This window comes from Endozoicomonas sp. ALD068 (genome assembly GCF_049310145.1).
Classification (GTDB): Bacteria; Pseudomonadota; Gammaproteobacteria; order Pseudomonadales; family Endozoicomonadaceae; genus Endozoicomonas_A.
Map to the genome: position 1 here is coordinate 4,146,954 of NZ_JBLYNU010000004.1, position 115,343 is coordinate 4,262,296.

Annotated in this window: 102 protein-coding genes, 3 rRNA genes and 1 other RNA gene (2 of these 106 cut by a window edge); 65 read left to right on the forward strand and 41 right to left on the reverse strand. The window is 47.7% G+C overall.

Going from position 1 to position 115,343, the window contains the following annotated elements; genetic code table 11:
• The 15 genes from ACO6V5_RS14540 to ACO6V5_RS14610 all read left to right on the forward strand — a co-directional run.
• Window positions 1–900, forward strand: partial view of a hypothetical protein gene (locus tag ACO6V5_RS14540; protein WP_422137008.1) — the 3' end only. 1,197 nt of this gene lie to the left of the window's left edge; 900 of the gene's 2,097 nt are visible here — the last part of the coding sequence; its start codon lies off the left edge, out of view; its stop codon occupies window positions 898–900.
• Between the two features lie 52 nt (window positions 901–952).
• Entirely contained in the window at window positions 953–1,255 is a 303-nt protein-coding gene (locus ACO6V5_RS14545) for a hypothetical protein (RefSeq protein WP_422137007.1), read from the forward strand.
• A 214-nt stretch (window positions 1,256–1,469) separates the two neighbouring features.
• A complete protein-coding gene (locus tag ACO6V5_RS14550; RefSeq protein WP_422137006.1) occupies window positions 1,470–3,554 on the forward strand; it encodes a hypothetical protein in 2,085 nt (694 codons plus the stop codon).
• A 187-nt stretch (window positions 3,555–3,741) separates the two neighbouring features.
• Entirely contained in the window at window positions 3,742–5,874 is a 2,133-nt protein-coding gene (locus ACO6V5_RS14555) for a hypothetical protein (RefSeq protein ID WP_422137005.1), read from the forward strand.
• A gap of 208 nt (window positions 5,875–6,082) precedes the next feature.
• On the forward strand, window positions 6,083–8,110 hold the full coding sequence (locus ACO6V5_RS14560) for a hypothetical protein (RefSeq protein ID WP_422492125.1): 2,028 nt from the start codon (window positions 6,083–6,085) through the stop codon (window positions 8,108–8,110).
• Window positions 8,111–8,251: 141 nt separating this feature from the next.
• Window positions 8,252–10,270, forward strand: coding sequence for a hypothetical protein (locus ACO6V5_RS14565; RefSeq protein ID WP_422442176.1), 2,019 nt, complete (start codon window positions 8,252–8,254; stop codon window positions 10,268–10,270).
• A 269-nt stretch (window positions 10,271–10,539) separates the two neighbouring features.
• The gene (locus ACO6V5_RS14570) at window positions 10,540–11,895 is read left to right on the forward strand and encodes a hypothetical protein (protein WP_422411201.1); all 1,356 of its coding nucleotides are present in this window, start codon (window positions 10,540–10,542) and stop codon (window positions 11,893–11,895) included.
• 132 nt (window positions 11,896–12,027) lie between these two features.
• Window positions 12,028–14,316 carry a hypothetical protein gene (locus ACO6V5_RS14575; RefSeq protein WP_422411199.1) on the forward strand — a complete coding sequence of 763 codons (2,289 nt, stop codon included), beginning with the start codon at window positions 12,028–12,030 and terminating at the stop codon, window positions 14,314–14,316.
• 605 nt (window positions 14,317–14,921) lie between these two features.
• The gene (locus tag ACO6V5_RS14580) at window positions 14,922–16,508 is read left to right on the forward strand and encodes a hypothetical protein (protein ID WP_422411197.1); all 1,587 of its coding nucleotides are present in this window, start codon (window positions 14,922–14,924) and stop codon (window positions 16,506–16,508) included.
• A gap of 286 nt (window positions 16,509–16,794) precedes the next feature.
• Window positions 16,795–19,110: a hypothetical protein gene (locus ACO6V5_RS14585; RefSeq protein WP_422411195.1), complete on the forward strand. Its 2,316-nt coding sequence runs from the start codon at window positions 16,795–16,797 to the stop codon at window positions 19,108–19,110.
• 227 nt (window positions 19,111–19,337) lie between these two features.
• Window positions 19,338–20,990, forward strand: a complete 1,653-nt coding sequence (locus ACO6V5_RS14590) for a hypothetical protein (protein ID WP_422411193.1) — start codon at window positions 19,338–19,340, stop codon at window positions 20,988–20,990.
• Window positions 20,991–21,315: 325 nt separating this feature from the next.
• Window positions 21,316–25,473, forward strand: coding sequence for a response regulator (locus ACO6V5_RS14595; RefSeq protein ID WP_422136997.1), 4,158 nt, complete (start codon window positions 21,316–21,318; stop codon window positions 25,471–25,473).
• Entirely contained in the window at window positions 25,470–26,300 is an 831-nt protein-coding gene (locus ACO6V5_RS14600) for a CheR family methyltransferase (protein WP_422139965.1), read from the forward strand. The genes ACO6V5_RS14595 and ACO6V5_RS14600 overlap by 4 nt, the downstream gene beginning before the upstream one ends.
• Complete coding sequence (locus ACO6V5_RS14605; protein WP_422136995.1) at window positions 26,300–26,875, forward strand: chemotaxis protein CheB; 576 nt, start codon at window positions 26,300–26,302, stop codon at window positions 26,873–26,875. Before ACO6V5_RS14600 ends, ACO6V5_RS14605 begins: the two co-directional genes overlap by 1 nt.
• A gap of 19 nt (window positions 26,876–26,894) precedes the next feature.
• Complete coding sequence (locus tag ACO6V5_RS14610) at window positions 26,895–28,259, forward strand: diguanylate cyclase domain-containing protein (protein WP_422136994.1); 1,365 nt, start codon at window positions 26,895–26,897, stop codon at window positions 28,257–28,259.
• 635 nt (window positions 28,260–28,894) lie between these two features.
• Here the strand turns inward: ACO6V5_RS14610 and ACO6V5_RS14615 are convergent.
• From ACO6V5_RS14615 to ACO6V5_RS14625, 3 genes are all read right to left on the reverse strand, one after another.
• Window positions 28,895–30,463 (reverse strand): hypothetical protein, encoded by a 1,569-nt coding sequence (locus ACO6V5_RS14615; RefSeq protein WP_422412329.1) that lies wholly within the window; start codon window positions 30,461–30,463, stop codon window positions 28,895–28,897.
• A 227-nt stretch (window positions 30,464–30,690) separates the two neighbouring features.
• Entirely contained in the window at window positions 30,691–32,904 is a 2,214-nt protein-coding gene (locus ACO6V5_RS14620; RefSeq protein ID WP_422412327.1) for a hypothetical protein, read from the reverse strand.
• Window positions 32,901–33,281, reverse strand: a complete 381-nt coding sequence (locus tag ACO6V5_RS14625) for a hypothetical protein (protein WP_422412325.1) — start codon at window positions 33,279–33,281, stop codon at window positions 32,901–32,903. Before ACO6V5_RS14625 ends, ACO6V5_RS14620 begins: the two co-directional genes overlap by 4 nt.
• A 295-nt stretch (window positions 33,282–33,576) precedes the next feature.
• Between ACO6V5_RS14625 and ACO6V5_RS14630 the strand changes: the two genes are divergently transcribed.
• A complete protein-coding gene (locus ACO6V5_RS14630) occupies window positions 33,577–33,828 on the forward strand; it encodes a hypothetical protein (RefSeq protein WP_422412323.1) in 252 nt (83 codons plus the stop codon).
• Between the two features lie 384 nt (window positions 33,829–34,212).
• Here ACO6V5_RS14630 and ACO6V5_RS14635 read toward each other — a convergent pair whose 3' ends face one another.
• The 5 genes from ACO6V5_RS14635 to livH all read right to left on the reverse strand — a co-directional run bounded on the left by ACO6V5_RS14635 (window position 34,213) and on the right by livH (window position 38,420).
• Window positions 34,213–34,341, reverse strand: coding sequence for a hypothetical protein (locus tag ACO6V5_RS14635; RefSeq protein WP_422442174.1), 129 nt, complete (start codon window positions 34,339–34,341; stop codon window positions 34,213–34,215).
• A gap of 193 nt (window positions 34,342–34,534) precedes the next feature.
• Window positions 34,535–35,254, reverse strand: coding sequence for an ABC transporter ATP-binding protein (locus tag ACO6V5_RS14640; protein WP_422412321.1), 720 nt, complete (start codon window positions 35,252–35,254; stop codon window positions 34,535–34,537).
• A gap of 138 nt (window positions 35,255–35,392) precedes the next feature.
• Entirely contained in the window at window positions 35,393–36,160 is a 768-nt protein-coding gene (livG, locus tag ACO6V5_RS14645; protein WP_422139957.1) for a high-affinity branched-chain amino acid ABC transporter ATP-binding protein LivG, read from the reverse strand.
• A 14-nt stretch (window positions 36,161–36,174) separates the two neighbouring features.
• On the reverse strand, window positions 36,175–37,497 hold the full coding sequence (locus ACO6V5_RS14650; RefSeq protein ID WP_422412318.1) for a high-affinity branched-chain amino acid ABC transporter permease LivM: 1,323 nt from the start codon (window positions 37,495–37,497) through the stop codon (window positions 36,175–36,177).
• Window positions 37,494–38,420 carry a high-affinity branched-chain amino acid ABC transporter permease LivH gene (livH, locus tag ACO6V5_RS14655; protein ID WP_422412316.1) on the reverse strand — a complete coding sequence of 309 codons (927 nt, stop codon included), beginning with the start codon at window positions 38,418–38,420 and terminating at the stop codon, window positions 37,494–37,496. The genes ACO6V5_RS14650 and livH overlap by 4 nt, the downstream gene beginning before the upstream one ends.
• A gap of 419 nt (window positions 38,421–38,839) precedes the next feature.
• Between livH and ACO6V5_RS14660 the strand changes: the two genes are divergently transcribed.
• The 8 genes from ACO6V5_RS14660 (at window position 38,840) to ACO6V5_RS14695 (ending at window position 50,648) form a co-directional block, all read left to right on the forward strand.
• Window positions 38,840–41,074, forward strand: a complete 2,235-nt coding sequence (locus ACO6V5_RS14660; protein WP_422412314.1) for a type I restriction-modification system subunit M — start codon at window positions 38,840–38,842, stop codon at window positions 41,072–41,074.
• The gene (locus tag ACO6V5_RS14665) at window positions 41,071–42,123 is read left to right on the forward strand and encodes a PDDEXK nuclease domain-containing protein (protein ID WP_422412312.1); all 1,053 of its coding nucleotides are present in this window, start codon (window positions 41,071–41,073) and stop codon (window positions 42,121–42,123) included. Before ACO6V5_RS14660 ends, ACO6V5_RS14665 begins: the two co-directional genes overlap by 4 nt.
• The gene (locus ACO6V5_RS14670; protein WP_422412310.1) at window positions 42,123–43,505 is read left to right on the forward strand and encodes a restriction endonuclease subunit S; all 1,383 of its coding nucleotides are present in this window, start codon (window positions 42,123–42,125) and stop codon (window positions 43,503–43,505) included. The genes ACO6V5_RS14665 and ACO6V5_RS14670 overlap by 1 nt, the downstream gene beginning before the upstream one ends.
• Window positions 43,506–43,653: 148 nt before the next feature.
• A complete protein-coding gene (locus ACO6V5_RS14675) occupies window positions 43,654–44,247 on the forward strand; it encodes a nucleotidyltransferase domain-containing protein (RefSeq protein ID WP_422412308.1) in 594 nt (197 codons plus the stop codon).
• Window positions 44,244–44,660 carry a hypothetical protein gene (locus ACO6V5_RS14680; RefSeq protein WP_422412306.1) on the forward strand — a complete coding sequence of 139 codons (417 nt, stop codon included), beginning with the start codon at window positions 44,244–44,246 and terminating at the stop codon, window positions 44,658–44,660. The genes ACO6V5_RS14675 and ACO6V5_RS14680 overlap by 4 nt, the downstream gene beginning before the upstream one ends.
• Window positions 44,661–44,719: 59 nt before the next feature.
• Window positions 44,720–45,679, forward strand: a complete 960-nt coding sequence (locus ACO6V5_RS14685; RefSeq protein ID WP_422412304.1) for a PDDEXK nuclease domain-containing protein — start codon at window positions 44,720–44,722, stop codon at window positions 45,677–45,679.
• A 238-nt stretch (window positions 45,680–45,917) separates the two neighbouring features.
• Window positions 45,918–47,138 (forward strand): RNA-guided endonuclease IscB, encoded by a 1,221-nt coding sequence (gene iscB / locus ACO6V5_RS14690; RefSeq protein WP_422136981.1) that lies wholly within the window; start codon window positions 45,918–45,920, stop codon window positions 47,136–47,138.
• A gap of 207 nt (window positions 47,139–47,345) precedes the next feature.
• Entirely contained in the window at window positions 47,346–50,648 is a 3,303-nt protein-coding gene (locus tag ACO6V5_RS14695) for a type I restriction endonuclease subunit R (RefSeq protein ID WP_422412301.1), read from the forward strand.
• A 64-nt stretch (window positions 50,649–50,712) separates the two neighbouring features.
• Here ACO6V5_RS14695 and ACO6V5_RS14700 read toward each other — a convergent pair whose 3' ends face one another.
• Window positions 50,713–51,000, reverse strand: coding sequence for a hypothetical protein (locus ACO6V5_RS14700; protein WP_422442172.1), 288 nt, complete (start codon window positions 50,998–51,000; stop codon window positions 50,713–50,715).
• Between ACO6V5_RS14700 and ACO6V5_RS14705 the strand changes: the two genes are divergently transcribed.
• Complete coding sequence (locus ACO6V5_RS14705; protein ID WP_422139930.1) at window positions 50,987–51,301, forward strand: hypothetical protein; 315 nt, start codon at window positions 50,987–50,989, stop codon at window positions 51,299–51,301. The genes ACO6V5_RS14700 and ACO6V5_RS14705 overlap by 14 nt on opposite strands.
• 235 nt (window positions 51,302–51,536) lie before the next feature.
• Here the strand turns inward: ACO6V5_RS14705 and ACO6V5_RS14710 are convergent, their stop codons facing one another.
• Window positions 51,537–53,054 (reverse strand): IS1182 family transposase, encoded by a 1,518-nt coding sequence (locus tag ACO6V5_RS14710; RefSeq protein WP_422132798.1) that lies wholly within the window; start codon window positions 53,052–53,054, stop codon window positions 51,537–51,539.
• Window positions 53,055–53,246: 192 nt separating this feature from the next.
• Entirely contained in the window at window positions 53,247–54,764 is a 1,518-nt protein-coding gene (locus ACO6V5_RS14715) for an IS1182 family transposase (RefSeq protein WP_422132798.1), read from the reverse strand.
• A gap of 259 nt (window positions 54,765–55,023) precedes the next feature.
• On the opposite strand from ACO6V5_RS14715, the gene ACO6V5_RS14720 reads away from it, so the two are divergent.
• Window positions 55,024–55,767, forward strand: a complete 744-nt coding sequence (locus tag ACO6V5_RS14720; protein WP_422442170.1) for a PDDEXK nuclease domain-containing protein — start codon at window positions 55,024–55,026, stop codon at window positions 55,765–55,767.
• Here ACO6V5_RS14720 and ACO6V5_RS14725 read toward each other — a convergent pair.
• Window positions 55,746–57,380, reverse strand: coding sequence for an IS1634 family transposase (locus tag ACO6V5_RS14725; RefSeq protein WP_422442168.1), 1,635 nt, complete (start codon window positions 57,378–57,380; stop codon window positions 55,746–55,748). The genes ACO6V5_RS14720 and ACO6V5_RS14725 overlap by 22 nt on opposite strands.
• Before the next feature lie 85 nt (window positions 57,381–57,465).
• Here ACO6V5_RS14725 and ACO6V5_RS14730 point away from each other — a divergent pair, with 85 nt between their 5' ends.
• The gene (locus ACO6V5_RS14730; RefSeq protein ID WP_422413764.1) at window positions 57,466–57,813 is read left to right on the forward strand and encodes a PDDEXK nuclease domain-containing protein; all 348 of its coding nucleotides are present in this window, start codon (window positions 57,466–57,468) and stop codon (window positions 57,811–57,813) included.
• A 109-nt stretch (window positions 57,814–57,922) separates the two neighbouring features.
• On the opposite strand, the gene ACO6V5_RS14735 is transcribed toward ACO6V5_RS14730, so the two are convergent.
• Window positions 57,923–59,050, reverse strand: coding sequence for a branched-chain amino acid ABC transporter substrate-binding protein (locus ACO6V5_RS14735; RefSeq protein WP_422413766.1), 1,128 nt, complete (start codon window positions 59,048–59,050; stop codon window positions 57,923–57,925).
• A gap of 231 nt (window positions 59,051–59,281) precedes the next feature.
• On the opposite strand from ACO6V5_RS14735, the gene ACO6V5_RS14740 reads away from it, so the two are divergent.
• Window positions 59,282–59,404 (forward strand): hypothetical protein, encoded by a 123-nt coding sequence (locus tag ACO6V5_RS14740; RefSeq protein WP_422136975.1) that lies wholly within the window; start codon window positions 59,282–59,284, stop codon window positions 59,402–59,404.
• A 104-nt stretch (window positions 59,405–59,508) separates the two neighbouring features.
• On the opposite strand, the gene rpiA is transcribed toward ACO6V5_RS14740, so the two are convergent.
• On the reverse strand, window positions 59,509–60,180 hold the full coding sequence (gene rpiA / locus ACO6V5_RS14745) for a ribose-5-phosphate isomerase RpiA (RefSeq protein ID WP_422139926.1): 672 nt from the start codon (window positions 60,178–60,180) through the stop codon (window positions 59,509–59,511).
• 188 nt (window positions 60,181–60,368) lie between these two features.
• Here rpiA and ilvA point away from each other — a divergent pair, with 188 nt between their 5' ends.
• Window positions 60,369–61,883, forward strand: a complete 1,515-nt coding sequence (gene ilvA / locus ACO6V5_RS14750; RefSeq protein ID WP_422413768.1) for a threonine ammonia-lyase, biosynthetic — start codon at window positions 60,369–60,371, stop codon at window positions 61,881–61,883.
• A gap of 553 nt (window positions 61,884–62,436) precedes the next feature.
• Window positions 62,437–63,333: a hypothetical protein gene (locus ACO6V5_RS14755; RefSeq protein WP_422413770.1), complete on the forward strand. Its 897-nt coding sequence runs from the start codon at window positions 62,437–62,439 to the stop codon at window positions 63,331–63,333.
• Here ACO6V5_RS14755 and ACO6V5_RS14760 read toward each other — a convergent pair.
• The 9 genes from ACO6V5_RS14760 to ftsY all read right to left on the reverse strand — a co-directional run bounded on the left by ACO6V5_RS14760 (window position 63,330) and on the right by ftsY (window position 75,121).
• Complete coding sequence (locus tag ACO6V5_RS14760; protein ID WP_422413772.1) at window positions 63,330–63,467, reverse strand: hypothetical protein; 138 nt, start codon at window positions 63,465–63,467, stop codon at window positions 63,330–63,332. The genes ACO6V5_RS14755 and ACO6V5_RS14760 overlap by 4 nt on opposite strands.
• Window positions 63,468–64,006: 539 nt before the next feature.
• A 5S ribosomal RNA gene (gene rrf / locus ACO6V5_RS14765) occupies window positions 64,007–64,122 on the reverse strand.
• A gap of 210 nt (window positions 64,123–64,332) precedes the next feature.
• Window positions 64,333–67,815: ribosomal RNA gene (locus ACO6V5_RS14770) — 23S ribosomal RNA — on the reverse strand.
• A 344-nt stretch (window positions 67,816–68,159) separates the two neighbouring features.
• Window positions 68,160–69,716: ribosomal RNA gene (locus ACO6V5_RS14775) — 16S ribosomal RNA — on the reverse strand.
• The 16S, 23S and 5S rRNA genes sit together here, the layout of an rRNA operon.
• A gap of 522 nt (window positions 69,717–70,238) precedes the next feature.
• The gene (locus ACO6V5_RS14780) at window positions 70,239–70,439 is read right to left on the reverse strand and encodes a hypothetical protein (RefSeq protein ID WP_422413810.1); all 201 of its coding nucleotides are present in this window, start codon (window positions 70,437–70,439) and stop codon (window positions 70,239–70,241) included.
• Window positions 70,440–71,026: 587 nt separating this feature from the next.
• Entirely contained in the window at window positions 71,027–71,893 is an 867-nt protein-coding gene (gene rpoH, locus ACO6V5_RS14785) for an RNA polymerase sigma factor RpoH (RefSeq protein ID WP_422139923.1), read from the reverse strand.
• Window positions 71,894–72,081: 188 nt separating this feature from the next.
• Complete coding sequence (ftsX, locus tag ACO6V5_RS14790) at window positions 72,082–73,122, reverse strand: permease-like cell division protein FtsX (protein ID WP_422413808.1); 1,041 nt, start codon at window positions 73,120–73,122, stop codon at window positions 72,082–72,084.
• A 2-nt stretch (window positions 73,123–73,124) separates the two neighbouring features.
• Window positions 73,125–73,793, reverse strand: coding sequence for a cell division ATP-binding protein FtsE (gene ftsE, locus ACO6V5_RS14795; RefSeq protein WP_422136967.1), 669 nt, complete (start codon window positions 73,791–73,793; stop codon window positions 73,125–73,127).
• Between the two features lie 32 nt (window positions 73,794–73,825).
• Window positions 73,826–75,121, reverse strand: coding sequence for a signal recognition particle-docking protein FtsY (ftsY, locus tag ACO6V5_RS14800; RefSeq protein ID WP_422413805.1), 1,296 nt, complete (start codon window positions 75,119–75,121; stop codon window positions 73,826–73,828).
• Window positions 75,122–75,375: 254 nt separating this feature from the next.
• Between ftsY and rsmD the strand changes: the two genes are divergently transcribed.
• The 3 genes from rsmD to ACO6V5_RS14815 all read left to right on the forward strand — a co-directional run bounded on the left by rsmD (window position 75,376) and on the right by ACO6V5_RS14815 (window position 77,533).
• Window positions 75,376–75,972: a 16S rRNA (guanine(966)-N(2))-methyltransferase RsmD gene (gene rsmD, locus ACO6V5_RS14805; RefSeq protein ID WP_422413803.1), complete on the forward strand. Its 597-nt coding sequence runs from the start codon at window positions 75,376–75,378 to the stop codon at window positions 75,970–75,972.
• A gap of 15 nt (window positions 75,973–75,987) precedes the next feature.
• Window positions 75,988–76,170 (forward strand): DUF1289 domain-containing protein, encoded by a 183-nt coding sequence (locus ACO6V5_RS14810; protein WP_422136964.1) that lies wholly within the window; start codon window positions 75,988–75,990, stop codon window positions 76,168–76,170.
• A gap of 268 nt (window positions 76,171–76,438) precedes the next feature.
• Window positions 76,439–77,533 carry a malate dehydrogenase gene (locus tag ACO6V5_RS14815; protein ID WP_422136963.1) on the forward strand — a complete coding sequence of 365 codons (1,095 nt, stop codon included), beginning with the start codon at window positions 76,439–76,441 and terminating at the stop codon, window positions 77,531–77,533.
• 63 nt (window positions 77,534–77,596) lie between these two features.
• On the opposite strand, the gene ACO6V5_RS14820 is transcribed toward ACO6V5_RS14815, so the two are convergent.
• Window positions 77,597–78,256, reverse strand: coding sequence for a TetR/AcrR family transcriptional regulator (locus ACO6V5_RS14820; protein ID WP_422136962.1), 660 nt, complete (start codon window positions 78,254–78,256; stop codon window positions 77,597–77,599).
• A gap of 137 nt (window positions 78,257–78,393) precedes the next feature.
• Here ACO6V5_RS14820 and ACO6V5_RS14825 point away from each other — a divergent pair, with 137 nt between their 5' ends.
• The 3 genes from ACO6V5_RS14825 to ACO6V5_RS14835 all read left to right on the forward strand — a co-directional run bounded on the left by ACO6V5_RS14825 (window position 78,394) and on the right by ACO6V5_RS14835 (window position 81,003).
• Entirely contained in the window at window positions 78,394–79,875 is a 1,482-nt protein-coding gene (locus ACO6V5_RS14825; protein ID WP_422139919.1) for a coniferyl aldehyde dehydrogenase, read from the forward strand.
• 323 nt (window positions 79,876–80,198) lie between these two features.
• Window positions 80,199–80,690: a pantetheine-phosphate adenylyltransferase gene (coaD, locus tag ACO6V5_RS14830; RefSeq protein ID WP_422136960.1), complete on the forward strand. Its 492-nt coding sequence runs from the start codon at window positions 80,199–80,201 to the stop codon at window positions 80,688–80,690.
• Between the two features lie 61 nt (window positions 80,691–80,751).
• Window positions 80,752–81,003 (forward strand): YfhL family 4Fe-4S dicluster ferredoxin, encoded by a 252-nt coding sequence (locus tag ACO6V5_RS14835; RefSeq protein ID WP_317143373.1) that lies wholly within the window; start codon window positions 80,752–80,754, stop codon window positions 81,001–81,003.
• Window positions 81,004–81,057: 54 nt separating this feature from the next.
• On the opposite strand, the gene ACO6V5_RS14840 is transcribed toward ACO6V5_RS14835, so the two are convergent.
• Together ACO6V5_RS14840 and ACO6V5_RS14845 are read right to left on the reverse strand one after the other, a co-directional pair.
• The gene (locus ACO6V5_RS14840; RefSeq protein ID WP_422136959.1) at window positions 81,058–81,909 is read right to left on the reverse strand and encodes a pirin family protein; all 852 of its coding nucleotides are present in this window, start codon (window positions 81,907–81,909) and stop codon (window positions 81,058–81,060) included.
• A 1-nt stretch (window position 81,910) separates the two neighbouring features.
• Entirely contained in the window at window positions 81,911–82,513 is a 603-nt protein-coding gene (locus ACO6V5_RS14845; RefSeq protein ID WP_422136958.1) for an FMN-dependent NADH-azoreductase, read from the reverse strand.
• Between the two features lie 120 nt (window positions 82,514–82,633).
• On the opposite strand from ACO6V5_RS14845, the gene ACO6V5_RS14850 reads away from it, so the two are divergent.
• The gene (locus tag ACO6V5_RS14850) at window positions 82,634–83,530 is read left to right on the forward strand and encodes a LysR family transcriptional regulator (protein WP_422412868.1); all 897 of its coding nucleotides are present in this window, start codon (window positions 82,634–82,636) and stop codon (window positions 83,528–83,530) included.
• 33 nt (window positions 83,531–83,563) lie between these two features.
• Here the strand turns inward: ACO6V5_RS14850 and ACO6V5_RS14855 are convergent, their stop codons facing one another.
• The 6 genes from ACO6V5_RS14855 to ACO6V5_RS14880 all read right to left on the reverse strand — a co-directional run bounded on the left by ACO6V5_RS14855 (window position 83,564) and on the right by ACO6V5_RS14880 (window position 89,298).
• The gene (locus ACO6V5_RS14855; protein ID WP_317143377.1) at window positions 83,564–83,785 is read right to left on the reverse strand and encodes a DUF2835 family protein; all 222 of its coding nucleotides are present in this window, start codon (window positions 83,783–83,785) and stop codon (window positions 83,564–83,566) included.
• Window positions 83,786–83,948: 163 nt separating this feature from the next.
• Window positions 83,949–84,761: a hypothetical protein gene (locus ACO6V5_RS14860; RefSeq protein ID WP_422136956.1), complete on the reverse strand. Its 813-nt coding sequence runs from the start codon at window positions 84,759–84,761 to the stop codon at window positions 83,949–83,951.
• Window positions 84,762–84,914: 153 nt separating this feature from the next.
• On the reverse strand, window positions 84,915–86,048 hold the full coding sequence (locus ACO6V5_RS14865) for a hypothetical protein (RefSeq protein WP_422412871.1): 1,134 nt from the start codon (window positions 86,046–86,048) through the stop codon (window positions 84,915–84,917).
• Between the two features lie 102 nt (window positions 86,049–86,150).
• A complete protein-coding gene (locus ACO6V5_RS14870) occupies window positions 86,151–87,335 on the reverse strand; it encodes an FAD-dependent monooxygenase (protein ID WP_422412873.1) in 1,185 nt (394 codons plus the stop codon).
• A gap of 83 nt (window positions 87,336–87,418) precedes the next feature.
• The gene (gene ubiH, locus ACO6V5_RS14875) at window positions 87,419–88,654 is read right to left on the reverse strand and encodes a 2-octaprenyl-6-methoxyphenyl hydroxylase (protein WP_422412875.1); all 1,236 of its coding nucleotides are present in this window, start codon (window positions 88,652–88,654) and stop codon (window positions 87,419–87,421) included.
• A 65-nt stretch (window positions 88,655–88,719) separates the two neighbouring features.
• Entirely contained in the window at window positions 88,720–89,298 is a 579-nt protein-coding gene (locus ACO6V5_RS14880; protein WP_422412877.1) for a UPF0149 family protein, read from the reverse strand.
• Between the two features lie 225 nt (window positions 89,299–89,523).
• Between ACO6V5_RS14880 and ACO6V5_RS14885 the strand changes: the two genes are divergently transcribed.
• The 6 genes from ACO6V5_RS14885 (at window position 89,524) to ACO6V5_RS14910 (ending at window position 91,639) form a co-directional block, all read left to right on the forward strand.
• A complete protein-coding gene (locus tag ACO6V5_RS14885) occupies window positions 89,524–89,733 on the forward strand; it encodes a TIGR02449 family protein (protein WP_422139915.1) in 210 nt (69 codons plus the stop codon).
• Window positions 89,733–90,032 (forward strand): cell division protein ZapA, encoded by a 300-nt coding sequence (locus ACO6V5_RS14890; protein ID WP_422136950.1) that lies wholly within the window; start codon window positions 89,733–89,735, stop codon window positions 90,030–90,032. Before ACO6V5_RS14885 ends, ACO6V5_RS14890 begins: the two co-directional genes overlap by 1 nt.
• A gap of 125 nt (window positions 90,033–90,157) precedes the next feature.
• Window positions 90,158–90,336, forward strand: a non-coding RNA gene (gene ssrS, locus ACO6V5_RS14895) — 6S RNA.
• A 94-nt stretch (window positions 90,337–90,430) separates the two neighbouring features.
• Window positions 90,431–90,928: a DUF29 domain-containing protein gene (locus tag ACO6V5_RS14900; protein ID WP_317143385.1), complete on the forward strand. Its 498-nt coding sequence runs from the start codon at window positions 90,431–90,433 to the stop codon at window positions 90,926–90,928.
• 18 nt (window positions 90,929–90,946) lie between these two features.
• Window positions 90,947–91,273: an HI0074 family nucleotidyltransferase substrate-binding subunit gene (locus ACO6V5_RS14905; RefSeq protein ID WP_422136949.1), complete on the forward strand. Its 327-nt coding sequence runs from the start codon at window positions 90,947–90,949 to the stop codon at window positions 91,271–91,273.
• A gap of 216 nt (window positions 91,274–91,489) precedes the next feature.
• Window positions 91,490–91,639, forward strand: coding sequence for a hypothetical protein (locus ACO6V5_RS14910; RefSeq protein WP_422442167.1), 150 nt, complete (start codon window positions 91,490–91,492; stop codon window positions 91,637–91,639).
• A gap of 49 nt (window positions 91,640–91,688) precedes the next feature.
• On the opposite strand, the gene ACO6V5_RS14915 is transcribed toward ACO6V5_RS14910, so the two are convergent.
• The 3 genes from ACO6V5_RS14915 to fur all read right to left on the reverse strand — a co-directional run bounded on the left by ACO6V5_RS14915 (window position 91,689) and on the right by fur (window position 93,695).
• A complete protein-coding gene (locus ACO6V5_RS14915; RefSeq protein WP_422412882.1) occupies window positions 91,689–92,465 on the reverse strand; it encodes a hypothetical protein in 777 nt (258 codons plus the stop codon).
• A 273-nt stretch (window positions 92,466–92,738) separates the two neighbouring features.
• Window positions 92,739–93,140: a hypothetical protein gene (locus ACO6V5_RS14920; protein ID WP_422136947.1), complete on the reverse strand. Its 402-nt coding sequence runs from the start codon at window positions 93,138–93,140 to the stop codon at window positions 92,739–92,741.
• Between the two features lie 147 nt (window positions 93,141–93,287).
• Window positions 93,288–93,695: a ferric iron uptake transcriptional regulator gene (gene fur, locus ACO6V5_RS14925; RefSeq protein WP_422137071.1), complete on the reverse strand. Its 408-nt coding sequence runs from the start codon at window positions 93,693–93,695 to the stop codon at window positions 93,288–93,290.
• Window positions 93,696–93,797: 102 nt separating this feature from the next.
• Here fur and ACO6V5_RS14930 point away from each other — a divergent pair, with 102 nt between their 5' ends.
• Window positions 93,798–94,175 carry an outer membrane protein assembly factor BamE gene (locus ACO6V5_RS14930; RefSeq protein ID WP_317143396.1) on the forward strand — a complete coding sequence of 126 codons (378 nt, stop codon included), beginning with the start codon at window positions 93,798–93,800 and terminating at the stop codon, window positions 94,173–94,175.
• A 33-nt stretch (window positions 94,176–94,208) separates the two neighbouring features.
• On the opposite strand, the gene ACO6V5_RS14935 is transcribed toward ACO6V5_RS14930, so the two are convergent.
• From ACO6V5_RS14935 to ACO6V5_RS14945, 3 genes are all read right to left on the reverse strand, one after another.
• On the reverse strand, window positions 94,209–94,556 hold the full coding sequence (locus ACO6V5_RS14935; RefSeq protein WP_422136946.1) for an RnfH family protein: 348 nt from the start codon (window positions 94,554–94,556) through the stop codon (window positions 94,209–94,211).
• Window positions 94,549–94,980: a type II toxin-antitoxin system RatA family toxin gene (locus ACO6V5_RS14940; RefSeq protein WP_422136945.1), complete on the reverse strand. Its 432-nt coding sequence runs from the start codon at window positions 94,978–94,980 to the stop codon at window positions 94,549–94,551. The genes ACO6V5_RS14935 and ACO6V5_RS14940 overlap by 8 nt, the downstream gene beginning before the upstream one ends.
• 169 nt (window positions 94,981–95,149) lie before the next feature.
• Complete coding sequence (locus ACO6V5_RS14945; RefSeq protein ID WP_422139910.1) at window positions 95,150–96,508, reverse strand: sodium-dependent transporter; 1,359 nt, start codon at window positions 96,506–96,508, stop codon at window positions 95,150–95,152.
• A 483-nt stretch (window positions 96,509–96,991) separates the two neighbouring features.
• Between ACO6V5_RS14945 and smpB the strand changes: the two genes are divergently transcribed.
• A complete protein-coding gene (smpB, locus tag ACO6V5_RS14950; protein ID WP_252177135.1) occupies window positions 96,992–97,471 on the forward strand; it encodes an SsrA-binding protein SmpB in 480 nt (159 codons plus the stop codon).
• Window positions 97,472–97,557: 86 nt separating this feature from the next.
• Here smpB and ACO6V5_RS14955 read toward each other — a convergent pair whose 3' ends face one another.
• On the reverse strand, window positions 97,558–98,094 hold the full coding sequence (locus ACO6V5_RS14955) for a hypothetical protein (protein WP_422139909.1): 537 nt from the start codon (window positions 98,092–98,094) through the stop codon (window positions 97,558–97,560).
• A gap of 260 nt (window positions 98,095–98,354) precedes the next feature.
• On the opposite strand from ACO6V5_RS14955, the gene ACO6V5_RS14960 reads away from it, so the two are divergent.
• The 5 genes from ACO6V5_RS14960 (at window position 98,355) to ACO6V5_RS14980 (ending at window position 105,284) form a co-directional block, all read left to right on the forward strand.
• Window positions 98,355–99,548 carry a hypothetical protein gene (locus ACO6V5_RS14960; RefSeq protein WP_422411533.1) on the forward strand — a complete coding sequence of 398 codons (1,194 nt, stop codon included), beginning with the start codon at window positions 98,355–98,357 and terminating at the stop codon, window positions 99,546–99,548.
• A gap of 390 nt (window positions 99,549–99,938) precedes the next feature.
• Window positions 99,939–100,511, forward strand: a complete 573-nt coding sequence (locus tag ACO6V5_RS14965) for a polysaccharide biosynthesis/export family protein (protein ID WP_422136939.1) — start codon at window positions 99,939–99,941, stop codon at window positions 100,509–100,511.
• Window positions 100,512–100,676: 165 nt separating this feature from the next.
• Complete coding sequence (locus ACO6V5_RS14970; protein WP_422411535.1) at window positions 100,677–102,890, forward strand: GumC family protein; 2,214 nt, start codon at window positions 100,677–100,679, stop codon at window positions 102,888–102,890.
• Between the two features lie 884 nt (window positions 102,891–103,774).
• Window positions 103,775–104,947, forward strand: coding sequence for a nucleotide sugar dehydrogenase (locus ACO6V5_RS14975; RefSeq protein WP_422411537.1), 1,173 nt, complete (start codon window positions 103,775–103,777; stop codon window positions 104,945–104,947).
• Window positions 104,948–105,038: 91 nt separating this feature from the next.
• Complete coding sequence (locus ACO6V5_RS14980) at window positions 105,039–105,284, forward strand: hypothetical protein (protein WP_422442164.1); 246 nt, start codon at window positions 105,039–105,041, stop codon at window positions 105,282–105,284.
• Window positions 105,285–105,536: 252 nt separating this feature from the next.
• Here ACO6V5_RS14980 and ACO6V5_RS14985 read toward each other — a convergent pair whose 3' ends face one another.
• The gene (locus ACO6V5_RS14985; protein WP_422411541.1) at window positions 105,537–105,734 is read right to left on the reverse strand and encodes a type II toxin-antitoxin system VapB family antitoxin; all 198 of its coding nucleotides are present in this window, start codon (window positions 105,732–105,734) and stop codon (window positions 105,537–105,539) included.
• Between the two features lie 345 nt (window positions 105,735–106,079).
• Between ACO6V5_RS14985 and ACO6V5_RS14990 the strand changes: the two genes are divergently transcribed.
• The 9 genes from ACO6V5_RS14990 (at window position 106,080) to ACO6V5_RS15030 (ending at window position 110,042) form a co-directional block, all read left to right on the forward strand.
• The gene (locus ACO6V5_RS14990; protein ID WP_422139906.1) at window positions 106,080–106,370 is read left to right on the forward strand and encodes a nucleotidyltransferase family protein; all 291 of its coding nucleotides are present in this window, start codon (window positions 106,080–106,082) and stop codon (window positions 106,368–106,370) included.
• 109 nt (window positions 106,371–106,479) lie between these two features.
• A complete protein-coding gene (locus tag ACO6V5_RS14995; RefSeq protein ID WP_422411544.1) occupies window positions 106,480–106,683 on the forward strand; it encodes a hypothetical protein in 204 nt (67 codons plus the stop codon).
• Window positions 106,684–106,722: 39 nt separating this feature from the next.
• Window positions 106,723–107,139 (forward strand): nucleotidyltransferase substrate binding protein, encoded by a 417-nt coding sequence (locus ACO6V5_RS15000; RefSeq protein ID WP_422136932.1) that lies wholly within the window; start codon window positions 106,723–106,725, stop codon window positions 107,137–107,139.
• On the forward strand, window positions 107,136–107,390 hold the full coding sequence (locus ACO6V5_RS15005; protein ID WP_422136931.1) for a UPF0175 family protein: 255 nt from the start codon (window positions 107,136–107,138) through the stop codon (window positions 107,388–107,390). The genes ACO6V5_RS15000 and ACO6V5_RS15005 overlap by 4 nt, the downstream gene beginning before the upstream one ends.
• A 408-nt stretch (window positions 107,391–107,798) precedes the next feature.
• Window positions 107,799–108,203, forward strand: a complete 405-nt coding sequence (mntA, locus tag ACO6V5_RS15010; protein WP_422411549.1) for a type VII toxin-antitoxin system MntA family adenylyltransferase antitoxin — start codon at window positions 107,799–107,801, stop codon at window positions 108,201–108,203.
• Window positions 108,196–108,618 (forward strand): type VII toxin-antitoxin system HepT family RNase toxin, encoded by a 423-nt coding sequence (gene hepT / locus ACO6V5_RS15015; protein ID WP_422411551.1) that lies wholly within the window; start codon window positions 108,196–108,198, stop codon window positions 108,616–108,618. The genes mntA and hepT overlap by 8 nt, the downstream gene beginning before the upstream one ends.
• 277 nt (window positions 108,619–108,895) lie before the next feature.
• Window positions 108,896–109,327 carry a nucleotidyltransferase substrate binding protein gene (locus ACO6V5_RS15020; RefSeq protein WP_422411553.1) on the forward strand — a complete coding sequence of 144 codons (432 nt, stop codon included), beginning with the start codon at window positions 108,896–108,898 and terminating at the stop codon, window positions 109,325–109,327.
• Entirely contained in the window at window positions 109,324–109,641 is a 318-nt protein-coding gene (locus ACO6V5_RS15025; RefSeq protein WP_422411555.1) for a nucleotidyltransferase domain-containing protein, read from the forward strand. Before ACO6V5_RS15020 ends, ACO6V5_RS15025 begins: the two co-directional genes overlap by 4 nt.
• Window positions 109,642–109,754: 113 nt before the next feature.
• Complete coding sequence (locus ACO6V5_RS15030) at window positions 109,755–110,042, forward strand: addiction module antidote protein (protein ID WP_422411557.1); 288 nt, start codon at window positions 109,755–109,757, stop codon at window positions 110,040–110,042.
• Between the two features lie 239 nt (window positions 110,043–110,281).
• Here the strand turns inward: ACO6V5_RS15030 and ACO6V5_RS15035 are convergent, their stop codons facing one another.
• Window positions 110,282–110,554, reverse strand: coding sequence for a hypothetical protein (locus tag ACO6V5_RS15035; RefSeq protein WP_422411559.1), 273 nt, complete (start codon window positions 110,552–110,554; stop codon window positions 110,282–110,284).
• 373 nt (window positions 110,555–110,927) lie between these two features.
• Between ACO6V5_RS15035 and ACO6V5_RS15040 the strand changes: the two genes are divergently transcribed.
• The 6 genes from ACO6V5_RS15040 to ACO6V5_RS15065 form a co-directional block, all read left to right on the forward strand.
• Window positions 110,928–111,155: a nucleotidyltransferase domain-containing protein gene (locus ACO6V5_RS15040; RefSeq protein ID WP_422136925.1), complete on the forward strand. Its 228-nt coding sequence runs from the start codon at window positions 110,928–110,930 to the stop codon at window positions 111,153–111,155.
• A gap of 318 nt (window positions 111,156–111,473) precedes the next feature.
• A complete protein-coding gene (locus ACO6V5_RS15045) occupies window positions 111,474–111,920 on the forward strand; it encodes a UDP-N-acetylglucosamine--LPS N-acetylglucosamine transferase (RefSeq protein WP_422136924.1) in 447 nt (148 codons plus the stop codon).
• Between the two features lie 12 nt (window positions 111,921–111,932).
• The gene (locus ACO6V5_RS15050; protein ID WP_422136923.1) at window positions 111,933–112,418 is read left to right on the forward strand and encodes a glycosyltransferase; all 486 of its coding nucleotides are present in this window, start codon (window positions 111,933–111,935) and stop codon (window positions 112,416–112,418) included.
• Entirely contained in the window at window positions 112,415–113,224 is an 810-nt protein-coding gene (locus ACO6V5_RS15055; RefSeq protein ID WP_422136922.1) for a hypothetical protein, read from the forward strand. Before ACO6V5_RS15050 ends, ACO6V5_RS15055 begins: the two co-directional genes overlap by 4 nt.
• A 120-nt stretch (window positions 113,225–113,344) precedes the next feature.
• Complete coding sequence (locus tag ACO6V5_RS15060; RefSeq protein WP_422139900.1) at window positions 113,345–114,559, forward strand: glycosyltransferase; 1,215 nt, start codon at window positions 113,345–113,347, stop codon at window positions 114,557–114,559.
• A protein-coding gene (locus ACO6V5_RS15065) for a lipopolysaccharide biosynthesis protein (protein ID WP_422136920.1) crosses the window boundary here: on the forward strand, window positions 114,540–115,343 show its 5' portion. Its footprint extends 660 nt past the window's final position; the window shows 804 of its 1,464 coding nt (coding positions 1–804); its start codon is at window positions 114,540–114,542; the stop codon falls past the right edge of the window. Before ACO6V5_RS15060 ends, ACO6V5_RS15065 begins: the two co-directional genes overlap by 20 nt.

The following is a 115,343-nucleotide window of genomic DNA, read 5'->3' on the forward strand; positions in this document are numbered from 1 at the left end:
TTGAGTCAACGCCAACCTCATCTTACCTCGACAGACACTGAACAGGCCCCTTCAGATCCAAAAAGCAAAGGCCACACCGGACAAAAAGTCTGTGATGTGAACGTGGTCAAGGAGGATGGCCAGCAGAAACCATGCGCGAAGGTCTTCAAGAATGCCAAAACCTTGTCGAATCACAGAAAAAGAGTCCACTCAGGGAAAAAAACCTGCTCGGCAACAATGCTTGGTGCAAATAACCAGCGGCAGCCATGTGGGCTAGTCTGCAAGAACTATCAGTTCCTTTTAGAACACAAAAGAAGAGAGCACAGCGGGCAGCAAATCTGCTACGTAAAAATAGTCGGAGAAGATGGCCAGCCACAGCAATGCAGGAAGGTCTTCAAGAACCCTAATAGCCTGTCGACTCACAAAAGAAGCACCCACAGCGGGCAACGAACCTGTGAGGTAATAGTGACTGGGAAGGATGGCCAGCCAAGGCAATGCGGATTGGTTTGCAGGAGTGCTCATGCCCTGTCGGCTCACAAAAGCGGTTATCACAGCGGACAAAAAACCTGTGACCTGGACATGGTCGGGGAGGATGGCCAACAAAGACTGTGCGGAATGGTCTGCAAAAATGCGAGAACCCTGTACTATCACAAAGCAAAAGACCACAGCGGGCAACAAACCTGTAACCTAAGCTTGGTGGGAAAGGATGGTCAACGGCAGCCATGCGGCAAAATAAGCAGCAATCTCAGATCTCTAACGGTTCACAAAAGAAGATACCACAGAGGGCAACAAACCTGTGAAATAACCATAGTTGGGGAGGATGGAGAGCAGCGACCATGCGGAATGGCTTTCGAAAGCAAAGGTGCCCTGTCGGATCACAAAAGAATACATCTAAAACACAAGCCTTTTGATCTGGATTAGTAATGGCTTCAATGCAGTCCTCTCAGTCAGGAGCAACACCCGGACAAGACTCATGCTCCCATTTTGCAAGAATGCTCGCGTCCTGACGGATCACAAAAGAAGCACCCACAGCGGACAACAAATCTGTGACTTAATCTTGTTGAGAGAGGACGGTCAACAGCAGCCATGCGGCAGAGTCTTCAACAATGCCAGAGCCCTGTTTGATCACAGAAGAAGACCCCACATCAGGAAAAAAATCTGTGACGTGCTCCTGGTCAGAGGGGATGAACAACCGAAGTCATTCGGGACTGTCTGTAAGAACTCCAGAGCCCTGTCGTATCACAAAAAAATATCACTCCCAACAATAAATCCGTGACTTGACTGAAGTTGGGCAGGATGGGGGCAGAGTCCATGGGGGAAAGTCTGCAAGAGTGGTGTTTCCCGTTACAACCTTTGGTTTTTGACAGAGTTTTTCTGACGGAAAGATTTTGACAGATGAACACGTTTATTTTCTTGATCTATTCTTCCTTTCTGAAAAACCATGATGCAAGGATAGGATTATTAATCTCTCACTCCTTGCGGCAACGCTGTTGCTGCTATTGTCGTTGCCCGTCATCAGCCAGACTAGCCCGTGGTCAGGACCTCTCGTTGTCGAGTTTGTACAAGATTCAGGTTCTCCAAATGAGAGCTTTTCTATCGGACAGGTCTGGCATATATTACCAAATGAACCTTCAAATGTTGCCGTCAGAAACCACTATGCAGAACCAGATCTGCCACCCGAAATTAAACGATACAATAACTACAGTTACAGTCTGAAAACAACACTTATTGAGTCGGTTTTCTGGCAGTTGCTTTCTGCCAACGAGCTGCTGGCTGCCTACAAACTGATGCTGACTACTAAAAACACCCCCCTGAGCACCACACCTTATTCATGGATACCCGCAGAGGCGACTATAGCGGCGATCTGGATTATAAAAAACTATTGGCACCCCGATTCACCACTGCTTAACCCGATTGAACTACAGTCGACTTCTATGTTGACACAGTGGGGACAGCCGTTTTCAGCCATGATGACGTTTGGCTCCAGACATGACCTACAAAAATGCCAACCATCAGAATCATCGAGGCAGCATGCCCCGCAAGCCACTAGCCACCCTGCGGGCTATTCGACCCCCCCACTGAATAACAAGTATGGCGGCGATAACGGAGGTCCTGACCAACAGCTGCATACTTTGGATTTTAATTGTTTCGTTTATCCCTGCCTCGGTGTTTGTCGATTGCGACTACCATCCGATAGCAGATGGCCCGCTGAATGGATGATGAATTCCAAAGAGAGTGCAGCAGGCCAAACAGGAGCAATACCAGGACAAAGCTCATGCCCTCATTTAGCTGATGGAAACTGTCTTGGTTGCATAGACTATTCATATTCTGAAGACGCTATACATCCCGAACAAAACTCGCTTTTCTACACGTCAAACTATCTCCCTGACATCCAACTCCCATTCGATTCTGCCCCACTATCAGAGCCACTGCTCCACGACATTAGTGGCAAGCCCGACAATAGCAGCAACTATACAAACGAAGTCGCCTTAATCGGAGTCACCTCAGAGTCAATGGTTGCTGGAGCAATCTGTGCAACCAAGACTCCCGCACCACTCCATGATGATATGGCAGGGAATTTGTCTTCCGGCGCTGACGGTTTTGCAATCATTAGCAGGTCACTCGACCCAAATAATCTTCTCGAAGGAGCCACTGCTTCGGTTACTAACTGGTTCACCCCGTCATTGGCTGAACATTGCCAATACAACCTGTTGAATTACAGAGGCAACATCCGCACCAGGCAGGAAATATGTGACTTGACAGTAATCGGTCAGGATAATATGCCACAGCCATGCGGAAAAGTTTTCACGAATGCTAAATATCTGTCATCTCATAAAAACAGAATCCACAGGGGGCAAAAAATCTGTTATCTGACCGTGGTCGGTAAGAATGGCAAGCAGCGAGCATGTGGGATGGTCTTTAGGAATATTAAAGCCCTGTCGTATCACAAAATAAGCCAACACACCGGAGAACAAACCTGTAGCATGACCGTGGTCAGGGAGGATGGTCAGAAACGACCATGCGGTAAGGTCTGCAGGTCTTATAAATCCCTGTTGGATCACGAAAGAAGAGGGCATAGTCGGCAACAAACCTGTAACACGACCGTAACCGGAGAGGATGGCCAGCCGCAGCCATGCGGAAAGGTTTGCAAGAGCGCTAAAGCTCTTTCCGATCATAAAAGAAGAAAACACACCGGGCAAAAAACTTGTGACTTCAGAGTGGTCAGGGAGGATGGCCAGCTGCAGTCATGCGGGAAGATCCTCAGCAATGCCAGGGCCCTGTCGGATCATAAAAGAAGAAATCACAGCGAGCAAAAAACCTGTGAAACAATAGTGATCGCAGAGGATGGTCAGCCCAGGCCGTGCGGGAAGGTCTGCAAGAGTGCCCTGACCCTGCTTGAACACATAAGAGGATGCCACGCCAAGAAAAAGACCTGTAACTTTATAGTGGTCGCCAAGGATGGCCAGCAACGGCCATGTGGAAAAGTCTACAAAAGTGTTCTTTCCCTGGCAATTCACAAATGTTCACATGGAAAACTCAAGTTTGATGGTCTGGAGGATAGCCCCAATCCTTGATCTGAAACACTCTTTAATGAGGTTTTGCCTCCTAAAACCTTTGGCTTTTGACAGAGTTTTTTTAACAGAAGAACTTCAGCAGAAAAACACGCTTATTTTCTTGATCTATCCTTCGCTTTTTAAACCAGAAGGCAAGGATAGAATTATTAAACATACACTCTTCGCAGCACAGGTGTTGTTGCTTCTGTTGCGGTCTGTCTTCTGTCCGGCCGAACCGTCGACAGAACGTTTTTCTGTTAAGCTTGAACAGAATTCAGGCTCTCCAATACAGAGCTTTTCCAAGTGTGACTGTCATACATTGCCGGGCAGCCTGTCAGGCACGGACTGCAATACCATCTGTACAGGCTCCTTTTCGCTACCCGAGAATAAACGACAAATATTTCTCAGTTTCGAAATAAAATCGACCATTCCCGAGTCGATTTCGTGGCAATGGCTTTATGCCACCCAGCTGCTGGTTGCCTGTGAACTGATCCTGACTGCCAGAGACACCCTAATGATCTCCAAACCATATTTATGCCTGCCTGTAAAATTGGTTGTCGCTATCGGTTGGCTTTTGAAAAGTGACTGGAATCCCGATTCACCATTGTTTAGTCCTATTGTACGACATTGTTCATTTATTCTGACATGGGAGGATCGTCTGTTTGCGGTCATCACTTCAGCACTTGACTCTGGAAAGAACTCAGCACAATACCAGTCATCAGAATCATCCGGCCAAAACACCAGGGAAAAACTCACCTTCACTAAAGGCTATTTCAGCAACCTCCTGTATCCTGACTCTGACAATGGTGACGAGGGCCCTGAACAACACCAACACACGCTGAATTTAAATTGCTACGTCTATCCCTGTAATAACGTTTGCATATTCCGACCATCATTCGATAGTTGCGAGTTATCTGAACAGCCACTGGATTACAGAGGAAGCTCACCTCATCTGGCTAATGGACACTGCCTGGATTACATAGATCTTTGTCATCCGGAGACTGCTGAAGACTCCCGGGAAGACCCGCTTCCTGAAATACTGAATGATTTTTCTGATATACAACCCCTATTCAATTCACACCCAGTATTTGCTGGCAACTCTGTAGACGGGATCACATTAAATGGAATCGCTTCTACAACAAATGCTGCCGAACCATTTAATGATGAATTGCCAATGCCCGGGAATTGGCCTTACACCGCTGACCATTTAATGGACATTAATGGCTCAAGCGATCTATATGATCTTCTCAGAGAGTCCGTTTTTTCCTCAACGCCTGATTATTCAGAAATACCTGGATCAACTACTGAATCATCCCAACCGGATGATGACCAACCTCATCTTTCCCCGGTAGGCGCAATAAATGCCAAAAACGACAGAAGACAACCAACCTGTGACGTAACAACAGTGGGAAAAGATGGCCAGTTGCGGCCATGTGGGGCCATCTTCAAGAATGCTCAATCTCTATCGGCTCACAGATACAGTTACCATACCGGGCAAAAAACCTGCACCAAGATTCTGATCGGAAAAGATGGCCAGTCACGGCCATGTGGGCTCGTCCTCAAGAATGCTCAATCTCTGTCGGCTCACAAAAGCAGTTACCATAGCGGGCAAAAAACCTGCAACGAGATTCTGGTCGCGGAGGATGGCCAGTCGCGCCGATGTGGGGCCGTCTGCAAGAATGCTCAAACCCTGTCGAGACACAAACAAAGAGACCACACCGGACAACAAAGCTGTGACATAAGCGTGTTTGGGAAGGATGGCCAGCTGCGACTCTGCGGGAAGGTCTGCAATAATGTCATTGCCCTGAGGGATCACAAAAGAAGAGCCCACGCCAAAGAATATGCCTGTCGGGCAACAGTGGTTGTGAAGAGTGGCCAGTCGCAGCCATGTGCAAGAGTTTGCAAGAGTCTTCAAGCCATGTCGGCTCACAAAACAAAATACCACAGCGGGCAACAAACCTGTGACGTGACCATGGTTGGGGAGGATGGCCAGCAGCAACCATGCGGAAAAGTCTTCAGTAATACCAGAACCCTTATGAGTCACAATCGAAGAGATCACTGTGAACAACAAATCTGTAACCTGACCGTGGTCGGAAAAAATGGCCTGCAGCAGCCATGCGGGAAGGCCTGTAGGAATGCCAAGGCTATGTCATCTCACAAAAGCAAATACCATACCGGGCGAAAAACCTGTGAAGTGACCGTAGTCGGGGAGGATGGTCAGCCGCAGCCATGCGGGAAGGTCTGCAACACTGCTCAAGCCCTGAACAATCACAAAAGGGTACATCGAAAGCACAAGCCTGTTGATGTTGACCAGGAGGCTGACAGAGGACAGCGCCCGTAGAGAGGATGCTCAAGTCCGACAGGCTCCTGGCAAATAGCTTCATAGACTTCGGCTTCAGTCCATAATCTGACACCCGCACCTTCTCATAAGGTGATCTATCCTTCATCTCTGTAAACCAGAATGCAAGGATAGGATTATTAAACACTCACTCTTAGCGGCACCACTAATACTGCTATTGTCTTTGTCAGTCGCCTTTAAGGCCGAACCATTGACACGACGTTTTATTGTCGAGCTCGAGCAGGATGCTGATTCTCCAAAACAGAACTTTTCTATAAAATGTGACCGTCCTACATTACCGGACAAAGCTTCAGGCACTGCCGACAACAACGGCTGCACAGGTTCCGATTTACCGCCTGATGGCAAACGACACAGACCTTACGTTTACGGGATAAAAACGCCCCTTGTTACATCGATTTTATTGCCTATGCTTTACGCCACTCACCTTCTGGTTGCTTACGAACTGATCCTGACTACCAAAGATGCCCCTCCGGACTCACTCCCCTATTCATGGTTGCCTTTAGACCTGGTTGTCGTTATCAGTTGGCTTTCAGAAAGTTATTGCAGTCCCGATTCACTGCTGTTTAAAGCCATTGAACGACGGGTGGCCTCCATGTCAACAACGGGGGACCACCCGTTTGCAATCATCACTGCGATGTTTGGCTCCAGACGTGCGTCACCACACCATCAGCCATCAGAATCCTCCGCCCAGCAAGTCCCACATGACACTGCGCAACTTACAGGCTCTTTAATCGGCTCTTTGAATTCTGGCTCCGGAGGCGGTGACCGGGACCCTCAACAAAACGTGCACACTCTGGGCTTGAATTGCTACATTTATCCCTGTCATGGCATTTGTCAATTCCGACTCTCATCCGATGTCAGAGAGCCCGCTAAATGTTTGCCGAACTTCGAAGAAAGTTCGACAAGCCTCACAGCAATATCAGGACAAAGCCCATGCTCTCATTTGGCTGATGGCCACTGCCTTGGTTGCAGAGTTCATTTTGACCCGACAAACCCTTCCAGCTCCCAGCAACTCTCGCCGTCAGGAAAATTGAACAATCTCGCTGCCATTCAACTCCAATCTACTTCTGGCCAATTACTTCAGGCTCATGACATTAATGAAACACCTGCAAATATCTGCAACTACAGAGAGTCAACAGTTGCAGGGACCGCCTGCACCAATGACCCTAAAGGGCCAGTCAATGATGATGTGTCAAAGCCAGTGAATGAAATTAAACATTTCCAACGAGCCCTTTCGGGTCACAAACGCAAACACCGCACCAGGCAACGAACCTGTGACGTGACCGTGGTTGGTAGAGATGGGCAGCAAAAGCCATGCGGAAAGGTCTGCAAAAGGGCTCAGGATCTGCCTGAACACAAATGCAAATATCACGACGGACCAAAAACCTGCAACGTGACCGTAGTTTGGCAAAATGGCCAGCCGCAGTCGTGCGGGAGGACCTGCAAGAATAGCAGCGCCCTGTCAACTCATAAAAGCACATTCCACAGCGGGCAACGAACCTGTGGCGTGCCCGAAGTCAGAGAGGACGGCCAGCTGCAGCCATGCGGGAAAGTCTTCAAGAATGCTCAATCTATGTATTCTCACAAAAAAAGCCATCACAGCGAGCCAAAGACTTGTGTCTTCTCCATGGTCAGGGGAGATGGTCAGCAACGGCCATGCGGGAAAGTCTTTAGGAGTGCTCAGTCTCTGGCAACCCATAAAAGCAGAGTCCACAGAGGGGAACAAACCTGCGAGGTGACGGTGGTCACAGAGGATGGTCGGCTACAGCCATGCGGAAAGATCTGTAAAAACCATCTATGTCTGTCATCTCACAAAGACAGAGTCCACGGTGTTATTCGAACCTGTGATGCGACGGTGATCGGTAAGGACGGTCAACAGCGACCATGCGGAACGGTCTGTAAGAATCCCAAAGTCTTGTCACATCACAAAAGAAACTTCCACTCCGGACAGCAAGTCTGTGACGTGATCGTGGTCGGGGAGGATGGTCAACATCAGCCATGCGGAAGAGTCTGCAAGAGTGCTCCCGCCCTATCAATTCACACAAGAAGAAACCACGGCGAGATAAAATTCTGTGATGCGATCGTGGTCGGGCAAAATGGTCAACAGCGGCCGTGCTGGACGATCTGCAAGAGTGCCCTCGCCCTTTCGGATCACAAAAGGATACATCAAAAACGCAAGCCTGTTGATGTCAAACAGAATGACAAGTTCAGTCCCTGATCTGACACTCGCATTTTCAAGAGTTGATCTATTCTTCCTCTCTGTAAAAGACAATGCAAGGATAGAATGGTTAAGCATATATTCTTTTCAGCAGTGTTGTTGCTGATACTTTCGTTATCTGTCACCTGTCAGGAAGAGCCGTTGACACGACGTTTTTTTGTCGAGCCTGGACAGGATTCAGGCTCTCTAAAAAAGAACTTTTCTATAAAACCTGTCATACCTGCATTGCCGGACAACCCATCAGACATTGCCGACAACGACGGCTGTGCGAGGTCCGGCTCATCGCTTGATAACAAACGTCATAAACAAAACAGTTACGAAACAAAAACGCCCCTTGTTGAGTCGATTTCGTGGCAGTTGCTTCGCGCCACTCACCTGCTGTTTGCTTATGAACTAACCCTGACCACCAGAGATGTTACACTTTACTCTACTCCTTATTCATGGCTACCTGTAGAAGTGGCTATCATTGCCGAGTGGCTTTTGAAAAGCTATTGGAACCCCGGTTTTCCGCTGTTTAGCCCAGTTGAACAAAAAGCAGCATCTGTGGGAGCACACCCGTTTGCTACCATCACTGTGATGTTTGGCTCTGATCATAACCAGCAACAATATCAGTCATCAAAGTCATCCGGGCAGCAAGCCCCAAAGCCTCTCCCTCACCCTAAAGCCTCTTTCATCAGCCAACTGAATAATGACTATGGCGGCAACAGAGGCCCTCAACAACATTCACATACCTTGGAATTAAATTGTTACGTCTCTCCCTGTCATGGCGTTTGTCAATTGCAACCATCATCAGATAGCAGAGAACCCGCTGAATGGTCGCCGAATTCCGTAGCAAGCTCATGTCCCCACTTAGTTATTGGACACTGCTTAAATTGTGTAAGTCATTTTGATTTTTTATACACGGCAGATTCACAAGAAAAATTGTTCCTTGGAGCTTCGAATGATCTTTCTGATGTTCAACTTCCTTTTGATTCTGACCGACTATTTGATGACAACTTTATTGACGGGGTCGCCTTAGACGGGGTCGCCTTAGACGGGGTCGCCTTAGACGGGGTCGCCTTAGACGGGGTCGCCCTGGACGGGGTCGCCGATACGACCGGCGCTGCGGGTTCACTCAATGATGATGCACCAGTACTCGCGAGTTTTCCTACTACCACCCATGGTTTTGCGGCCATTCAAAAAGCATCCGATCTACAGCCTCCTATTCAAGAAGACGGTTTTTTTATTACGCTTAAACATTCAGAAACGCAACCAAGATCATCCCAATTGGATCAGAATCTGCCTCGTCTTTCCCGGACGGGGTCAAATCAAGCCACAGCCCACAGCGGACAGAAAGCCTGCAACGCAACAGTCATTGGAAAGGATGGCCAACTCTGGCCATGCGGGAAGGTCTGCAAGAATGCTCAGGCCTTGTCGCTTCACAGAAGAATGCACCACAGCGGGCAAGAAACCTGTAATGCAACAGTGGCCGGAAAGGATAGTCAGCAGCGGCCGTGCGGTAAGATCTGCAAAAATCTTTCATCCCTGTACAATCACAAAAGCAATGCCCACAGCGGACAAAAAACCTGTGCTGCAACAGTGGTTGGTGAGGATGGCCTGCTGCAGCCATGTGGAACAGTATGCAAGAGTACCAAAAGCTTCTCGGATCACAAAAGAAACTTCCACAGTGGTCGAAAAACCTGTGACTTGAAAATAGTCGGGGAAGATGGTCAACCGCGACCATGCGGGACGATCTGCAAAAATTTTTTAACCCTTTCTAATCACAGAAGAGACGTGCACAGCGGACAACAAACCTGTGATGGAATACTGGTCGGGGAGGATGGCCAGCCGCAGCCATGCGGGTTGGTCTGCAAGAATACTCAGATCCTGTCCTATCACAAAAGTTTAATCCACACTGGGCAACAAATCTGTGACGTGACCATAGTCGGGGAAGATGGCCAACAGCAGCCATGCGGGAAGGCCTGTAAGAATGCTCATGCCCTGTCATCTCACAAAAGCAAATACCACACCAGGCCAAAAGCCTTGGGTGAGATAGTGGTCCGGAATAATGACCGGCAGCGGCCACGCGGGAGGGTCCGCCGCCCTGCTGAAACCCTGTCGGACCACAAAAGAAAACATCGAAAACGCAAGCCTGCTGATGCGAACCAGGACGATGACTAAATCAGAATGCAAGATAGAATGATTAAGCACCCATGCTTTATGGCGTCACTTTTGCTGCTGTCGTTACCTGTCGCCTCTGATTGATTCGATGTCGTGGCAATGGTTTTACACCACATACCCGTTGATCGCTTACGAACTGATCCTGACCACTAAAGACACAACAAACACGCTTATGTTCTTGATCTATCCTTCCTCTCTGTATTCAGGAATCCAAGGACAGAATTATTAAAGGCTCACTCTTTGCGGCACCGCTGTTGCTGCTAATTTCGATGTCTTTCGCCTGTCAGGACAAACACTGGACAGGACGCTTTACTGTCGAACCTGAACAAAATTCAGGTTTTCCAAACCAGGGCTTTTCTATGAAGCATAACCTGAACACATTGTCGGGCAAGCCGTATGTCACTACCGACATAAACGACTATTCAGGATCGGATTCGCCGCTCTATAGTTCACGACATATATCGTTTATTTATAAATTAAACAGAAGCATCATTGAGTCAATTTCCTGGCATTTGCTTTGCGCTACTCAGCTGCTGGTTGCTAACGAAGTGACCCTGATTGCCAGAGACGACCCACTAAGCTTAGCCCTTTATTCAAAGTTACCTGCCGAAATAATTGTCACAGTCGGCTGGCTTTTAAATAGCTATTGGAGGGCTGATTCACCGCTCTTTAACCGAATACAACAACCTGATCTGATCGCACAACAGGCGAGTCAGAACCACCTGCCTGCGATTACTGTTATGATGTTAAACTCCGGATATAAACCATCAAACTACCAGCCATCACAATCTTCCAGCCAGCGGCCCCCTCAAGCCACCAGCCAATCAGTAAGCTATTTCTCTCATACCTTACATTCTAACTCAGGCAAAGGTAACGGAGACCCTCAACAACACCGTCATACGCTGAGTTTAAATTGTTTCGTCGATCCTTGTCATGGCGTTTGTCAATTCCGATCACTATCCGATAACAGAGGGTCTGATGAAAGTTTGCAGAATTCCCTGGAGACAGGTCAGGCAGAAGCATCTACCAGACAGAGCTCATGCCCTGATGTACCCTATGAATCCTACTTAGGCTGTATCGGCTATCTTGATCCTGTAAACGACAAAGATTCCCGAAAAAACTCACCTGTAGAAACATCTTGTGATCTTTTTGACATTGAACATCCATACGACTCTGGAAATATGTTTGATATAAAGGCCTATGACATTGATAACGACCCAGCCAACTTCAACTTTATAGACCCAATGAGTGCCGAGGCTGGCTTTAAAGATGACACAGGCGGAACACTCAATGATGACGCATCAATGCTCAGGAATGATTACGCTCCCCGGGAATTAACTTCGACTTGTCAGTCAGCCCTGTTGGATCACAGAAGAAAATACCGAAGGCAAAAAGTCTGTGACATGGCCATAGTCGGAAATGATGGCCAAACCCTGTCGGATCAGAAAATAAAAAAAGACTACTCCAGACAAAAAATCTGTGGCTATACCGTGATCAGGGAGGATGGCCTGGAAGGGCCATGCGAAAAGATCTGCAATAATAGTAAAGCCCTGAGGAAGCACAAAAGAAAGCATCGTAAACGCAAGCTTGATGATCTAAGACAAGTCGATAGCTTCAGTCTTTGATCTGACACCCAAAACTCATAAGGGAAGCACAGATACATACTTATTTCTTGATCTATCCTTCCTCTCTGTAAACCAGAATGCAAGGATAGAATTATTCAACACTTACTCTTTACTGCACTGCTTTTGCTACCGTTGTCTTTGGTCTGTCAGGCCGAGCCATGGACAGTGCGTTTTACTGTCAAATTTGAGCAGAGCAAAGGCTCTCAAAAGCAAAACTTTTTTATAGAGAGTGATCGCCGTACTTTGTCGGGCATCCCGTCAGGCAGCACCGAAATAAACGTCCATGAAGGATCATATTTTTCGCCTGATTATAAACGACATAAACACATCGATTACGAAGTAAAAGCCACTATCATTGAATCGATTTCATGGCAATGGCTCTACGCTTCTAGTCTGCTGATTGCTTATAAACTGATCCTGACTATCAAAGACATGCCCTTAAATTCCAATCCTTATTCATGGTTACCTGTAGAAGTGATTGTCGGCTGGCTGTTAAAAAGCTACTGGAAACCCGATTTACTGCTGTTTAACCCGATTGACCAACAAGCAGCATCTATATTGAGACACGGGGGTCAGCCATTTGCGCCCATCACTACAATGTTTGGCTCCGGACATAAATCGTCACAACACCCGTCATCAGAATCATCCGTCCAACAAGCCCCACAAGCCAATAACATACCTACAGGCTATTCAACTCATCTTCTGTATTCTGACTCTGGCGACGGTAATGATGGCCCTGAACAAAACTCACACACTTTAGGTTTAAATTGTTTCGTCCATCCCTGTCATGGCGTTTGTCAATTCCAACCAGCATCCGATAACAGCTGGCCCGTTGAATGGATGCTTAATTCCGAAGAAAATTCGACAAACTACACAGAAGCAGCACCCGGACAAAGCTCACACCCTCATTTACTGGAAGGACACTGCTTAAATTGCATAAGTCAAAGCCAAACCTTTCAGTCTCAGGCTCATCAGCCTGATGATGAGCCAATGTCCCAGGTGGCACCAGCCACTACCGATGATGTGATTATAATCACCGGGTTACTCAATCTACGTAAAAGTAGTTCTCTCGAAGAAACCTCAACTTCCTCTGCACTCACTCATTTGCCCTCTCCATTGGAGACATCAGAAACACAACAAACAACAGAATCATCTCAATTGAGTCAGAGCCCACCTCGCTTTTCCAAGACAGGCACAGCACAGAGCACAGACCACACTCGGCAACGAAGCTGTGACGTGACCATAGACGAGAAGAATGGCCAACAGCAACCCAGCGGGAAAATCTTCAAGGGCACTCAAGCCTTGTCAGCTCACAAAAGGTTTAGCCATACAGGACAACATACCTGTGACTTAACTGTGGTCGGGGAGAATAACCAGCAGCGACCATGCGGGATTGTCTGCAAAAATGCTCAAGCCCTCACCGATCACAAAAGAAGATACCACACCGGGCAACAAACCTGTGACGTAACCGTAGTCGGGCAGGATGGCCAGAAGCGCCCTTGTGGGGCAGTCTGTAAGAATGCTAAAGCCCTGTCGTCTCACAAAAGCGGCATCCACAGGGTGCAACAAATCTGTCGCACAACAGTGATCAGGAATGGCCAGCCGGAGCCATGCGGGGAGCTCTGCAGGACAGCTAAAGCTCTGGCAGGACACAAGCGCAGATACCACAGCGGGAAAAAAACCTGTGACTTTATAGTGTTAGGGGAGGATGGTCAGCAGCGGCCATGCAAAAAGGTTTACAAAAATGCTCAAACTCTGTTGTATCACAAAGGAAAAGAACACGGCAGGAAAAAAACCTGCGATATGATGGTGTTCACAGAGGATGGTCAGCAGCTGCCATGCAGAAAAGCCTTTGGCAATGCTAAAACGCTGTCGTATCACAAAAGAAAAGAACATACAGGACCACAAACCTGTGACGTGACTGTGGTTGGGGAAGCTGGCCAGCAACTGCCGTGCGGGAAGACCTGCAACAATTTTCAAGCCCTCTTGAATCACAAGAAAGCATGCCACACAGAAAAACTTATCTGTAACTTAACTGTGGCCGGGGAGAATGAGCAGCCGCAGCCATGCGGGAAGGTCTGCAAAAATGCTCAGGCCTTGGTGGATCACAAAAGAAGACACCACACCGGGCGGCAAACCTGTAACGAAACCGTCGTCGGTAAGAATCGCCAGCTACGGCCTTGCGGGCGAGTCTGCAAGAACGCCAGAACCCTGTCAGCTCACAAAACCAGGCTTCACAGACAGCAACGGACCTGTCACTTGACAGTGATTGGGGAGGATGGCAAGCAGCGACCATGCGGAAAGGTTTTCAAGGATGCTCAAGCGCTGTCGGATCACAAAAGAATGCATCGAAAACGCAAACCTGCTGACGGGAACCTGGACAATGAACTCAGTCATCAAGAAGGTAAAGTGAGTAAGTAACCATCTGACTCCAATCTTTTCGTGAAGTTTTGCCCTGTAAAGCCTTTAGTTTCTGACAGAAGTTTTTGAATAGAAAAACACGCGAATTGTCTTGATCTATCCTTCCTCTCTGTAAACCAGAACTCAAGGATAGAATTATTAAACACTTACTCATTACTTCGCTGCTTTTTCTGCCACTTACGTTTTCTGTCGTCTGTCAGGCAGAACCGTGGACAAGATTTTTTACTGTCGATCTTGAACAGAGTACAGGATCTCAAAAGCAAAACTTTTTTATACATCCTGAACCCAATATATCGTCGGGCACCCCGTCAGAAATCACCAAAACAAATGTCTATAAAAGATCAGACTCACCGCCTGACGATAAACAACATAACGCCTGCAATTACGGGGTAAAAACAACCATTATTGAACCGATTTCATGGCAATGGTTCAACGCCGCGAATCTGGTAATTGCTTACGAACTGATCCTGACCATCAAAGACACGCCCTTAAATTCCAATCCTTACTCGTGGCTACCCGCAGAAGTGATTGTCGGCTGGCTTTTAAAAAGCTCTTGGAAACCTGATTTACAGCTGTATAACCCGATTGAACAGCAGGCGACATCCATGTTGAAACAGAGGAATCAACCATTTGCGACCATCACTACAATGTATGGCTCCGCACATAACCCTCGACAATACCCGTCATCAGAAGCAACTGGCCAGCAAGCCCCACAAGCTACTAACAACCCTACAGGCTATTTCACTCATCGTCTGTATTCTGACTCAGGCAACGGTAATGAAGATCCTGAACAAAACTCACACACTTTAGGTTTAAATTGTTTCATTCATCCCTGCCATGGCGTTTGTCGATTCCGACCAGCGTTCCATAGCAGTGAGCCCGCTGAATGCCCCCTGAATTCCGAAAAAAAATCGACAGACCACATAGAAGCAGCACCCGGACAAAGCTCACGCCCTCATTTTTCAAACAGTCACTGCTTGAGTTGCAAAAGTGATTTTGATTCTTTAAAGGCTACAGATTCGAGACAAATCCCGCCTGTCGATACATTGAATGATCTCTCTCCTAGTCAGTACCAACAGGCTTCCTGCCAACCCTTTCAGCCTGATGAAGCGGGAATGCCTGAGAATTTACCTGCCACCTCTGCTGACATGATTATAATCGACGGGTTACTCAATCTACGTAAGCAGCCTCCTCTCGAAGATGCCAGAAACTCACTGACCATCAACAATTCTTCCACTCCAATAGGGACTTCAGAAATACAACAAACAACAGGATCATCCCAACCGGGTCAGAACCTGCCTCTCTCCCGTACAGCCACGAAGCAGACCTCAGACCGCAGCGGGCAACAAACGTGTGGCTTAACCACCATTGGGCAGGATGGCCAACCGCAGCTTTGTGGTTCAGTCTGCAAGAATGCCAGAGCCCTGTCGTCTCACAAAAGTGGCATCCACAGGGTGCAACAAACCTGTCACTTAACAGTGCTCGGGGAGGATGGTCAGCAGCGATCATGCGGGAAGATCTGCACAAACGCCCAAGCCCTGTCAGCTCACAAAAGAAAAAGCCACACCGGAGAACAATTCTGTGACGTAACCATGGTCGGGCAGGATGGCCAGCTGCAGCCTTGCGGAGAAGTTTGCGAGAATGCTCAAGCCCTGTCATCTCACAAAAGCAACATCCACTGCGGACAAAAAACCTGTGACGTCATCGTGGACGGGCAGGATGGCCAGCCGCAACCTTGCGGAAAAGTTTGCAAGCATGCTAAAAACCTGTCGGATCACAAAAGGAAAGACCACAGCGGGCAACAAACCTGTGACGTTACCCTGGTCGGGCCGGATGGCCAACTGCGACCGTGCGGGGTAGTTTGCAAGAATGCTAAAAACCTGTCGTGTCACAAAAGTGGCATCCACAGAGTGCAACAAACCTGTCACTTCACAGAAGTCGGGGAGGATGGTCAGCAGCAGCCATGCGGGAAGGTCTGCAGAAATGCTCGAGCCCTGATGTATCACAAAAGAAAAGAACACACGGGGCAACATGCCTGTCACTTGACCGTGGTCGGGAAGGATGGCCAACAGCGACCATGCGGAAAGCTCTGTAAGACTGCTAAAGCGCTGTCGGATCACAAAAGAATACATCGAAAACGCAGACCTGCTAACAGGGACCCGGACAACGACCTCAGCAAGGCGGCAAAGTGAGTAAGTAACCGTCTGACTGCAACCCTTTCGTGAGGCTTGCCCTGTACAGCTATAGCCTCCTGGTTTCTGGCAGAAGTTTTTTAATAGAAAAACACGCTGATTTTCTTGATCTATCCTTCCTCTCTGTAAACCAGAACGCAAGGATAGAATTATTCAACACTCACTCTTTTCTGCACTGCTTTGCCTGCTAGTGCCATTGTCTGTCCTCTGTCAGGCAGAACCCTCGACAGGGCATCTAAAAATCGACCATGAGCAGGGTGCAGGATCTCAACAGAAAAACTTTGTCATGAAAAGTGGCCGCCGTAGGTTTTCGGAAAACCCGTCAGACATCAGCGAAACAAAGGCCTACTCAGGATCAGATTTTCCACCTGATGATAATCGACATAATCCCTGCGTTTACGGGGTAAAAATCACTACCATTGAGTCGTTTTCATGGCAATGGCTCTATGCCACGAATCTGGCGCTTGCTTACGAACTGATCCCTACCATCAAAGACAAGCCCTTAAGTTACAATCCTTATTTATGGTTACCTTTAAAAGTGATTGTTGGCTGGCTTCTAGGAAGCTATTGGACCCCTGATTCACCATTGTTTAAACTGATTGAACTACAGTCGGCATCTATGCTGAGGCAGGGGGATAAGCCGTTTGTGACCATCACTACAATGTTTGGCTCCGGACATAACCCTCCACAGTACCCGTCATCAGAACCATCCGGCCAACAAGCCCCAAAAGCCACGACCCATCCTTCAGGCTATTCCATCCATCCAGTGTACTCTGATTCTGGCAATGGTAACGAAGACCCTGAACAAGATTCACACACTTTAGGTTTAAATTGTTTCGTTCATCCCTGTCGTGGCTTTTGTCGATTGCGAACATCAACCGATAGCACAGAACCTAATGAATGGCCGCTGAATTCCAGAGAAAATTCGACAGACCCCACAAAAACAGCACCCGGGCAAAGCTCACACCCTCATTTGACGGATGGACACTGCTTGAGCTGCGTAAGTGGTTTTGCTTCATGGCAACCCTTTCAGCCTGAGACTCATCAACCTGATGACGCAGGAATGCCCGGAAATCTATCTGCCACTGCTGATGACTTGATCATAATCAACGGGTTACTCAATCTACGCAGGCACCGCCCCCCCGGAGAAACCATCACTTCTTTTACGATTAAGCATTTGCCCTCTCCAATGGCGACTTCAGAAACACAACAAACAAGAGGATCATCCCAACTGAGCCGAACTCGCCTTTCCCAAACAGGCACAAAACAAGCCAGAGATCACAGCAAGCAACGAACCTGTGACGTGACCATAGTCGGGGAGAATGGCCAACAGCGTCCGTGCGGGAAGGCTTGCATGAATGCTCATTCCCTGTCGTCTCACAAAAGCAGATACCACAGCGGGCAAAAAGCCTGTGACATGATGGTGATCGGGGAGGACGATCAGGATCGACCATGCGGGAAGATCTGTATGAACACTCAAGCCCTGATAGCACACAAAAGAAAAAGCCACAACGTACTAAGAACCTGTAACAAAATCGTCTTCGGGCAGGATGGCCAACAACGGCCATGCGGGACAATCTGTAACGAAGCTCAAGCCCTGGCGGATCACAAAAAAAGATACCACAGCAGACGACAAACCTGTGACTTAAACGTCGTCGGGCAGGATGGCCAGCTGAAGCCCTGCGGAGTAATCTGCAAGAATGCTGCAACCCTGTCGGCTCACAAAAGCACTATGCATATGGGGCAACGAGCCTGTCAACTCACAGTGGTCGGAGAGGATGGTCAGCAGCGACCATGCGGGAAAGTCTGTAAAAATGCTCGAGCTCTGAAGTATCACAGAAGAAAAGAACACACAGGGCAACAAACCTGTAGCATGACCGTGGTCGCAGAAAGTGGCCAGCAACAGCCATGCGGGAAGATCTGCAAGAGCGTTCAAGCTCTCTCAACTCACAAAAGAATAGTCCACACTGGACAACAAACCTGTGACCTGACCGTGGTCGGGAATAATGGCCAGCAGTGGCGATGCGGTAAGGTTCTCAACAATGCTCAAGCACTCTGCGATCACAAACGAAGACACCACAGCGGGCAAAAAATCTGTGAAGCAACCTTGGTCGGGCAGGATGGCCAGCTTCGACCTTGCGGATCAGTCTGCAAGAATGCCAGAGCCCTGTCGTCTCACAAAAGCAGTATGCACAGGACACAAAAGACCTGTCACTTAACAGTGATCGAGGATGGACAGCCGCAGCTATGCGGGAAGCTCTTCAAGACTGCCAGAGCTCTTTCAGAACACAGAAGAAGATATCACGGCAGGCAACAAACCTGCGACAAAACCGTGGTCGGCGAGCATGGTCAGCAGCGGCCATGCGAAAAGCCCTGTAAGAATGCTGAAGATCTGGCGAAACACAAAAGAAGAAACCACACAGGGCAACAAACCTGCGACAAAACCGTGGTCGGCGAGCATGGTCAGCAGCAGCCATGCGGAAAGCTCTTTAAGAATTCTAAAGCTCTGGCGAATCACAAAAGAATACATCGAAAACGCAAACCTGCTGATGAGGATCTGCACGATGACCTCAGTCTCCAAGAAGGTAAAGTGAGTAAGTAACCATCTGACCCCAACCCTTTCATGAAGATTTGTCCAGTTCAGCCTCTAGTTTCTGACAGAAGGTTTTTGATAGAAAAACACGCTAGTTGTCTTGATCTATCCTTCCTCTCTGTAAACCAGAATGCAAGGATAGAATTATTAGACACTTACTCTTTACTGTACTGCTGTTTCTGCTGCTGCCATTGTCTGTGCCATCTCAGGCCGAACCTTGGACAGGTCGTTTTACTGTGGACCTTGAGCAGAGTACAGGGTTTAAAAAGCAAAACTTCTTTATAAAGAATGACCGTCGTACATTTTCGGGCAACCCGTCAGAAATTATCGAAAAAAACGGCTATGCAGGACAAGACTTTCTGCATAATCATAAACCCTGCAATTATGGGGTAAAAACACCCCTCATTGAGTCGATTTCATGGCAAAGACTCTACGCCACGAATCTGTTGATTGCTTATGAACTGATCCTGACCATCAAAGACACGCCCTTAAATTCCAGTGATTATTCATGGTTACCTTTAGAAGTGATTGTCAGCTGGGTTTTAATAAACTACTGGAGCCCCGATTCACCCGTGTTTAAACCGATTGAACTACAATCGGCATCTCTTTTGACACAGGAGGATCAGCCATTTGCGATCATCACCACAATGTTCGGCTTTGGACATAACTCACCACAATACCCATCACCAGAATCAACAGGCCAACAAGCCCCACAAGCCACTAACAACCCCACGGGCTATTTCACTCATCTTCTGTGTTCTGACTCTGGCAATGGTAACGAAGACCCCAAACAAGACTCACACACTTTAGGTTTAAACTGTTTCGTCAACTCTTGTCACGGCGTTTGTCAATTACGACCAGCATCGGATAGCAGCGGGCCCTCTGAATCGACGCTGAATTCTGAAAAAAATTCGACAGACAACACAGAAGCATCAGCCGGTTGCATCAGTGATTTTGATTCTGTAACCGCTAGAGATTCTCAGCCCCGAACTCATCAGCCAGGCGATATGCAATTGCCCGGGAATGTGTCTGCCACCTCTGATGATTTGATTATAATCAGCGGGCTACTCAATCTGGGTAAGAGTCAAAGCCCACCTCATCTTTTCCGGACAGACAAAGTACAAAGCAAAAACAGCAGTGGGCAACGAATCTGTGACGTAACTGTCGTCGGCCAGGATGGTCAGCCTCAGCCCTGCGGGACAGTTTGCAAGAGTGCTAAAACCCTTTCGTCTCACAAAAGTGGCCTCCACAGAGGGCAACAAACCTGTCATTTAAAAGTGGTCGCGGAGGATGGTCAGCATCGGCCATGTTGGACGGTCTGGAAAAATGCTCGAGCCTTAGATTATCACAAGAGAAAAGAACACACAGGACAACAAACCTGCGACGTATCAGTGATCCGGCAGGATGGTCAGCAGAGGCCATGCGGGACGGTCTGCAACAATGCCCAAGCCCTGAACGATCACAAAAGAAGGCACCACAGCAGGCAACAAACCTGTGACGTAGCTGTCTTCGGCCAGGATGGCCAGCCGCAGCCCTGTGGGGCAGTTAGCAAGAGTGCTAAAGCCCTGACGGATCACAAAAGAAGACAACACGGCAGGCAACGAATCTGCAACATAACAGTAGTCGGGGCAAATGGTCAGCGGCGACCATGCGGGAAGGTCTTCAAAGATGCTTCAGCTCTGTCGCATCACAAAAGAAAAGAACACACAGGCCAACAAACCTGTAACTTAACCGTGGTCGGGTTGAATGGTCAGCCGCGGCTATGTGCAAAGCTCTGCAAGAACGCTAAAGCACTGTCAGATCACAAAAGAATACATCGTAAACACAAACCTGCTGATCGGGGCCTGGACGATGGCCTCGGTCATAAAGAAGGTAAAGTGAGTAAGTAACGACCCGTCTCCTGCCTTTCATCAGGTTTTACGTTTTGCAGCCTTTTATTTGTGACACTCCCCGCCTTGTCGAGGATGTCGTAAAAGCCAAAATTCAAATCCAGTAAAGCCCTTCCCTTAGCAAAGTATGATGCTTTGCTGGGTTTCTTTCCCGACTGACCCATTTTCTATTGGATAACCGGTAGTATTTCCCAGCTTATCGGCTCTAAAACTTTACCTTAAAGAGGCGATGCAATAAGAGATAAACTACTGAAGTCTGGCAACTCAGGCTGTAAGCATTACACCGTACATAGTTGGGATTTAAGTGGCAGGGATGGCCAGATAAATGCAGGATGCACAACAATCAACTGAAAGAAAATTCAGGCATGGTCTATCAGTAACACTCTTTGTCTGGTTCATGATTCTCTCGCTGGGACCTATTACGGTGATTGGTTTCAACGAATACCGCCAGGGTAAGCAAACAATAGTTCAGACTCGTTATGAGCAGTTGAGTACCGTCAACCAGTTATTGAGTCAGCAAATTAATGATTATTTTGACTCAGTAGTGACCAACCTGTTTATCAAGGCCGGGGTGGCCCGGGATTTTCTGTCGCACCTGATCAAAAGTCACAGCGATCTCAGGAAATCAACGGAAACGTTCATTAATTCTGACGGTTACAACCAGATTCTGGACCAGTACTCCAGTGAGTTTGTGGACTTTTTACGTTACTACGATTACTCCGACCTGATTTTGGGGGATACGGAAGGTAATATTCTCTTCACCGTGAATGCCTACGACGATCTGGGCAAGAACATTTTCAATGGAACTCTTGCCAACACCTCATTTGCAAAAGCTGCACGCGAGAGTCTTGAAGATTTGGTACCTAAGTACGCTGATGTGACTGCGTATCCACCCATTGGAGACCAGAAAGTCAGTTTTTTTATTTTGCCGCTGGTGGACGAGAGAGAGAAAGCCATTGGTTTTTTGGCGGTTCAGATTCTGGCTCACAACGTTCAGGACATTTTTGAGAGTGAAAACCAGTTTAGTGATGCTCTGAAATCTTATCTTATTGGTGAGGATGGCTACATTCGCTACGGTACAGACCTGGATTCAAGCCAGTCCATGATATTGAAAGCAGATAACATCCTGACGCAGGACTGGATAGCTCATATTGATGTCGAAGGTGTATTCCATGAAATCCATGACCATGACACGGAGGATGAAAGTCACGGTCTTGATAGCGATGCAGAGTTGAATGAGCTTTTTGGCGGAGAGCTTGATCTTCACTCGGAAGCCTCCGACAGTCATAAGGTCGATCAGCATTTTCATATCAAGAGCTACACCAATGTTTACGGCGAGAGGGTTCTGGGAACCTTTTATGCCATTGAGGTAGCCGGCACACCTATGGCACTTATCTCTGAAGTAAGCCAGAAGGATGCCTTCGACTCAGTTGTTCAGTTCAGAAACCGCCTGATCTATATCACAGCCATTACAGCCCTGATTGTTATTCTGATTGCACTGGTCATTACCCGAAGGTTGGTCAGACCTATCAGAGCCATCACGGCCTGGGTCAACCGGGTTGCGTCGGGAGATTATGCCCAGGGAGCTGTGCTCAGTGGCCACAATGAAATCAGTGACCTGAGTCGCAGCTTCTCTGAGATGACGGAGAAGTTGAGAAATGTCATCAGTGATAACGATCGCAAGAGCTGGCAACAGGAAGGTCAGGCAGGCTTGAATAACTGTATGAGGGGAGAGCAGGAGTTATCAGAGGTCTGTAAAAACATCGTTTCCTACCTTGCCCGTTATCTTGATATGCAGACGGGTGCCATGTATGTCATGGATGATGAGAAGCGGTTGCAGCTGATGGCATCCTACGCCTGGAAAAAACGCCAGCAAAGCAAAAACAGTTTTGAGATTGGGGAAGGTCTGGTGGGTCAGGCAGCTATGGAGAAACAGGCCATTGAACTGACCAGCATTCCCGAAAATTACATCAAAATTGAATCGGGGTTGGGCAGTACATCTCCAAAAGTGATTATTACCGTACCACTTGTCTATGAAGGAGAAGTTAAGGGTGTTCTGGAGTTTGCCCTTATAAGGGAGCTGACGGATGAGCAGAGAGGCTTTCTGGAAGATGCCCTTGAGAGTGTCGCTATTGGCATCAATTCTGCCCAGTATCGAACTCGTGTCAATCAGCTGCTCGAAAAGACCACACGGCAATCGGAAGCCATGAAAGAGCAACAAGAAGAGTTGCGTTCTGTGAATGATGAGCTGGAAAGCCGTGCCAGAGTGCTGGAAGAATCTCAGGAAGAACTGAAAGCCCAAAGTGAGGAAATGCAGAAGTCTAACGCTGAGCTGGAGGAGAAAACCGAGCTGCTTCAACAACAGAAAGCCGAGATTGAACGCAAAAACCTGGATATTGAGCTTTCAAGAAAAACCCTGGAAGACAAGGCAAAAGAGCTGGAACAGGCCAGTAAATACAAGTCTGAGTTCCTGGCCAATATGTCCCATGAATTACGCACGCCTCTCAACTCACTGCTCCTTCTGGCGCAGATGCTCGCAGATAATGACGAAGGTAACCTGAATGAAGACCAGATTGAATCCGCGCAGGTGATTTACAGCGGTGGTAAGGAACTTCTGGATCTGATCAACGACATTCTCGATTTATCCAAGGTTGAAGCCGGTAAGATGAGTATCAACCTTGAGGATATGGATATCGAAGAGTTGTGCTCCAGTATGCGGACTCTGTTCAAACCTCTGGCTGATAACAAGGGGCTGGATTTTGCTGTGGATATTGATCCGGGCACGACCAGGGTGATTCTCTCCGATAGCCAGAGAGTTATGCAGGTTCTCAAAAACTTCCTGTCAAATGCCTTCAAGTTTACGGAGCAGGGTGGTGTCTATATTCGGGTCTTTAATTCAATCCGCAAGACAGACCATGGCAATGAAACCTATGTCGGTTTTGCGGTCAGGGATACCGGGATAGGGATCCCGAAAGAAAAGCAGGACGCTGTGTTTGAAGCATTCCAGCAAGCGGATGGCTCCACCAGCAGAAAGTACGGCGGAACCGGGTTGGGCTTGGCTATCTCACGTGAGCTGTCTTCTATGTTGGGTGGTTATATCGGCATAGAGAGCGTTGAAGGAGAAGGGACAACGTTTACTGTGTATCTGCCTGATAATGCCGTCTGCTCACTTGATGGCGGAGAAGTGATGGCTGACAGTCATTCATCCGCTACCAGTGACGGTTATCAAAAAATAGCCTCTGCTGCTGAAAAAAAAGCCAAAGCTCAACCCGCTCCTGAAGCTGAAAAAATTGCGACCAAAAAGAAGACGTCAGAGGCTGGCAAGAATATTTTGATCATTGAAGATGACCAGCACTTTTCGGATATCGTCAAACAGCTTTCCGGCAGCCATGGTTATCAATGTCTGGTGGAGGCCAGTGGTAAAGAAGGGATTCAGACAGCGATCGAAGAACAGCCTATGGCTATTATCCTTGATCTGGGCCTGCCAGATATGGATGGTGAAGAGGTGCTCAGGCAGTTGCAGAAGAATGAAGCGACAAAAAATATACCGGTGCATATCGTGTCGGGTCGTGATCCTGATGAGTCAGAGCGACAGGGCGCGGTTGGGTACCTCGTCAAGCCGGTGTCTATAGATGATCTGGAAATGGTTTTCAGCACGCTTGAAACGGTTCTGTCAGAAGATATCCAACATGCCCTGCTATTGGACAGTGATGCAGAGAGTCGATCGCACCTGGCGAAAATGCTGACAGAAAAGGGGATGAACATCGCCGGGGTCTCATCCGCTGAAGAAGCCGAAAAGTCGATGGCAGAGAATCAGTGGCAGTGTCTGGTGATGGATGTTGATTTACCCGACAGCAGTGGTCTGGAGTTTTTACAGAAACTGCAGGAAAAGATGGGCGACAATATGCCATCAATCGTCATTCATACCGATAAGAAGTTGTCGACTGAAGACCAGAAAGAGCTGCAGAAATATACCCGTGCTCTGGTTATGAAAGGAGATTACGCTTCTGAGAGGGTGATGGATGAGGTCAGTCTGTTCATCCATTCGGTTGAAAAGTCGGCTCCCGCTGAATTCAAGCCAGCAGCAGAGACCCTGAGTAACAAATCGCTGGAAGGTCATAAAATCCTGCTGGTGGATGATGATCTTCGTAATACCTTTGCATTGTCGAAGGGCTTGCAGGGGCTGGGGCTGGAAGTGGTCATTGCTGACAATGGACAAAATGCCCTCGATAAGCTTGATGAAGAAGACGGTATTGAGCTGGTGCTGATGGACATCATGATGCCGGTGATGGATGGCTATGAAGCCATGACCAAAATGCGTGAAATTGAACGGTTTAAGAGCATGCCAGTCATTGCATTGACAGCCAAAGCCATGTCCGATGACAAGGCGAAGTGCATAGAAGCAGGAGCCAATGATTATATGACCAAGCCAGTGAATATCGACAAACTGACTGAAATGATGAAAGTCTGGTTATTTAAATGACAGAACCCGTGGATTCGGATCAGGATTTTGAACTGAAACTACTGCTAAGGGCTGTTCAGGAAAAGTATGGTTATCAGTTTGGCAGCTATGCCAGGGCATCCTTAATGCGCCGTGTCAGAAGGCACATGAAAATGTCGGGTGTTCAGCACATCAGTGACTTGATTCCATTGTTTCTTCATGATGAATCTGCTTTCGCCGCTTTTGTTAAAGATATGTCAGTGGTCGTGACAGAGATGTTCCGGAACCCTGATTTCTTCAAGTCTCTGAGGGAAAACATAGTCCCGATTCTGAAAACCTACCCGTTTATCAAAGTCTGGCATGCAGGTTGCGCCAGTGGGCAGGAAGCATACTCCATGGCTATTCTCCTCGATGAAGAGGGTCTGCTGGATCGCAGTCAGATCTATGCCACAGACTTTAACGATCAGGCATTGCGTCATGCCAAAACCGGTATCTATCCCGAAAAAGAGATGGCCCTCTACGAAGAGAACTACCAAAAAGCAGGGGGCAAGAAAGAGTTATCAGATTACTGTCACAGAGGGTATGACTCTGTGAAGTTCAATGGACGACTGACCGAGCATATTACCTTTGCTAATCATAATCTGGTCACAGATGGTGTATTCGGAGAAATGAACCTGATTCTCTGTCGAAATGTACTCATTTATTTCAATCAGGAGCTTCAGGATCGGGTACTGCAACTGCTGTTTGACAGCCTGTGTTCCAGAGGCGTGCTCTGTGTTGGCAAGCGGGAAAATATTCTCTTCAGTGCCATCAGTAATCAGCTGGAAGTAACGGATCGGGACCAGCGTATCTACAGGAAGAGTCTCTGATGAACGACGGGGTTGTGGTGATCGGAGTCTCTGCCGGAGGGCTTGCGGCACTGGAATTCCTGCTCCAGAAGCTGGGAAGTCATTTTGCTTGCCCCGTTGTTATTGCCAAACACCTGGCATCAGGTGATGAAGAGGGTTTATTAAACGTTCTGGACAAAACATCACCACTGGCGGTCAGTATTGCTTATGACAAGCAGAAGATGACCGACAACCATGTTTATCTGGCTCCCGGTGGTTACCACTTGCAGATTGAGGACAGGGAAACCCTGAGTTTGAGCATGGATGAACCCGTCTGTCATTCGATACCGTCGGTGGATGTTCTCTTTCAATCCGCTGCCGATGTTTTTGCCACACAGGTGGTGGGTGTCGTCTTAACCGGCGCCAATAGAGATGGTGCAGAGGGTATCAGGGCAGTTAAACAGGCCGGTGGAATAACCATTGCCCAGAATCCGGAAACAGCCGATATGCCAGTCATGCCCAATTCAGCTATTGCAACCGGTTGTGTAGACCATGTGCTGGACTTGAGTGATATTGCTATCTGTTTAAAAGCCGAGAATTTTAAACCTGGGACTTGACTGAGTCAGGAGGGCTGTCATGGATGACAAGCCAAGAGTTAAAATTCTGGTCGTGGATGATCGTCCCGAGAATCTGCTGGCCATGAACAAGCTTCTCAAGCCGTTGGGGGCCGAGATCCATAAAGTGGACTCTGGTGAAGCGGCTTTGTCAGAAGTTCTTCATCATCATTTTGCGGTGATCCTTCTGGATGTGCAGATGCCGGGCATGGATGGTTTTGAGACGGCAACTTTGCTTCACAGCAATAAGCAGACAGCCAGTATTCCTATCATTTTTGTGACCGCCCTTAACAAGGATCAGGCCTATATCAATAAAGGTTATCAGGCGGGTGCGGTTGATTATCTGCCAAAACCAATCAATCCGGATATCCTGTTGGGCAAGGTTAAGGTGTTTCTGCAATTGGAAGAACAGCGAATTGAACTTGAGCAGGTCTCCAGGAAACTTCGCTGGATCAGTCGCAAGAACAAGCTGCTGTTGGATAATGCCGGTGAAGGAATTGCCGGTCTTGATCCCGATGGCAGGATCTCCTTCATTAATCCAACCGCCTGCGCCATGCTTGAGGGAACAGAAGAAAATCTGCTGGGAAAACACATCAGTCAGTTTATCTACGACACTCAAGGAGAAGAGGCTCTGGAAAAGTGGCAAGAGTCAGAGATTCGTGAGAATACCATGGTCGGTGGAGGCGTCTTTCAAACATCCGAGAGACAACTCTGGACGCTTTCCGGAAACAGCTTCGCCGCAGAATACAATATGGCGGCTATTGTTAATGACAGACAGAAAGTGCAGGGTTGCGTTCTATTATTTCAGGACATTACCGAGCGTAAAAAGCTGGAAAATCAGTTGTTGCTGATGGCGAAATACGACAGTTTGACAGGGCTGGCCAACAGGACACTGTTCAGAGAATTTTTGGGTACTTCACTGGCCAGGAGTCAGAGGCGTAATAAGAGCACCGCTGTCATGTATCTTGATCTGGATCACTTCAAGGAAATCAACGATACCCTCGGACACGATGCTGGAGATCTTTTGCTGAAAAGTGTTTCACAAAGGTTGCAGGAGTGCGTCCGTGAAGGTGATCTGGTGGCCAGATTAGGTGGGGATGAATTTGCCATTATTCTGGATGATGTGGCGGAGGCTTCGGATGCCAAACTGATTGCAGAGAAAATTCTCACCTCAATCCGGGAGCCCCATGATCTTGATGGCGAAGCCAGACACGTAGGCACCAGCATCGGAATTGCAACGTCTGAAGATACCGGCTCCGACGCCGAAGCTTTGCTTAAGGCTGCCGATCAGGCCATGTACGTGGCCAAGAAAAGCGGGCGGGATGATTATCGGCTGGCGTCTGAGCTGGACAGTGAAGAGAGGGAACGGGCAGAACAGGGCAACTAAACGACACCTGAACAGACCCGGGTGGCTCTATAGATCTAAGGCCTGGGGTCATCGACCTTTTCCAAATCAACAGGCTTGTGTCGTTTTTAATCAAGCGGCACAGCTGATTCTTTATAGTCATCTGTATCGCTAATATCTGACGGGTTGCCTGACAGCAACAGCAGTATCGCAAAGAGAGAGTGTTTAATAATTCCACCCTTGCATTCTAGCAGCCTGTCGGACTTAAGACTGTCCTACTCGGCAACTGCTCCTGCGTTTCTCTAGCTCCTGCATCCATGCAGTCGTGCGGTTGCAATAAATTGGTCTAAAAATCCCTGTTTCTTCGTCAAATAGCTCGCTATTCTCCTCAGAAACAGAGATTTTTATCCTCAATTTCTTGCAATCCTCGCTACGGACACTTAAGTCCGAAAGGCTGCTAGGAGCCTGACCGAGAATAGACTGCCCTACTGCGGCGGCAGCAAATTGGTCTGAAAATCCGCTTTTGTTCGTCAAATAGCTCGCTATTCTCCTCACAAAACCGAATTTTCATCCTCAATTTTCTGCCGTCCTCGCTACGGGCGCTATTCTCGGTCAGGCTCCTAGTGTTAAAACCAAAGGTTGCACCGGACAAAACCTCATCAAGAACGGGTGTCAGTTCAGGGAGAGTCATTGTTATTATCCGCATCGTCATGCGTACGTTTTCGGTGCTCTCTTTGGTGATCAAACAGCGTTTGGTCACTCTTGCAGATCTTCCCGCATGGTTGAGACCGGCCATTACTAACCACGATCACGTTACAGGTTTTATGTCCGATGTGGGATCTGCTTTTGTGAGACAACAATGATTCGGCACTCTTGAAGACTTTTCCGCATGGCCGTGGCCGACCACCCTCTTCGACCACGTTTACGTCACAGGTTTGTTCCCCGGTGTGGTATCTGTTTTTGTGAAGCGACAGGGCCTTGGCACTATGACAGACCTCACCGCATGACCGCGTCTGACGATCCTCCCCGACCACTATCAGGTTACAAATTGAAAGACCTTTGACGCTTATATGTTGTGTTGCGCCTGTCCGGGTAACATTGGGTTGATTGTGATTCGAGTGGAGTGATTCAGTGGTTGTTTGTTGTGTCTCTGAATGGGCAGGGGTTAAGAAAAACTCGTCTTGTTCGTGAGGATTCTGATGGTCAATTATCCTGTCAAAGACCGTAAAATCATTGGTGGAAGGCAAATTCCAGGGCGCCGGTACATCAGGATTGGGGTTCCCGTTATAGGCTGCCTCTGCAATCACTGAGCCTGAGGCGACCCCGTCTGAGGCGACCCCGTCTGAGGCGACCCCGTCTAAGGCGACCCCGTCTAAGGCGACCCCGTCTAAGGCGACCCCGCCAAAAGAGAGGGAATCAATGTAAGGCTCCTGAAACGGCTGCTCAGAAGTATCTTGAAGTTGAACGTCAGACAGGTCACTCAATACAGTGTTGCCTGTCGATCGTTCTGGTGAACCCATTGTCCATTCAGCTGGCATCCTGATATCGGATGATGGTCGCAAGCGGCAAATGCCGTTACAGACCAAACAATTTAATCCCAGTGTATGTTGGTTTTGCTGATAACCTCCGTTGCCATCGTCATCACCAGAGCCAGAAGGCGGTGGGCCAAGGGAAGAGCCTATATTGTATTGGCTTGTCCCTGAAGCTCTGTGACCGGATGATCCCGATGAATGGCGTTGTTGTTGGCCTTGTTCAGGAACAGGAACAACCATCATAATAATGCTCGAAAACGGCCTATCCTGACTCGTCTCCTGTTGTTTAGTCGGATTGAACAGCAGCGAATCAGGGTTCCAATAGCTTTTCAAAAGCCAACCAACAACGACCACCATTTCTGCAGGAAGCCATGAATAGGAGGTAGCGCTTATAGGGGCTACTTTGGTGGTCAGGGTCAGTTCGTAAGCAACCAGCAGGTTAGTGACGTAAGGCAACTGCCATGAGATCGACTCAACAAGGGTCGTTGCTAACCTGTAGCTGAGCGATAAATGTCGTTTATTGCTAGTCAGAAGGAATGGCCCTCTATGGTCATTTGTGTCGACAGTCTCTGGCAGATTGCCGGGCAATGCACTCGGGTCATGCTTTATAGAGAAGCTCAGGTTTGGAGAACCTTTTTCCTGCTCAAGCGCGACAACAAAAGAATTTGTCCATGTCTCGGCCTGACAGATGAGAGACAAAAACGGTAGCAGCAACAGAGCTGCTAAAAGGAGTGAGTATTTAATAAATCTGTCCCTGCGTTGTTGTCTTCAGGGAGAAAGGATAGATCAAAAAATTAAGTGTGTTTGTCTGATAAAAGCCTTTTGTTAATAGTCAAAGTTCGCACTGAGGAGACCTTTGTGCGCCGAAGTGGCCGTCCATCCACTCCGATCAAGGTCTTGCCAGAGTCAGAATAAAAAGGGGCAGTGAAAAAGCCTGTTTTTTATTCAATTTGCATTTTTTTAGAGCTAAGTTTATCGTTCTTGTTCATATCAACAGGCTTGCGTTTTCGATGTGTTTTTTTGTGATCTGACAGAGATGCAGCACTCTTGCAGATCATCCAGCATGGTTGCAGCTGGCCATCTTCTCCGGTCACGGATATGTTGCAAGTTTGTTGCCCTGAGTGCTCTCTTCTTTTGTGCTCAGTCAGGTGCTGAGTACTCTTGCAAAACTTTCCGCATGGTCGCTTTTGGCCATCCTTGCCGACTGCGATTATGTTACAAATTTGTCGCCCTGAGTGCTCTCTTCTTTTGTGATCTCCCAGAGTTCTCGAGCTCGTGCAGACATTCCCGCATAGCTGCGGCAGGCCATCCTCTCCGACCAGAGTTACGTCACATATTTGTTGCCCGCTGTGGTTTCTTCTTTTGTGATCAGACAATGCTTTGGCACTCTTGCAGACCATTCCACATGGCCTTGGCTGGCCATCATCCCCGACCATGGTGAAGTCGCAAATCTTTTGTCCGCTGTGGGCGCATCTTTTATGATCCGTGAGGGCTTTCTGGTTGTTGCAGATCGTTCTGCATGGTCTTGGCAGGCCATCCTCCCCGACCAGGGGCATCTCGCAGATTATTTGCCTGGTATGTTCTCTTCTTTTGTGTTCTTTCAGGGCATGAGAACTTTTCCAGACCGAGCCGCATGGCCGCTTATAGCTACCGTCTCCGATCACAGTTATGTCACAGACTTGCTGCCCGGAGTGGTATATGATTTTGTGTGATGATATGGATTGAGCATTCTTGCAGACTGTTTCGCATGCTCGAAGCTGGCCATTCTCACCGACCATTATTACGTTACAGGTTTTTTGCCCGCTGTGGACTCTGCTTTTATGAGACGACAGAGATTGAGTGTTCTTGCAGACTTTTCCGCAAGGTCGCGTCTGGCCATCCTTGCCAGCCACTGCCAAGTCACAGGTTTTTTGTCCGCTATGGATGCCTCTTTTGTGTTTCGACAAGGCCTGAGCACTCTTGCAGACCATCCCGCATGGTTTCGGCTGGCCATCTTTCCCGAACACGGTTTCGACACAGCTTAATTGCCCGTCAGGTCCAGTTGTACAGGCTGCTACTACATTCAATGGGTTTGTGGCGATCCAGTTTGAGGCGACCCCGTCTAAGGCGACCCCGTCTAAGGCGACCCCGTCAACAGAATTACGGATATTGACTGAGTTGCTATCAATTTTATGTTCAGTTTGTCGTTCAAGTAATGGGCCAGCATGGCACTGGACTTGAATGTCAGGCGGATCTGTTTCGAAAGGCAGATTATGGTCGGAACCTGCAGCGTTTACAGGATCAGAATAGTCTACACAACTAAAACAGTATCCATCAGTCAAATGGGGGCACGAGCCTGGTTTTAATTTTGCTTCTGTGTGCCCTGTCGAATTTTCTACGAAATTGTGTGGACATTCTTTGGGTCCTCTGTTGCCGGATGACTGTCGTAATTTACACGCGCCATAACAGGGATAGACGAAACAATTTAAACCCAATGTATGTAAGTGTTGTTGAGGTCTTCTGCTGCCGCTGCCATAGTCGGTATTCAGTGGGCTGGTGTAAGAGCCTGTGAACTGGTTAGTTGTCTTTGGGGATTTCTGTCCGGATGATTTTGATGGCTGGCATTCCGGTTGGTTATGTCCAGAGCCAAACATCATATTGGTGGCCGTAAAGGACTGATCCTGAAGCAGCTCTTGCTTTTCATTCGGGTTAAACGGCGTTAAACCAGGTGTCCAGCAGCTTTTTAAAAGCCAACCGACAGCGCTAACCACTTCTACAGGTATCCATGAAAAATAGGTAGAGCTTAGAGGAGCGTCTTTGATGGTCAGGATCAGTTCATAACCAACCAGCAGGTTAGTAACATAAAGCCATTGCCACGTAATCGACCCAATAAGGGGTGTTCTTACGGCGAAGCCGCTAAGTCTGTGTGGTTTCTCATAAGTTAGTGAATCGGATTCTGTGTTGGCCATATCAGATGGGTTGCAGGGCAGAGTGCGCCGGTCAGGTTTTACTGAAAAGCTCTGCTTTGGAGAACCTGTATTCTTATCAAGCTCGACAACAAAACGTCTTGTCGACGGTTCGGCCTTGCAGATGAAAGACAAAGACAGAAGTAGCGACAGCGGTACAGCAAAGATAAAGAGTTTAATCACTCTGCCCTTGCATTCAAATTCAATCATCGTCCCGATTCCACATCAACAGGCTTGCGTTTTCGATGTACCCTTTTGTGATCCGTCAGGGCTCTGGCACTGATACAGCCGCTTCCGCACGGCTGTGGCTGGCCATTCTTCCCGGCCATGGTCAAGTCACAGGTTGGTTTCGCGCTGTCGTCTGTGGTCTGTATTGCATCTGCCAGGGAAAGATGAGGCAGGTACTGACTCCCATTGGGGTGGCCCTCCTTGAGTAAAGCATTGACTATAACCAAATCATCAGCACTGATTGGCAAATCCCCGGCTGTTGGCACATTATGATGGAGTTGTCGGCCTGTCTGCTGAATTAAGAGGCCATTCAGCGGACTCGCTGCTGTTGAATGATGATCGGAACCTGCAAATCCCATTACAGGGATAAACGAAACAGTTTAAACCCAAAGTATGCAGTTGTTGCTGAGGGCCACCGTCACTGCCGCCAGAGTCAATATAAAAGGGGCTGCTGAAAGAGCCAGTGGATTGGGGGGGGGGCCTGTTAAAAGCCAGCCAACAGTGTTAATCACTTCTACAGATAGCCATGAATAAGGAGTGGTGCCCGGAGGTGTATATTTAGCAAAATCGTCATAAACCCTCGCCCAATCGAGGGTGTCGCAAAACCCCGCAAAAGCCGGTAATCTTAGATAAAGCAGTTTTACCGGCTACCTCATGACAACAAGACGCCAAATTAAGATTAATAACGACCCTCAGCTGGATATTTTCTCAACAGCAGCTCGCAACTCTGATCAAAGCTCTTTCAAGGAGTCTTGCAACTCAGATGACCAAGCTCAAACAAGACGTTTTATTGCTCCAGACGTAAACTCCATTACCCTTGGCAATACAAGCTTAAAAGAGCATCTTGAGTTAACCGACCAGAAAGCACCATTCACTGTCGCTAGTCTTCTTGATGAACAGGATTGAAAATGGATCAGTCGGGAAAGAAACCCAGTAAAGCATCATACTTTGCTAAGGGAAGGGCTTTACTGGATTTGAATTTTGGCTTTTACGACATCCTCTAAAAGTACGGGGCTTTCCGCTCATTCAGGTAAATCATAGAGAGGATTTAGTCAGCAAGCGATCACCTCGACACGGTGTCATTGCCTCTGACCTGTTTAATACTCTGGCAGCCATTCAGGTTTTTCTGGGCAAAACAGCTGAAGCAGAAAAAACCATTCAACAAGGCTTTGATTTTGAACCTGACAGCACCATTTACAGCCTTCAGGATGCCCGGCACGATCTCGGAATAACTGATGAGCGTGTGCTTCAGGACTTCCCTCCCAAGTCACCCTGAAGCTTCTTGTCCAATCAATAAATTGTCTTGACCAGCCAGACCATGATGCTGGCCAGGCTGTAAAAAGAGCAGGTTAACAAAGCAACTTCCTGAAGGGACAGCCGATCATTCGAAACTTCCATAATGCTTACCTCGTACTTCATAATCGCTATTCAACATTACAATTCTCAGTGTAGCGATCAGAATCGGCGCCCAAATGGCCAGCAAAACTTCAGAAGCCTGATGCTAACAGGTGTCCAGTCTGTTTCGATCCTGTTAGTCTCCATAAGCAGGAATAGATGAACGGTCTTTTGATAGTCCAGACAAACTGACTGGCTGTTTTTCGCCAGAAAAGTGTCAGGCTCCCAGATAAGCCTTCTGGACAGCGTCGTCCGCCAACAGTTCATCACTGTCACCCTGCAGCACGATACGACCGTTTTCCAGAACATAACCCCGGTCTGCCAGTCTCAGAGCCTGATTAGCATTCTGCTCCACCAGAAAAACCGTAACGCCTTTTTCCCGGAGGCGTTCAATAATTTCAAAAATTTGCTGGATAACAATCGGAGCCAGCCCCAGGCTGGGCTCATCCAGTAACAGCAAATCCGGGCTGCTCATCAAGGCTCTGGCGATCGCCAGCATCTGCTGCTCTCCTCCGGACATGGTGCCACCTCTCTGGTACAGCCTCTCCTTCAGACGAGGGAAAAGCTCCAGTACAAATTCATAGTTTTTTCGAAAAGGCTCGCCATCCACAAAAAAACCACCCATAGTCAGATTTTCTTCGACGGTCAGTCTGGAAAAAATTCTCCGCCCTTCTGGCACAACAGCAATGCCTGAGCGCATGATTTCGGAGGTAGGACGACCCACTAACTCTTTCCCTTTGTAGAGTATGGAGCCAGATTCGGCCCTGGGCTCACCACAAATGGTCATCAGCAATGAAGACTTGCCAGCACCATTGGCGCCTATCAGAGTGACAATCTCACCTGCCGAGATATCTACGCTGACGGCAGCCAGAGCCTGGATCTTTCCATAGAAGGTTGACACATTTCGAATGCTGAGAAGTGGTTCAGGTGCTGACATACTGCTACTGCCCTTTATTTATTCTGATTGTTATCTATTCTAACTGTCTTGAGGAGTCATCGAAGATCGGAAATACGTCCGCAAGACAGCCCGAAGACTCCGGGACTATTACTACTGGAAGTCCCCAAAAATTTGTGACTATCCTTCACCCAGATAAGCCTTGATCACCTCAGGGTTGTTGCGAATATCCTGTGGTGAACCTGAAGCCAGAGGACGTCCCTGGTTAATGACATAAATCCGGTCAGAAATATCCATAACCAGCTTCATATCATGTTCAATCAGTAGCACAGTGACACCATGATCCCGTCGCAGATCAGAAATAAGCTCGTCCAGCTCTGCTGTCTCATTGGGGTTGAGACCAGCGGCTGGTTCATCCAGCATCAATAACTCAGGCTGAGTGACCATACAACGGGCAATTTCCAGTCTGCGTTGCTGTCCATAAGCCAGATTACCCGCTTCACGATTGGCAAACTCGGTCAGACCGACCTTATCCAACCAGAACTCTGCTCTTTCCATTGCTTGTTCTTCACTACGCCGATAACCCGGGGTCTTAAACAACCCCGCCAACAACCCTGTATTCAGATGTCGGTGCTGGGCAACCAAAAGATTTTCCAGCACGCTCATGCCCTTAAACAGACGCACATTCTGAAAAGTTCTCACAACACCGAGCCGGGCTATTTTATAACCCGGCATCTTTTCGATAGCCTGACCTTTGTACTGAACAGAGCCACCAGTCGCCTTATAAAAGCCCGTAAGACAGTTAAAAACGGTCGTTTTTCCGGCACCATTGGGCCCGATCATGGAAACAATTTCACCCGGACAGATTTTCAGCGCCATCTGATCCACAGCCAGCAGTCCGCCAAAGCGCATACTCAGATCAGAAACGTCCAGTAAACATTCACTCATTCTGATTCCCCCGTTTACACGCTTTCAGCCAATGATGCTGTCTTGATCGGGCTAACCGACTCAGACTTATCCGATTTAATCTTGATATGAGGCCGCTTCATGGGCATCAGACCTTCAGGACGCCATACCATCATGCAAACCATCATCAACCCGAACATCAGCATTCGGTATTCCTGGAATTCACGGGCAAACTCAGGGAGAACGGTCATGATCACAGCAGCAAGAATGACACCGACCTGAGATCCCATTCCGCCAAGCACAACAATGGCAAGAATGATGGCAGACTCGATAAAAGTAAACGACTCCGGACTAATAAAACCCTGACGGGCAGCAAAGAAGGTCCCGGCGAAGCCAGCAAATGCGGCCCCTATAGTAAATGCAGACAATTTGATGGCCGTAGGATTCAAACCCAGTGAACGACAGGCAATATCATCTTCACGCAACGCTTCCCAGGCTCTGCCAATAGGCATTCGAAGCAGTCGATTGATCACAAACAGCGTGGCAATCACCAGCAACACTGCCAGTATGTACAGAAAAATCACCTTGTACTCACTGCTGTAATCAATACCAAAATATTCGTGGAAAGGAGCATTCCCTTCTTCCTGCGCCCTGCGTCCAAATTCAAGGCCAAACAGAGTCGGTTTAGGAATCTGGCTAATACCATTGGGACCACCGGTAAATGTCGTCCAGTTGTTGAGCAAGATTCGAATGATTTCACCAAAACCCAGAGTTACGATGGCCAGATAATCACCCCGAAGCCTGAGCACCGGAAAACCAAGAATAAAACCAAAGAAAGCCGCCAGGATACCGCCCAGCACCAGACTGCTCCAGAAGTCGAGACCCAGATATTGATTCAATAAGGCATAACTGTAGGCACCCACGGCATAAAAGCCGACATAGCCCAAATCAAGAAGACCGGCCAGGCCCACCACAATGTTCAGACCCAGCCCCAACATCACGTAAATCAGGGCCAGAGTGGCCAGATCCACAGCCCCCCTGGAAACAAAGAATGGCCAGATCATCAATCCTGCAACTGCAAAGCAGATTAAAAGGGTCCTGGTCTCTTTGTTCCTGGTTGCTTTGGTCAGCTTTTCTGCATTAATAGATGGTAACTGTTGTTTTATTCTGGAAAGCCTCTGATCGATGAGGGCTCTGAACAGCTGGAAGAAGAAGACAGCAGCCACACCTGCTGCTATCCAGTAGAGGGAAGAAGGATCAGCTAATGTCACCTCAAGTCCAACGCCCGAGGGCTCAAGACGAACTCCCATCATCAGGCTGGTTAGAATTAGCAAAACAACTGCCGAGAGTATTGCCGGAGTGAAGCGTAATGATTTCATACTTTTTCGACCTCCGGCTTGCCCAGAAGACCCGTCGGCCTGAACAGAAGAATCAGAACGAGGAGACTGAAGGCGACAACGTCCTTATATTCCGCACTGAAGTAACCTGCGGTGAAGGCTTCCGTGACACCCAGAATCAAACCACCCAGCACAGCTCCGGGTATACTTCCGATTCCTCCCAACACGGCAGCAGTGAACGCTTTAAGACCTGCCATAAAGCCAATGTGGGGATTGATTACTCCGTAATACATGCCAAGCAATACACCGGCTACCGCAGCAAGAGCGGCCCCGATCACAAAAGTGATCGAAATAATCTGATGAGTGTTGATACCCAGCAGCCCGGTCATGCCAAGATCTTCAGCGCAAGCTCTGCAGGCCCGTCCCATTTTTGATCTGGAGATAAACAGAGTCAGGGCCGTCATGGCAATAAACGTCACCACAAAGATAATTAACTGCATGTACGACACCGTGGCATTAAAACCGTCTTCAGGACCAAAGGTCCAGCCACCACTGATCATGCTGGGCATGGCTATATCCCGTGATCCCTGGGCCAGGCGGACATAGTTCTGAAGGAAAATGGACATACCAATAGCGGAAATCAGAGCAATCAACCGGTTGCTGTTCCTCAAAGGCCGATAGGCAACCCTTTCAACAGCAAAGCCATAGGTACTGGTGATAATGATGCTGATGACAAAGGCGGAAACCAGCATCAGTGAAACACTGTCGATTCCCATCATCGCTAACGCGGCCAGTACCGCAAAAGCGATGTAACTGCCAATCATGTAGATCTCACCATGAGCAAAATTGATCATGCCAATGATGCCGTAAACCATGGTATAACCGATAGCGATCAGTGCGTACGTACTGCCTATCGTCAGCCCGTTAAGCAGTTGCTGAATAAGGTAAAAACTTGAATCCCCCATTCCACGACCTCGTTTTTATTCTTGTGAAAACCCCTAATGCCAGGCTGATTCTCTCATACGACAACGGCTCTTGGTAGGGAAAGAGCAAAAGTAGTGCCTGTAGAAGTTACACCCACGATCCTGACACAGAGGGCCGCCCGACCAAGCCAAAAGGCAGTAACCCAACCCTCGCTGAATACCTGCAAAAGCTTCTGGTATTGCCATTACCTATTAGACGACAATAACAATATGCCCTTACGATTCAGAGACTTCTATTTTTATAGTTTTTGAATGCGCAACCCTGAACGCCAGAGCTTGGGTAAACATATTTCGCTATTCGTTAATACTGAACTTTTGATGTACTCTAGCAGCATCAAAGTCAATCAATTGGTCACTTTTGCTGACTCACCTGCCAGCCAAAAGCTCAATCTGGTCAAGATATGCCCAACACCCAAACCTCTAACAACCTTGCCGCCTTCATCTGGTCCGTAGCCGACCTCCTGCGAGGCGATTTCAAGCAATCCCAGTACGGGCGCATCATCTTACCGTTTACCCTGCTGCGCCGCCTGGAATGCGTTCTGGAGCCCACCAAGGAAGCAGTGGTTGCCCAGCACGAAAAAGTAAAGGCCATGAACCTGCCTGAAGAAGGCATGGAGAAGATGCTGCTACGTGCTTCTGGATTGTCGTTTTTCAATACTTCACCCATGAACCTGTCGAAGATGGGTCAGGGCGATATCAAGGACAACCTTGAAAACTATGTCCTCTCCTTCTCCAAAGATGCCCGTGAAATCTTTGAGCATTTCAAGTTTGATGAGTTTGTAGGCAGCCTGAACGAAGCCAACCTGCTGTTCAAGGTACTGCGGAAGTTTGCCACCATCGACCTCAGCCCCAAGGCGATCAGCAACCACGATATGGGCTTGGTGTTTGAAGAACTGATCCGTCGCTTTGCCGAATCTTCCAACGAAACCGCCGGTGAACACTTTACCCCAAGGGATATTGTCGAGCTCACCACTTCACTGGTGTTTATGGAAGATGATGATGCTTTAACCAAAGAAGGGATCGTTCGCAGTATTTATGATCCAACGGCAGGTACAGGCGGCTTTCTCTCTGCGGGAATGGAGTACGTATACAAGCATAATACAAAAGCTCGTATGACGGCCTTTGGCCAAGAGCTGAACCCGGAGTCCTACGCCATCTGTAAAGCCGATATGCTGATCAAGGGTCAGGATGTCAGTCGCATCAAACTGGGCAACACTCTGTCGAACGATCACCTCAGTGGCGACCAGTTTGACTACATGCTGTCTAATCCGCCATTCGGGGTGGACTGGAAAAAGATCGAAGGCACCATTAAAGATGAGCATGAACACAAAGGCTACGACGGTCGCTTTGGCCCCGGCCTGCCAAGAGTGTCCGATGGTTCGCTGCTGTTCCTGATGCACCTGATCAGCAAGTTCAGGGACATCACACCAGAGAACCAGAACCCCAGCCGCATCGGCATTATCCTCAACGGTTCGCCGCTGTTTACCGGCAGTGCAGGCAGTGGTGAAAGCGAGATTCGCCGTTATATTCTCGAAGCCGACCTGCTCGAAGCCATTGTCGCCCTGCCCACAGACATGTTCTACAACACCGGTATCGCTACCTATGTGTGGGTGCTGACCAATAAAAAGTCCAATGAACGCAAAGGTAAAGTGCAGCTGATTAACGGCGTAAACCTGTGCGGCAAGATGCGTAAGTCCCTGGGCTCCAAGCGGAACATCATGAGCGAAGCGGATCGCCGCATCATTACCCAAAACTTTGGAGCCTTTGCAGAAGCATCCGAAGAAAACTTTGCCGCCAAAATTTTCGACAGTCATGAATTCGGCTACCGTCGTATTACCGTGGAACGCCCACTTCGCCTGTCCGCCCAGATTACTGATGACGCGGTAACGGGTCTACGCTATGCACCCAGGCCGTATAATGCCGTTATGCGCTGGATGGTTGAGGAATTCGGCACAGAATGTCATACAATCCTGGCAGACAATGAAGAAGCCATCCGCACCAAAATCAAAAAAGACTTCAAAGAACTGAAAGAGAAGCAGATCAAAGAGGTACTGAACGACAAACTCTGGCTGTTCCAGCGGGGGCTGATGGAGAAAGCCCAAACTCTGCAAAATACAGTCGGAACGGTACTGTCCAACGACTTTAACCAGTTCGATAAAGACCTGAAAGCCGCCCTTAAAGCCGCTAATTTGAAGTTGGATACCAGAGAGAAAAAGCAGTTCCTCGATGCCGTCACCTGCAAGAACCCCGAAGCCGAACCTGTTATCAAAAAGGTGCTGAATGAAGAAGTCCAATCGCTCTACGGCGCATTTGAATACCAAGGCAAAGTCGTCGAATTCCAGACCGATGGTGACCTGCGGGATAACGAGAACATTCCTCTTGACCCATCAATGCCCACTCATATCCTGATCGAAACCTACTTCAACCGGGAAGTGGCTCCCCATGTACCCGATGCCTGGGTCAATGCTGATAAATGCGATGCCCAGGATGGTGAGATTGGAATTGTGGGTTACGAGATTCCTTTTAACCGACACTTCTATGTGTATCAGCCGCCCCGTGCGCTGGAAGCGATTGATGCTGATCTGGATGCGGTGAGTGCTAGAATCATGAGTCTGTTAAAAGAGGTTCACTCATGAGCAAGCCAAAAAACAACATTAACCTGAGCCTGAATAAGGAATACAAAAGCTGGCTGAAAAACCTTAAACAGAAGGTTCTGGCAACCCAACTCAAGGCAGCCGTTCAGGTTAACTCCACTCTGCTGAATTTTTACTGGGAACTGGGGGAAGACATTGTTCGGCGGCAGGTTGAAGCAAATTGGGGTGATGGTTTTTTAAAGCAGCTGAATAAGGATTTAAGCAACGAATTCCCTGATATTAAAGGCTTTTCCCTCAGCAACATCAAATACATCCGTCAGTGGCACCTGTTCTACCGGGATGAGGTTGAAAAAAGCCAACAGCTTGTTGGCCAATTAACGTCGATTCCCTGGGGGCATAACCTGAAGATAATCAGCAAGTGCCAAACAACGGCTGAAGCTCTGTATTACGTGGGCAAAACCATAGAACATGGCTGGAGCCGAAACGTTCTCACTCACCAGATTGAAAGTGGACTTTGGCAGCGGAAGGGACAAGCGCCCAACAACTTCAATGCAACACTGCCTGCCGTCCAGTCCGACCTTGCACAGCAAACCCTGAAAGACCCCTATATGTTTGACTTTCTTGCCCTCACTGATCATTACACAGAGCGAGAGCTGGAGCAGGGATTGATTAAGCATATCACTCAGTTTCTACTGGAATTGGGATCAGGTTTTGCCTACATGGGCAAGCAGTTTCATATACAGGTAGGACAGCAGGATTTTTATATTGACCTCTTATTTTATCATGCACACCTGCATTGCTACGTAGTCATTGAACTGAAAGCGGGTGACTTCAGGCCGGAACACGCAGGCAAACTGAATTTTTATATCAAAGCAGTAGATGAACTGGTACGCAGGGAGGGCGATGCGCCGACTATCGGCATTCTGCTGTGTAAGAACAAGGACAAACTCGTGGCGGAATACGCCCTCAGCGATATTCAAAAGCCTATTGGTGTTTCGGAATACCAACTGTCCCAATCACTGCCAGAAAATCTACAATCGCAACTGCCCAGTATTGAAGAAATTGAGCAGGGACTGGGGGGTGAATTGTGATGGGCGGAAACAGCCTTGAGCGCAAAAAATATGCGGTTTATCCGGAATATAAGGATTCTGGGGTTGAGTGGCTAGGGAAAATTCCAACTACGTGGGATATGTGGAAACTGAATCATGCCTATGATGAAATTGGTTCTGGCACAACACCACCAAGTAGCTCGGATGAATGGTATGGGGGTGATATCCCTTGGGTTACGACAGGTGAGCTTCGTGAAGCTGAAATTTTAGATACCACAAAAAAAATCACCGAGGATACAATCAAACGATTCCCTACCTTGCGGAAGTATCCAAAAGGCTCTGTCGCCATAGCAATGTATGGTGCAACCATTGGTCGCCTGGGCATATTTGGTGTTGAAGCAACAACAAACCAAGCTTGCTGTGTACTGACCGAATCCAAGGTCACCAATAATAAATATCTATATTATTGGTTGCAGGCATTTCGACAGGACATCGTTAACTTGGCATCAGGCGGTGGACAACCAAATATTAATCAGGAAGTTGTAGCCTCTCTGAAAATCAGTTCGCCTGATAAATTGGGCCAGCAGATTATAGTTAGCTTCCTCAACCACGAAACCGCCAAAATCGACACCCTGATCGAAGAGCAGCAATCCCTGATCCGGCTGTTGAAAGAAAAACGACAGGCGGTGATCAGTCATGCCGTCACCAAGGGGCTGAACCCGGATGCACCGATGAAGGATTCCGGTGCGGAGTGGCTTGGGGAAGTGCCGGAGCATTGGGTTCACAACACAAAGTTAATGCACATTGCAGAAGAAACTAGAGGTAGCTTTGTAAATGGCCCTTTTGGTAGCGACTTACTATCCAGTGAATTAAAGCTCAAAGGGGTGCCGGTAATTTATATTCGTGATGTTAAACCCACAGGTTATTTCCGGAAGAGTAAAGACTGCGTAACACCAAAAAAGGCAGTTCAGCTATCCGTATGCTCGGTAAGCAGCGGTGATGTACTTGTATCGAAAGTAGGTTCGCCTCCTGGTGATGCTTGTGTGTACCCGTCAGATCAGCCGGATGCAATCATTACTCAGGATGTGGTTCGAATTAGGGTCGATAAGTGCAAAGTGTTACCTGAATACCTCTGCTATTTACTTAATGCAGACTATGGGCGGGCAGTTGTTGACAATATTAGTGTTGAATCAACTCGCAAACGTTTCAGTCTCGGTGACTTCAAGCAGTTAAAATTTCCTCTGCCATGCATTAAAGAGCAGGCATCAATCATCGCTAATTTGTTAAAACAAACAAGCTTGATTGATCAGCTAATTGGTGAAGCAATTTCTCTTAGCGAATTCTTTGCAGAACGCCGCACAGCCCTAATCTCCGCCGCCGTCACCGGCAAAATCGACGTACGTGACTGGGTCGCTCCGTCATAATATCTGAGCCTGCGATTGTCTCGACACTGTCGAGACAATTCAGATCAGTCCTAAATTGAAACTGAAAGGTCTCATATTGGGACCTTGAAAAGTCCCAATATGAGACCTATAGTTCCCATATTGATACCTCTATAGGAACTTCGTCACTGTGTCATCCATTGCCTCCGTACTGTTCACCAAAACTCAGCAACGTCTGCTGGCTGTGCTCTACGGCAAGCCGGACTGCTCTTTTTATCTGAACGAGGTGGCAAGGCTGGCCGGGGTCGGCAAGGGCGCTGTGGTTCGGGAACTCAAGAAAATGACCGAAGCCGGATTGCTCACCACTCACCAGCAGGGTAACCAGCAGCATTATCAAGCCAATCCCGATAACCCCGTGTTTGAAGAGCTGAAAGCCATTACCCGCAAAACCTTTGGCGTACAGGGTGTAATTAAAAGGGCACTGTCGCCCGTTTTAAGTCAATGTGACATGGCATTTATTTATGGCTCGGTAGCAAAAGGACAGGAACACGCGGGCAGTGATATAGACGTTTTGCTGGTGGGGCATGATTTAAGTTATGGCGAGATTATGGAGCATCTGGAACCAGCAGAAAATCAGCTGGGGCGAATCATTAATCCTACACTGCTGACGCCTGAAGAATTCCAGCAAAGAGTAGACAGTCAGCAAAGTTTTGTCACACGACTTATGGAACAGCCCAAACTCTGGCTGACCGATCAACCCTTAACCGGAGACAAGCCATCGTGAAAGAGCTGGATAATCTGGTCAAAATCAACAAGCTCAAACAAGAACCCCCTGATGCACAGGAATTTGCAGGGATGGTTCGGGCGGCTGAAACCAAACTCAAAGATGCTGCCATCAGTGGTTTATCCGTCGACAGCCAGTTTTCTCTGGCCTATAGTGCGGCCCATGCTTTGTCACTTGCTGCATTACGCTGGCACGGCTACCGCTCTGAAAGCCGTTATCTGGTGTTCCAGTGTTTGCAGCATACATTAGACTTGAGTCGTGCAAAATGGCGGGTTCTTGATCAATGCCACAACCATCGTAACCTGGCGGAATACGAAGGGCATCTGGATATTAACCCGCAACTGTTGAAAGAACTGATTCTGCTAACCCATGAGCTGTTAAATCTGGTTAAATCACTCCCTGAAATCTCTTAGGACGTACGTGACTGGCAACCAGAAGCACAACAACAAGAACAACCCGCAGAGGCCACCGCATGAGCAAAACACCCGCTTCATCAAAAGAGCCGGATAACCTGTTCGGCGAAATCAAAGACCTGATACAAAGAGCCAAACAACGGGCAGCGGTGGCACTCAATGCCGAGATAACCGCACTCTATTGGAAGGTCGGTCAGCGTATTCAGCAGGAAATCCTGAAGGGTAAGCGGGCAGACTACGGCAAACAGGTTATTTCCGGCTTGTCCCGCCAGCTCTCCGGGCAGTTTGGTAAGGGCTGGAGCCCTCAGCAATTGAGACATTGTATTAAGTTTGCCGAAATCTGTGAGGCTGATGAAATTGTCTCTACAGTGTGGAGACAATTGAGCTGGTCACACCTGAAACTGTTGATTTACATTGATGACCCACTAAAACGTGAGTTCTATATGACCATGGCGATTCAGGAGCGATGGTCTGTCCGCACCTTCAGCGAGCGTATGGATTCCATGCTGTTTGAGCGTACAGCCTTATCCCGAAAGCCGGAAGAAACCATCGTTCACGATCTGAAAATGCTGAGGGATCAAAGGAAAGCCGATCAGGATATCGTTCTGAAAGACCCTTACATTCTGGATTTTCTTGAGCTTAATGATACCTACGTGGAAAAAGATCTTGAGGATGCTATTTTGCGGGAAATGGAGCATTTCCTGTTAGAAATGGGTATGGGCTTCACTTTTGTCGCACGCCAGCACCGAGTTCAAATTGATGAAGATGATTTTTATATTGATCTCTTGTTCTATAACCGAAAACTGAAGCGACTGGTTGCTATTGAACTGAAAACAGGCAAGTTTAAAGCTGAGTACAAAGGACAGATGGAGTTATATCTACGCTGGCTGAATAGATATGACCGTCAGCATGGAGAAGACCCCCCTATCGGCATCATTCTTTGTGCAGGTAAGAAGCAAAAGCAAATTGAATTACTTGAACTGGGTCAACTACCCGTCCCTAAAGGAACGGGCTTGTAAAAGCCCTTGTTGACTAGACCACTATTTAGGAGAGGCAAAAAATAGTAGACGTTATTTCGGATGTAGATACCTTGGAATGTCGCCTTAGTTCCTTGCTCTATCGTGGCTCTGTAAACAGTCTTATTGGGTTATAGACAGTCAACCACATTGCGAAGCCGTTATAGCTGGTCGAAAGGAAGTCTGAAACTGGTTTGATCCTACAAACCAGCGTAAGCACAACTCGAAGGAGGTAGACTGAATGCTAGTTTACGTACTCAACAAGAATGGTGAACCATTAATGCCATGCAAGCCCCAACGGGCCAGAAAGCTCTTGAAAGAGGGTAAGGCTAGGGTTGTTTCAAGGACACCATTCACTATACAGCTACAGTTTGGCTCTACAGGCTATAAGCAAACTGTAGTGGCTGGTATGGATACCGGCTCTAAGGTTATCGGCTGTGCTGCTATATCTAACGGCAAGGTTGTATATCAGTCTCAAGTCAAGCTTAGAACCGATATTAAGAAAAAAATGGATCAAAGGAGAATGTATCGGAGCAATAGACGTAACAGAAAAACCCGATATAGAAAGCCCAGATTTTTGAACAGGAAAAACTCAACCATGTTTGGAAGGCTTCCACCTTCTGTAAGGTCTAAGGTTCAGTCCCATTTCAGGGAAAAGAAACAGGTTGAAATGATTTTACCTGTTACCCGATGGAATGTAGAAACGGCCAGTTTTGACATTCACAAGATAACCAACCCTGAAGTGTCGGGAAGGGGCTATCAGGAAGGAAAACAGAAGGATTATTACAACGTCAAAGCCTATGTCCTTGATCGTGATGGATACAAATGTCATTCAAAACAGAAGGTTAAGCATAGTGAAAAATTACACGTTCATCATATTGTATTTCGATCAAATGGTGGAACAGATGAGCCTGGTAACCTAATAACCCTATGTGAAAGGTGCCACAAGGATTTACACGATGGGAAATTTGAGATTAAGAGCCAGAAAAGCAAGACTAAACACGCCACCCAAGTCAGCACCATCAAGGAAGTGTTAAAGAAAAACTGGTCATTCAAAGAAACCTTTGGGTATGAGACAAAATTCAAGCGTGAAACGATTTTAAAATTACCCAAAACCCATTTCAATGATGCTGTAGCTATTTGCAGTGAACATGGGGAGTTGGTTGAACCGAGTCCAATTGTGTATAAGAAGGTTCATGTCTCTAAAGGTGACTATCAGTTACACAAAGGGCAGAGATCAGAAAAGAAAATTCCTGTTGGCAAGTTGTTTGGCATTAAAAAGTTCGACTATGTAAATACCCAAAAGGGTAAAGGATTTATCAAGGGTAGAATGTCTACAGGATATGCTGTATTGATGGATATAGAAGGTAAAACTACAATAACCAGCACAACAATTAAGAAGGGCTGTAAAAGGTTAAGCGCCAGAAGCACAACCCTGATCGACTTCGAACATTGTGCATAGCGAATCTTGGCGGATTCGTTGCTTACATCCCCGCTGAAGCGAGGGGTTTTACGCAAAATTCGATAAAACTGAATAGTGGAATCCTCGAATTGTCTCCGCAGTGTGGAGACAATTCAGCCAGATTGATACATTGTGCAAACACTGTCTGCATAATCCCTGAAAAGTCCCAGATAGAGACCTTCAGGTACCATTTTGAGACCTTGAAATATGGACAGTACCAGCGAATCCACCTTCCAGAATGATATGATCGCCCGCCTGCAAGCCAAAGGCTGGCTGCTGGGCAGTGGTGACCAGTACGACCGGGAAACGGCGTTGTATACCAGCGATGTACTGGATTTTGTCAAGAACACCCAGCCGAAGGAATGGCAAAAGTTCTGCAAAAGCTTTCCGGTGGATTCGGAGCAGCATTTTATCAGCCATCTGGTCAACCAGTTAAAAAAAGCCGATCCCAATGCCATTGATAAGGAACTTCGCAGCTTTGGCACCCTGGGCGTGTTGCGTCATGGCTTGAAGATTCGCAATGCCCGGTTCTCCCTCTGCCAGTTTATGCCGGAACATACCCTGAATCCGGATACGCTTGCCCGCTATAAAGAAAACCGTTGTCGTGTGGTGCCAGAGCTGGTTTACAGTCCTTATGTCAATCTTGTCCCCCCATCCCAACCTTCCCCCGAGGGGGAAGGCGTCGACGCACATCTGGCAGAAACCGGTAAAAAATCCAAGGCATGGCGCATTGACCTGGTGCTGTTTATCAACGGTCTGCCCGTGGCAACGCTGGAGCTGAAATCGGAATTCAAACAAGCTATTGAAAACGCTAAACGACAATATCAAAAGACCCGCCTGCCCAAAGACCCGGAAACCGGCAAGCCAGAACCGCTGCTGACCTTTAAACGGGGGGCGCTGGTGCATTTTGCCGTGAGTCAGTACGAAGTGTATATGGCGACTAAACTGGCGGGCAGCGATACCTTCTTTCTGCCGTTTAACAAAGGCACGGCGGAAGGCGGTGCAGGCAATGATATTCCCGAAAACAAGGATGAGTACGCCACCGAATACCTGTGGAACGAAGTGCTGCTGCCCGATAACCTGCTGAACATTATTGGTCGATTTGTGCATTTGCAGATCGAAGAAAAGGAAGACTGGGAAGGCCGCAAGTCGAAAAAGGAAACCCTGATCTTTCCCCGTTATCACCAATGGGATGTGGTGACCAAACTGATTGCGGCGGCCAAGGCGGAAGGCACGGGCAACAAGTACCTGGTGCAGCACAGTGCCGGTTCCGGTAAATCCAACTCCATTGCCTGGACCGCCCATCAGCTTTCTACCCTGTACGATGGCGAAGGCAACAAGCAGTTCCATTCGGTGATTGTGATTACCGACAGAACCGTGCTGGACGATCAGCTACAAGACACCATCTACCAGTTTGAACACGCCGACGGTGTGGTGGGGCGCATCAACAAAAAAGAAGGTGATGGCTCCAAGTCGGAGAAACTGGCAGCGGCCCTGGAGAGTGCTCAACCGATTATTATTGTCACCATTCAAACCTTCCCTTATGTATTGGCGGCCATTGAGAACAGTACCAGACTGAAGGAACGCCGGTACGCCGTGATTGCCGACGAAGCTCATTCGTCACAAACCGGCTCCACCGCCCGCAAACTGAAAGAAGTGTTGATGGTGGATGGTACTAATGACGGAGATGAGGACAAAGAGCTGTCTTCTGAAGATATGCTGGATGCCACCATTGCCTCACGCCGGGGCAGCAGCAATCTGAACTACTATGCGTTCACGGCAACACCCAAGGCGAAGACACTAGAGCTGTTTGGTCGCCTGCCCAAACCTGATGAGCCTGCTTCCGAGAAGAACCTGCCTGAAGCCTTCCATGTGTATTCCATGCGCCAGGCCATTGAGGAAGGCTTTATTCTCGACGTGCTGAAAAACTACACCAACTACAAGGTGGCCTATCAACTGGCCCAAAAAATAGAGGCCGATGACAAAGAGGTAGACAGCAAAAAAACCAAGGTAAAACTGAACCGCTGGGTGCGGCTCCATGAATACAATATTTCCCAGAAGGTGAAAGTCATCATCGAGCACTACAAAGAGCATGTTATGGGCTTGCTCGCTGGTCAGGCAAAGGCCATGGTAGTTACCAGTTCCCGCAAGGAAGCCGTGCGTTACAAGCTGGCGTTTGATAAATATCTTTCAGAGCACAAAAGTTCTATCGAGGTCATGATTGCCTTCTCCGGCGAAGTGGAATTTCATAAGGACGATCCGGACAGCTCTGCCCTGCTGGACCAAAAGTTCACCGAAACCAATATGAACCCAGCTCTAAAAGGCCGGGACATGCGCAAAGCATTCGATAGCGACGACTACCAGATCATACTGGTTGCCAACAAATTCCAGACTGGCTTTGATCAGCCGAAACTCTGCGCCATGTATGTAGACAAGCCCTTAGGTGGTGTGGAATGTGTGCAAACCTTGTCCCGTCTGAACCGTACCTATCCCGGCAAAGCCGAGTGCGGCACTTTTGTATTGGATTTTGTCAATGAGCCGGAAGAGATTCTGGCCGCATTCCAGCCGTATTACCAAATCGCTGAACTGGCGGATGTGACAGACCCGGATAAGGTATTCGACCTTTACGAAAAACTCCGTGCCAGCGGTATCTTTACCTGGAACGAAGTAGAACAGTTCTGCGAGGCTTTTCTTTCCAAGAGCAAAAGCAATGCAGCGGTGAGCAACATCTGCAAGCCCGCTGTGGATCGCTGGCAGAAGCGATACAGTTCTGCCATTGATGCTTATGTGCGTGCCAGGGAGATGTTCGAACGAACCAGGAAGACCAAAGATGCCGTGTTAATCGCTAATGCTGAAAACAGTTTCAAAGAGTGCAAGCTGGAAAAAGACCGGCTGGAAATCTTCAAGAAGGACTTAGGCACCTTTACCCGTTTCTACGAGTTTATGTCCCAGATTGTGGACTACGACAACAAAGATCTGGAAAAGCTCAGCCTTTATGCTCGCTACCTGCGCCCACTGCTCCGTGAAAAGGTCATTGAAGAAGATGATATTGACCTGGATAACGTGGTGATGAGCCATTACCGGTTGTCCAGGATTCGCCAGCAGGCCATTTCTTTAAAAGAGAGGGAACTCAAGGAAGACGCCGAGGGCTATGAACTGGAACCCTCCAGCGATGTCGGTTCAGCCAAACCCAAGGACAAGAAAGAAGAGTTCTTATCCCAGATTGTGGCAAGGCTGAATGAGCTGTTTATTACCGACAACCTGACCGATGCTGACTTGATCAACTACGCCTTTACCGTGCGGGACAAACTGGCCGAAAACGAAACGGTGATGAAGCAGATTGAGAACAATACGGCTGAACAAGCACTGCTCGGTGACTTCCCGCAAGCCATTGATGATGCCGTGATGGACAGCAACGAGGCTCAACAGGAGATGATGTTGCAGTATCTTTCCAACCCGGAATTGGCTCGGGGCTTTGCTCGGGTTGTGTTTGATATGTTGAAGGCGTGAGTGAGTGCCCTGCACTGGGCTTCATTGCTGAAGTGCAGGGTAAGATTTCTATATTTGTTCTGACTCAAAGGACTTCAGCACCAGGAATAAATCCACCAGCTAGCGCGATCTGTGTTTTGATAGATTCTTCTGGACTGTTAGCCGCACCAACCCACTTTCTGATTTTCTCGATTTCTGAAATTGACATCCTCCCCGCAGTGAAGAGGCTGTCGCAAAACTCTGGTTCCCATGCTCCAGCGTGGGAACCCATACCCATCTCGCGCTGCAGAGTCCCCTTTTCAGGGGAGGTATGCATTCCCACGCAGAGCGTGGGTGTCGCAAAACTCTGTGGGAACGATTTGACTCCCATCATTCCCAGCTTCATTCCCATCATTCCCAGCTTCATTCCCGTCATTCCCAGCTTCATTCCCGTCATTCCCGCGAAGGCGGGAATCCAAACTGACTCACCACCAGAACCATACTGCCCGGTGCCCTCCTGGCCTTGTCATCCCCGAGAAGGCAGAGATCCACCGTTGGCGCTGGATTCCCGCCTTCGCGGGAATGACGACCTAAGAGCATGGGAACGAGCTGTTGGAGTTTTCCGACACCCTCAGAGCGTGAGAACGAGTTGTACCTGCATCCCCCATTCTACGACCTCGTTTTTATTCTTGTGAAAACCCCTAATGCCAGGCTGACTCTTTCATACGACAACGGCTCTTGTTAGGGAAGGAACAAAAATAGGCAGCAGAATGCTGACATTGAATTCGGGCAATATCTCGACTAGGAGCCTGACCGAGAATAGCGCAACCAGACCAACAGAAGTTTTCCCAAATCTTAAAATGAGCAAAAAATATCCAATTATTAGTGGGATTTTGCTCATTTTTGCATATTTATGCCTTCTCACAGCCTCTATGCTGCCTTTTTAGCCTCTTTCAAATCTTCAAGACGGATTGACCTCGTGGAAGCCGCTTTTACAAATTTTTTGATATTATGCGCAGTGCATACCAGTGAAAATTCCGCTGAAACTTTTTCTTTGCCGCGGAGACTGAACCCTCGGAAACCAGATTCTTTTATCTGTCCAAATGGTGGCTCCGCAATAACTTTACGACGCTCATATATGGCTTTCGCACCGGCTGTCTCCATTTTCTTATTCATAGCCTGACGTGCTTTTTCAAACTTATCGGTACGGATAACCCTGCCAGCCTCTTTCTTTGAATCACTGCAATTCCGACGATAAGGGCATTCCCTGCATACCGTCTTGTTTGCCCGGTAGCTTTTTCTTTTGCTTTTGCTGGCCGGGTTCGTTACCAGCTTTTCCCCTGCCGGACAGATAAATACATCAGCTTCGGAATCATACGCAAAATCCGCTTTGACAAACTTCCTGTCAGAGCTTTCAAGGTCGTCAGCGGCAGGCTTCTCCGCCTTGTCGGTTGCGATATAGGCATCAATCTCATGTCGCTCGACTGTATGTAAGTTTGACCCTGAAAAGTAACCATTATCCATACTCCACTTATCTACAGCCGCGCCATCAGTGGCTCCTGATAATGCCCTCAGCGCCGGCTCCACTTCCTGTACATCGTTGGCGTGTTGGCTGACATGCTGGCCAACAATGATCTGGTTATCGGAATCAACTGTAATTTGAGCATTGTAGCTGTACTCACAATACCCCTTCTTGCTCATCACGCGGGCATCGTGATCTGCAAAACTGATCTGCTTTTTGTCGTCTATTGGTTTGTCTGGATTTAAAGCTTTTTCACGTTCTTCAAGTGCTTTCTTGGCCTCTTTGATTTTTTTCAGGCGCTCTTCTTTAAACTGGAGGTCTTCAGGAATGCTGTAACCATTGGTTGCTTTGTAGGCGTCATCTTCTTCCTGATCACACTGACTGGCTTTTTTGATCAGCTCATCCACTTCGGCACTGAGTTCTGCCTCTTTCGCTTTGAGCCTCCCGTAGCTCATGGCCTTGTGTTTTGAGCTGTTGGCTTTGAACTTGGAGCCGTCCAGGCTGATATGACCCAGTGATGCCATTTTGAGTTCAATGGCCAGTTTGACTGACTGTTTGAAGCAGTCATGGAAAAACGACAGATTATCCTTACGAAAGTCACCAAGAACCCTGAAATTCGGGCAGTTCATTTGTGAGATATACATGAACGCCAAGTCTTGTCGACACCGTCGCTCAATCTCACGGGAACTGAAAACACCATGGCTGTATGCGTAGATCAGAATAGCGACAATGAGCTTTGGAGGGTATGCGTGCTGACCAAGGTGGTGATATTTTTTTTCGACTTCAGACGTATTAATGTTCTGAAAAATGCTTTCATAAATAAAACAATCATGATCTTTGGGAAGCAAATCGAAAACGTTGGTTGGGAACAGCAGATGCTGATCAAACTCAACAGGACTGTCCTTAAACTTTGGTGGTGGTGACATTTGGCATAATCAGAGTTGGTTTAAGGCTTATCATAACAGATAAGCCTATTCTCGGTCAGGCTCCTAGGAGCCTGACCGAGAATAGCGCAACCAGACCAACAGAAGTTTTCCCAAATCTTAAAATGAGCAAAAAATATCCAATTATTAGTGGGATTTTGCTCATTTTTGCATATTTATGCCTTCTCACAGCCTCTATGCTGCCTTTTTAGCCTCTTTCAAATCTTCAAGACGGATTGACCTCGTGGAAGCCGCTTTTACAAATTTTTTGATATTATGCGCAGTGCATACCAGTGAAAATTCCGCTGAAACTTTTTCTTTGCCGCGGAGACTGAACCCTCGGAAACCAGATTCTTTTATCTGTCCAAATGGTGGCTCCGCAATAACTTTACGACGCTCATATATGGCTTTCGCACCGGCTGTCTCCATTTTCTTATTCATAGCCTGACGTGCTTTTTCAAACTTATCGGTACGGATAACCCTGCCAGCCTCTTTCTTTGAATCACTGCAATTCCGACGATAAGGGCATTCCCTGCATACCGTCTTGTTTGCCCGGTAGCTTTTTCTTTTGCTTTTGCTGGCCGGGTTCGTTACCAGCTTTTCCCCTGCCGGACAGATAAATACATCAGCTTCGGAATCATACGCAAAATCCGCTTTGACAAACTTCCTGTCAGAGCTTTCAAGGTCGTCAGCGGCAGGCTTCTCCGCCTTGTCGGTTGCGATATAGGCATCAATCTCATGTCGCTCGACTGTATGTAAGTTTGACCCTGAGAAGTAACCATTATCCATACTCCACTTATCTACAGCCGCGCCATCAGTGGCTCCTGATAATGCCCTCAGCGCCGGCTCCACTTCCTGTACATCGTTGGCGTGTTGGCTGACATGCTGGCCAACAATGATCTGGTTATCGGAATCAACTGTAATTTGAGCATTGTAGCTGTACTCACAATACCCCTTCTTGCTCATCACGCGGGCATCGTGATCTGCAAAACTGATCTGCTTTTTGTCGTCTATTGGTTTGTCTGGATTTAAAGCTTTTTCACGTTCTTCAAGTGCTTTCTTGGCCTCTTTGATTTTTTTCAGGCGCTCTTCTTTAAACTGGAGGTCTTCAGGAATGCTGTAACCATTGGTTGCTTTGTAGGCGTCATCTTCTTCCTGATCACACTGACTGGCTTTTTTGATCAGCTCATCCACTTCGGCACTGAGTTCTGCCTCTTTCGCTTTGAGCCTCCCGTAGCTCATGGCCTTGTGTTTTGAGCTGTTGGCTTTGAACTTGGAGCCGTCCAGGCTGATATGACCCAGTGATGCCATTTTGAGTTCAATGGCCAGTTTGACTGACTGTTTGAAGCAGTCATGGAAAAACGACAGATTATCCTTACGAAAGTCACCAAGAACCCTGAAATTCGGGCAGTTCATTTGTGAGATATACATGAACGCCAAGTCTTGTCGACACCGTCGCTCAATCTCACGGGAACTGAAAACACCATGGCTGTATGCGTAGATCAGAATAGCGACAATGAGCTTTGGAGGGTATGCGTGCTGACCAAGGTGGTGATATTTTTTTTCGACTTCAGACGTATTAATGTTCTGAAAAATGCTTTCATAAATAAAACAATCATGATCTTTGGGAAGCAAATCGAAAACGTTGGTTGGGAACAGCAGATGCTGATCAAACTCAACAGGACTGTCCTTAAACTTTGGTGGTGGTGACATTTGGCATAATCAGAGTTGGTTTAAGGCTTATCATAACAGATAAGCCTATTCTCGGTCAGGCTCCTAGGAGGCTGACCGAGAATAGCGCCCGTAGCGAGGACGGCAGAAAATTGAGGATGAAAATTCGGTTTTGTGAGGAGAATAGCGAGCTATTTTACGAACAAAAGCGGATTTTCAGACCAATTTGCTGCCGCCGCAGTAGGGCAGTCTATTCTCGGTCAGCCTCCTAGGTTTCAGCGATGCCAAAAAAGGTTCGTGCATGAGCAAACAAAAAAACACCGTCAACCTAAGCCTGAACGGCGAGTACAAAAACTGGCTGAAAACCTTGAAGCAGAAGGTACTGTCAACTCAGCTTAAAGCCGCTGTTCAGGTGAATTCGACCTTACTGGCTTTTTACTGGGAACTGGGGGAAGACATTGTTCGTCGACAGGCTCAGGCTAACTGGGGTGAAGGCTTCCTGAAACAACTCAGTAAGGACTTAATGTCGGATTTCCCTGAAATTAAGGGGTTTTCGGAGCGAAATCTTAAATATATTCGCCAATGGTTTCTTTATTACTCCGGGGAGCAGGCAATTGGGCAACAGCTTGTTGCCCAATTAACACAGGTACCCTGGGGACATAATTTGCAAATTATCAGCAAGTGTAAAAGTGTTCCAGAAGCCCTGTATTACGTGAGAAGTACCATTGAGCACGGTTGGAGCCGAAGCGTACTCACTCACCAGATAGAAAGCGGCCTCTGGCAGCGAGATGGACAAGCCGTCAGTAACTTTAGTGCCACCCTGCCAGCCGTACAATCTGACATGGCGCAAGAAGCTCTGAAAGACCCTTATGTATTTGATTTTCTCGCCCTGACCCAAAACTACAACGAACGTGAGCTTGAGAAAGGTTTGACTGAGCATATCACCCAGTTTTTGCTGGAATTAGGGGCTGGATTTTCTTATATGGGCAAACAATTTCATATACCCGCCTTTCACCACCCCTATCAGGAATACATGGACTCGTAAAAAATGCCCAAAATTTGAATGATCGTCCACTGCCTTTCCTTCAAACCAACCACATGTTCCTCCTGATTATTGACCGTTAATACACTAAGCCCCTGAAAACAGAAAAATACCCATCTTGCTGTTGGGTTCTGGCAGGGCTTTTTTTTCTGGTCTGGAAATACACGACTTTGCTTTTTCAGTTCCTGCCTGATTCTGTGCTGGATAGCAGCATAGACCATCAGGCACAGAGTCATCACCATTAACAGGGCTTCAATACGTTCCGCTTTCTTCAAATAGAGCGAAGAGACCAGAAAGTCCGGGCTCTTCAGGAACCGAAAGCCGCCTTCAACTTTTTGTTGCGACTTATAGATAGACAACAGCTCAGAGGCATTCAAACTATTTTTATCCAGCTCATTGGTGCTTAGGATAAAACAACCCAGTGAGGCCTCTGCATGCTCCCTCTTCCCGCAGGAAACAAAGCATTCAGCCTGCACAAAGTACTCGAAGTGATCAGGCTTGCTATCCGGCGATGGTCTTCCTTTGCCCGAATAGCAGGGTTTACAGATAACCTCAGGCTCTGTTTCGCTTTGGCAAAGTTTCGATTGTTTCTGCCACAAGGCAAAAGCCTTCAATGCATCGTCCCGGCACAAAAAGGCCTTTTTGCTCAGCTTCTCCAGATCACGGGCCTCTTTCAATGACTGTTTTTGCATCTTTCGGGTCAGTGTTTTCCGTTCACTAAGCCCGCGCTTTTTGTTGAGAAACAGGAACCATCGTTGTTGAACCCCTCCGTAGCAGGAAGGCACTTCAGCTGAGTAATAATCTTCATAGCCTTCAACAGGCTCCAGCGACATGGTTGGCGCTTTGCAGACCAGCTCCTTTGCCTCCTTGATGTTCAGGGGCACCCGGGAGATAAACAGCTGCTTTTGCTCATCAAGCAACTGAAGGGTTTCTGCAACATACATGGCAGCATCAGCAACCAGATAGCGGCTATTCAAAGCGGCCTTAAAACATGACAGATGATTTTTGATAATTTCCTGAAAACAGGTTTTGTCGTTTACATTACCGCTGGCAGGGGCCATAAACACAGGGATGCCCGCCTGATTTTCAGTCATTAACTGCAAGACTACCTGATTCAGGTCAGGCCGGTGGTCACGGCTGTAACCTTGGCAGATATGAATACAATTTAAGTCGTCTGGATTGTCATGACTGTTATAGACTCCATCCACATGAAAGCTGGTGCCATCCAGATTTAATGCCTTGCAAGGAAGTTTCAGATGATTGACGACCTTGACGGCCAGATTGAGATACAAGTCGCTAACACCAGCGTCGTACAAACTGTCGAGAGCCCGACCAAGTACCTTGTCGTTCAAGTGTTCGGCCTGTATACCTTCCCCGATAAGGCGGTCAATCGGCTTATCCTCAAAAAACTCAGGGAGCATGTACAGAGTTTGCCCCGTAAAGCCCAAGCCATTGATGATCATTGCAACTACAGCTTGTCCAATAGTGACATTACGAACATCGGAGTCATTTGTGATACGGGCATCAATGTATTCGGCTATCTTTAACTCCCGACACATAGCGGCAACCAAGCCAAGGTGGTTGAGGTTCTTAGACTGGTATTGAGCTTGAGGCATGTTGGTGCACCTGAATGTCTGTTTATTTCTTTGACAACAGATTTTAGGCAAATATCAATCGGGGTGGTGAAAGGCAGATATACAGGTGGGACAACGGGATTTTTATATTGACCTGCTGTTTTACCATGTCCGGTTACATTGTTATGTGGTGGTTGAGCTGAAGACGGTAGATTTTGAACCGGAACATGCAGGCAAACTGAATTTTTATATCAGGGCCGTGGACGAACAACTGCGTAAAGAGGGCGATACGCCCACCATTGGCATTCTGCTGTGCAAGAACAAGGACAAACTTGTGGCAGAGTACTCTCTCAGTGATATGCAAAAGCCTATTGGCGTCTCGGAATACCAGCTCACTCAATCACTGCCGGAAAACTTGCAATCGCAACTACCCAGCGTGGAAGACATTGAACAGGGATTGGGAACTAAAAGATGAGACAGAAGCAGACCGACAACTGAACATTTCAGCGTCGGCCTATGCAAGCTATTCCCTGTAATGAAAATACCATCACAGTTACAGTCGACGGTATTTCCCGATCGGACTCTTATTTTGAAGCCTCAGACTTGGTACCGTCAGCGTGCCATTCGTAAACGACAAAACTGAAGTCTTTCAGGTCTCCCTTGCCATCGAAGGCCAGGTTGCCTGTTGGCGTACTGAAGGTGTTTGAACGCAGAACGTCGGCTACTTCTTCAGGGCTTTCACTCTTGGTCAGTTCCATGCCTTCAGCCATAACCTGAACAGCAGAATAGGAAGGGAATACGAAAGGACCGGATGAATCTTCACCTTTTGCCTCGAAGGCGGCTACCAGTTTGGCGTTGGCAGGGTCCTGATCAAAACTCTTCGGCAGTGTCACGAGCAAACCTTCTGAAGCCTGACCGGCAATGGCTGAAATATCCTTGTTGCCCACACCTTCAGGCCCCATGAATTTAGCCTTCAAACCCTTTTCTGCGCTTTGACGCAGAATCAGGCCCAGTTCAGGGTGATAGCCACCGTAGTAAACAAAATCGACATCTTCTTTCTTCAACTTGGCAATGAGCGCTGAAAAGTCTTTGTCACCTGAAGTAACACCTTCAAAAACAGCCACATCAATACCGGCTTTTTCAACCGTATTCTTAACGGCTGTAGCAATGCCTTCACCATACTGTTGCTTGTCATGGATAACTGCCATACGCTCTGGCTTTATGCTCTCTACGATGTAGTTACCCGCAGTGGGTCCCTGCAGGCTATCGAGTCCAATTGTGCGGAATATCAGCTCATATCCACGACTGGTGATCTCCGGACTGGTGGAGGCGGGGGTGATCATCAGGATACCTTCATCTTCATAGATGTCGGTGGTAGGCTGGGTAGAAGCGGAACACAGATGCCCTACGACAAAACGGATATCGTCATTTACGATTTTGTTGGCAACCGCTACGGCCTGTTTGGGATCACAGGCATCGTCATAGACTACCGCTTCCAGCTGCTTACCATTGACGCCCCCCTGTTGGTTAATTTGCTCTACGGCCATCTTCGCACCGGTGAATTGCATATCACCATACTGGGCTACAGGACCTGTTACCGGGCCAGCCAGAGCAATTTTTATCGTGTCGGCGGCCTGAGCCAGACCGGAAGCCCCTGTTACGGCTGCAGATACCGCCAGAGCGGCCAGAGTTTTGTTCATTTTTCTTATCATGCTGTAGTTCTCTTGGAATGGAATTAATTCCATTTTCTCATTATCTAAATCCTTCTTTCTCTCGAAAAGTTATATTAAGGATTTTTTTCAGTCATAACAGCTTTTTTTCCAAACTTTTTTCTTCGACTTTTGTCTAAATCTATACGAACGTCTTAAGGCGGCAGAGCTATCACAGACCTAGAGTGAAAGCATTAAGGGAATACTCTTAACAAGGATGTAAGGAGAAGCAGTATGGATACGAATCAACATAATACTCAGGATAATGAACTGAAAACCGGCGAACTGATTATATTGTCACTTTCTTTAGGGAGCGTTCTGGCTTCGCTTCACTTCTTTTTGAACACCATTTTCTGACAACCATGGATTCAGGAAATCTTTGTTGTCCCATATTGGTGACAAATAATATTTCATAATAGAGGTCAGGGGAAATGGCCGGGTTTACACCCGGCCCAGGTTATTTAAGCCCTGATGGTTTTAACCCCTTCCGCAGTGCCCAGAAGCAACACATCAGCAGATCGCGCCGCAAACAATCCATTGGTTACGACTCCCACAATCTGGTTGATCTTTTCTTCAAGACCCATGGCGTCAGTGATCTCCAGATTCCATACATCCAGAATGATATTACCATTATCAGTCATAACCCCTTCACGGTAAGCGGGGTCACCACCCAATTTAACCAATTCACGGGCAACATGACTGCGAGCCATGGGAATAACCTCGACAGGAAGCGGGAATTCACCCAGCACGTCTACCAGCTTGCTCTCGTCTGCAATACAGATAAACTCTTTCGCCACTGCAGCCACAATCTTTTCCCTTGTCAGGGCTGCTCCACCGCCTTTGATCAGGTGCAGGCGATTGTTAGACTCGTCAGCCCCGTCAATATAAAAGCGCAGTTCACTGATACTGTTCAGGTCATAAACCGGAATCCCGTGCTGTTTCAGACGATCAGCAGAAGCCTCTGAACTGGCTACGCAACCATCAAAACTGTTTCTGTGTTCTGCCAGAGCATCAATAAAGAAATTGGCCGTGGAACCAGTGCCAATACCGATAATCATATCTTCTTCCAGATGAGGGAGGATCCGCTGCAATGCAGCCTCGGCAGTCGCCTTCTTCAGCTCGTCCTGGGTCATGTCTCTACCTTGCGGTCATGTACAATGAAGCCAGGGATTATACCCCCGGAAACGATCCCCCGCTGAACTAAATACTTCAAATTCCGTATAACCTTTTGTTACTTGAAAACGATAAAAGATTGTTTCTTGTACACATGCCTGTTTAGAATCAGTCCAACCAAGATAAGTTATTACAAAAGTGAAGTCCCATGCCTCATCAGTACATAAGAATGATTCTCGAAGCCAAAGTTTATGATGTGGCGATTGAGACTCCTATTCATGAGGCTCCTTTTCTCAGCAAGCGTTTGAATAATCAGGTTTTTCTGAAGCGAGAAGACCTGCAACCCGTATTCTCATTTAAAATCCGGGGCGCTTATAACAAGATGGCCCAGTTAACCGCTGAAGAAAAAGCCCACGGAGTGACCTGTGCTTCTGCCGGCAATCATGCCCAGGGCGTGGCCATGGCAGCCAAGACCATGGGAATTGAAGCCGTTATCGTGATGCCCGGCACCACCCCTGAAATAAAGTACAAAGCCTGCGAGGCCAGAGGAGCCAAGGTCATCCTTCATGGTGATACCTTTGATCAGGCACTGGCTTACTCCATGAAACTCGTTGAAGAACAGGGCTATACCTTTATTCATCCTTATGATGATCCCTACACTATCGCCGGTCAGGGCACGATCGGTATGGAAATTCTGCGTCAGCATTCCGGTCAGCTCGATGCGGTTTTTGTACCCGTCGGCGGAGGTGGTTTGGCCGCAGGCATAGCGACCTATATCAAGTATCTGCGCCCTGATGTCAAAGTCATCGGTGTTGAGTATGAAGAATCTGCCTGTCTGAAAGCAGCTCTGGAAGCTGATGAGCGAGTGACCTTGCCCCATGTGGGTCTTTTTGCTGACGGCATTGCTGTGGCTCAGATCGGCGAAGAAACCTTCAAGCTCTGCCGGAAATACATTGATGAAGTGATCACGGTCAGCTCTGATGAAATATGCGCATCCATCAAGGATATCTTTGATGATACCCGTTCGGTTTGTGAGCCTGCCGGTGCGGCAAGTGTGGCTGGCCTGAAAAAATATGTCAGCGAGACAGGTGCCAGCAATCAGAAACTGATGGCTATAGCCAGTGGCGCCAATATCAACTTTGATCGTCTGCGTTATGTTTCCGAACGTGCGGAATTAGGTGAGAAGCGAGAAGCGATCATCGCTGTCACCATCCCTGAACAACCCGGCAGTTTCAAAAAATTCTGTGAAACCCTTGGTAAAAGGAATATCACCGAATTCAACTATCGCTTCCACGACCCCAAAAATGCCCGAATCTTTGTAGGTGTCCAGGTTCATCCTGATCAAATGCCCATTGATAATCTGACCCAAGAGTTGCAAGAGAAAGGTTATCCGGTAGAGAACCTGACCGACAACGAGATGGCTAAGTTGCATGTTCGTCACATGGTAGGCGGCCATAGTAAAGCTGTGAAGGATGAGGTGGTTTATTGTTTTGAATTCCCGGAACGTCCGGGTGCCTTGCTCAACTTCCTGAACAAATTGGGTGACCAATGGAACATCAGTATGTTCCACTACCGGAATCACGGCGCTGCCTATGGCCGTGTTGCTGTCGGTCTGGAAGTACCAGAAATGGAGAGACCACACATCGCAAAATTTCTGGCTGAGCTGGACTATTACTACTGTGAAGAAACGGATAACAAGGCTTATCAGGCGTTTTTGGGGTGATGACCCGCTGAGATGCCGGGTTTATTATCCAGGACTCAATTTCTCTCAGGAACAAAGCATTGGATAACCGGGATAGGGCGAAGCCTCACAGCTACGCTCCTCCCACAACACCCAGTATACGGGTCCGTACTGGGCGTTTCGGTCAGTTAAGCAGCCAATAATCTAATCAAACCTAATTCATCGAACCAACTATTCGGCAATGCTAAGTGCAGCGCAGGACTCCGGCATACTCGCAACTGCCCTTTGCTAGATCCTACCGTCTGTCTCGTCAGTTCATCACTGACTCCCCGCCTTCTCAGCTCCGCATAACGCTTCGGACTTTTCTCCCATTGACACCAAAGCATAGTCTCGTTGGAATACAATTACTCAAGTATTATTACCATGGTCGTGATACCACTTGGCACACCTAGTAGCATCTGGTGCATCGGCAGACTGCCAGACTAAAGGGTAATACTGCCACTCATTGTTATATTGGCTGACCATTTTGTTATGAACTTTATATAGGGTTGTGACTCCGAACAACATCAATCAATAAAAGAAAAGGAGTTGCATCATGACGACACCGGTCAGCAATATTTCAAATAAAAGATTGCTCCCAACAACAGATATGGCTTCAACACAAAACCCGTACAATTCACAAACATCTGGAGCAACGTGTTATAACAGGTCTGTGGAGTGTTTAGAGCCATCAGTATCTATAAAAATTGATAGATCCAAAAAAAGAGAGACTGCTTTCGCTGGGTTTCATGAGAGAGGCTTGAAGAATAGAGTGGTATTAAAGCATATCCCTTTTGAAATAGACGGCACTGTGTTTAATTATATCGATGGCAATAAAAGAGATGATGAGCTGGCAAAAAAAATGATTGACATTAGTGACGACAGGCCAAAAAGCTCTTTCACTTTTAATATCAAAACACAAAATGGCAATCACGACTATGCACCTTCACATCTATGGCAAAAGCAATTCTTAAAATGTGTAAACTCAGGATTGCAGATTTATTTCGATGATTGCCCTCCAGATAGATTAGTCCCTTTCTTAGGAAATAAGACAGTTGCTGAGATTTATAAAGGTAAAAAAATCCCAGCAACTTGCTATCAGTTTGTGAACTTTATGGAGTTTAATTCAACTTCATTTCTAGATAAATTCCGCAACGAGTATACAAACTTAAAAACTTTAGATACAAACAATCAATTCACTCCTATTGCAATTTTAAAAAACAACGATCCCGTTCATACATTTATTCACATTGGAGATAATGTTTGCATAGGTAAACTGGGGGACGGGAATATTTTTTTCCATACTGCTGAAGATATATTGAGTCATTATCAGGAATCTTTTGAAACTCCTTTGCGTTTGGCGATTGCAAATATTCAACCTTTACAGTTGTGTGGCAACCAACGTCACACTCACTGGCAAAGTCAAGCGCAGCACACAGCTTCGGGTGATTAAGATCCGGCCTTATTGCGTTTAACTCGCTGTAAGGCTCTTGTTAAATTATTGGGGTTGGTGATACGTTCCATCAGGCTCGTACCACCCGCCGGGCTTTCGTAATCCTGTGATACCGACACGACCTCAGCTCTCATAGCCTCGCAGCCTCCGTTTCCGCCGTGACCACTTGGTATGAGTTCCAGTGTTTGCTGGACTTGTCTGCGTCCGGTGTATCGAATGACAAAAACTACTCACCACTCTTTACCGTTCGGGCCTTTACTGACATACGCCAGCTACTATGCCGTCTGCTGACTTCTGTGTAGCGATCAGGACACCTTAGATGACCTCAGTCTGAAATGTCAGACACTACACAGACCTCCCGAGGTAAGTCACACCGCCTTCACTGAACAACTGCCGGATCTACTGCCTGAATGTCCGGATGAGTATGGGACTTCGTTATCAATTGCTAACTCGTCCCGACGCAGACAGCCTCATATCCGATTTCTGTTCGTCAGCTCGCAGTTTTGCTCCACACTGCCTTCAGCCTGCACCTCGCGATACAAACCTTGTGTTTCGCTAACCCTTCGCCCTCATCTGGCTGAGCAGGGGACTTTCACCCCCAAGCTGTGCAACATGCTCGACACACAGCAAAAACCCCGGTCAATCTCTCAACCGGGGTTTTGCTTTATTCAATGCCTGGCGATGACCTACTCTCACATGGGGAAACCCCACACTACCATCGGCGATGTGTCGTTTCACTTCCGAGTTCGGGATGGGATCGGGTGGTTCCAACACTCTATGGTCACCAGGCAAAACTGGTCGAGCCGTTGGCTCTCGAGCTGGAAGCTTTAAGCTGGAGGCTTGAAGCTGTTTCTCGAAAACTAAGGCTCTGGAATCCAAATCTCTTTTAAGCTGTGTCGTCTATTCTTGCTCAACACTCTCGTTCACTGTGTACGGCTTCAAGCTTCCAGCTTCCAGCTTTTGCTGGCAGCTTCGCTGCGCAAATCGCTTTGGCGTTATATGGTCAAGCCTCTCGAGTCATTAGTACGGGTTAGCTCAACGCCTCACAACGCTTACACACCCCGCCTATCAACGTCATAGTCTTTAACGTCTCTTATGGGCCTTACGGCCAGGGAAGTCTCATCTTGAAGGGGGCTTCCCGCTTAGATGCTTTCAGCGGTTATCCCGTCCGAACTTAGCTACCGGGCAATGCGTCTGGCGACACAACCCGAACACCAGTGGTTCGTCCACTCCGGTCCTCTCGTACTAGGAGCAGCTCTCCTCAAACTTCCAACGTCCACGGCAGATAGGGACCGAACTGTCTCACGACGTTCTAAACCCAGCTCGCGTACCACTTTAAATGGCGAACAGCCATACCCTTGGGACCGGCTTCAGCCCCAGGATGTGATGAGCCGACATCGAGGTGCCAAACACCGCCGTCGATGTGAACTCTTGGGCGGTATCAGCCTGTTATCCCCGGAGTACCTTTTATCCGTTGAGCGATGGCCCTTCCATTCAGAACCACCGGATCACTATGACCTACTTTCGTACCTGCTCGAGATGTACCTCTCGCAGTCAAGCTGGCTTGTACCATTACACTAACCGCACGATGTCCGACCGTGCTTAGCCAACCTTCGTGCTCCTCCGTTACTCTTTGGGAGGAGACCGCCCCAGTCAAACTACCCACCACACAATGTCCCCGATCCTGCTAAAGGACCTGGGTTAGAACCTCAATATTGCCAGGGTGGTATTTCAAGGTTGGCTCCATGCAGACTGGCGTCCACACTTCAAAGCCTCCCACCTATCCTACACAAGCAACATCAAGATCCACTGTGAAGCTGTAGTAAAGGTTCACGGGGTCTTTCCGTCTAGCCGCGGATACACTGCATCTTAACAGCGATTTCAATTTCACTGAGTCCTGGGTGGAGACAGCGTGGCCATCGTTACGCCATTCGTGCAGGTCGGAACTTACCCGACAAGGAATTTCGCTACCTTAGGACCGTTATAGTTACGGCCGCCGTTTACCGGGGCTTCGATCAACCGCTTCTCTTGCGATAACAGCATCAATTAACCTTCCGGCACCGGGCAGGCGTCACACCGTATACGTCCACTTACGTGTTAGCACAGTGCTGTGTTTTTAATAAACAGTCGCAGCCACCTGGTATCTTCGACCCCCTTCAGCTTACGGAGCAAGTCCGATCACCAAAAGGGGCGCACCTTCTCCCGAAGTTACGGTGCCATTTTGCCTAGTTCCTTCACCCAGGTTCTCTCAAGCGCCTTGGTATTCTCTACCTGACCACCTGTGTCGGTTTCGGGTACGGTCCCTTTTGACCTGATGCTTAGAAGGTTTTCCTGGAAGCCTGGCATCAACCACTTCCCCACCTTGGTGGGTTCGTCATCAGTTCTCGGCTTTGTGAACCCGGATTTGCCTGAGTCCACAGCCTACGACCTTAAACAGGGACAACCATCGCCCTGCTGGCCTAGCCTTCTCCGTCACTCCATCGCAGTCAAAAGGGGTACAGGAATATTAACCTGTTTCCCATCGATTACGTCTTTCGACCTCACCTTAGGGGCCGACTCACCCTGCGCCGATTAGCGTTGCGCAGGAACCCTTGGTCTTCCGGCGAGGGAGCCTCTCACTCCCTTTATCGTTACTCATGTCAGCATTCGCACTTCTGATACCTCCAGCCCACCTTCCGGTGAACCTTCAACGGCTTACAGAACGCTCCTCTACCGGTTCAGTTGTCAGTTTGCAGTTGTCGGTTGTCAGTTTGAACTGAGTTATTTAAAACTCTCGTGCAAACTAACCAACATCTTACTGACTTGGTTGTATTCGGTTTTGAGGTCTTGCCATTGCTGATCGTCAATGTAATTGACGATCAAGGCAGTACCTTAACCAAACTCTCATTTCGTCAGATGATCCGATAGCCATCAATATGAACCTTCGAAACTCTGCTTTTGAGATGATCAGTTTCCCATGTCCTTCAGCAATATTTGCACAGATTCCTTTACTGGCTCTGCGCATCTGATCAGCAAGTTCATGCATTTGTTCAATTCTCGGAAATTCCAGCGAGAGCTTGTGAACTTTCAAAGAAAGCTTATAGGCCCGTTGAAATACTTCTAAATCTTCAAATCGCTGCATACTTACTTCTCATACTGCCAACTGACAACTGTAAACTGACAACTGAACCCCGTAGCTTCGGTGAATAGTTTGAGCCCCGTTACATCTTCCGCGCGAGCCGACTCGACCAGTGAGCTATTACGCTTTCTTTAAAGGGTGGCTGCTTCTAAGCCAACCTCCTGGCTGTCTGGGCCTTCTCACATCGTTTCCCACTTAACTATTACTTTGGGACCTTAGCTGACGGTCTGGGTTGTTTCCCTTTCCACGACGGACGTTAGCACCCGCCGTGTGTCTCCCGTGATTGCACTCATCGGTATTCGGAGTTTGCATGGGGTTGGTAAGCCGGGATGGCCCCCTAGCCCAAACAGTGCTCTACCCCCGATGGTGAGACACGAGGCGCTACCTAAATAGCTTTCGAGGAGAACCAGCTATCTCCGGGCTTGATTAGCCTTTCACTCCTATCCACAAGTCATCCCCTGGCTTTTCAACGACAGTGGGTTCGGTCCTCCAATCAGTGTTACCTGATCTTCAACCTGCTCATGGATAGATCGCCCGGTTTCGGGTCTATTCACTGCGACTGGACGCCCTGTTAAGACTCGCTTTCGCTACGGCTTCCCTATACGGTTAACCTTGCCACAGAAAATAAGTCGCTGACCCATTATACAAAAGGTACGCAGTCATCAGTGGCCAGTTGTCAGTTGTCGGTGGTCAGTTTTGTTCAGCGTCAATTTCAACACCTCTGCAAATCTGCCCGTATTTTCCAACTTGACGACCTGGTAATCAGTCATCTGCTGTCGCTTGCCTACTGGCAACTGACAACTGACAACTGACCACTGACTCCCACTGCTTGTACGTACACGGTTTCAGGTTCTATTTCACTCCCCTCAACGGGGTTCTTTTCGCCTTTCCCTCACGGTACTGGTTCACTATCGGTCAGTCAGGAGTATTTAGCCTTGGAGGATGGTCCCCCCTTGTCTCCGAAAAGACGGTTCAGACAACATTTCACGTGTGCCGTCCTACTCGATTTCACAATCAATGGCTTTTCGCGTACGGGGCTATCACCCACTATGGCCACACTTTCCAGAGTGTTCCGCTAAACCAAAAATTGCTTAAGGGCTGCTCCCCGTTCGCTCGCCGCTACTGGGGGAATCTCGGTTGATTTCTTTTCCTCCGGGTACTTAGATGTTTCAGTTCCCCGGGTTCGCCTCCTAAACCCTATGTATTCAGGTTAAGGATACTCACTTGTGTGAGTGGGTTTCCCCATTCGGACATTCCTGGATCAACGCCTGTTTATCGGCTCCCCAAGACTTTTCGCAGATTACCACGTCCTTCATCGCCTCTGACTGCCAAGGCATCCACCGTGTACGCTTAGTCACTTGACCATATAACCCAAAACGATCTCTTCGAGATCTCAGTTGTCAGTTGTCGGTGACCAGTGGTCAGTCGATTCGTGGCAACTGATGGTTATAGGCAATAACTACCTTTAACGATCTTCAGTAACCGGCAACTGTCAACTGACAACCGGCCACTGACACGCCCTACACTTGAGAGTGTCTCAGCAAGAATTTCATTAAAAGACCAAAGTCTTTTAAATCAACTCAGCTTATTTAAGTTTGGATTCCACATTGTTAAAGAACAAAACTAACAACTGCCAACTGACCACCGTCAACTGACAACTGATAATCAAACAATTCGTGTGAACGCTTATGGAAGGTCGGTCTTCGTTTAAGGAGGTGATCCAGCCCCAGGTTCCCCTAGGGCTACCTTGTTACGACTTCACCCCAGTCATGAATCACTCCGTGGTAACCGCTCTCCCGAAGGTTAAGCTAGCTACTTCTGGAGCAACCCACTCCCATGGTGTGACGGGCGGTGTGTACAAGGCCCGGGAACGTATTCACCGTGACATTCTGATTCACGATTACTAGCGATTCCGACTTCATGGAGTCGAGTTGCAGACTCCAATCCGGACTACGATGCACTTTCTCAGATTAGCTCCACCTCGCGGCTTGGCAACCGTCTGTATGCACCATTGTAGCACGTGTGTAGCCCTGGCCGTAAGGGCCATGATGACTTGACGTCGTCCCCACCTTCCTCCGGTTTGTCACCGGCAGTCTCCCCAGAGTGCCCACCCGAAGTGCTGGTAACTGAGGATAAGGGTTGCGCTCGTTGCGGGACTTAACCCAACATCTCACGACACGAGCTGACGACAGCCATGCAGCACCTGTCACTGCGTTCCCGAAGGCACCAAACTATCTCTAGTAAGTTCGCAGGATGTCAAGGCCAGGTAAGGTTCTTCGCGTTGCTTCGAATTAAACCACATGCTCCACCGCTTGTGCGGGCCCCCGTCAATTCATTTGAGTTTTAACCTTGCGGCCGTACTCCCCAGGCGGTCTACTTATCGCGTTAGCTGCGTCACCAGAAATGCAAGATCCCCGACGACTAGTAGACATCGTTTACGGCGTGGACTACCAGGGTATCTAATCCTGTTTGCTCCCCACGCTTTCGTACCTCAGCGTCAGTGTCAGACCAGAGTGTCGCCTTCGCCACTGGTGTTCCTTCCTATATCTACGCATTTCACCGCTACACAGGAAATTCCACACTCCTCTTCCGCACTCTAGCTTGCCAGTTTTGGGTGCCGTTCCCAGGTTGAGCCCGGGGCTTTCACATCCAACTTAACAAGCCGCCTACGCACGCTTTACGCCCAGTAATTCCGATTAACGCTCGCACCCTCCGTATTACCGCGGCTGCTGGCACGGAGTTAGCCGGTGCTTCTTCTGCGAGTAACGTCACAGCTCAAGGGTATTAACCTTGAACCTTTCCTCCTCGCTGAAAGTGCTTTACAACCCTAGGGCCTTCTTCACACACGCGGCATGGCTGCATCAGGCTTGCGCCCATTGTGCAATATTCCCCACTGCTGCCTCCCGTAGGAGTCTGGGCCGTGTCTCAGTCCCAGTGTGGCTGATCATCCTCTCAGACCAGCTACGGATCGTCGCCTTGGTAGGCCTTTACCCCACCAACCAGCTAATCCGACGCAGGCTCATCCGATAGCGCAAGGTTCCGAAGAGTCCCCTGCTTTCCCCCCTCTTCCGAAAAAGAGTAGGACGTATGCGGTATTAATCCGGATTTCTCCGGGCTATCCCCCACTACCGGGCAGATTCCTACGTGTTACGCACCCGTCCGCCGCTCGTCAGCAACCAGCAAGCTAGTTCTGTTACCGCTCGACTTGCATGTGTTAGGCCTGCCGCCAGCGTTCAATCTGAGCCATGATCAAACTCTTCAGTTTAAATCGCCTGTCAGCTGTCCCGAAGAACAAGCTAACTGCTCAATCTTTGCAATTAAACGTACATGAATTACAGGTATGTTCGCTTGCTTGATCAGCATTTAAATCATTCCAGAGCAAAGCTCTGTTGACCGATGCCATTCGCACAAGCGCCCACACGAATTGTCTGATAATTTGTTAAAGAACTGGATTAAAACAAGAAGGTTTTAACCGGCTGATTCAGCGGTCAGCGCTGTTCAGCGAGGCCGCTATCTTACCGCGACCGTTTTTGTTGTCAAGTGCTTGTTTTCTAAGTCACTTTTCAACTTACCAAGACCGCATTCGTTCACTCAGTGAGCGTTGCGTTTCTGTCTCAGCGGCGGTGCATTCTACGCTGTTCGATCCGATTGTCAATCACCGTTTTAAACGTTGTTGCAATGGATCGTTGCGTGCCCGTTAAGAGCCATGCCCCGATCAGTGGAGGCGCATTATACGCAGCTTCAGAGGCAGGTCAACGAGTTATTTCAAAGCGACTGAAAGCCCACTTCATTCTTCATTAAACAGATCAAACTTCAAAGGTTGTTTAAAACGCTCTTTTAGTGCTTTAACGATTTTGGAGCTGGCTTTAACATCCATTCTTTCGATATGAACCAATGAGCGTCCTCTGGACTCCTTCTCATAGATCAACTCTTTAATACGTCTTTCCAGAAATACCTTTCTTAATGCTTTTTTTCTCAGAGATTTCAATCTATTCCTGAAGCGGCCACAACTCTCTTTGTGCCACAGTGTATTTATCACTCTCAGACAGGTCAAAGTCCGGAAAAAACGTTTCCTGAAATATTAATAAAGGGTTAGGCCTTACAAGACAGCCCGATGCACTTTTGGATATGACCGAACTAATCAGTTCCCCTTGATGCGTGCCTGTACCCATAATTTAACAGGGCCATCAGCTCGGCGAGAAAGGACTTTTTCTCACGCCTTGGCCAGTGAACGCATTGAATCAGAGGCCAGAGCTTCGTTTCTTAATTACAGCTCTTTCCTTTTGGCCTGCAGACTTCCGGCTTTTGCCTTTAAGTCGTCAGGTTTCGTTATGATAACAAAAAAGCCGGACAGTCTCTGAGCTACTTTTTTAGGACTTTTAGAGGGCCCCCGACTGGAAGAAGGCGTTCCTGAATGTTCAATCATCGCTTCATCCTGAATTGTTACGCCCTCTTATTATTCAAGGGGCTTTATCAAGGAACTATGGATAACAAGCCCCTGCTCTATGTTTATTCACCCCAAAACGAAAACACCCGCAATCAAGTGCGGGTGTCTGCGAAATAACAAGTGCCTGTCTAGCCAGACCGAGCCTCCATCGAACCTTTAACCTTCTTCATCGCATTTTTTTCCAGCTGTCTGATTCGCTCAGCTGATACGCCATAGTGTTCTGCCAGCTCATGAAGAGTTGCTTTATCCTCATTAAGCCATCGCCTCTGAAGAATATCCCGACTGCGCTCATCGAGTGTTGCCAGAGCATTTCTCAGCAGGTTCACTGAAGAGTCGGACCAATCCGAGTCTTCCAAAAGTCTCGCCGGATCCGCTCTCTGGTCTTCCAGATAGTGGGCAGGCGCTACGGAGGTGCTGTTCTCGTCGCTGTCGTCCGAATAACCATCGAAGGCTGTGTCGTGACCAGCCATTCGACCTTCCATTTCACGAACCACTTTGGCCTCAACACCCAGGTCATTGGCAACAGCCTTAACTTCATCATTACTGAGCCAGGAAAGGTGTTTTTTGGAGCTGCGAAGATTAAAAAACAACTTGCGCTGTGCCTTGGTGGTCGCCACCTTTACAATACGCCAGTTCTTCAGGATAAACTCATGGATTTCGGCCTTCACCCAATGCACTGCAAAAGAGACCAGACGAACACCCACTTCCGGGTTGAACCGTTTTACGGCTTTCATCAAGCCTACATTCCCTTCCTGGATCAGGTCAGCCAGAGGAAGTCCGTACCCACCATAGCTCCTGGCTATATGAACCACAAAACGCAGGTGAGACATAACCAGCTGACGGGCAGCTTCCAGATCGTTCTTGTAGTAGAGGCGCTCTGCCAGACTCTTTTCCTGCTCAGCAGACAACACAGCAATAGCACTGACTCCCGTAACGTAGGCATCAATATTTTGCCCCGGGACTAAGATATCAACTGGCTGTATACTGGTTCCCATAATCCACTCCGGTTGAGTGCCAAATTAGCACTCGACTTAGTTCAAACTCCAAATACCCATACCGTAACAAAGACAACAGACTGGCTTTCAATTGAATAATAACAAAAATCGAGCCTACTGACCTGAGCAACTTTACGCTCTTTTACGATAAAAAAACTACAAGGAAAAGGCTAAACTTGCCAAACCCTCTACCAAGGCTGCACTTCTATTGTCCGTACATGACGATAGCAGCTCATTGCTGCACCTGCCACTCCCAGAAAAACACCCGAGACCAATAATGAAAAAAACATCGCAAAGCCAGGCCCTACCGGCGTAAAGCTGCTGCCATACAATGCAGCGAGCTCCAAAACTCCTGACATCAAACCAGCAAGCACAGCAAGTATAATCAGCAGAGCCAACAAAGCACCTCCCAGCCCATACCACACTCCCATGTAAAGGAATGGCAATGTGACAAAGCCATCGGTTCCACCCACCAGCTTGATCACTTTGATTTCAGCCCTGCGACTCTCAACGCTGAGACGTACAGTATTACCTATCGTCAGCAGTACAATAATCCCGAGAAGCACTGATAGTATGACGGTAAAACGCTCCAACAATTGCGTCATAGACTGAAGTCGCTCAATCCATTCCTGATCCAGCCGAGCTTCCATTACTCCTTCTTTGACCTGATATTTTTTCATTAGTTCACTGAGATGCTCAGAATTTAACCCTTCCCGGGGTGTAAGCTCCAGAACCCCCGGCAGAGGATTGAAGCCCAGGGCATCAATAACCCCTTTCATCTGGGCCCTCTCCTGAAATTCATTCAGCCCTTCATCCGGACTGATATAAAGGAACTGCTCAATGTCCGGATCATCTCTGGCTTCAACCCTGAGGCGATTGATCTGGTCACGCCCCAGCTTGTTTTCAAGATAGAGAGAAATTCTGGGCTGACCTTCCCAGTCATGACCCAATAACTGCAGATTGTTGGACAAAAGTACAAGAATCGCAGGTAGCGCAAAAGCCACCGCAATCATCAGACAGTTCAGAAAGGAAGCAAAAGGTGTCTTGACGATACGAACTAATGAATCACCTGCCACCTGTCGGTGCAGGCTTTTCAGGTAAGCCATTGAGAAGCCTGTTGCCTTTTTTCTGGCCGCCCCTCTTTCAGCATCATTGTCTTTAGGCGTCCCAGTCTCGGGCTGTTTTTTCCGACTACCGTCTTCGTTTCTGACACTTTTTCTTGGAAACACGCCTAATGCACCTCCTGATCGTTAACCAGATGCCCTTGATCCAGAGTCAAAATGCGGTGGCGCATACGGGCTACCAGTGCCAGATCATGACTGGCAACCAGAACCGTAACGCCTACCTGGTTAAAGTTTTCAAACAGCTGCATGATTTCAGCGGACAGATTAGGGTCGAGATTACCGGTTGGCTCGTCGGCCAGTATCAGAGGAGGCCGGTTAACAACCGCACGAGCCAAACCCACACGCTGCTGCTGACCGCCGGAAAGCTGAGCCGGATTCATTTTCTCTTTTTTCAGAAGCCCCACCATATCCAGGGCAGCCCTGACCCGCCCCGCACATTCATGGTAAGTGTACCCGGCAATGATCAGAGGTAAGGCAACGTTATCAAACACAGATCGATCAAAGAGCAGCTGATGATCCTGAAAAACCAGGCCTATATTTCTGCGAAAATAAGGAATCTGGCCACGCCCCAGCTTGCTGGTCTCGTGTCCTCCTACCCATATGCTACCGGTGGTTGGTTGCTCCATCAGCATGATGAGTTTCAGCAGAGTACTCTTACCGGCTCCGGAATGGCCAGTAAGAAAAGCAATTTCACCCCGATGCAGATGAAAGCTGGTCTGTTCCAGCCCCACATGCCCTCCGGGATAACGCTTGGTGACATTGTCAAAGCGTATCATTCAGGACTTCCCTGCTACTCTTTTTTCATGGTTTAAGGCTCAACCGGATCGAACAGAGCTTCTACAAACTCATCGGCAGAGAAAGGCCTCAGGTCGTCTATCTGCTCACCCACCCCCAGGAAACGGAGCGGTAGCTGCATCTGTTTGGACAGGGCAAAAACAACTCCACCCTTGGCAGTTCCATCAAGCTTGGTGAGCGCCATACCCGTCAGGTTCACCGCTTCGTGGAATATTTTGGCCTGATTGAGCGCATTCTGCCCTGTGCCTGCATCCAGAACCAGCAGCACTTCGTGGGGAGCTGAAGCATCCAGCTTACCCAAAACCCGCTTAACTTTGCGCAGCTCGTCCATCAGGTTATCTTTGTTGTGCAGGCGACCGGCTGTGTCGGCAATCAAGACATCTACCCCACGAGCTTTGGCTGCTTCAAAAGCATCATAGAGCACAGAGGCACTATCAGCACCGGTATGTTGGGCAATCACGGGGATATCGTTTCGTTCACCCCAGACCTGCAGCTGTTCCACAGCAGCGGCCCGGAAAGTATCACCAGCAGCCAGCATCACTTTACGACCTTCAGACTGAAGCTTGCGTGCTACTTTACCGATCGTTGTCGTCTTGCCGACGCCATTAACGCCCACAACGAGAATAACAAAGGGCGTTTTCTGGTCATCAATAACCAAAGGCTGGTCAGCAGGCTTGAGAATTTCCTTAAGTTCAACCTTCATCGCAGAGATCAGCGCGTCGGCGTCACCCAGCTCACGGTATTTCACTTTTTTGGTCAGTTTCTCGATAATTTCCGTCGTGGCTTCAACGCCTACATCCGATATCAGAAGCTGTGTTTCCAGCTCTTCCAGCAGATCTTCGTCGATTTCTTTTTTACCAACAAAGATTTCCGCAACACCATCAACAAAGGCGCTGCGAGTCTTGCCAAGACCGCGCTTCATGCGAGCAAAGAAGCCCTTCTTCTCGTCCTGAGGCTCGTCCCTTTCTGCAACCACAGGTGGAGTAACAGTACTTTCAGCTTGCGGAGCTTTTATGGCTTCTGCCGTTGGGAATGTCTGCTCCCGGGGGTCTTCCTCAGTCACTTCAAGCGGGTGCTCATGCACAGGCTCAGCCTGAACAGGTTCGATAGAAACGATCTCTTCTGCTGACTCTACAATTGCCTTTTCGACTTCTGCCCGAACAATTGTCTCGTGGAGGGCTGCTGTCGGCTCAGTTTTCGGACTCTCATCTATAACCGGGGCAGGCTCGCTCTGTTTCTCTTCTTTGCGTCCCCAGGGCCAAAAACGTCGCTTCGCCGTTTTCTCATCACTTTTGCGAGAACCGAACATAAACTACTTCATCAGAATGGATTAAAAGGGTCACCGTATTAAAGCAGGTGGGTCTCAGGAAGCTAATCAAGAGCAATTAAAATGCCTGACAGCCTTCCGGAACTGTGTATCCTATCTTACAGCCATGAACGAATGAAGCTTTTTAAAATTAAAATAGTTCCAGCAAGGTAAGGGTATCTCCTCAGAAACCATGGTTATCTCATTCGGCAACTGATGTACAATCGCTGCCTCAATGCCATCAACCGGAGTGATCAATGGCGCGAAGAGCAGCCTTCAGGCATGGCCTTAATAATAAAGGTGGCGGACAATTAAGAATCATTGGCGGGCAGTGGCGCAGCCGCAAGCTGCCTGTCGCTGATCTTCCGGGCTTGCGCCCCACCTCAGATCGTGTGAGAGAAACCCTGTTTAACTGGCTGGCGCCCTGTGTTCCGGGTGCCAGTGTTCTTGATTGTTTCAGTGGAACTGGCGCTCTATCCCTTGAGTCTCTCTCTCGTGGCGCCAGGGAAGCCACCCTGCTTGAGGCAGCTGCCGAGGCGGCCTCACTCCTTAGCAAAAATCTGAAAGCCCTTCAGGCAGAAAATGCCAGAGTCATTCGCACCGACAGTCTGATATGGCTACAGCATGTGGCAGACAAGACATTCGACCTGATCTTTCTGGACCCTCCATTCAGACAGGGATTACTGAAAGAGACATGTCATCTGCTTGATAAAAATGGATACATTCACAGCAACACCCTTATTTACATTGAGGTAGAAAGAGAACTATCTCCTCTGCCCGTACCTTCAAACTGGACCATTACGAAAACCAAAAACGCAGGTCAGCTAAGTTACTACCTGTTAAGTGTCGAGTGAGTTTAAGCTACAAAAATGATGAGTAAAGTAGAGTCTCCCTGCATTCGCCAATGCGCACTTAACGAAGATCAGGTTTGTACCGGCTGTTTTCGAAGCCGGGCAGAAATTGCCCGATGGAGCCGGGCCAACCAGGATGAACAGAAAGAGATTGTTTTCAATGCTCAAAAACGCTCCGAAGCTCAAAATCACCACCCCTGATAAAAGCGACTTATGTCGCTTTTAATCAAGATTTTATCCCAATGCTTCTGCCAGAGACTCTGTCGCTGAATTGAGCCACTCACCCTGACCATCACAGCCACCATTCGCTATAAACCAAAAGCAGCTGAACAATCGATACAAACCCTACCATTCGAAAACAACATCAGTCACATGGTAGTGGACTTAACCTATCGTTCTAGGTAACCTTCACACCGCCGAGATTCTTCTAACACTCTCTTTTCAGACGAGAACTCTAAGGAGTGGTCAAATGAAACAACCCGTCCGTATCGCAGTCACAGGTGCAGCCGGTAACATCAGTTACTCCCTACTGTTTAAAATTGCTGCTGGTGAAATGCTGGGCGCGGATCAGCCGGTGATTCTGCAGCTGGTTGAGATTCCTCAGGCTATGGACAAGCTGCGTGGCGTGGCCATGGAACTTGAAGACTGCGCTTTCCCACTGGTACACGGCATCAGCCTGCACGATAATCCGTTCGATGGATTCCGTGGTGTTCATTACGCCATGCTGGTGGGTGCACGTCCACGTAGCAAAGGCATGGAGCGTGCCGATCTTCTGGAAGCTAACGCCGTTATCTTCGCCGAGCAGGGTAAAGCACTGAACGAAGTGGCGAATCGCGACGTTAAAGCCCTGGTGGTAGGTAACCCGGCTAACACCAACTGCCTGATTCTGTCCCGCAATGCCCCGAATCTGGACCCTTCCCAGTTCTGCGCTATGACCCGCCTGGACCACAACCGTGCCAAAGGCATCCTGGGTAACAAACTGGGCGTTAACCCGTCTGACATCGACGGTGTTTGCGTTTGGGGTAACCACTCTCCAACCATGTACCCTGACGTTCATCACGCTACTGTTCTGGGCGAAGAGTCTGCCATCAGCAAGATTGACGAGAAATGGTACAAAGAAGATTTTACACCTCGCATCCAGAAGCGTGGTGCCGAGATCATTGAATGGCGTGGTCTCTCTTCCGCTGCCTCTGCCGCGCAGGCCGCCCTGGACCACATGCGTGACTGGGCTCTGGGCAGCAATGGCGAAATTGTCAGCATGGGAATTATCTCCGACGGCAGCTACGGCGTAGCCAAAGGCATTTATTACTCTTTCCCATGTATCTGCGAATTCGGTAGCTACCAGATCGTTCAGGGCCTGGAGATCAACGAATACGGTCAAAGCATGATGAAGAAGACCGAAGAAGAACTGCTGAGCGAGAAAGCGGCTGTCGATCACCTGCTGCCAGCTGAAACCGTTGAGTCCCGTGAAAATCTGAGAAAGTCTGAGCGTACTGGCCAGACCGCTTACGACAATGGTCTCGACAAGGCTGACGTTTACTACAAAGCGGATCGCATCTGCTGATCCGCCTCCTGCAGGAGCTGAGTCTATCAGCTCCTTTTTTCTTTTTTTCTGCTGCCTCTCAACTCATTCATTCAGACCCCTCATAGGCACAAAATACTCTGCTTCCAGTTCGGCAAAGGAGTCTCTGGCCACTTCACTGACATAAGGCCGGTCCATAAGCAAAATCTGATAAAAAGCTCTTCGGTATAGTTTTTTTGGCAACAATTCGTCTTCTTCAAGAAACGCCGCACTGACCAGCTCCTGCCAACTGCTGAGCACCATGAAGTGGTTCAACGCCAATGCTTCCACTTCATGCTTTGGCACTGCCATAAAGCCTGACAACACAAGCCCTGCAATAATTTTTTCCAGTACCTCCAGAGAGAGCCTTGCAAACTGTTGATAGGCAGAACGGAGCTCGCTGCTCCTGCTCATAACCCCATGAACATCACGGTAGATAAAACGGAACTCCCACATACCGGCCAGGGCCAATTCCAAATAGCTTCGCTTATCCTGAAAGTTCAGCGGACGGTCTTCCGGAATAACCATACTGGCGGCAATGTTGTCTATCAGACGTTGAAAAAGTGCGAGGATAATCTCATCTTTATTCCTGAAATGGTAATAGAGATTTCCGGGAGAAATCCTCAGGTCTGCGGCAATATGGTTGGTCGTTACCGCCCTTTCGCCCCGGTCGTTAAAAAGCTCGAGAGCTTTGTCCAAAATACGATCACGAGTTTTAACTGCCATAAATACCCTTGAAATCCTGTCAGCAAATCGCTAAATTTCAGTTTAGAGTAATTACTCTAAACAATCAAAAACCCACTAACCAGCCAGATTCTTAGTAAAAAACATGTAAACCAGATCGGCTGAAGGAGACCTGTATCATGAGCCTTAGTGAAATTGACCAGCCTACAGAGACTGGCTCATCGGAGCAAATCACCGCCAGTGATCCATCTTCCAGTCAGATCGCAAGGATGAAATCATCTCTGGAGGCCCAGCAACAAGCTTTTCGAACTCAGCCAAACCCCTCTCTCCAGCAACGCAGGGAATGGCTTAAAACACTGAAAAAAGGTTTGAAAAAACACCAAAAGGCTCTGGTAGATGCCATTAACAGAGATTTTGAGGGCCGTGCCAAAACCGAGACTCTGTTGGCCGAGTTTATGCCATCCCTCTCTACCATCGATTACTGCAGCAAGAATCTGGCTAAATGGATGAAGCCCAGTAAACGACATGTATCAATCACTATGCAGCCGGCTTCGGCAAAAGTGGTGTATCAGCCTCTGGGCGTTGTCGGTATTGTTGTTCCCTGGAACTACCCTCTCTTTCTGGCCATAGGGCCTCTGGCAACAGCTCTGGCTGCCGGAAACCGGGCAATGATCAAGATGTCCGAGTTTACTCCGGCCACCTCCAGACTGTTTGCCGAGATGATTGCGGATATCTTTCCTGCTGACCTGGTCACTGTCGTCAATGGTGAAGCTGAAGTGGCAGCCGCATTCACCGCTCTGCCATTCGACCATATTCTCTTTACCGGCTCCACACAGGTCGGCAGGCACGTAATGACCGCTGCTGCCAAAAACCTCACCCCTGTAACCCTCGAGCTCGGCGGAAAATCCCCGGTAATCATCGACGACGACTTCCCGATACAGGAAGTGGCCGAGCGTGTCTGCTACGGCAAATCAATGAACGCCGGACAAACCTGCGTTGCCCCTGATTACATTCTGGTCAAGAAGCAACGCAGGGAAGAGTTTGTAGAAGCCTACCTGAAGGCATTTAGCAGTATGCATCCGTCAGTGAATGACAGTCAGCATTACACTGCCATTATCAACGAGAGGCAACACCAGAGGTTGCTCAGCCATATTGAGGATGCCAAAAATAAAGGAGCTGAAATCCGGGTGGGAAATAATGAGGAAATAACCGATGGTTCCCGTCGTTTACCTCCACACCTGATTCTGAATGCTACGGAAGATATGAGCGTCATGCAGGAAGAAATTTTTGGTCCACTGCTGCCCATCATTGAGGTCGACAACATTGATGACGCCATTCAGTTCGTCAATAACCGTCCCCGTCCACTGGCGCTTTATTATTTTGGTGAAAACAAACAGACTCAGGACAAAGTTCTGACTCACACCCACTCAGGAGGTGTCTGCCTGAATGAAACCCTTTTCCATGTTGCTATCGATGATATACCTTTTGGTGGAGTGGGTGCTTCCGGTATGGGCCATTATCACGGAAAAGAGGGCTTTCAGGCGTTATCCAAGGCAAAATCGGTCTTTAGCAAAGGACGTTTCAACAGTGTCCGATTTGTATTCCCCCCCTATAATACCTGGCTGAAGAAGAAGATGATCAAATTCCTGTCAGGCTCCTGATCATTCGGATCCGGACTGTCATTCGATAGTCCGGAATCTTTATTCAAAGAAGTTCTGAAAGCAACTATCTATGATCCAGTTACCCTGTTTTTAGTCAGGTTGTTTGTCACCTTCGATTGATTTCGATACCATTCGGCCTTCGTTATCTTTAGATTGAAGAACTCTGCTTTAACCATTTTCAGTAGAAACGGGCAGATCAGGACGCACAGTCTTTCACTACAGGCATCTGTGAAGTCATGGAGTTTTCGGAATATTGATCCTGGCAGGTCGGGGTCAACCTGACTCAAAGGCTTCCCGGGACATCAGCAGGAAATGCATTTTCAATGAGCAAAGTAATCTACCCTGGCACTTTTGACCCTATCACCAAAGGCCATCTGGACCTGGTAGAACGGGCGGCAAGAATTTTTGATAACGTGGTCATAGCGGTAGCAGAAAGCCCTAAAAAGAAGCCTCTGTTTGATCTGGCCAAACGTGTTGAGCTGGCAGAAGAAGTGACAGCTCACCTTAATAATGTTTCGGTAACAGGTTTCAGCTCTCTGCTGGCTCACTTTCTGGAAGAACAGAAGGCCACTGTGATTCTGCGTGGTCTGAGAGCCGTATCCGACTTCGAATATGAATTTCAGATGGCCAACATGAACCGGATTCTGGCACCCAGTGTTGAAAGCCTGTTTCTGACACCTGCTGAGCAGTATTCTTATATTTCTTCTACGCTGGTACGGGAGATAGCCTCACTGGGTGGAGATATCGACAAGTTTGTCTCCCCCTGCGTTCAGGAAGCCCTGAAAGACAAATTTGGTCCACACGTCAAAAGCTGATAGAGCGCCACGAACCTGGCGGCTTGAGCTGAAACACTCGTGCGGAACTGGAGATTACATCATGTCCCTGATCATTACTGATGACTGCATTAACTGCGATGTCTGCGAGCCTGAGTGCCCGAACAGTGCGATCTCTCCCGGGGAAGAGATTTACGAGATAGACCCTGACCTCTGCACCGAATGTGTTGGTCACTACGATGAGCCGCAATGCCAGCAGGTTTGCCCGGTCGACTGCATCCCCAAAGACCCGAATAATGTCGAGTCACAGGATGAGCTTATGGAAAAGTATTTGATTATTACGGCGGCCGCCTGATCGCGGTCTTTTTCATTGCTCATGTTCCACTGGAGTCTGCCTGCAAACAGACTCCTAACTCAAAAACTCCCCACTCTGATACTCCCGAACAGCCTGCATCACCTCTTCACGGCTGTTCATGACAAAAGGTCCATATTGCACAACAGGCTCATTCAAGGGTTTACCGGCCAGTATCAGAAAGTCAGCCTGACGTTCTGCACTCACTACCAGCTCGTCACCTTCTGCGAAAACCGCCAATTCTGATTGGCTGATGAGTTGATCGGTGTCCGTCTGCAGTTTTACCTCGCCTTCATAGACATAGACCATCAGTTTTTTGTGACTTAGAGGTAGCTTGATAGTGCTGTCTTGTTTCAGCGATACGTCCAACAACAGCGCATCGGTCACCTCTCTCTTCAGTGGAGCTGATAATTGCCGACCATCCAGCTCTACTTCACCCACCAGCAACCTTGCTGACCAGCCTTCACAGGACAGAACAGGGAAATTATTCTCACTGATATCAAGATACTCCGGATCACTCATTTTCCGGGCAGCGGGCATATTCAGCCAGATCTGGAAACCATGCAGCTCATTATTTTCAAGAATGGGCATCTCTGAATGAACAATCCCCTTGCCAGACTTCATCCACTGCACACCGCCTGACTCAATAGACCTCTGATTACCCAGATGATCTTCATGTCTGAAACCCCCCAATTTCATATACGACACCGTCTCGATGCCTCGATGAGGATGAGCCGGAAATCCGGCACCCAGATCGCCAGAACCGTCAGTTCTGATTTCGTCCAGCATCAAAAAAGGATCCATAAGCTTATGCTGTCCAGAGCCCATCACTCGCTTGAGTTTCACCCCGGCTCCGTCTGAAGCCGGACGGGCCGACACTAGTTCCAGCAGACTTCTTGCTTGCGTCACTTTATGCCACCAGTTGATCAATTCTTTCTGCAGCTTTACCCAGCGCTACTTCTCTTGCGTCACCACCTTTGGCAAGTCCTTCTGCATAGATGAACTCAACATCAGTAATCCCGATAAAGCCAAGGAAGTGCTTAATCAGTGCCGTTTGTGTATCCATAGGTGTTCCCTGATACTCACCCCCTCTGGCCGCCAGGATATAGGCTTTTTTTCCCTTCAAAAGCCCCTGTGGTCCCTGCTCGGTGTAGCGAAAAGTGATGCCTGCACGGGCAATATGGTCAAAGTATGTCTTCAGGGTTGATGGCATTGTGAAGTTGTAGAGAGGCAGCCCCATTACCAGCACATCGGCTTCATTCAACTCATTGATCAAACGATCTGACAGGCTGGCTATGCTCTTCTGATGTTCATTACGCTCTGCTTCTGGCAGGCTGAAACCCTGAAAGCTTTCTGCTGTCAGGTGAGGAATTGGTTCTGAACCCAGATCGCGATAGATCACTTTATCCACAGTCCGGGTCTGGGTGTATTTTTCCACAAACTGTCTGGCCAACTGCCCTGACTGTCCTTCTGAGCCAAACAGACTGGAATCGATTTGCAGGATAGTACTCATATTAATCTCCGGTTCATTAAATTGCCTTGGTTAAGCTTAATTTAATATCGATTTTTACGAATAAAAAGCGCAAAATATCCCTTATAAATATCGAATTATTAGATTATAAGTTCGTAAACCATGGCTAAAGTCACCCTTGAACAATGGCGAATGCTCCATGCGGTCGTTGAACATGGCGGTTTTGCACAAGCCGCAGAAGCCCTCCATAAAAGCCAGTCCACCGTCAGCTATGCCGTAAATAAATTGCAACAGCAGCTGGATGTTGAAGTTCTGGTCATCAAAGGCAGGAAAGCAGAATTAACGGAAGCCGGAAAAGTGCTGATCAGGCGCTCCCAATCCCTGCTGAAAGAGTCTGATGCCATAGAAAAGGTGGCTGACAGCCTGTCACAGGGCTGGGAAGGTCGCATCATTCTGGGTGTTGATGTCATCTTTCCGCCCCAGCTGCTCTCAACCTGTCTGAAAAGACTGGCCTCCGAGTGCCAGCAGACCCATATTGAGCTCGTGGAAACGGTACTTTCAGGTACTACAGACATAATGGCTACTGGTCAGGGAGACCTGGTGATCAGTGGCCTGGTGCCACAGGGGTTTATGGGAGAACCTTTGATGAAAGTGACTTTCAAGGCTGTCGCTCACAAGGACCACCCGTTGCACCAGTTAGACAGACCCCTGAGCCTCAATGATCTCAAGCAACACCGCCAGATTGTCATCAGAGACTCTGGCGTCAAGAAAGTGGATGCCGGATGGCTGGAAGCGACAGAACGCTGGACCGTCAGCCATATCAGCACATCAGTAAGAATGATTTCCGAAGGGCTTGGGTTTGCCTGGCTACCAATCGCTCACATAGAACAGGAACTGGCCTCTGGGATGCTGAAACCATTAAATCTTCAGCCTCACGGCTCTCGGCGTCACCAGATATACCTGATTTATACCGATCAGGATTATGCTGGCCCTGCCGTAAAGTCTTTGGCCAATATTTTGAAGGAAGTCTGTGCTGACACAGAAAAGTCAGCACATTGATGGGACCGATCAAAACAAAACCAGAAAGGAGGTTCAGCTAATCTTTCGAAGCTCTCCCAGTTTGCCATCGGACCCATAGGAGATTTCGAAAGTACCATGAACCCCTTCACGAGTGACAAACTTGAGAAGGACATCGTAGGGAATGCTCATGCTAAAGCCCTCCCGGGTACTGACCTGGACACGGTTTTTCTTGCCTTGGTAATACTGCAGGACCTGTTCTGAATTCAAACTGACAGAGAAGGTAGCCTTATTCATTCTGGACTCCATTCCGCGTGTTCAAGCAAATTATGATATCGGCCGCAGGGGGCCTGTGGCCAGTAACGAGATTTGTATCATTTTAGCAAAATCAGCACACACACGAACAAGCCCGGTCATTAAAAATAACCAGGCTTATTACCTCAACTCTAACAGTCAGAGTTTACTGATTGGGCGGAGGCGCCATCAAACCTTCAGGCATTTCCATGTTGTTGGGCACCTGCATCTGCTGCATGACTTGGTTGATAGAATCCCTGATGCTGGCAATCATCGCTTTGTAGCCTTCATCAAAGCCACGATAAAAAGCCTGCTCGGTAGGCTTAACATCATCACCTTCCTGCTTGTAGATAGCAGACTGTTTGCCTTCAGGGTTTTCGCCACTGAAGAAGGCTTCCATGGAAGTGGGAACGGTCAGAGCGACACGACCACCAGCCATATAACCGTCAATGAAGCGCTCTCTCAGAAACGGGTTTTCACTGCTGCCGATACTGGCAGAACGATAGGCATCGTCGGCCTCACACCAGCGATCTTTGTATTCACTGGCTTTATCTTCATCACGGCAGTTGTATTCCAGAACACCCAGCTCTGCAACCACTCGCTGATAGCCTTCGCGGTAACCCGCTTCATCAGGCTTTTCAGTCTTTCCTTCCAGAGCCTCTCGAGAGACCTGACTGGTTTCCGCTCGACGGGCATCGTTGATACCCTGACGGTAACCTTTCAGATAATTGCCAAAGTTGGCAACATTACCAGCCATTGGGCTCTGATCAAAAGCTCCACGTGCCTCACACCATGTCTGCTTGAGCGCATCAGTGGTATCAACAGTGGTGCAATCATAGGCTTCTTCTTCGGCAACCGGACGGGCAGGCTCACCGGTTGAAGGAGCCACCTTCGGACAATCCCGCTTCTCCGAACAGCCCTGAAGCAGTGACAGTAATAAAACAACAGGTACGATACCTGCAAACATTAACCTACGCATTCGACTCTCCTTCCCGAGGGGTAATTGTAATTTCCAACATAAAAACCATTGACCATCAAGATTGCCATGATTTGAATCCGACAGGGACCTGGCAAAATTCTGCCTTATTAATATCATTAGACGGAGCTGGTTAAATATAGTTCAGAAAAATTGTTATTTTTCTTTTTTAGTCCCTGTGGATATATCCGGTGTTGAATGAGCCTCAGGCTCTTTTAGCTGGCACAATGCCGGCCAGTCAGAGCTTTGCACAGAAGCTACCAACTGACCCCATTGCTCAAGAGAACAGGTTTTCCCACAGGACAGAGCCAGAGGCTCGTCATTTAGTGAAACCTGAACAGTTCTGTTTGAGGCCGAGAAGCGCAGGGTTAACATACTGGTATAGGGAACATTAGACTCTGCGGGGCTCCCCAGAGCCGTCATCAGGGTCAGTATGTTGCTGTCACTGACAGACAACAGATAGAAGTATTCACAGGTGGTTTTGCCACTTTCAAGACAGCTCTGATAATGCTGATAACGCTGGTCAATCGCCTTCACAAGATACTGGCTGGCCAGCTGGACTATACGGCTGTCTTTGCCCATTTGAGGCATAAACCAGTCAATCAGACCCTCCAGCTGCTGCTCATCCTGGGGGGTCAGAAACTCTGGCAGAGGAAGATTATGCAGTTTTCTGATATGCAATGCGTCGGCAAGGCTCATCATGGCATGGAGTGTTGGCCTGTGCCCTGACTCTTTGGCCCAGAGCCTGATCCTGTCGAGCCCCATTTCTTCTGCCTTCTTTTGCCACAGAGGACTCTTTTGCAGACCGCCAATCAGGGCTTTGTAGCCAGTGCAGGCTTGAGTAAATCCGAGAAAATAATCGTCTCGCAGAGGGTAAGCATAAACCGGTGGAACAGCCGCAAACTCATTGCCTGAGCCTGTTTTGAGACTGTCGGGGTAAATAGCCTGAAGCATGGTGGTGGCGCACTGGATGGTTCTGTCCAGGCCACGGGCCTGATGATAACTGAGATCCGGATTCCAGCGGGAAGGAAAATCAGTCGGAAGTTGTGTCTGCCTGAAATGCTTACCCGCTTCATAACACTGCTTGAAGCCAATGTCTGTCATCTCACCGGGTCCCATGGGCCAGAGTTCGGGATTTAAAGGGTACCTTGGACTTCGATCTCCATGTCGCACCAGTGTGACAATGAAGTCATGAGAGTCGCGGTGATTGTCATTGTCGTCAGGCTCTGACTGAGCATGAGCCGTCATTAAAAAACACAATATACCCCAGACCAGAAGACACTCTTTCATTCTTTTATTCCTGATTAATTAAAGAATCAGACAACAGAGCATAGAAAGAAAAGTAACAATTGTTCAGAAAATGCGTCTGGATAGACAAACAATTTCGAGCTTTCAGACTCCCAGTGCATGTTTGATCAACATATCTTTGGCAAAAGGCAGACTATTCGTCCACTTCAGTCCGGTATTCCTCAGCCAGCGAAGACCGATATCGTCAGCGGCAAAGAGGTTCTGTAAACCCTCCATGGACTTCATCATCAACAAATTACTGCCCATTCTTCTGCGCTCATACCGATTCAGGATATGACTGCCAGAAAAGTCATCGCCACGCTCAATAGCACGAATAATTTCTTCAGAGAGAACCTCCACATCCTGCAGCCCAAGGTTCACACCCTGACCCGCCAAAGGATGAATGGTATGGGCTGCGTCACCTGCCAGCACAATTCTATTCCGGTGATATTGGCGGGCGTGTCGCTGCCTGAGAGGAAAGCGAAAACGGGGATCGACTGAAAGCACCTTCCCGAGCCTGGATTCAAAAGCGCATTCTACAGCCTGACAAAAAGCCTCATCATCCAGGGACAGGACTTCGTCGGCGCCATCGGGAACCAGCGACCAAACGATGGAGCAGAAGTGTTTTTCTCCCCGGCTGGGCATGGGCAGAAACGCCAGAGGCCCGGAGGCCAGAAAGACCTGCCAGGCGGTGTCCTGATGATATTGCTCTGTTTCTACGGTGGTGACCACCGCATGATGGAGACAGTCTTTCTGACTGGAAGGAATGCCCGAAAGTTTCCTCAGGCGCGACTCGGCCCCATCGGTAGCCACCAGCAGACGAGCTTCTATCTTTTCATTGTCCAGTTGAACCTGATGGGGCTCTCCCAGCTGATAGGCAATGGTTGACTGGTTGGGGAAGCATTCAACCCCCGTCTTAGCCAACTGCTCCAGCAGCGCATTGCGAACCACATCGTTTTCAACAATATTTCCAAGCGTCTTAAAACCTGCTGACCTGGCATCAAAGGCAATCTCACCCGTTCCTTCACTGTCCCAGACATACATATGCTGATAGGGCATTGCACGCTGTGAGGTCATAGCTTCCCAGGCTCCCAGTCGCTGGAATAACCGGGAAGAAGCTTCGGTCAGGGCACTGACTCTCGGTGCATAGGGACTGTCAGGAGAGAATACCTGAGCCGAAAGCGACTGTTGATCGACCAGGGCTATTTTCAGGTCTGTTTTTGACAGCGACAGGGCCAGTGATACCCCAACCATGCCACCACCGGCAATCACCAGATCAAATGATTTCAACCGAGATCTCCTGCTGATACTGTTTTTTCAGCTCAAGGCTGTATTTCCGCTAAAGGCTGTATTTCTGCTAAAGGCTCTGGCAATTAAAAGCCCATGGCCTTTCTGGCAAACCGACCTTTTAATCCCCGGCTCATATCCAGACAGCTTAACCCCAGGTTCCTGGCCAGAATCACCGGCAGCTCCTGTCGGGAAAACAATTTCACCAGACCGTCACAGAAGTCCAGAGTCATCCTCTGATCGATTCTCTGCTCATCGACGTACTGAAGCAAGCGGGACAGATTGCCCGGGGCCATACCCTGTCTGAGTGATTCAGCGATATTCCCGGCCAGAGCCATTGTATCCCTGATGGCCAGGTTATAACCCTGGCCTGCGACAGGATGCATAGCGTGAGCCGCATTGCCCAGAACAACCAGACCAGGTCTGACTTGCTCACGGGCAACACTGAGAGCCAGAGGATAGCTTTCACGCACACCAACTTTGATAAACTCACCAGCACGATAACCAAACTTTTCTTGTAAAGTGATCAGGAAAGTCTCGTCATCCATAGACATTTTGTCGTCAATTTCGTCAGACGGCACTGTCCAGACCAGTGCTGAACGATCTCCAGAGAGAGGAAGCAGAGCCATGGGTCCCCTTCCGGCAAAGCGTTCATAGGCTATGCCATTGTGAGGCTTATTCAGGGAAACGTTAGCAATCAGTGCATGCTGCTGGTAGTCATACTGCTTGCGTGAAATACCCAGTTTTGCCATCAAACGGGAACGACCACCATCGGCAAGGACCACAAGCGACGCCATTTTCTCAAAAGATTCATCCCCTTGATTGATAACCACTTTCGTTTCTGAGTCAGGCAGTGGCTGTAAAGATTGAACCTGTGCCGGACTCAGGACGTCTACCTGCCCCTGATCGCGATAAGCTTTCAGCTTTTTGAGCAGCACTTCACCCAGCCGATGGTTTTCAACCACATACCCCAGTGCAGGTACATTTTCTTTCTGATGATTAAGGTGGGTGGCACCAAAATGCCCTCTGTCAGAGACCTGAATATCCAGAATAGGCGTGGCAAACGGATCAAGATCGGGCCAGATGCCAAGTTCACCATAGATCAGCCGAGTGCCATAAGAGAGTGCCGAGGCCCTGGCATCATAGCCCGGTGGAGACTTGGGTAGAGCGTCAGGGGAAGTATCCCGCGCTTCGTCAATAGAATGCGTTTCAACCAGCGCTACCTTCAGCCCATGTTCATCGATCGCAGACGCCAGAGCACACAGCAGACTGGCACCCACCAGCCCACCACCAATGATCAGGACATCGTACTTCCCGGTCATCTCTCTCTCCTTTCAACCATGAAAACACTCATCACTTAAGAGGACAACGGTAGCCTTTTTGGTTATCAGTGAATGGTTTTTGTATTACGCTTTGTCGATTTTTCCTGAGACGCCACCTCAGAAAAAATGGTTAAAAGACTCATCCGAACATACTCACTGACGTCTATGAACAAACGTTCAGACTCATCACTGCCATCCGCTTCAGGCCGGATCTGTGCAATTTCCGAGAAATCTCCCAGAACCCCTTCCACTTCCTGACTCAGAGACTGACCGCCAATCACTTCGCCGAAACCGAACAGAAACCCCTGACACCAAAAGCCCAGTGCTTCGGTTCTTTGCTCCAGGGCTTCATCGTCATCTGGCAGAAGCAGAGCAATGGAAAAGTCTGATTGATCAAGCTTTTGCAAGGTTCCCTGATACATGCGCATCAGGAGTTCCTGAAAACGGCTGTCCAGCTCCTGATCATCCAGTAAACCGGACACCTGGCGGAACCAGGCTTCCACGCCGGGCTGACTGCCTGCAGCAAAGGTACCACAGAGAATGCCATGCAGTTCAGAAGGATGACTTTCACCGCCCAACTCAACCAGACGATCAGCCAGCTCATCAAAGGCGACAAGGTCACGAGCCGCATCATTATTTGTCATTACAATTACCCTGAAAGCCTTACTGGAATGAGCCCGTTGATCACATAACAACCGATCAATAACCGCGTGGATTGAAAAACCGGCAGGAAACCGGATCCCAGTGGCTTTATGAAAAACCCGATGGTCTGTGAGTGTACCAGATTTATCGGTTGGGCAAATCGCAAAGGCATTGTTCTGTCTACTGACAGCCGCTATAGTAGATCCAATAGCTCGGTCCCGGAACCTATGAACGACCACGAACTCACAACTCTGAACCAGAAAATCGATGACCTGGTAGCCATCAGCCTGAAACTGAAAAAAGAGAACCGGCTACTGCGCGCCAAGGAACAAACCTGGCAGGCAGAACGCGCGCAGCTGATGGAGAAGAATGATGTCGCGCGCAGCAAGGTCGAGGCCATGATCAACCGCTTGCGCACTCTGGAGCATGAATCCTGATGGACAGTTCATCCACTACCACCGTCAATATCCTGGACAAAGAATACCTGGTCAGTTGCCCCAAACAGGAAGAAACCAATCTTCATCAGGCAGCCCGACACTTAAATGAACAAATGAAGCAGATCCGTGCGGGTGGCGTGATAGGTGCAGAGCGTATTGCAGTCATGGCGGCACTTAACATCAGTTACGAACTGCTACAGAGCAGGCAGCAAAGCCTGACCGACAATTCCGATGCTCAGGAACAGATCAAACAGATGCTTGGTAAGCTGGATCAGGCGCTCATGTTGATCGAAAGCTAAAACCCCTGACCGCTCTGGCCTGATGGTTCAATGTTGGCAAAAAACCAATTGAGCTATCAGTCAAAAGATCAATAGCAAAAAAAACCTACAGACTTACACGGCATAACCGATATAATTCCGGTCAAGTCTCCCTGGCCTGTTTGCCAGTCATTAAAGACCCGGGCTGATAATACCATAACGGGGATTCCTCGATGATGCTGGAGCGCAGGTCCACCTTGCAGTGGAAAGCCCGATTCATCACAGCAATCCCCACCGTTGCTTTAACGGCGACGGGCTTATGTGACAGCGGCAGCTTGGGGAGACTTACTATCATGTTGTGTTTGACAACTTGCCCTCCCCTCACCAATTGCTATCCTCAAACCTCAAACAGTACGGTGTCCCCAAATCGAGGCAGAACGATGGAAAGTTTATACAACACTGACTATCACCAGTGGTTAAGACAACAGCGGGAACTCCTCATTCAAGGTCAATTGGATCAATTGGATATTGAAAACCTGATTGAGGAGTTAGAGTTGGGTATTAATCAAAACCTGGATACATTAGAGTCACACCTGATGATCCTGATTACTCACTTATTAAAATGGGATTATCAGGAAAAAGTATTACAAGATCCATGGGTGGACGAATGCGTGAAACATACCTGGATGCCCAGCATTAGAAACCCAAGGGCGAAAATTCGACAATTGATTGAAAAGCATTCTAATCTAAAACCCCAGATAGATCGTGTTTTGGCTAAGGCTTATTCCATCGGTAAGCAAGATGCCATTGATGAAATGAATGAATACGCTCGCCATGATCACCAAAGGCTCAATCAAAGCAGTTTTCCTGAAGTCTGCCCTTGGAGTTTTGAGCAGGTGATGGATAAATCTTGGCCGGTTTCTAAACACAGCCCCTGAAAGCCAGCCAACAATAAATTGCAGTATGAAGAGTCGCAACCCCTGGTGATTAATGCCTCAATTCAGCGATTCGACTTTTCCATTGAACTGAGTTGGAAAACTCTGAAAGCATGCCTTGCACAAGAAGGCATCACTGCCAATACCCCCAGAGAATGTATGCAGCTGGCGTACGCCGCCCACTGGTTCGATGACGAAAAAGCGTGGCTGAGTATGTTGAAGGACCGCAACCTGACTTCCCACACCTACAAAGAAGACCTGGCACTAGAAATATATCGTCGTTTACCCGGTCATTATCAGGCGATGAAGGCCTTGCATGTTTTTCCGACTAACCACTTTCGCTCCTGATCGAATGAATTGTCTCCGCACTGCGGAGACAATTGTGCAGACACTGTCTGCCCAATGCTTCAGTCCCATTTTTGACATCCTCCCCGCCGTGAAGAGGGTGTCGCAAAACTCTCTCCAGCGTGGGAACGAGTTGACTCCCCTCATTCCCAGCTTCATTCTCGTCATTCCCGCGAAGGCGGGAATCCCACTGACTCTCCACCAGAACCATACTGCCCGGTGCCCCCCTGGCCTTGTAATCCCCGGGAAGGCAGAGATCCACCGTTGGCGCTGGATTCCCGCCTTCGCGGGAATGACGAACTCAAAGCAAAGGAACGAGCTGTTGAAGTTTTGCGACACCCTCTGAACGACGGGGATTCCTTCGGCTAGACGGTCATCCCCGTCCTCAAAGTACGGGGTTTTACGCTCATTCGATAATTTAAAATATTCTATGAGAAATAGCATAGTTAACTTCTGATAACAGTGCACCAACTGACCTGATAGTTTCGTTCGTTTTAACCAGCTTACGGTTGTAGTGATTTTGCATCCACAAGTTAGAATGGATCCTGCCTCTGGCATCATCTACGCGCTGTCTTGCACTATTGTCTCCAGTCAAAGCTAAATGAGTCATATTTAAAGCACCATCAACACTATTAAGTACCATTTGACCCTGACAAAAACTGGCCGATGCTGAGACGCTCGCAGCTTCTCGTTCTAACTTATTCATTCTGATAACAAGTTCATCTTGAAGTTGAAGAAGCATAGAGGCGTCGTAGTGATTTTTATAAAGGGTTTTCGCCAGATTGAGACGAGTTCTATTTTCAAGATCATCAACACCCAATTTATTATTAAGCTGAGTTGCGGCTCTGAATCCATCTTTGATAGTCTTTACATTGCCGTAAGGTTTAGTAGCAGCATCTATAGCCTGTTTCAGAATACCATTTTCAAGTTTACTCTTAATTTGGTGCGCACGAGTTTCATTAAATCTCATACCCGGTGTAACCAACCGTTTAAATGCGTCAGCAACTGCACCAACCATACGGCTAAAAATATTTTTCCTACCTGTTTCGGCTGTGACATTGACATTAACAAATCTGCCTTTAACGTTACTTTCGTGGACATAAACAGTGTAAGCTCTTTCTGCTTCCTCAGAGTAAAAGGTTACTTTTTCACCTCTAAACTTACCAGCTTCGTTAATTAGTGTTTCATCAGCCATGTTATTTTTCCATGACTTGATGTGAAAGGTATTTGCTAGTGGACATCCCTGTATATTCATACGAATTACCTCCGTGGCAGTTAATATTTTTTAAAAGATATAGAAAATTCACCCTGACTATAATGACAACTCAGTTAGCAACACTGACAATTGTTGGAAACAGCCGGGGTCATAAGGAAATTGGTGTCATTCATTTTTCCGCCCATTCGACTCTGGTCTTTTTCAACTCGTTCCCTCGCTCTGAGGGTGTCGCAAAATTTCAACAGCTCGTTCTCACGCTCTGAAGTCGTCATTCCCGCGAAGGCGGGAATCCAGCGCCAACGGTGGATCTCTGCCTTCTCGGGGATGACAAGGCCAGGGGAGCACCGGGCAGTATGGTTCTGGTGGTGAGTCAGTGTGGATTCCCACCTTCGCGGGAATGACGAGAATGAAATCGGGAATGACGAGAATGAAGTTGGGAATGACGAGAATGAAGTTGGGAATGACGGGGGTGAAGGCGGGAACCAGAGTTTTGCGACACCCTCCCAATGAGGTAATCCAGTCGACATCTTTAGCTTTAGCAGAAAACTTATCCGTCAAGGCATATATCTCTGAAGACTTGTCATAGGAACAAAGTTCCCGAATAGCATGGGCTAAACGCGGGGGAAGATTGTGGTCAATGAAGTATTTCGCCATTAGCAATCCTTTGTTCAAAAGATACTGCTGCCATGACGGCTGACACATCAATCTTGTAGGGTATTCAGCTGAATGAAAGAAACGCAACTCACAAAAAAAGCCGATCCACTGTGACCGGCTTTCCAAGAAAACGTGTTCCAGAATAAATCAGGACTTTTGTTTTGGCTTTACGTACAGCACCAGGTTGTGGTCAACAATCTCGTAGCCGTGCTTATCAGCAATCTCTTTTTGACGACGCTCAATATCTTCATCGATAAACTCGATGATCTCACCGCTTTCCATACAGACCATATGATCGTGATGCTCACCTCTGGCCAGCTCGAACACCGAGTGCCCGCTGTCAAAGTTGTGCCTGATCACCAGACCGGCCCCTTCAAACTGGGTCAGCACCCGGTAGACGGTAGCCAGACCGACATCTTCTTCTGCTCCGAGGAGTGCCTTGTAGACATCCTCCGCACTCATATGAAGGCCCTGAGAGCTTTCAAGAATCTGAAGGATTTTGACACGAGGCAGCGTGACCTTCAGACCCGCTTTGCGCAACTCTTGATTTTCCAACACGTTTCCCTAACCTTTAGCATTTAGCAGGTAATCCCTGCTATTATCACACTTTTAAACCGAACATTCATTTTCGAAGAAGATAGTGGAAGTCTGAAACCGATGCAAAAACGTCCAGCCCTGACCACCGTTGTTCTCAGTGCCGCTGCTCTTCTGGCTGGGTGTGCCAGTTCAACAGACAGTGGCTCCAAACTCATCAGCTTCCCCGGTGTTTACAAGGTCGACATCCAGCAGGGTAATGTCATTACCCAGGAAATGGTCGATCAACTTCGTCCGGGAATGACCCGTAACCAGGTCCAGTATGTTATGGGCACCCCTCTTATGGAAGACGCCTTCAACCGGGACCGCTGGGATTATATTTCCAGTCTTCAGCCTGGCGGCGAACAGCGCACCCAGCAAACCCTGACTATCTTCTTCAAGGACGACAAACTTACCTCTATTGAAGGAGACTTTCGTCCCGGTGCTGGTAAAACACCTTAAGACAGCTTTGTTGACTGGAAGAGCAGCTCACCCTCAGGATGCAGCTGCCTCTTTCTTGAGCTTCGCTGTCTCCGCACGCTTCTTGCGCACTTCTTTCGGATCAGCTATCAATGGTCGATAAATTTCTATCCGGTCACCTTCTTTCACTGCCTGATCGGCAGGTCTGATAACCGCTTTGCCAAAGATACCCAGTTTAACAGAGTCCCAATCAATCTCAGAAAAAATCGACTTCATCCCGGATTGTCTGGCAGCATCAAGTACTGAAGTACCTTCTTTAACATCTACAGTCAGGATTCGGTAATCATCCGGCTTGGCGTAAGCCACTTCAACGCTTACTCTGGAATCTTCCCCCGGCTCCGACCGGTTATTGTTTTCAGCCATAAAGCTGCTCCGCTCTTTGACAGAAGGCGTCAACCATTTTATTCATTGCCTTATTGAACACTGCACCGACTGTAGCTCTGAGCACCGGGTTGGATATTTCGAAATCCAGCTCCAGAGATACCTTGCAGCCTTCATTGCCCAACGGTTTGAATGTCCAGAGCCCATTCAGCTTTGAAAAAGGCCCCTTCAGCAATGACATTTCAATAGATCGATTTTCCACCATTCGGTTCCTTGTGGAAAACTCATAACCCAGACTCCCTTTTGACAGTTCAAGAGCGGCTTCCAGCACTTCCCCTTCCTGCTTCAGTATTCTGGCCCCTGAACACCAGGGTAGAAACTCAGGATAACCTTCAACATCAGCCACCAGCGGATACATTTTTTCTACTGGCTGCATGATCAGGGCTGAACGGGAAACTCTTGGCATGACACACTGCAAATTTACAAAACAAGGGCCCGCGAGCATACCATATTGTCAAAGTTTTTGCTTTCAGGACTCTGCAGGAAGGACAGTGTAACTGAGCATCGGAAGGTGTGGGAGGAGCGTAGCCCCATAGCTACGCTCTGCGTCGATTATGATTTAAAAAGGCTTCAAATCATTTCAGCGCTGTGTACAGAATCAGAGCTACCGCTACGGGCACAATGATACGAACGGCAACGCGCCATACATTGAACAGACCAACGCTCATAGCCAGTTCGTTAGACATAACAGAACGCTTAATAATCCAGCCAGCAAAGATCGCTGTCAAAGCACCACCGAGAGGCAACAGGAAAACGTCGGTCATGTAACCCGCTAGGTCAAAGATAGTCTTGTCGAAGAACTTGACGTCGGCCCAGATGTTAAAGGAGAACACAGAGCCCAGACCAACCAGCCAGATAGCACCGCCAATCAACCAGGTCGCCAGTACACGATTGATAGCGAAGCGCTCAGTCACCCAGGACAGAGAAGGCTCAATCAGGGAGATGGCTGAACTCAGGGCAGCGATACCTACCAGCGTGAAGAATATGAAGCCCAGAATCGATCCGCCAGTGATATTAGCGAAGGCAGAGGTCAGGGAAACAAACAGCAGGCCGGGGCCGGCAGAAGGCTCAAGACCATGAGCGTAAACAATCGGGAATACGATCAGACCAGATATGATGGCCATGAGGGTATCCAGGAATGCAACATTCAGAGCTGTACGCGGAATAGAGTTATTAGCAGGCATGTAGGCACCGTACGCCATCAGGGCACACATACCCAGACTCAGGGTAAAGAAGGCCTGACCCATTGCCGCCGCAACCGCTTCGCCGGTAATCTTGCTGAAATCCACATCGAACATGAAGTGGAAACCACGCATAAATTCACCGGTGGCCAGAATACTGTAGCCCAACATGGCAAACAACAGGACGAACAGCGTTGGCATCATAACCTGAAGACCTTTTTCCAGACCTTTATGAACACCACGAGCGGTTATCAGAACAGTGATAACCATAAACAGGGTGTGCCACAGAATCTGTCTTGGCGCCGAGGCCGTCAGAGCTTCAAACTCACCGCCAATCTGATCAGCTGACATACCATTGAAGACACCTGTCAACAGATCCCAGGCGTATGACAGCGCCCAGCCGGCTACTACGCTGTAGAAGGTCAGAATGATGAAGCCGGTGACCATCCCCATCCAGCCAATCACTTCCCAGCCACGAAAGACACCTGCGTCGCTGGTCAGTTTACGCATGGCATTCAGGGGGCTCAGGCGGGTTGAACGACCAATGGCCGTTTCAGCCATCAGCAAAGGAATACCTACCAGAGCGATACACAGCAGATAAACCAGAACAAAGGCGCCACCGCCGTACTGACCGGCAATGTATGGGAATTTCCAGATATTCCCCAGACCAATGGCAGAGCCGGCCGCAGCCAGCATAAATGTCCAACGGTTGTTCCAGGTTTTGCGCGAGGTTGTCGGGTTTTGTCCTGACATGAGACTCCTCAATGATATACAGCAAAATTCTTATCGAGTGAAACCTTCATGCAGAGTGCTGCAAGGATAATTCAAACAACACTGCATTTAATTGCAAGCCGCCCGGGCTATTCAGTCTTGAATCAGACAGTCAGGAAAAGGAGCTCAAACGACAACCAGCTTGAAGAAGAGAGTAGAGTCATTACTTACAGCCAGGGGCACAAATAACAGCCCACTCAACACCGGATAAAGCAGCTACCATAAAGCTTTCACTGGAGCATGAGGGCGACGCTGAGCATTGTATCGGTTTAATTTCTCACCTCAACCACTTTTTCCTACAATCACCACAAAAAAAGAAATATCCTCCAAAATAATTTACAGCCCAGAATATTTAACCTAAACAATGTAAATTCCGGACAAATACGAAAAATCGTCAGGAACTTGAATAAGTAACAGTCATAAGCAACGACTGGTTTTATACTCTATCCACGTTATAATCCGCGCATGGCTAAAAGATCGAAAAAAAGCGGTAAAGGCGACTCCTCCATTGTCGTCAACAAAAAGGCCCGTCATGACTACCATATAGATGAGTCATTTGAAGCGGGACTGTCACTGGCAGGCTGGGAAGTCAAAAGCCTTCGCATGGGCAAAGTACAGCTGGTAGACAGCTACGTTCTGCTCAAAGATGGCGAAGCCTGGTTGATTGGTGCCCAGATCACTCCATTGGATACGGCATCCACCCATGTGGTGGCAGATCCTCTGCGCGACCGCAAACTGCTGTTGCACAGAAGAGAGCTAGCCAAGCTGTTCTCGGAAACTCAACAGAAAGGTCATACCTGTATTGCTACCAAGCTCTACTGGAAAGGCCATCTGGTCAAATGTCAGGTAGCCCTTGCCCGAGGCAAGAAAGAGTTCGACAAGCGAGCCGCCACCAAAGAGCGCGAGTGGAATATTGAAAAGCAGCGGGTTATGCATCGGGGCTGACAGGTTAAACTTTTCAGAATCACACAGCAGGTTCAGCTAAGCAGAGAAGAAAAGGTTGCTCCCGGAGGCTCCGGGAGCAGAAAGCTTCAGTTCGGACTGATCTCCGGCGGCCTGTCACCTGCACCTGTGTTAGGTGGAGGTGGTGGCGGCACCGTGGTGTCAACAGCCACTTCTGTTTGTTCCGCTTCAATTTCCGTCTGTTCCGCTTCTTCTGTTGTGCCCTCAGTTTCCGCCAGTGCCTGCTCACAGTTTGCGGCGGCCTGACCAATCGCGCCCTGCAAAGCAGCATTGCCTGCTGAGGCGGTCATCAACGCAGCGACCATCGATTCTTTGTTCTGTTCAGAAACCTGACAAGCTGGAATATAGACAATCGGCTTCATCTGATCCGGAAATTCAGCAACCGCAGCCACCACCAGTGAAGCCAGCAAGTCTGGCTGATCCTGCAACTTTGCAGTAGCCCCTGAAATTAGCGCTTCAATGGATTGGTCATCATTTTCCATGGCCTTGGCCAGTGCCTGCTCGACGGGCATGGTCGTCAGATCTTGCGCGAGGTCGGCCCGGACACTACCCGAGAGGGCCACCATCATCAGCGCAGTGGATGCAAATATGAGTTTTGGTTTCATCGTTGTTCCGGTTACGGTTCCCTGGACATGCACCTTTTATACAGCAACTGTCGCATCCATGTATAGGCAGGGACTGCGAGAAATTATATTGGCAGACCTCAACCAATACAAACTGGCAAAAGTCTTAAAGTGTCTTTTAAACAGAGCCTCTTAAACAGTGCCTGTTAATTAGCAGTAATAGACATTAATATACGGGCTTATCCAGATGTACGTCGTTTATATTACACCAGCCGTTCCAGTTTAAGGTAGAGACAGTTAGCATGAAGGGAATAAAGCAGCTCAGCACAGCAAGTCTGCTGGCTATGTATGGCACGAATGCGATGGCTGCCGTTGAGGATGCAGGCCATATCAATCTGGGTCCTGTGGAAATGGTACCGGTAGTCAGTGCCGGTATCGGCTACGACGACAATGTTTACCGTAAAGGTGAAGGCGAACTGGCGGATAAAGGCTCTACAGTTTACAAGTTGAACGCCGAAGCGCAGTTCCGAGCCCAAACCGGTCTCAACACCTACGCGGCAACCCTGGCAGCCCGTAACACCAATTTTTCCAGCCAGTCCGACGCCAGTTATACCGACGTTGGTGTTAAGGGAGATATCCACCAGGAATTTACCAGCCGCCACAGGCTGGATGCCGGATTTGACCTTGGCCGCTATCACGATGCTGGCTCTACTGTTAATGATGTCACCGATAAGTCCGCACCGGAATATAATCGCACCCAGGGCAGCCTGAAATACGGCTTTGGCGCCCAGGAGGCGATAATGCGTGCCGACCTGTTTGGCAGCTACAACAAACAGAATTACAGAGCGGGTGGCGAAGACAAAAAGACTACTGAATATGGTGCCACCGGCTATTACCAGTTCATGCCCAAGACCAGTGCCCTGATAGAAATCAAGGAGCGCAAGCTGGACTACACCGAGGAACAGAATGCTGCTTACGATATCACCAGCTATCTCGTAGGTCTCAGCTGGGATGCCACCGCCAAAAGCAGTGGTTACGCCAAACTGGGTCGCCGTTACCGGAGTGCCACTGGCATAGAACGCCAGGATTATACTGGCTGGGAATTGGGTGTAAGCTATCTACCGGTAGACCGCTCTCTGATTCAGCTGAGCACCACCCGGGACTACGGTCTGGAATCGGATGACCCGGCCAGTGCGGACTTTACCAAAGGCACCACAACCCGACTCACCTGGGAGCACCAGTGGACCAGAAAAATCAACACCCGAGCCAGCTACAGTTATTCCGACGAATCGATTCAAGACGGCACCGGCATCACCGAGAAAGAGCGCAAGGTAAACCAGCTGGGTCTGGCGGTAGACTGGAACATCAAACATAACATTCTACTCTCTGCCTCCTGGCAGCATGTCAGCCGCGATGAAACCGACAAAAACGGCTTTACCGGTGCTGAAGATTACAAGCGGAGCTACTATATGCTCACAGGTACTTTAGCTCTTTAAAGCACTACCGCTGCTCACTTTCAGTTGCCCGTGTTAGCATCAATCTGTCTTTTTTCGGTTCTTTCACGGGTTGATCTATTTTTAGAACCGATTCATTAACACATGCAAATAAGAAAATGATGCTCAACCTGTTTTCGGGTAACCCCCAGTAAACAGGTTGAGCAAGTGCAGTATTTTGATAGCAGGAAGAACGTCTTGTTATTTGCCGAACATTTCTGCAGCTTTATCTGGGTTTTGGTCAGCCAACCTCTGAAAGCCCCTATTTTTCAGAAGGCGGGAAGCGTTTAGCATGTTATGTTATTATGTTTGCTTTTTTATTCAGGACTTTTTTCAATCTATCGCCTCAAATAAACCTCAGCCTTTTCAGGAGATTTCAATAGGGTACAAGCAATGATTTCCAGACAATACCTAACCAACCCACTGCGGCAGCTGACGACTTTAGTCGTTTTACTATCAATCATGGTCTTCAGTAGTGGCCTGCTGGCTGCCAACCCCATGAGCCTCTCTCGCTACAAACTGGGTGCAGGGGATGAAATCATGATCTCCGTTTACGGTGAAGAAGGGATGGAGAAAGAAATAATCCTGACGGATGCGGGCAGCATTTCCTATCCGTTCCTTGGGGAGTTTCGCGCCAAAGGTCTCACCCTGGGTCAGCTACAAAGACTGATAACGGAAAAACTGAAAGACGGCTACTTCATTGACCCTCGGGTTAGCGTCTCCATGGTGAAATACCGCAAGTTTTTTGTCACCGGTGAAGTCAAGGAACCGGGAGGGTTTCCCTTTGAACCGGGGCTGACCCTGGAAAAAGCTATCGCTCTGGCGGGTGGTTTTACTCAGCGGGCTTCCAAAAAAGGCATTATCGTCACACGCGATGAAAATGGCAGTGAGAAAGAAAAGGAACTGTCGCTTAATGGTTCGGTTCTGCCCGGTGATATTATCGTTGTCAGCGAAAGCTTCTTCTAGGAGCTTGAACGAGAATAGAGTCCGAAAAATAGAAGACTATTCTCGTGCAACATCTCAGAAAACCGGCAGTTAACCAGACTCTTTTTCAGTAACCACGAAGGCACGAGGTTTTTCTTTTAAAAAAAATCTCCTCAGTGACTCCATGGCAAAAAATATGTACCCGATATGAACACAGAAACCCGAAAGGCATCATCGCCACCCGAAGCCCCTGCAAAAACAAGACTGCCCCGGGACGAAGAGATTATCGACCTTCGCCAGATTTTCCATGTGCTCAACAGTCACCGCTGGGCGATTGTCGGTTTTACCGCTGCGGTCACCCTGGTGGCGATATTTGCGGTGTTCTCCATGACACCCATCTACCAGGCCACCGCTACCCTGCAAATCGAGCAGGAACAGGCCAAAGTCCTGTCCATTGAAGAGGTCTACGGCATTGATGGTGGAACCGACAGCTACCTCAACACCCAGTTTGAGGTACTGAAATCCCGTGGCGTACTGGAGAAGGTAGTCAACAAGCTTGATTTGCTGAACAACCCGGAGTTTAACGGTCGACTGAAAGAAGCCCCCTGGTATGCAGGCATGCTGGACTGGCGCAACTGGTTCGGCCTGAAAGAGCCGAAAACACCGGAAGATCCGGGCATGATCATGCGCGATACCATCAATGCACTGTCAGCCAGTGTCTCCATTGAGCCCGTGCGAAAAACCCAGATTGTAAAAATCCATGCCCAATCCGAAACCCCGCAACTGGCGGCAAAAATCGCCAACGCCATTGCCAACGCCTATATCGAAGCCTACATGGAATCAAAGTTGGCCCTGACCCTGAACGCCACTGACTGGATGCAGGGCAGAATGGGTGAACTCTCCGAAAAGCTAAGAGTGGCAGAACAGGAGTTACAGGACTACCGTGAACAGGAGAACCTGATTGAGCTGGAAGGAGTCCTGAACGCTTCCAGTGACGAACTCAAGGCGCTAACCAATGCCCTGGTGGAAGTGCGCCGCAAGCTGGCGGTATCTGAGAACATCTATAGACAGATCTCTACCGGTGATACGCGCAAAGGCGACAATGCATCCCTGCAGGCGGTGCTTAGACACCCGCTGATTCAAAATCTGAAGCAGGAGAAATCAAAAGTTCAACGACAGGTAACGGATCTGTCCCGCCGTTACGGCCCGAAACATCCTGATATGATTTCGGCAAGGTCTGAACTGAAAAGTATTCAGGACAACCTTAATCTCCAGATTCGCACCATCGTCGAAGGGGTAGAGCGGGAATACGAAATCGACAAGGCCAATGAACGCAGCCTGACTGCGGCGGTAGAAGCGCTGAAAAAGCGTATTCAGGCGACCAACCGCAAAGAATTCCGCCTGCGAGCTCTGGAGCGTGAAGTACAGACCAATAAAGACCTGTACGACGCTTTCTTCACACGGATTCAGGAAACCTCCGCTACCAGCGACCTGCAAACCGCCAATGCCCGAATAGTGGATCAAGCCTTTGTACCGAACTCGCCGATCAAACCGAAGAAAAAGCTGATTATTGCCGTGGCCGCATTGATGGGTTTGTTGATCTCCTGCGGTATCGCCTTCCTGCTGGAAATGCTGAACAACACTATTCGCACGACGCGGGACGTAGAAGATAAGCTAAACCTGCCGGTAATGGGGGTATTGCCAAAACTCACCGATAAAGCCCAGTTGGACCGTGTGTTCAACCTGTTTACCGACAAAAAACAAGCTTCATTCGGGGAGGCGGTGCGCACCATCCGGACCAGTGTCAACCTGACCGCAATGGATGAGAAACACCGACTGTTTGGTGTCACATCAACAGTACCCGGTGAGGGTAAATCATCGGTGGCCTCCAACCTGGCGCTGGCTCTTGGGCAGCTGGGCAAAACCCTCCTGATTGACTGTGACTTACGTCGCCCGGTGGTGGGTAAAAACTTCCATATCAAAGGGGGTTCTGCCGGGCTGGCCAACTTAATGGCCGGTACCGCCAAAGTGTCCGATGCGGTGCATAAACTGGAAGGGATTGATGTGATTCCCTGCGGCATGGTACCTCCGAACCCACAAGAACTGCTGGCTTCTGATCGACTGGCAAGCCTGCTGACCAAACTGAGGGAGCATTACGACTACATCGTGCTGGACTGCCCACCAGTGCAGAACGTCAGCGATGTATTGATGGTCTCCCGCCATTGTGACGGGCTGGTCTATGTAGTGGAAGCCGGCCGTATGCAGGCCAATGCCGTCAACGCGGCGGTTGGCCGACTGCTGCAGGCCGGGGCTCCGGTTACTGGAGCGGTGCTGAACAAGATTAACCCGAAAGCCAAAGATCCTTACGGCTATAACCAGCGGTATTACGACACAACTGGTTACTACTCCGGAGCCTCCTGATCTCTGTTAAATCGTGAAGAGCGCTAAGGCTTAAAAAATGGCCTTAGGCTCTTGGTAAATCGAAAAATACCGTTTTATGTCGCGGGAGCAATTCAAGCTGAGGCCAAAAACGAGAGCCTGATACCTGCCAATGATAGACCAATTGCTGTGGCAGGTATTGACCAAAGTCGTATATTAGTTAATCGAAATATTGATTATGTACGACAGATTAAATATGTTATTTTTAATGCTCGGCGTGACCTCTGATACTTTAAATATAAAAATATTGTCTAAAACTAAAAACCATAGCTTTTCGCTACTGAGCCAGTGAAATTACCAAAAAACTATTCAGGGCTGTAGTACAAACTCGCTGAAAACAACGACTTATGGGGCTTAATGCGGTCATACACTCATGTGAACACAGTACAAAACATGCGTCGTACTTGAAATGTAATATTGTAGCCGTAAAATGTATCTCCATTGTTATCGGGGTGCTAGATCTCTCTAATTTTTCCCTGTCTGCTCATACCTGCATCATTGGTTGTCAGTGGTGTGCTTTTTTTTATTTGACAGGCAGCGTGGTTGGCGATGTAAGCAATGCCTGTTACCGAGGCCGTATGGTTAGACATCACAACTCAACGCTGGTTGTTTCAGTAAAAACCGAAAATCTGAGGGGCGGTAGCGTGTTTTTTTTATCGCAATAGTTGTCTAATGCTGCCAGATTCTATGAATTCCGGTTAGTTTATCTAACCAGTTCCCGCACCCGCGTCTGACGGCTTTGAGCAAAATTAACGCTTCACGCATTACCCAGCACTTTTTAACCGGTTTGGCCGGGCTGCTGCGAAAATACACGATCACAAATCTGCCTCGGCAATTTTGACGCTCTGAATATACAAGTGACTCCAATGCCTAAAATTGCAATAGCCGGAACCGGATATGTCGGTTTGTCCAATGCCATGCTTTTGGCCCAACACAATGAAGTGATTGCGCTGGACATTATCCCTGAGAAAGTGGGTATGCTGAACGAACGCCTCTCACCGATCGAGGATGACGATATTGAACGTTTCCTTCGCAGTGAGATGCTTCACTTCCGGGCCACTCTGGATAAACAGCAGGCATTTGCCGAGGCTGATTATGTCATTATCGCAACCCCTACGGATTATGATCCGAAGACCAATTATTTTAATACCGAAAGTGTTGAAACAGTGGTTCGTGATGTGATAGACATCAACCCAGATGCCGTCATGATCATTAAATCAACAGTACCGGTAGGCTTCACCCGGCAATTAAAAGAAGACACCGGCAGCAACAACATCATCTTTTCTCCGGAATTCCTGAGAGAAGGTAAGGCACTGCACGACAACCTCTTCCCTTCCCGAATCATCATTGGTGAACAGTCAGAGAGGGCAAAAAAAATAGCGGAGCTGTTTGCTCAGGGTGCGGAGCAAAAAGATACTCCCATTCTTTTCACCAACAGCACCGAAGCCGAGGCCGTGAAACTCTTCTCGAATACTTTCCTGGCACTGAGGGTTTCCTACTTTAACGAACTGGACACCTACTGTGAAACCCACGGTATTGACTCACGGCAAATCATCGAAGGTGTTGGGCTGGACCCAAGGATTGGCAACCACTACAACAATCCAAGTTTTGGTTATGGCGGCTATTGCCTGCCAAAAGATACCAAACAGTTACTGGCCAATTATCAGGATGTGCCCAATAACCTGATCAGAGCCATTGTTGATTCCAACACCACCCGAAAAGATTTTATTGCCGACTCCATTCTCCGGCGCAACCCTGAAGTGGTCGGAGTTTACCGACTGGTGATGAAATCCGGCTCCGATAACTTTCGTGCATCAGCCATTCAAGGTGTGATGAAACGGATAAAAGCCAAAGGGGTTAAAGTGGTCGTCTATGAGCCAGTGCTGACTGACGATGAGTTCTTTCATTCAGAGGTGATCAACGATTTGGAAGCCTTTAAAGCAGTCAGTGATGTGATTATTGCCAACCGCAAAGAATCTGATTTGGAAGATGTTGCGGAGAAAGTTTATACCCGTGATTTATTTGGGGTGGATTCGTGAAGTCAGGGCGGGTCTGAGTTTTTCTTATCTTTTTCTGCCGTCCATACTGCGGGCACTCTTCTCGGCCAGGCAGAATCAAAGAATACGTAGTATGATACGTGCGCTGATACTGAAAGAATCAGGAGAAAATCCGTCACTGAACCCCGCCCTGAAGAGGGTGTCGCAAAACTCCAACAGCTCGTTTCCATGCTCTGAGGTCGTCATTCCCGCGAAGGCGGGAATCCAGTGCCAACGGTGGATCTCTGCCTTCTCGGGGATGACAAGGCCAGGGGGGGGGGCACCGGGCAGTCTGGTTCTGGTGGTGAGTCAGTATGGATTCCCGCCTTCGCGGGAATGACGAGGACGAAGCCGGGAATGACAGGAGTCAACTCGTTCCCGCGCTGGAGAGAGTTTTGCGACACCCGCTAAAGCGAGGGGTTTTACGCAAAATTCGATAAAGTCCCTATCCGTCGTCAGTGCAATATCGGGCCAATCATCACAGCCCGGTGTTGGCGGATTAATCTCTGCAACAGTATTGTTTCTTCAGGTATGGATTCAGTCCTGCGTCGACGCAGTGCAGCCGACCATACACAGGTATCAACAAGCACCATTATTTTCTTCGGGCCTCTTTTTTAAGGGGCTGAGCGTCGTAATCAATGGTGCCGAGATCATCCAGTAGTTCCAACTGCTTGCAATGGCGAATAAATTCGGCGAGAGCTTCGTTAACGGCTGCTTTTTTGGTTTTGTAGCCTCCCAGTTGTTGGACCTGAGCAATCAAGTCGTCGTCTATAGCGAGGTTTGATGGCATGTTATCAACTGCTAAGTACTCAGCCATACGGAGTCGAATATTTCTGGCTCATTGGTCAGGTGCTCTGCAAGGCGCAACGACGGGAACATAGCAAGCTATGTGACCAGAGTTGCAACGCATCACGACTGCATGGATGCAGGAGCTAGAGCAACGCAGGAGCAGTTGCCGCGAGTGCCTGAACAATGAGTCAGAAAATATGATTTCGTATGGTTGAGTACTTACACAATGGTTTACACAAAAAATCAATTTAGCCCGAGTGCTCATCCATTGCCAGTGGCTGAACAATCGCAAAACCTGAGTGACCGACTAAGACCAGGTAGAAACGACTATCGGCTGAGGCATTCCATGAGACCATCGGCAGCATTAAAAAAATACCGGGTAAAGATCAAGGCCATCATAAAAGAGCACAAAGCGGCCAATGCCAGAGTATTTGGCTCTGTACTGAATGGAACAGACACCGAAACCAGTGACCTGGACATACTGATTGACCCAGATCAGGGCATGACCCTATTTGATATTGGAGCGATTCGCCACAAGCTAAAGCAGCTAACAGGTGTAAAAGTTGACATCCTGACCCCCGGCTCACTTTCAGACTCAATCAGAGAAGAAGTTCTTAGCCAGGCAGAGCCGATATAAAACTGAAAAATCCCCTAACCTCAGTTTTTTGACCTGAACCTGGTTTCCTACTCTTCGCACCTTAAAGTAAAACTATATTTGTCTTACCTTAAGCTGAAGGTAGAAAACCATGAAAAAGAAAACAGAGAGTAATTTTCTGCGTTATTTGAAAAGCACAAAAAAGATGACAGCCGACTGGCCTGAGTGGAAAAAAGAGGCTTTGAAGACAAGGTCTGCAGAGCATGATGTTCTGGATGACCATGATGCTCTCAATAATACGCAAGTTACACAAGATCGTAGCGATTGTGCTCAGTGGCTAAAAAATCACCTGTAATGGGTGATGAAGAGTAACCAAAAGCACATGGGTGAAAAAATGATCGACTTTGGAAAGTTCAAGCAGTCACTTGTGCTTCTAGAATCGCAATTCGGAAATTGGCAAACTCTGGATACCTCATTACCTTCATGGATTCAGGAAGCAGTTTCTGAATCCGTTATCCGGCGGTATGTAACCTGCTACGACTGCTTATGGAAAGCCCTGAAACACTACCTGAAAGAAGGCCTTGGTCTCCCTGATGTGCCTAACAGTCCAAAGCCGCTGTTTCGGATAGCCAATGAGAACCGCTTACTAACATCTGATGTCGCTCAGTGGATGACATACGCAGACACTCGCATCGGAACTTCTCACGACTACGATGGGAAAAAAGCAAAAGCTGCACTAAATATTATGGATGCCTTTATCAAAGATTCCGTAAAGCTTTATGTAAGCATGAGCGATGAAACCTGGTCATGAAAACAGCGTTGGAAACACCTGACCTGAATGCTCTGTTGGGCATTCCATTTACAGACCAAATACTGGAACAGGGAGTGGCAATTAACCTGGCCATTCATTTGTTTCGAAATGACGTGGTTACCCTTGCTAAAGGGGCCAGGATAGCCCGGGTTCCACTGGGTGATTTTATCCAGATTCTGGGTGCACAAGGCATTCCTGTAGTTGACCATGACCCTGCGGATCTGGACAGTGACCTTGAAAACCTTGGATAAGCCGAGGATACTTCGCAAATCGTAGCCAATAGCAGCCCAATAATTGCCTTTGATAATCACCAGAAATTCAACACCAACAGTGAAAATCAGCTTTTTACACTGACTTCCCTGCTGTTTCTTAAGAAAGACATCAATGGGTTTACGCACTATTCGGCTGACAGTTACATAGCAGATATGGAAGACCTGAAACCAGCAGCTATTTTTTATGATCATTACGGTTCAGGTACTTAACCCAGATCACCAGTGCACAGACAATGGAAAAGAAAATAGCCAGAGCCCAGGCGAAAGGGTTCATCTCAATCATGGTCAGACTCCAAATGAAAGCCCAGACCCCGGTTTTTCCTTGGAAAAACCCGGCAAAAAAGTTACGCTGCCTAAACCATTACCGATAGAGCTAATATCAAACCAATGGAACCGCTGCACAAGGCAGTCATCATCTCATTTCTCAGGCAAGCTTATGGTGACTTGTTACAAGGTATACTGCTCTTTGGGAGCCATGCCAACGGCACAGCCAATAAAGAAAGTGACATAGACTTGGGTATTTTGATTGACGGTATGGCTGACCCGGTTGAACTATGGGAAAACGCCCAGACACTAGCCAGCCAGATGAATACCAATATTGACCTGATAGATTTACGCGCAGCAACCACTGTACTACAGCATGAAGTGATCAATACAGGAATCTGGCTGTGGCAGCAAGATACCCTAACCTGTGACTTATTCGAACTCCAGGTTATGTCGTTGTACCAGCAGCTACAATACGATAGACGGGAAATCCTGGACGACTTACAAAGAAGGCTGCGTAATGAATGACATTATTCTTAACAAATACTCAATCATTCAGCGCTGTATTGCCCGTATTAATGAAGAATACAAAGGTCATGAGTCTGAACTGGCCACAAATTACACTCGGCAGGATTCTATAATTCTGAATATTCAGAGAGCGTGCCAGGCTGCCCAGGATATGGCGAACTACGTTATCAAACTGAAAAAATTGGGAATCCCCCAGAATGCCAGAGAATCTTTCCAGCTACTAAACGATCATGGACTGGTATCAGCCCCACTCACAGTCAGTATGATAAAAATGGTGGGGTTCAAGAATATAGCGGTCCATGAGTACCAAAAATTGAACATAGCTATTCTCAAATCTGTTATAGAAAACCATGTTGATGAAATTAACAGGTTCTCAGAAGAAGTTATGCGCAGTTTTAATAATGATGGACAATGAAAGACCTGAACACGGTTTTTTTGTCGTCAAGAATCAAGACTGATCCCGGTTTTTCTTACCGTCACTCTGAGTAACCTGCTAGGAGGCTGACCGAGAATAGTCTGCCCTACTGTGGCGGCAGCAAATTGGTCTGTAAATCCGCTTTTGTTCGTCAAATAGCTCGCTATTCTCCTCACAAAACCGAATTTTCATCCTCAATTTTCTGCCGTCCTCGCTACGGGCGCTATTCTCGGTCAGGCTCCTAGGATCAAAGCTCATTCGTCTGAATCTGAAAACCATGCCAGACCAACAAAAAGACATCCGCTGGATACAACGTTTTGAAAATTACCAGGCCGCATTGGAAGCACTGAAAGAGGCCGTAACACTCTCGGAACAACGACCATTATCCAGGCTGGAGCAACAGGGCTTGATACAGGAGTTTGAGTTTACTCACGAACTGGCGTGGAAAACACTAAAAGATTTTCTGGGTTATCGGGGCATTCAGGATGTTACTGGCTCCAGAGATGCGGTGAGGGTTGCTTTTCGAGAAGGCATTATCGTCAATGGCGAACTCTGGATGGAAATGCTTAAAAGCAGGAACCTCACCTCCCATACCTACCGGGAAGAAGTCGCCAATGAAATAGCAGTAAAAATACTGAAACAGTACTTTGATGCCTTTTGTGAACTGAGAAAAGCACTCTTGAGCTGGCAGGAAAATGATAAAGCATGACAGATCGTTTTGGCTTGAAAGAAGAGACTATCTCGGAAATTCAACAGGTGTTTGCCACTTTTCCACAAGTCGGGAAAGCGATTATCTATGGCTCAAGGGCAAAAGGCACTTTTAAAACCGGGTCAGACATCGACTTAACATTAGTAGCCGACAAAAAAAAGCAGCTGGATTTAACGGTTCAATATCAGATTGAAGAAGCACTTGAAGAATTGATGCTCCCCTATCAGTTTGACCTATCCATACTTGAAACCATTGAAAATCCAAACCTGCTGAACCACATCAAGCAGGTTGGGCTGGTGTTTTATGCTCGATGAAAGGTCTGCCCCCGGTTTTTGTAACTTGAACACGTATCCAAATGGTGACAAGTCCAGCCAGTCCAGAGATATTGAAAAAGCAAAAGCCATTTTAAAAAATCTGGAGGCATGACATGAGCAGGAAGCTAAAGACCTTTGATGCATCAGAGTATCTTGACGACAGTGAAACTATTGCAGAGTACCTGAATGCTGTCATTGAAACGGGTGACCAGGCTTTGCTCTTATCTGCTATTGGTGATATCGCCAAGGCAACAGGGATGCAGAAGATAGCCAATAACTCAGGCCTTGGTCGGGAAAGTCTATACAAAGCCCTGGCACCAGGTGCGAAACCAAGGTTTGAAACAGTGTTCAAAATTCTTCAGGCTCTGGGAGTGAGTTTGAAAATCAGCCCTCAGCATTAGTGTTATTCTGGCATCGGACAATGCAAAGTATAAAAGTATAATAAGGATGTTGGGTTACATTGTGAACGATGAAAGACCTGACCCCGGTTTCCCTAAACGACAAATGCTATGAAAGACCTGACCCCGGTTTTCTTTCTATTATCAGTAACCCTCGCCAAGCTTGGTAAGTTGACAACAGCTAAAAGACATTCTTTGCATCACGGGAGAAGTCCCGTGGATGCTGTTGTTAGGTGCCGTGGTTATTTTTGGAGGTGATTTACAATGATAGCCAGAGTGTCTTCAATCTTGTCAAAACGTTCACGATTTTCTTGCTGGTTAGCGTCAATCTTGTCAAAACGTTCACGATTTTCTTGCTGGTTAGCGTCAATCTTTTCATTAAGTGACTCAATAGCTATCTCCTGCCGTGCGCTGTGCAGGTAAAGCTTCCTAATATCGTCCTGTGAGTTTTTTACACTGACCTCTATGCGGCTGATGGCATTAAAGAAATCATCTGTGTCTTTATCGTGGTTCACGCGTACACCCTGTGATTATTTCTTGTGCGTTGAGCATAGCAGACAATAAAAGATGGCACAGAGACACCTAACCTTTTTCTGACCATCTGTGCTGTCACTGCCAGCGCAGAAAGCCAGATGTATTTTGTCAGTGTTATCATCTTCGTTAAGTTTTTGAATGGATGCAAAAGCGACATATCCTCAGTTCTGCCGACAGCTGGCGGAAAATGCGTGAAATTCGCAATGCATTTTCTCACGACTACCCGGAAGCTGAATCAAAGCGGGCTGAGGCGCTTAACATGGCATGAGCTGTGGCTCCCGAACTGATTGAAATCACCGAACAGTTCGAAGCCTATGTACTCAAGCTCCACAATATAAAGTTAGGCGGCGGTCATTGAGAATCAGTCCGGAACAGAAAGACGACATCATCGAGTTGGTCAGGAAAGAGATCAGCCAGCAGGCCAGGGTCTGGCTCTTTGGCTCCAGGGTCAGAGATGACGCACGGGGTGGCGATATTGACTTGTTGATTGAAATCGATGGTTTAAGCAACCTGGTCGAAAAGAAAACCACTTACGCCTGGCACTGGAAGACCGATGGGGTGAACAAAAAGTGGATATTCTGATTCACGACACCCAGCACCCTGAACAGCCCATTCACCGAATTGCCAAGCTGGAAGGTGCACGGTTGGTTTGATGTAGATGTTTTTAGACATTTTAGAGTCAAACTGCTGAACAATACGAAAACCTTCAAAACGGGCCTGAAGAGAAAACAAAAGAAAGCTGCTATAAGTATAAGCTAACTGGCTGATGTCCTTGCTGGGGAGGCGATTTCATAATTTTGCCGTAATGTCTGAGTAGAGCAGAGCAACAGTTAATGATTCAGGATTAAAGAACTACCCCCAGTTGATTAATTGGTTAACCAAAAACGGAATAAATTCAAAATGAAAAAAATTCTTGCTGTGGCTTCCGGTGGTGGTCACTGGAAGCAACTAATTAAATTGAAACCTGAATTAGAAAAAGCAAATATAATATATGCAACAACTATCAAAGGTTTGGCTGAACAAGAGGGTATTAAAAACTCATATATCTTGCCTGAAGCTAGCAGTACTGAAAAGTTAAAAATACCCAATCTTCTTTATGAAGTCATTAAAATGATTGTTAAGGAACGGCCAGATATTATTATTTCGACAGGTGCTGCACCAGGCTTATTAACAATAGTGTGTGGTCGGCTTTTAGGCTCAAAAACACTATGGATCGATAGCATAGCAAATGGTGAAAAACTTTCTATGTGTGGTAGATTATCCACCTTCTTTGCGCATAAAACGCTTTCACAATGGGAAAACCTTTGTGATGGTAGAAAAGTTTTTTATCATGGTTCAATTATTTAAGAGATAAGTACATTGATATTGGTTACTACAGGCACACAGTTTCCTTTTGACCGAATGGTTCTTGCTGTAGACAAGTGGGGCAGTATAAATAGTGAAGTAGAGATATTTGCCCAAATTGGTAAAGGTGGAATTAAGCCACAACATATAGAGAGTACTGATTTCTTAACTCCAGTACAGTATTCAAGCTTGCTAAAAAAAACAAAGGTTATAGTAGCGCATGCTGGCATGGGTTCTATTTTAACCGCTTATGAATTGAATATTCCTATTATAATTTTCCCTAGAAGTTTTGCTCTTGGTGAGCATAGGAATGATCATCAAACATCAACAGCAAACAAATTTAAAGATGTATCTGGAATCTATGTTGCGACAAATGAAACTGAAATACACAACTACTTAGATAAATGGAATAGATTAAAGAAACCTGAACAAAAAAATAATCCTGAATATTACAAGTTGAAAAATTTCATCAATTCTTTTATTGAAGGGAATGAATTATGAAATTCTTACTTATGACAACTTCAATATTAAGCGAAAGAGCAATAAAGGAACTAGAACGCCTGTTTAACAGTATTGAAGAATCAGAGAAAAGGCTAGAAAAAATTAAACACATAGTTCTTCTTCAAAACTTTACAGAAGAATATCAGTTTTTTATAGAAAAACACTCGAGATTAATTGATTTCATGACTTTTGATTCAAAAATGTCTTTATCAAAAGCACGAAATCTAATGTTAGCAAAGGCTAGAAAAGAAGGTACTTTGTCAAATGTTGATATAATTGCTTACCCCGATGACGACTGTTGGTATACAAAAAGTTTTCTGGAATACATTAGCTCTATCTTTGCAAGCAAAAACAACCTTGACTTCTTATTTTGTAAGTATTCATCTAAGCCGGTAGATGCATTGGATAGTAATAAACCAAAAAAAGCTAAAATTACTGATCTAATAAAAAATGCTTCATCAAATACTATATTTGTCAGGTCAAATATAGCAATAAATGCAGGTGGCTTTGACGAATCATTAGGTGTGGGCACACCAAATAATGGGGGTGAAGATTTGGATTATGCAATAAAATTATTCTTATCATCTAGGTCAACAGAATTTATTGATAATGAACTGGTTGGTCACAGAGATAAAATGTTAGAACTGAAAGAAAAATATTTCCAAGGTAGCCATATTGCTTTAAGAAAACATGCATTTAAAAAACCAACCCTTTTTTACCAATGGTTTCGAAAATTGATTGTTGGGATCGTATTGATTATTAAAGGAGATATGAATATTACTAAACTTATGAAGGCTAAATATTAAAGAACGAACACTTCTAGTTTTTTTGAAAAACCATATCAATTTATTGAAAAGACGCTAATGATCCACCGTATAAAATATACAGCATTAATTACAAAGCACACTAACAACTAAACAATGACTATGAAAGCTATTTTTGTATGTGAACGATTACCAAGCTTGGGCTTCAGTGGCGCTCAAAGCTACAACCTTAATATAATTAATGCATTGTTAGACTGTGGTTATGAGGTAACTGTAATAATAACTGGTGACTACTTTCCTGCTATCTTTTCAAGCAAATACGAAATCAAGCATCCACAAGTTAAAACTAAATATGTAAATGCGGTAAAGATTTTTAGTATTTATCTGTCTAAATCATGGCGTTCATTTTTAAGGCCATTAAAAAAAATAAGTTATTTGTTTTTTGATAGTCATAGTCCTCAAAAAAAAATGACAATTGGTAAGTTTTTATCAAAAAGAGATACCAACTCTACAAAAAAACTGATTACGAAAGAATGCAGCTTAGTTGTTGTAGACACAATATTTAGGTCAGCAATTATTGATGAGCTATCGTCAAAAAAAATATTAATAGCGCATGATGTATTTTTTGATCGGACTAAATCATTTCAAAAACGGGGTTATGAAGTATCACCTAGTATTACAAAGGATAAAGAGATTGGTATATGGAAAGAATTTGATTGTATTGCAGCAATCAATATTGAAGAGATGGATTTAATATCTTCATTAATAAAGAATAAGTCAGTGGTAACCATTTATCCAAGTGTTTCTAATAACACCTATCCGGCATTACGTACTTATAATGGATCTAGTATCTTATATATTGGTGCTAATGCAAACCACAATGTTGATGGGCTTAAATGGTTTTTTAATGAAGTTTGGCCAACCATTCTCAAACAGCATCCAAATATACATTTAAATATTATCGGTTCAGTTTGTGATGCTTTTCAAAGCCCGCCAGAAAATGTCAACTTCCTTGGTCGATTAGATTCCATAGAGGAAATTGCTAAAGACTGCCTATTTGCAATCAATCCGGTATTAATGGGGAGCGGGATAAAAATAAAAATTCTTGATTACTTAGCTTTAGGGTTACCGACAATAACCACAAAAGAAGGTGGATACGGGTATCCGAAGGGTGATCATGTGCCATATATTTGTGTATCAACAGCTAGTGAGTATATCAATGCTATTTCTAGCTGGATAGGTGACCGTAAATTAGTAACTGAAAGAGCAGAATATTGTTCGGCTGTTTTAGAGATTTTTACAAGGAAGTCTGCAGCAAAATCAATGGCTGGTTGTTTTAAAAAATTAGGTTTGAATAGTGACACAGATACGATCTAGCTTATTATGGTCAGCAGTAAAAAATTCTCTAGTCCGATTCAGTGGTGCTATTACTTTTATAGTAATGGCCAGGGTTTTGGAAACAGAACAACTAGGTATATTTTCAGCAGTTCTTGCAGTTTTAGCATTCCTAGAAATTTTTAGTGATGGTGGTATTAGTGATGCTCTTATTCAAAGAGAAAAGCTTAATGATATAATATTAAATACTGCTTTTGCTATAAATATTGTCATTGCCCTTATACTGGTTGTTTCGGTATGGTCTTTTTCAGACAACTTGGCTTTTCTTTTGCCAATGGAGGGAATAACAGAAATTCTTAAATTTGGTAGCCTTGCACTATTAATGAACGCTATTGGCTTTGTACCACAAGCGTTACTCAGGAAAAATTTTAAGTTTAAATGGCTGGCAATAAGAGCAGCTTGGGGTGCTCTAATCAGTAGTGTTTTTGGTATAACCCTTGTATTGGCAGGCTTTGGTGTATGGAGCCTACTGGCTCAGTTTCTATTAATGGCTCTTGTAAATGTGGTACTGGTTTGGAAAGGAGTTGACTGGCGTCCAAGCACTTCTTTTTCGATTACAGAAGCCAAACCGCTAGTTAAGTTTGGATCAAATTTAATTGGAGCTAAAGTACTGGATTATTTTTCAAATAGATCTGTAGAAATCTATGTGGTTACAATTTTTGGGCCCGTATCACTTGCTTTGTATGTAATGGGGCAAAGATTATACAGTCTGGCCATGCAAGTTATTTCTGCTGTGACCGTAGATGTATATATGCCCAAGTTTTCA

Excerpts from the sequence above, each read along its gene's own strand:
- ACO6V5_RS14815 (WP_422136963.1), top strand. The coding sequence starts at position 76,439 with ATGAAACAACCCGTCCGTATCGCAGTCACAGGTGCAGCCGGTAACATC.
- ACO6V5_RS14595 (WP_422136997.1), top strand. The coding sequence starts at position 21,316 with ATGCAGGATGCACAACAATCAACTGAAAGAAAATTCAGGCATGGTCTA.
- ACO6V5_RS14850 (WP_422412868.1), top strand. The coding sequence starts at position 82,634 with ATGGCTAAAGTCACCCTTGAACAATGGCGAATGCTCCATGCGGTCGTT.
- ACO6V5_RS14810 (WP_422136964.1), top strand. The coding sequence starts at position 75,988 with ATGATGAGTAAAGTAGAGTCTCCCTGCATTCGCCAATGCGCACTTAAC.
- ACO6V5_RS14760 (WP_422413772.1), bottom strand. The coding sequence starts at position 63,467 with ATGAGAGCTGAGGTCGTGTCGGTATCACAGGATTACGAAAGCCCGGCG.
- ACO6V5_RS15000 (WP_422136932.1), top strand. The coding sequence starts at position 106,723 with ATGATCGACTTTGGAAAGTTCAAGCAGTCACTTGTGCTTCTAGAATCG.
- ACO6V5_RS14740 (WP_422136975.1), top strand. The coding sequence starts at position 59,282 with ATGGATACGAATCAACATAATACTCAGGATAATGAACTGAAAACCGGC.
- ACO6V5_RS14585 (WP_422411195.1), top strand. The coding sequence starts at position 16,795 with ATGAAAAGTGGCCGCCGTAGGTTTTCGGAAAACCCGTCAGACATCAGC.
- ACO6V5_RS14995 (WP_422411544.1), top strand. The coding sequence starts at position 106,480 with ATGAAAAAGAAAACAGAGAGTAATTTTCTGCGTTATTTGAAAAGCACA.
- ACO6V5_RS15055 (WP_422136922.1), top strand. The coding sequence starts at position 112,415 with ATGAAATTCTTACTTATGACAACTTCAATATTAAGCGAAAGAGCAATA.
- ACO6V5_RS14640 (WP_422412321.1), bottom strand. The coding sequence starts at position 35,254 with ATGTCAGCACCTGAACCACTTCTCAGCATTCGAAATGTGTCAACCTTC.
- iscB (WP_422136981.1), top strand. The coding sequence starts at position 45,918 with ATGCTAGTTTACGTACTCAACAAGAATGGTGAACCATTAATGCCATGC.
- ACO6V5_RS15025 (WP_422411555.1), top strand. The coding sequence starts at position 109,324 with ATGACAGATCGTTTTGGCTTGAAAGAAGAGACTATCTCGGAAATTCAA.
- ACO6V5_RS15005 (WP_422136931.1), top strand. The coding sequence starts at position 107,136 with ATGAAAACAGCGTTGGAAACACCTGACCTGAATGCTCTGTTGGGCATT.
- ACO6V5_RS14605 (WP_422136995.1), top strand. The coding sequence starts at position 26,300 with ATGAACGACGGGGTTGTGGTGATCGGAGTCTCTGCCGGAGGGCTTGCG.
- ubiH (WP_422412875.1), bottom strand. The coding sequence starts at position 88,654 with ATGACCGGGAAGTACGATGTCCTGATCATTGGTGGTGGGCTGGTGGGT.
- rpoH (WP_422139923.1), bottom strand. The coding sequence starts at position 71,893 with ATGGGAACCAGTATACAGCCAGTTGATATCTTAGTCCCGGGGCAAAAT.
- ftsE (WP_422136967.1), bottom strand. The coding sequence starts at position 73,793 with ATGATACGCTTTGACAATGTCACCAAGCGTTATCCCGGAGGGCATGTG.
- ACO6V5_RS14600 (WP_422139965.1), top strand. The coding sequence starts at position 25,470 with ATGACAGAACCCGTGGATTCGGATCAGGATTTTGAACTGAAACTACTG.
- livG (WP_422139957.1), bottom strand. The coding sequence starts at position 36,160 with ATGAGTGAATGTTTACTGGACGTTTCTGATCTGAGTATGCGCTTTGGC.
- ACO6V5_RS14825 (WP_422139919.1), top strand. The coding sequence starts at position 78,394 with ATGAGCCTTAGTGAAATTGACCAGCCTACAGAGACTGGCTCATCGGAG.
- ACO6V5_RS14880 (WP_422412877.1), bottom strand. The coding sequence starts at position 89,298 with ATGACAAATAATGATGCGGCTCGTGACCTTGTCGCCTTTGATGAGCTG.
- ftsY (WP_422413805.1), bottom strand. The coding sequence starts at position 75,121 with ATGTTCGGTTCTCGCAAAAGTGATGAGAAAACGGCGAAGCGACGTTTT.
- ACO6V5_RS14545 (WP_422137007.1), top strand. The coding sequence starts at position 953 with ATGCTCCCATTTTGCAAGAATGCTCGCGTCCTGACGGATCACAAAAGA.
- rpiA (WP_422139926.1), bottom strand. The coding sequence starts at position 60,180 with ATGACCCAGGACGAGCTGAAGAAGGCGACTGCCGAGGCTGCATTGCAG.
- ACO6V5_RS15030 (WP_422411557.1), top strand. The coding sequence starts at position 109,755 with ATGAGCAGGAAGCTAAAGACCTTTGATGCATCAGAGTATCTTGACGAC.
- ACO6V5_RS14710 (WP_422132798.1), bottom strand. The coding sequence starts at position 53,054 with ATGTCACCACCACCAAAGTTTAAGGACAGTCCTGTTGAGTTTGATCAG.
- ACO6V5_RS14670 (WP_422412310.1), top strand. The coding sequence starts at position 42,123 with ATGGGCGGAAACAGCCTTGAGCGCAAAAAATATGCGGTTTATCCGGAA.
- ACO6V5_RS15020 (WP_422411553.1), top strand. The coding sequence starts at position 108,896 with ATGCCAGACCAACAAAAAGACATCCGCTGGATACAACGTTTTGAAAAT.
- ACO6V5_RS14855 (WP_317143377.1), bottom strand. The coding sequence starts at position 83,785 with ATGAATAAGGCTACCTTCTCTGTCAGTTTGAATTCAGAACAGGTCCTG.
- ACO6V5_RS14620 (WP_422412327.1), bottom strand. The coding sequence starts at position 32,904 with ATGATTGAATTTGAATGCAAGGGCAGAGTGATTAAACTCTTTATCTTT.
- ACO6V5_RS14755 (WP_422413770.1), top strand. The coding sequence starts at position 62,437 with ATGACGACACCGGTCAGCAATATTTCAAATAAAAGATTGCTCCCAACA.
- ACO6V5_RS14580 (WP_422411197.1), top strand. The coding sequence starts at position 14,922 with ATGTTGAAACAGAGGAATCAACCATTTGCGACCATCACTACAATGTAT.
- ACO6V5_RS14610 (WP_422136994.1), top strand. The coding sequence starts at position 26,895 with ATGGATGACAAGCCAAGAGTTAAAATTCTGGTCGTGGATGATCGTCCC.
- coaD (WP_422136960.1), top strand. The coding sequence starts at position 80,199 with ATGAGCAAAGTAATCTACCCTGGCACTTTTGACCCTATCACCAAAGGC.
- ACO6V5_RS14980 (WP_422442164.1), top strand. The coding sequence starts at position 105,039 with ATGATACGTGCGCTGATACTGAAAGAATCAGGAGAAAATCCGTCACTG.
- ACO6V5_RS14970 (WP_422411535.1), top strand. The coding sequence starts at position 100,677 with ATGAACACAGAAACCCGAAAGGCATCATCGCCACCCGAAGCCCCTGCA.
- ACO6V5_RS14725 (WP_422442168.1), bottom strand. The coding sequence starts at position 57,380 with ATGCCTCAAGCTCAATACCAGTCTAAGAACCTCAACCACCTTGGCTTG.
- ACO6V5_RS14940 (WP_422136945.1), bottom strand. The coding sequence starts at position 94,980 with ATGCCAAGAGTTTCCCGTTCAGCCCTGATCATGCAGCCAGTAGAAAAA.
- ACO6V5_RS14650 (WP_422412318.1), bottom strand. The coding sequence starts at position 37,497 with ATGAAATCATTACGCTTCACTCCGGCAATACTCTCGGCAGTTGTTTTG.
- ACO6V5_RS14885 (WP_422139915.1), top strand. The coding sequence starts at position 89,524 with ATGAACGACCACGAACTCACAACTCTGAACCAGAAAATCGATGACCTG.
- ACO6V5_RS14700 (WP_422442172.1), bottom strand. The coding sequence starts at position 51,000 with ATGATGGGAGTCAAATCGTTCCCACAGAGTTTTGCGACACCCACGCTC.
- ACO6V5_RS14900 (WP_317143385.1), top strand. The coding sequence starts at position 90,431 with ATGGAAAGTTTATACAACACTGACTATCACCAGTGGTTAAGACAACAG.
- rsmD (WP_422413803.1), top strand. The coding sequence starts at position 75,376 with ATGGCGCGAAGAGCAGCCTTCAGGCATGGCCTTAATAATAAAGGTGGC.
- ACO6V5_RS14945 (WP_422139910.1), bottom strand. The coding sequence starts at position 96,508 with ATGTCAGGACAAAACCCGACAACCTCGCGCAAAACCTGGAACAACCGT.
- ACO6V5_RS14930 (WP_317143396.1), top strand. The coding sequence starts at position 93,798 with ATGCAAAAACGTCCAGCCCTGACCACCGTTGTTCTCAGTGCCGCTGCT.
- ACO6V5_RS15045 (WP_422136924.1), top strand. The coding sequence starts at position 111,474 with ATGAAAAAAATTCTTGCTGTGGCTTCCGGTGGTGGTCACTGGAAGCAA.
- ACO6V5_RS14845 (WP_422136958.1), bottom strand. The coding sequence starts at position 82,513 with ATGAGTACTATCCTGCAAATCGATTCCAGTCTGTTTGGCTCAGAAGGA.
- hepT (WP_422411551.1), top strand. The coding sequence starts at position 108,196 with ATGAATGACATTATTCTTAACAAATACTCAATCATTCAGCGCTGTATT.
- ACO6V5_RS14955 (WP_422139909.1), bottom strand. The coding sequence starts at position 98,094 with ATGAAACCAAAACTCATATTTGCATCCACTGCGCTGATGATGGTGGCC.
- smpB (WP_252177135.1), top strand. The coding sequence starts at position 96,992 with ATGGCTAAAAGATCGAAAAAAAGCGGTAAAGGCGACTCCTCCATTGTC.
- ACO6V5_RS14865 (WP_422412871.1), bottom strand. The coding sequence starts at position 86,048 with ATGAAAGAGTGTCTTCTGGTCTGGGGTATATTGTGTTTTTTAATGACG.
- ACO6V5_RS14625 (WP_422412325.1), bottom strand. The coding sequence starts at position 33,281 with ATGGGATTTGCAGGTTCCGATCATCATTCAACAGCAGCGAGTCCGCTG.
- ACO6V5_RS14915 (WP_422412882.1), bottom strand. The coding sequence starts at position 92,465 with ATGGCTGATGAAACACTAATTAACGAAGCTGGTAAGTTTAGAGGTGAA.
- ACO6V5_RS14635 (WP_422442174.1), bottom strand. The coding sequence starts at position 34,341 with ATGAAGTACGAGGTAAGCATTATGGAAGTTTCGAATGATCGGCTGTCC.
- ACO6V5_RS14920 (WP_422136947.1), bottom strand. The coding sequence starts at position 93,140 with ATGGCGAAATACTTCATTGACCACAATCTTCCCCCGCGTTTAGCCCAT.
- ACO6V5_RS14695 (WP_422412301.1), top strand. The coding sequence starts at position 47,346 with ATGGACAGTACCAGCGAATCCACCTTCCAGAATGATATGATCGCCCGC.
- ACO6V5_RS14720 (WP_422442170.1), top strand. The coding sequence starts at position 55,024 with ATGAGCAAACAAAAAAACACCGTCAACCTAAGCCTGAACGGCGAGTAC.
- ACO6V5_RS14835 (WP_317143373.1), top strand. The coding sequence starts at position 80,752 with ATGTCCCTGATCATTACTGATGACTGCATTAACTGCGATGTCTGCGAG.
- ACO6V5_RS14985 (WP_422411541.1), bottom strand. The coding sequence starts at position 105,734 with ATGCCATCAAACCTCGCTATAGACGACGACTTGATTGCTCAGGTCCAA.
- ACO6V5_RS14990 (WP_422139906.1), top strand. The coding sequence starts at position 106,080 with ATGAGACCATCGGCAGCATTAAAAAAATACCGGGTAAAGATCAAGGCC.
- ACO6V5_RS15060 (WP_422139900.1), top strand. The coding sequence starts at position 113,345 with ATGAAAGCTATTTTTGTATGTGAACGATTACCAAGCTTGGGCTTCAGT.
- ACO6V5_RS14570 (WP_422411201.1), top strand. The coding sequence starts at position 10,540 with ATGTCTTTCGCCTGTCAGGACAAACACTGGACAGGACGCTTTACTGTC.
- livH (WP_422412316.1), bottom strand. The coding sequence starts at position 38,420 with ATGGGGGATTCAAGTTTTTACCTTATTCAGCAACTGCTTAACGGGCTG.
- ACO6V5_RS14715 (WP_422132798.1), bottom strand. The coding sequence starts at position 54,764 with ATGTCACCACCACCAAAGTTTAAGGACAGTCCTGTTGAGTTTGATCAG.
- ACO6V5_RS14735 (WP_422413766.1), bottom strand. The coding sequence starts at position 59,050 with ATGATAAGAAAAATGAACAAAACTCTGGCCGCTCTGGCGGTATCTGCA.
- ACO6V5_RS14665 (WP_422412312.1), top strand. The coding sequence starts at position 41,071 with ATGAGCAAGCCAAAAAACAACATTAACCTGAGCCTGAATAAGGAATAC.
- ACO6V5_RS14965 (WP_422136939.1), top strand. The coding sequence starts at position 99,939 with ATGATTTCCAGACAATACCTAACCAACCCACTGCGGCAGCTGACGACT.
- ilvA (WP_422413768.1), top strand. The coding sequence starts at position 60,369 with ATGCCTCATCAGTACATAAGAATGATTCTCGAAGCCAAAGTTTATGAT.
- mntA (WP_422411549.1), top strand. The coding sequence starts at position 107,799 with ATGGAACCGCTGCACAAGGCAGTCATCATCTCATTTCTCAGGCAAGCT.
- ACO6V5_RS14960 (WP_422411533.1), top strand. The coding sequence starts at position 98,355 with ATGAAGGGAATAAAGCAGCTCAGCACAGCAAGTCTGCTGGCTATGTAT.
- ACO6V5_RS14890 (WP_422136950.1), top strand. The coding sequence starts at position 89,733 with ATGGACAGTTCATCCACTACCACCGTCAATATCCTGGACAAAGAATAC.
- ACO6V5_RS14685 (WP_422412304.1), top strand. The coding sequence starts at position 44,720 with ATGAGCAAAACACCCGCTTCATCAAAAGAGCCGGATAACCTGTTCGGC.
- ACO6V5_RS14820 (WP_422136962.1), bottom strand. The coding sequence starts at position 78,256 with ATGGCAGTTAAAACTCGTGATCGTATTTTGGACAAAGCTCTCGAGCTT.
- ACO6V5_RS14860 (WP_422136956.1), bottom strand. The coding sequence starts at position 84,761 with ATGCGTAGGTTAATGTTTGCAGGTATCGTACCTGTTGTTTTATTACTG.
- ACO6V5_RS14660 (WP_422412314.1), top strand. The coding sequence starts at position 38,840 with ATGCCCAACACCCAAACCTCTAACAACCTTGCCGCCTTCATCTGGTCC.
- ACO6V5_RS14630 (WP_422412323.1), top strand. The coding sequence starts at position 33,577 with ATGACAACAAGACGCCAAATTAAGATTAATAACGACCCTCAGCTGGAT.
- ACO6V5_RS14935 (WP_422136946.1), bottom strand. The coding sequence starts at position 94,556 with ATGGCTGAAAACAATAACCGGTCGGAGCCGGGGGAAGATTCCAGAGTA.
- ACO6V5_RS14975 (WP_422411537.1), top strand. The coding sequence starts at position 103,775 with ATGCCTAAAATTGCAATAGCCGGAACCGGATATGTCGGTTTGTCCAAT.